This window comes from Neiella marina (assembly GCF_002165625.1).
In the GTDB taxonomy this organism is placed as follows: domain Bacteria; phylum Pseudomonadota; class Gammaproteobacteria; order Enterobacterales; family Neiellaceae; genus Neiella; species Neiella marina.
In genome coordinates, this window is sequence record NZ_NGNS01000005.1 from 1 (window position 1) to 115,343 (window position 115,343).

The following is a 115,343-nucleotide window of genomic DNA, read 5'->3' on the forward strand; positions in this document are numbered from 1 at the left end:
GATACTCCCCAAAAAGTAGTGTGGAGATCAGATCGAAGTTAACGGAAAAAGTTCAAAAAAATCCCCGCCAATTGCTTAGCGGGGATTTGTGTATAAGAGACAGCCTAAAAGGCGGCTTTAACATTGAAAAGTAGCGACTGGCTTAGGCAAAGTTTTCTGCTGCGAAGTCCCAGTTTGCCAATTTCCAGAACGCTTCCATGTAGCTTGGGCGCAAGTTACGGAAATCGATGTAGTAAGCGTGCTCCCACAAATCAACGGTCAGCAGTGGTGTAACACCTTCTTCGGTTAGCGGCGTTGCTGCGTTTGAGGTGTTAACGATGGCCAAAGAACCATCAGCTTTTTTCACCAACCAAGTCCAGCTAGAGCCGAAGTTGTTGATCGCGCTGTCGGTGAACTTGGCTTTGAACTCGTCGAAAGAACCGAAGGCTGCATTGATAGCTTCTGCCAATGCTCCAGTCGGCTCACCGCCGCCATTTGGGCTCAGGCAGTGCCAGTAAAATGTGTGGTTCCAGATCTGTGCAGCGTTGTTGAATACACCACCGCTCGATGTTTTAACAACATCTTCTAGGCTTTTTCCTTCGTACTCGGTGCCCTCAACCAGACCATTTAACTTGACCACGTATGTGTTGTGGTGTTTGCCGTAGTGATACTCTAAAGTTTCTTTAGAAATCAATGGCTCTAATGCGTCTTTCTCATATGGTAGGGGGGGTAATTCGAATGCCATATCTCTCGTCTCCATTGGCAGGGTGTTATGCCCTTTTGATGATTTTTTTATACTGAAGCTATTCTAACGGGTATTTACAAAACGAAAAGCCACATTTAGTTATTTTTGAATGTCTCTACCTATCAAACTAATAGGCAAAAACCACTCCAACAGTCGGTTTGATTCGCTACACTAGCTGCGTACAATGTTGCCTCTGATAAAAATTCATTGGCCTAAAGAGAACATTTATGGAAACGCTGGACCGTATCAAAAAGCAAATCGCAGAAAACCCAATTCTTCTGTACATGAAAGGCTCTCCGAAATTGCCGAGCTGCGGCTTTTCTTCGCAAGCTTCGCAAGTTCTGATGCAGTGTGGTGAGCGCTTTGCTTACGTTGATATTTTGCAAAATCCTGACATCCGAGCAGAACTCCCTGCTTATGCCAATTGGCCGACTTTCCCACAATTGTGGATTGATGGTGAGCTAATTGGTGGCTGCGACATCATCATTGAGATGTTTCAGCAGGGTGAGCTGCAACCGATGATCAAGGAAACAGCGGCAAAATATGCCGATGATGCGAGCGATTCAGCGTCGGAATAACTGAACATCTGGTAGCTGGCCCAAAAGGGGGCCAGAGCCTCATAAAATGGAGATAAACAATGGCTGTTTTAGTTGGTCGTCCCGCCCCAGATTTTACTGCTGCTGCAGTGCTTGGTAACGGTGAAATCGTTGATAGCTTCAACCTGAAAGAGTACATCGCTGGTTCTAAAGCGGTAGTTTTCTTCTACCCACTGGACTTCACTTTCGTTTGTCCATCTGAGTTGATCGCATTCGATCACCGCATTGAAGAATTCGAAAAGCGTGGCGTTAAGGTTATCGGTGTGTCTATCGATTCTCACTTCTCTCACAATGCGTGGCGTAACACTGCTATCGAAGATGGCGGTATCGGTGCTGTTAAGTACCCACTTGTTGCTGATATTAAACACGAAATCTGCCAAGCCTACGACGTAGAGCATCCAGAAGCAGGTGTTGCGTTCCGTGGTTCATTCTTGATCGATTCTGAAGGCAACGTTCGCCACCAAGTCGTTAACGACCTGCCTCTAGGCCGTAACGTTGACGAAATGCTGCGAATGGTTGACGCCCTGAACTTCCACGAGAAGAACGGTGAAGTTTGCCCAGCACAGTGGGAAGAAGGCAAAGAAGGTATGGACGCGTCACCAGAAGGTGTTGCTAAGTACTTGTCTGAAAACGCTGAAGGCCTGTAATTACACAGCCTCGTTTAAAGCGTAAAAAAAACCGGAGCTAAGCTCCGGTTTTTTGTTTTGCTCAGAACGCTCGACAAAGGGGCAAGGACCAATTCGACAAGCATCCGCCGCAGGGAGCGGCGGCTGAGCCATCAGGGATGATTTTACGGCGTCTTGTCGTGTTGATTCTTGCCTCTTTGCTTTTGCTGGAAAACCTGCGTTGTTTGTCAGGCCTGCTGAAACGGGTAAATCGAGCCGAGCTGAAGCAGTTGAGTCAGTTCATCAAGCGCGGTGTTACACTCTTGGACGAATACCGGATCGGCGAGATCGGCGACGTCCACACGATCACGGTAATGTTGCTTCACCCAGGCTTCCAGAGCGCTGATTTTAGTCTCATTCATAACACAGGCTTGATTGACTGCAGCTTGTTCTTGCTCGCTCAGTACCACACGCAAGCGCAAGCAAGCCGGGCCACCGCCGTTTTGCATGCTCTGTTTGACGTCAATATATTCAACATGCTGTATTGCCGTGTTTTGCTGTAACAAGTTGTTCAGATAACGATAGACAGATTCTGTTTGTTGACACTCAGTTGGAGCAATCAATGCCATATTGCCGTTTAGCGAAATCAACTGAGTATTGAACAGGTAGCTGGCAACGGCGTCGGCAACAGGCACTTCAGCAAGCGGTACCTTGATGAATTCCATCTCGCCTAAGTCGTCAAATGCGCGTTGCAAATCGGTCTTCGTTTGAGCCTCATCAGCAAAGGCTAATTCGTGATAAAACAATGCATTACCATTGCCTACCGAAATGACATCGTTATGGAAAACACCGGCATCAATGACGTCAGGGTTTTGCTGCGAATAGACAGTGCGATCAGTGCTTAAACCATGGCGTCTGGCAACCGCTTGGCTTGCTTCTAAGGTTTGTCGTGCTGGAAACTTTTGTGGTTGTGGTTTGCTACCATCAAATGCAGCTTTGCCGTAGACAAAGAATTCTACCCCATCACTGCCGTAACCATTACAAAAGCGAGTGTGGTTCGCTGCGCCTTCATCACCGAAGTGATCGCTCATTGGCAGCGCACCGTGATGGACAAAATGATCCTGGCTGGGAAACACGCGTTCGAGAAGTGCAGTGGTAAATGGATGCTCCAACGAACGGTGAAATTTATTGATTAGGTTGGCCGCACTGAAGTGAACTTTGCCGTCGGCTGTATCTGGACTCGGTGACACCGTTGCTGCGTTGGCTGTCCACATTGAAGATGCGGAGACACAAGCGTTAAAAATTGCCGGCGCTTGGGCTAACGCTTGGCTCATTACATCAGCGTCATTGCCCTGAAAGCCGATGGCTCGCAATGCTTGCACATGTGGGCGTTGTTGCGGCGCAAAGACACCTTGCGGGATACCCAACGACATCAGCTTACGCATTTTGCCTAAGCCTTGCAGTGCGGCTTGTTGAGGGTTTGATGTTGAATTGGCGTTGCCTGTCGAAGCGACGTTACCGAAAGATAAACCAGCGTAATTGTGATTTGGACCAACCAGTCCATCGAAATTGAATTCTTGATAGGTCATTACCTATGTGCCTCTCATTGACCTTTTATGCTCACATTGTCTTTTGTGGAGCCATTTTTTATAGAAAAGGCAAGGTCTTCCTTGCTCGAGTAATTGCTCGTTTTACAGGTTTATTAGGAGCGGATCAACTCAACGAGTAGGTAAAAATATTCGAGTTAATATGTCATTTGTTGGAGAAAAATTTGCAATGAAAAGTTGACATCCTTGCATCTGGGGCGTTATGCCTCTATATATACGCTTCTTTTTCTGCCACTTATCGTTTGAAGGACAGCAGTAATCTTTATGGGAAAATCGCTGGTCATAGTGGAGTCGCCCGCCAAGGCGAAGACTATTAACAAATATTTAGGCAAGGACTTCATCGTTAAGTCCAGTGTCGGCCATATCCGTGACTTGCCGACAGGCTCTCGGTCATCTTCTTCGACTGCTAACCGCAAACGGACCTCTACTGCGGGAATGTCACCTGAGCAAAAAGCCAAGCTCAAGAAGCAAAAAGAGCAGGCGGCTCTGGTCACGCGCATGGGCATTGATCCCAACAAAGGGTGGCAAGCAAGCTATGAAGTGCTGCCCGGCAAAGAAAAAGTGGTCAATGAGCTAAAAACGCTGGCAGCGAAAGCTGACAACATTTACCTCGCAACGGATTTGGACCGCGAAGGGGAGGCCATCGCTTGGCATTTGCAGCAAGTGATCGGCGGTGATCCGGAGCGGTATCAGCGCGTGGTGTTTAATGAAATCACCAAATCAGCGATCAAAGATGCCTTTGCGAACCCTGCTCACTTAAACACAGATCGGGTTAATGCGCAGCAGGCGCGTCGCTTTCTCGATCGAGTGGTGGGCTTTATGGTCTCGCCGCTGCTATGGAAGAAAGTTGCTCGGGGATTGTCTGCCGGTCGTGTGCAGTCGGTCGCTGTGCGCTTAGTGGTTGAGCGCGAACGAGAAATCAAAGCCTTCATCCCCGAAGAGTTTTGGCGAATTCACGCTGATTTAAGCGTTTCTGGAGAGCAGTTCCGAGCAGAGTTGCAACGCTATGCCGGTAAAGCTTTCAAAGCTGTCAATGAAGAGCAAGCCAATGCTGCAGCTGCGGCGATTAACGCTTCTCAGTTTATTGTGGCTGACCGCGAAACGAAACCAAGCCGCTCCCGACCTTCGGCACCATTTATTACCTCGACCTTGCAGCAAGCAGCGAGCACTCGTCTGGGTTTTGGTGTGAAGAAAACCATGATGTTGGCTCAACGCCTTTATGAAGCCGGCCACATTACGTATATGCGTACTGACTCAACCAACTTGAGTCAGCAGGCTGTATCAGCTTGTCGTGATTACATCGGCGCCAACTTTGGTAGCAACTATTTGCCACAGGCGGCCAATGTCTACGGCAGCAAGGACAATGCACAAGAGGCTCACGAAGCGATACGGCCTTCTGACGTTAACCTAGTGGCTTCGCAACTATCTGGTGTTGAAAGGGACGCAGAGCGCCTCTACGAGCTTATTTGGAAGCAATTTGTCGCTTGTCAGATGGTACCGGCAGAATACGATGCCACTAAACTGACGGTACAAGCCGGTGATTACGAATTCCGTGCCAGCGGTCGAACCCTTAAGTTTGATGGCTGGACCCGAGTGTTAGCACCATTGGTTCGCAAGGCAGAAGACGAAGTGATCTTGCCTGCTGTGACCAAAGGGCAAGCAATCAACAAAGAGAAGTTGGAGCAAAAACAACACTTCACTAAACCTCCTGCACGTTTCAGCGAAGCGTCGTTAGTGAAGGAACTTGAGAAACGCGGCATCGGCCGACCATCGACTTATGCCAGCATTATTTCGACTATTCAAGATCGCGGCTACGTGCGCCTCGAAACGCGCCGGTTCTACGCCGAGAAAATGGGCGAAATTGTGACTGATCGGTTATTGCAGAATTTTGATGACCTGATGAGCTACGACTTTACTGCGCAGATGGAAAGTACCCTCGATCAGGTCGCTTCTGGTGAACAAAACTGGCTTGATGTGTTGGACGTCTTTTACGCTGATTTTTCGGGCAAGTTAGAAACTGCAGAGCTACCCGCTGATGAAGGCGGTATGTCTGACAACCAGATGGTCATGACCGACATTCCGTGTGGCAAGTGTGGCCGTCCTATGGGGATCCGTACTGCTCGCACAGGCGTTTTCTTAGGATGTTCTGGTTATGCATTGCCTCCGAAAGAGCGTTGCAACAACACCATGAACCTGACATCTGGTGATGAAGCTGAATCGGCTCTGGAGTCAGAAACCGAATCTCTGATGGCGAAACATCGTTGCCCTAAATGTGGCACTGCGATGGATAGTTACTTAATTGATACCGAACGCAAACTTCATGTTTGTGGTAACAACCCTCGCTGCGATGGCTATATCGTTGAGAAGGGCGAGTTCAAGATTAAAGGTTACGACGGGCCCGTTATTGAATGTGATCGCTGTAGCTCTGATATGCAGTTGCTGAATGGTCGCTTCGGTAAGTACTTTGCCTGTACCAACGAAGAGTGTAAGAACACTCGTAAGCTGTTGAAAAATGGCGAACCAGCACCACCGAAAGAAGATCCAGTGATGCTGCCAGAGCTACCATGTGAGAAATCCGATGCACACTTTGTGTTGCGTGACGGCGCAGCGGGTATCTTCTTGGCTGCCAGCACGTTCCCCAAGTCGCGCGAAACTCGGGCGCCGTTGGTTGAAGAGCTTGCTCGGTTTAGAGAACGTATTTCGCCGAAGTTCTACTATCTCGCTGATGCGCCTGCCAAGGACCCAGATGGCAATCCGTCACTTGTTCGCTTTAGTCGCAAAAACAAAGAGCAATACGTGATGTCTGAAGTTGCTGGTAAAGCAACTGGCTGGGTCGCACATTACCGGGATGGTGAGTGGCACCAAGAGCAAACCAAGGGTAAGAAAACCACTAAGGCGAAGAAAAAGTAACGCTTAGAGATAAAAAAACCACCGCAATGCGGTGGTTTTTTTGTGTCTACTGGCAACAAAAAACGGACCCTGAAGGTCCGTTTGTCGATACAAATGCGGCTACCATTTTTTCTTGTTGAAAATCAGATCATCCTCGTCGGATTTGCGCTTCAGCTTGGCTTGGTTCTCTTCTTCAACCTTGCGGTTTACCGCAGCAAGTTCTGCTCTCAATCGTTCGATATCACTAATTTTGCCGGCAATATACTCATCGGGAACAGTGACGGCAGAGATGACAGTTTCGGCTTTATCAAGCATTTGACGGCAAGAGCCATATTGCTTGGTTAACATTGACGATGTCGCTCGCGACATCAGGTTTTCCAAGTTGATTCTGATCAGCAAGCGGTCGATTCTTTTTTCTTCATCAACGAAAACCGCGGGCGAAACCTGGCCTTTGTTGTGTTCGGCACGAATCAGTAAACGCAGTTTCTTTAAGCCTTGGAGTAGAGCGATGGCTTGTTTCTCGTTGTCGGGAACCTGAAACGCGCGCTCAGAAATTTCACTGTAGCCGCCATCAAGCTCTTTCAGCTGGCCATTAATGTCCTTTAATCGACGATTGACCTCATCGGTGCCTTGAACCTTCTGCCAACTTTGCAACGCATTTACTACACGTGTCAGCAGTACGCGCATAAGTTGCTTGCTCATCGGCATCTTGCTGCTCAGCAGCATGACATCTTCGGTCTCATCGATGATCGCTTTCTGGCGAGCAATTTCTGTACGGCGCTCTGCGTTTTGACGTTCTTTTTGTTGTTGCATCACATTGACGATGATGACAAGAAATATGAGTGCCACAATCAGCGCTACAATTATGATTGCCGTACCAGTCATTAGACCTTTATCCTGTACATTAAGTTTTTGTATTCCAAGGCTCTATACTCTATCGAAAAGCAGTGCATTAGGGTAGCGTTAATGTAAAGACGCTGCCGCCGAAATGGCCACCATTCGAGAGCTCAATATTACCCTGAATCGATTTATTCTTGTGTGAGCGTGCAATCAATCCAGCAAAGTATAACCCCAAGCCGGTGCGGCCGTTCTTAATATCAAATGACTGCAAATCGCTGGTGGTATCAAATTTTAGCATTTGCTCGGGGTAACCGTTGCCATCGTCTTCAATAACGATTTCCAACATTTGCTCGTCATTCACTCGAGCGCTCAGCAATAGTTGTTTGTTGCAATACCTGAGGGCATTGTTCACCACATCGGTGAGTAAGTTATTGATCAAATCGCCATCGAGATACCAAATTAGGTCTGGATCGACATCGGTATCGATGACAATTGCTTTGCTTTCAAGATACAACGAGTTTTTGGCAATTAACTCGTCGAACAGATCGGCAACGAAGTACTCTTCGATGGTTAATGGCAGACGTTGGCGCTCAAGCCGGTACAAACTCAATAGTTGCATCAGGTTGGTATTAACCCGATAGGCCTCATAGTGGAGCTTGGCTAATTCTTGCTGTTGTTCGGCGGGAAGATCGTTGTTGTCGGCCAGCTGCTCGATGGATTGCAACAACATAAACAAGCTGTTTTTCATATCGTGGACGCAGGCGGCGAGCACGGTTGAGAAATCTAATTGATGATCTGGCATTTATTGATCCCTACTACAACTGTTGAACCTTGCTCTTCAACGTTTGATATCGTTTATATCTTGGATTATTCGGTTGTAAAAATCGCTGTTGATCCAATAATGTGGTGCATTCATCACGAACTTTCATACGATCAGTGCCTGGTGGCAAGTGTTTCAGTAGCGCTTGCACCAAGTTAAGAGTAATCGCGGTGCTTGCGGGGTTATTGGCTACCGCCTCTCTAAAACTATCAATTGCCGCCACGTAATCACCCGCTTCATATTGTTTAATTCCGCGCACATTTTCGACACTTTTGGCTGCAATTTGTTCACGTTGCTGGTGTTGTTCTCGCGATTGTTTTAGTTGCTGCTCAACGTGTTGCCGATGTTCAACCATATTGGTCTGCTGTAAGCCTTTTTGTAGCATAGCCAAGGTCAACTCATCTTGTTGTTGCATCATTCCCGGAGCTTGTTCATAGACTTGAGTCAGTAACTGCTCCGCCTGTTTGCTTGATCCTTGTACTCGCGCCATTTGTGCTTGCAGTATCAATCCTTGGCTATGATGGCGTTCATCGATTTTCTGACGACTGAAACGTGTCAGTTGTTCTTGTGCTTCGGCTATTAAGCGGCGCCGGTTAACGCCGGATTCCACTTCTGCGTGAGTGATGAGTTGATTTAAGTAATGGACATTGTCATCAGGCTCGGCCTGCACCGAGTGCACACCCAATTCGTGAATGTGGCGCAGAGCCCTTAGCTCAGCTTGGGGATCTTTATTGAGCTTGGCAATTTGTGCGGCAATGCGCTGACGTTTGATCGAACGCGGTGAAATAGCGATTGCTTGCTTAATAAAGTCGTAAGCCTCTGGATATTGCCCTTGCGCCATGTAGCACTTCGCCAACAATTCCATGGCATCGATCGCTCGGTTGTTCTCCGCTAGAACTTGTTTAGCGACATCAATGCAAGCATCGATTTCAGCCAACATGAAATGACTTTCAGCCAAACCTTGCAGTGCCCATCGTGATGCCCGAACATCAATCATTTGTTGATAGATGGCTTTGGCTTCTGCCGGTTTTTCCTGACGTAAGAGGATCTCTGCTAACAAACGATAGCAGGCGCCGGCATAGCGGCTTTTGGCTTTAATATGAGCGGTGCAGCGCTGCCGAGCGAGGGGGTAATCATGCTGACCCAACGCCTCGTATATGTCGGAGAGTTCAGCTTTCTGCTGTAACAGACGCGTCAACCTGGTTCTCAGGTTGGCTTTGTTGATAGGTTTTGATAAGTAATCATCGGGCCTGAATTCCAGCGCCCCCATGACCATGCTAAGCGACGTCTCGGCGGTGATCAGGACGAACACCGTATCAGCACGCAACCAACCCCTGAGGCTGATTTCTTCGAGTACTTGCTGGCCGTTTTGCTGCTTGCCTAAGTTGTAATCGCACAACACGATGTGGTGGCGGTTTTGTTGATACTGTGCAACTGCCTCTTCACCGTTTTTAGCTAAGTCGACTGCGGCGCAACCAAAGCCATCAACCATAGAACGCAATGACAGCCGAAATTCGGCGAAATCATCAACAATCAGTACCTTTTTTTGACTAAACAAGTCGTACATGCAGTTAAATTGTTATTCCATTGAGTTGGAGAAAAGGATACGGTTTCGTACAGTCAAGTCTAATGCTCTGCTCACAGTTAGCAAATTGAGGGAACAAAATGAAATTGCAGCAACTTCGATACATAGTGGAAGTGTTCAACCATAACCTCAATGTTTCAGCCACGGCAGAGAGTTTATACACCTCTCAACCAGGTATTAGTAAACAAGTTAGAATGCTTGAAGACGAGCTTGGTGTTCAAATTTTTGGTCGTAGCGGCAAACACTTAAGCCATGTAACACCAGCAGGGCAGCAAATCCTAGAGGTTGCCCGGTCGATGCTTGAACAGGCTGACAGTATTCGGGCGATTGCCAGCGAGCACACTCGCCCAGATGAAGGCTTACTAAACATTGCGACGACCCATACTCAAGCCCGCTACGCATTACCTGAAGTTATTAAAGGCTTTATGGAGCGCTTTCCAAAGGTCAGTCTGAATATGCATCAGGGAACACCCGCACAACTCAGTGAAGTGGCAGCTCGTGGTGAGGCAGACTTCGCTATTGCGACTGAAGCCATGCACTTATATCAGGACTTGGTGCGGCTACCTTGTTATCACTGGACTCGCTCGCTGGTGGTGCGGCCTGATCATCCGCTTGCCCGAAGCAGCAATATCACCATCGATGAACTCGCTGAGTATCCCTTGGTCACCTATGTGTTTGGTTTTAGTGGTGGTTCAGCGCTGGATGAGGCTTTTGCAAGGGCCGGTTGCAAACCGCACATTGCTTTCACTGCCACTGATGCTGATGTCATCAAGACTTATGTGCGCCTTGGTTTAGGTGTCGGGGTGATTGCCACCATGGCAATCGATCCCGTTGTCGATAACGATCTAGTAACGATTCACACCGAGCATTTGTTTGAACGTAGTACCACAAACATCTGCTTCCGCAAAGGCACCTTCATGCGTGGCTACATGTATGATTTTATTGAGCGATTCGCTTCCCACTTAAACCGTGACTTGGTTGATCAAGCCATTGCTGCCAACTCTCCTGAGGAAATGGACGCCTTATTTTCCGACATCGAGTTGCCGGTTCGTTAGCACTCGATCACGTTTACCGCTAGGCCGCCGCGGGCCGTTTCTTTGTATTTGGTTTTCATATCGCGACCAGTATCGCGCATGGTGGTGATGACCTTGTCGAGCGGTACTTTGTGATTGCCGGAACCACGCATTGCCAGCCGAGCGGCATTAATTGCTTTGATTGCGCCCATCGCGTTGCGCTCAATACAAGGTACCTGTACTAGACCACCAATAGGGTCGCAAGTGAGGCCCAGATTGTGCTCCATGCCAATCTCGGCGGCGTTCTCTATTTGCCCGTTGGTACCACCAAGTAACGCGGTAAGCGCCGCTGCGGCCATTGAACAAGCAACGCCGACTTCACCCTGGCAACCAACCTCCGCGCCCGATATCGAGGCATTGTGTTTGTACAATGAACCGATTGCGGTTGCCGTCAGGAAGAATATCTCAAGGGTGTCATCATCCAATTCGCCGACAAAGTGTTGATAGTAGGCCAGCACGGCAGGAATAACGCCAGCAGCGCCATTAGTCGGCGCCGTGACAACTCGACCTCCGGCGGCATTCTCTTCGTTCACTGCCAGAGCATACAGGTTCACCCAATCCATCGCATTGAGTGGATCTTGATTGGTTTTTTGTTCAGCCTTTAGCTGGCGCGCGAGCAACGGAGCTCGACGTTGCAGTTTTAATCCGCCAGGCAGTACACCTTGTGTTCGGCAACCTCGGACAATGCATTGCTCCATGACAGCAGCGACCGAGCGAATGTGCTGGATGATTTGGCTGTAGTCACACCAAGCAGTTTCATTGGCTTTCATCACTGCTGCGATGGTCATCCCTTGTTCTTGGCAGTGCGCCATCAGTTCGGCACTGGTTTCAAATGGAAAAGGTAACGCAGTGTGGTTATCTTGCGGTTCCATCTGGCCCAATTGCTCAGCTGTAACGACGAAGCCTCCGCCAATCGAATAGTACTCTTGGCTCAGTATCAATTGTTTATCGCTGAACGCTTGCAGTCGCATGCCATTGCTATGTTGCGGCAGGCTTTGTCGATGGTGAAACACAATGGCGCCCTTCTTGGGAAAGCGGACGACATGCTGTTGATTCAGCGCAATCTGTTGCGTGTTGTCAATTTCTGCCAACAATTGCGGTACTTGATCAACATCGACAGTTTCAGGATCGAGTCCAAGTAGACCGAGAATCACGGCTTTGCCTGAACCATGACCTTTACCGGTTTGACCAAGTGAACCGAACAGTTCACATTTGATGTCAGTGATAACAGTCAACTGTCGCTGTTGCTGAAGTTGATCGACGAAATCGGCTGCGGCTCTCATTGGGCCGACGGTATGGGAGCTGCTGGGGCCAATTCCAACGGTAAACATGTCGCGGACACTAAACATAGAGTTCCTAGTGGGGGCTATGATTGCGGAATAGTTCGAACGCCATATTAACCTGCCACCTTGAGGTTACGCGAGCAGTGGCCACTGAAGCATTGTTGGCTCGATTGGCAAGATATGTTGTCAGCTGCGCTCGGCGTTGCGAGTTTGGCGGAATAGATGACTGTAAAGGTTGTGAATGATCCCTGCCGTTACGCCCCAGATATAGTGGCCATTCCATGGAATCCAGTAAACGTCCAATTGGCGTTGGTTACGCTTGACGGTATAACGATAATGGTTAGTCGGGTCCATTAAGTGAGCTAACGGAACCGAGAAAGTGAAGTCGACCTCTTCGGGGTTTGGCGTTGGCTGTGGTACTTGCTCAAACCAACCGATATAGGGCGTGATTGAGAAACCACTATTGGACACGTAAGTCGGTAATTGGCCCCATACAGCATCTGGCTGGATACCAATTTCTTCGTCACACTCACGCCATGCGGTGGCTTGTAAGTTGCTGTCATCTGCATCGTAACGACCACCCGGAAAACTTATCTGGCCGCCATGATGCCTGAGATGAGCGGCTCGCTGGGTGAAAAGCACATGCAGTTGTTGGTGGTGTTCAAACAGCGGAATGACAACAGCTGCCTCATGCTGATAGCTGGCCTTGTGATCTTCAATTTGCAAGGGTTGCAAACTGAACTGAGTTAGAAATTGCTGTCGACTCGCTGTCATCCTAGGTCATTCAACAAAGGTAAAATCTTGCTCACCTTATCATGGGTTTCCTGATATTCGGCTGAACATTCTGAGTCCGCGACTAAACCGCCGCCGGCCCAGCAATAAATCTGTTGGTTGTTGTCACACAACAAGGTCCGAATGGTAATGCTGGTATCCATTTGTCCGGTCACTGAAATATAACCAATCGAACCGCAATATATGTTGCGGCGGTGCGGCTCTAGTTCGTCAATGATTTCCATTGCCCGAATTTTCGGGGCGCCGGTAATTGAACCGCCGGGGAACGCGCCTTCAATCAGATCATAAACATCATGCTCATCAGAAAGCGTCGCAGTTACTGTGGAAACCATATGGTGGACAGAAGGAAAGCTTTCAATGCCAAACAGTACCGGTACATCAACGCTACCAGGGGCTGCGACCTTACTGACGTCATTGCGTAACAAGTCCACGATCATCAAATTCTCTGCGCGATCTTTGTCGGCTCGTTGCAACTCCTGCGCTTGTCTCTCATCACTAACTCGATCGTTGCCACGTGGTCGCGTGCCCTTAATCGGTTTGGTTTCTATTTGTTGCTGGCGACATTCGATAAAACGTTCTGGCGACAAGCTGAGAACTTGGCCCTTAGTGGCGTTGATGTACGCTGAAAAGGGGCCAGCATTGTGTTGTCTGAGTGCCAGATAGGCGTTAAATGGCTCACCTTCAAACTGGCTTTGGTGGCGCTGCGCTAGATTGACTTGGTAGCAATCGCCGGCTAGCAAATAGCGTTGAACTGAAGCAAACTTTGCTTGGTATTGCTGCTCCGACATGTTTGATGTCCACGGCGAAAGCAAGCGAAAATCGGCGGCCTGTTGCGCCGGGCGAAGGTGGTGCAACTCGGCGCTGAGCTTTGTGACCGCTTGGCTTTCTCCAATCACGTAGGCACGTTGCTCTGTTTGGTCGATAATCAGCGCCGCCTCATACCAACCGACTGCCATATCTGGAAAGTCGATGTCGGCCACGGCATTGTTTGGCAGGCGTTCGAGATAACGACCAAGATCATAGCCCCAAAAACCCAGCCAACCACCATCAAAGGTTTGAATCAATTGCGTGGTCGATTGCCAGGCAAGTTGTTTGGCTATGTACCGCATCGCGGCAAAAGGGGATAGCTTTGGATCGGTAGGCAGTTGCACCGGCTGTTGCCGCTGGCTGTCGATCTTGGTTTCACCCCGTTCGGTGATGAGTTTTAGGCGTGGTGACCAGGCGATGATGTGACAACGGCTATTGGCGTGATTGTTGTTTGCTGAGTCCAGCCATACGAAATCTGGTTGGCGATAAAAATGCCGAGCAATCTCCTCAGGATCACCAAATCGGTGCCAGTCTAACAGCTCAATTGCGCCTTGCCGTTGTTGCAAAAATCTGTTCTCCAATTATTGACTTACCCGCTGGTAGCGATGGGTGGCGGAGGTTATCATAGCGCCAGCGTGAAAAACATCTATACCCTCTAATAACAAACGGGACCTTAGTAATTGGTCCACGGAGATAACAATGACCATCATTCGCCAAGACGATTTGATTGAAAGCGTCGCCGATGCGCTGCAATACATCAGTTATTATCATCCCCTCGATTTTGTCAATGCACTCGCCGAAGCATACGAAAAAGAACAATCTCAGGCAGCTAAAGATGCAATTGCACAAATTCTTATCAACAGCCGAATGTCAGCCGAAGGTCGTCGACCGATTTGCCAGGATACTGGGATCGTCACTTGCTTTGTTAAAGTTGGAATGAAGGTGCAGTGGGATGGTGATCTGACGCTGCAAGAGATGATTGATGAAGGCACCCGCCGAGCATACAACAACCCTGACAATCCATTGCGTGCATCCATTGTCGCCGATCCAAACGGTAAGCGCTTGAACACCAAAGATAACACTCCAGCCGTTGTGCATACCGAATTGGTTGCAGGTGATCAGGTTGAAGTGATGATCGCAGCTAAAGGTGGGGGCTCTGAAAATAAGAGCAAAATGGTCATGCTCAATCCGTCCGATGATGTTGTTGAGTGGGTTTTGAAAACCTTGCCGACGATGGGCGCTGGCTGGTGCCCTCCGGGTATGATTGGCATTGGTATTGGTGGTACGGCCGAAAAAGCTGCGGTGTTGGCGAAGGAATCGTTAATGGATCCGGTCGATATTCACGACCTGATGGCCAAAGGTGCGGATAACGCCGATGAGCAATTACGTCTCGATTTGTATGAGAAGGCCAATAAGTTAGGTATTGGCGCCCAAGGGCTCGGTGGTTTGACTACTGTGGTCGACGTTAAAGTAAAGACTGCGCCAACTCATGCAGCGTCTAAGCCGGTCTGTATGATTCCAAATTGTGCGGCGACTCGTCACGTTCATTTCCACCTTGATGGCTCCGGCCCGGCAGAGCTCAAAGCTCCGAAAGTTTCGGATTGGCCCGAGGTCACTTGGGAAGTGGGTGACAATGTGCGTCGGGTCAATCTGGATGAAGTGAGCAAAACTGATATTCAGGAATGGAAAACAGGCGAAACAGTATTGCTCAGTGGCACTATTTTGACCGGCCGAGATGCGGCTCACAAGCGCATTCAAGAGATGCTTAGCAAAGGCGAAGGCTTACCTGAAGGTGTGGATTTTACCAATAAATTCATCTATTACGTTGGTCCAGTTGATGCTGTGGGTGATGAAGCGGTTGGACCTGCAGGCCCTACGACATCCACTCGGATGGACAAATTTACTGACATGATGCTTGCTGATACTGGCCTGATAGGCATGATTGGTAAAGCCGAGCGGGGGCCAGCGGCTGTCGAGAGTATTAAGAATCATCAAGCTGTGTACCTGATGGCTGTTGGTGGCGCAGCTTACTTGGTTGCCAAAGCGATTAAGAAAGCCAAAGTGGTCGCTTTTGAAGACTTAGGTATGGAAGCCATCTATGAGTTTGAAGTTGAAGATATGCCCGTTACGGTTGCGGTCGACAGCACTGGTGACAATGCCCACGTCCGAGGCCCAGCCTTGTGGAAAGCAAAAATCGAAGATTTGGACGCAGCACTAAGCGATTCGTGAATGGCTATTTAACTAGCAAAAAGGCCCCAACATTTGGGGCCTTTTTTATCCTTGCGCTAGCATCATGCTAGAGCTGATAGCTACCAAGCATCAGCAAGCGACCATTCTCATCTTCCAATCGCAGTGGCACTTGCTGCTGGTTAGCGGCCGTCGAGTCCAGTTGATGCAATAGGGTGTTGACGCCGCCGGGAAGCTTCAGTGGCGCGGTGAATCTTGCGTCGATATCACGAATGTTGGCTTGAAGGTTGTTTTGTAACACTTCAATACTCCGAATGAAAGTGCCCATGCCGTGAAGTACTCGAGTGCCAAATGGCGACATTTTCCCTACCCAACGGCTCCAATGAATCGGGTTAAAGTCGCCGCTTAACAAGGCGAAATCACGGCCGTCATGATCATTGGAGCTCCAGTGGCCAATGACACTATATGATGCCTGTGTTTCTGGAAGCTTGTTGCGTCGCTTACTGGCGATGCTGAGCGGAAACAAGGTTTGCACTTGCAATTCAGCAGCGAGCTCATCGTCATAATAAATACTGATGGTTTGGCTCACCCGCGCTTTGCCTGGAACTTCCCGAACTGATGTCACGCTGACCTTAGCCATCACGGGGGTTTCCCAAGGCACCGGCTTGATGACTGTCATTCGGCAGCCTTGATTGATTACTTTGCTCAGGCGATAGCGCGATTGCGCAAGCTGTTTGATACACAAAGGCATCGCTAATTGAAAGAATATATGTGTGGGAATGCTGGCGCTATATCGTCCTTTATCGCAGCCTGCCCATTCCATGTAGTGGCTAATAAGGCGTTCGCTGGGCGTTGCTAGTTCAGCCGTTATGTCGGCAAACGAATCGGGGTTTTCACTCGCGATAGTAAAAGGAACTAGTTCTCTGCCGATAACACCGGCAAAGGATTTCAACATGGGCCCTTGCTCTAAGAGCAAACTAACAGGTACTCGTTCCATGATGTACTCGATAATCAGTTAACAGAGAGATCGGCAAACTAACGGCCGACCGTTAATTATACAGGAAAATGAACGTTTAATTGCAACCGGCGGATACTGGAATTATAGCCAGCGTCGCGTTTGCTGAGTGTATGAACTGAATTGAGAGCCAAACTGGGCTCGCAAGGCTCGTTCTTCCGGAACAATTTGGAAGCGGGTCATGTACAGCACAAACAGACCACTGATGATAACTCCAAGCGGTTGCAACCACCACGCGGACCAGCCAAGCAAGGCGATCAACATACCTAGGTACATGGGGTTGCGCGAGTATCGGTAGATTCCAGAGGTGACCAGTTGAGAAGCTTGTTCTGGTAGCAAAGGATTTACCGTTGTTTGGTGATGACGAAACTGCCAAACGCCACTGACAGCGATGGTAAAACCTAGAATGGCGCCAGTTATCGCCAGCGTTGACCACAGTGGCCAATGGGGGAAAGAAAGAGTCGATGCCGGACTCAAAACAATGAGGCCGGCAGCAATGGCCACCTGCAACACAGGTGGCAACTTGAGTTCAAGCCAACCAAGCTTAGGCTTTGGCACTGGCTTCCATTTGAGTCGACTGAATTGCTGTCAAAGCGATGGTGTAGACAATGTCTTCAACCAGTGCGCCGCGCGACAGGTCATTTACCGGCTTGTTAAGACCTTGCAGCATTGGACCAATACTGATGAGGTCGGCTGAACGTTGTACTGCTTTGTAGGTGGTGTTGCCGGTATTCAAATCAGGGAAAATGAATACGGTTGCTTTACCTGCTACCGGGCTATTTGGCGCTTTACTTGCGGCGACATTTTCCATGACGGCGGCATCATACTGCAGCGGACCATCGATAATTAGGTCTGGACGACGCTCTTGTGCAATTCGCGTTGCTTCGCGCACTTTATCGACGTCGGAGCCTGAGCCACTAGTACCGGTTGAGTAGCTGATCATTGCTACTTTCGGATCAATACCAAAGGCAATCGCCGATTCCGCTGACTGGATGGCAATTTCCGCCAGTTGTTCAGCATTTGGATCCGGGTTAATCGCACAGTCGCCATAAACCAATACTTGATCCGGCAGCAACATGAAGAAGATTGATGACACCAACGACGAACTTGGCGCCGTTTTAATCAATTGCAAGGCAGGACGAATGGTATTGGCCGTCGTATTCACTGCGCCAGAAACCAGACCATCGACGTCGCCCATTTGCAACATCATGGTGCCTAGAACGACGGTGTCTTCTAAGTGTTCACGAGCAACCACTTCTTCCAAGCCTTTGTGCTTACGCAACTCGACCATAGGGGCCACGTAGCTTTCCAAAACCGCCATTGGATCGAGAATTTCAACACTTGGTGGTAACACCACACCCTGTTGTTCCGCAACGCGATTGATTTCAGCAGGGCTACCCAACAGTACCGGGCGAGCAATGCCTCGCTCTGCACAGATAGCGGCGGCACGGATGGTGCGCGGCTCATCACCTTCAGGCAATACAATGCGTTTGTTGGCGCGACGAGCAAGTTCGGTCAACTCATAACGGAACGCTGGTGGCGATAGTTTACGAGAGCCCTCTACGCCGTCCATTAACTCCATCAGCCAGTTATTGTGAATGTACTGTGCTGCGTGTTCTTGAACTAAGTGCAGACGTTGGGCATCGTCAATTGGCAACTCAAGGTTGAAGTTCTGCAAACTCAACGATGTTTGCCAAGTGTTAGTGTTGATCATCATCACTGGCAAGCCGCTGTCGAATGCTTGCTTACACAAATCCATGACGTATGGATTTGTTTCATATCCGCCGGTTAGGAGCAACGCGCCGATTTCTACGCCGTTCATTGCAGCCAAACATGCTGCAACGACGACATCGTAGCGGTCTGCTGAGCTGACTAACAAAGAGCCGGGTTTAAAGTGCTCAACCATATTGGGAATACTGCGAGCACAGAAAGTCACGCTGCGCAGGCGACGAGTGTCTGCATGGCCTTTGTTCAAGTACTTGGCATCGAGGTGTTCAGCCAAATCAGAGACACGCGGCGCGATCAGATCAAAGTTCCATGGAATACAACCTAATAGCGGTACTTTGGAGCGACTGAACGCTGATTTGATTTTGTCGATGTTTGCCGACAGTGTCGCTTCGTGCTCATCGAACATTTCTGATAGGTCAGGGCGGTTACGGCCCAACTCATCAACTGGCGCGCCAACTTTGTTGACAATAACACCCAGCAAGCGTTTGTTTTTACTGCCGCCGAGGTTGTTGTAAGTGATCTCTACGCGCTCTTTCAAGTCTTTCGCTTTGTCACCACCAGGAATAGTGACAAAGACGATATCAGCGTTCAGCGCTGTTGCTATTTCAAAGTTCAGGCGTGTTGCATAGGTGTGGCGGCGAGTCGGCACTAGGCCTTCGACGATAACCACTTCACCTTCAGAACAATCGCGTTGGTAGCGTTCAACAATGTCTTCGAGCAGGATGTCTTTTTTGTCACCACTGACCAAACCTTCAGCCATTTCCAAAGGAATGGAGTCGATGACCGGAATGCCGGTCGCATTGGATACGATACGGGTCGATAACTCAGGCCCTTCATAACCAGGACGAGGCTGGCCTACAGGCTTGAAAAATGAGCTGGATAAACCCAAACGCTGGAATGCGTGTAGCAAACCAAGGCTGATGGTGGTTAGACCAACGCCTTCGCCGATTGGGATCAGCATAATGGTACGTTGCACGGTTATATACCTCTAAATATTGTTCTTCTTGTTTAAACGCCAGCCAAACGAGCGCTGTCCTGAGCGATAATCCACTCTTCATTGGTTGGAATAACCAAAGCTTTAAAATTACTGTCTGCGGTAGTAATGCAGCCCTCGTTACCGAAACGAGCGTCAAGGTTACCTTGTTCATCCAGTTTCAAACCGAATACACTCAAGCGTTCAATGACTTCCTTGCGGGTATTGGCTGAATTCTCGCCGATGCCGCCGGTAAATACGATCGCATCAATGCGTGGCAGGGCCGCAGCATAAGCGGCAATTTGCTTCGCTAAGCGGTAACACATGACGCTATGAGCTCGGATTGATTCAGGCTTACCTTGTTCCATACCTTCTTCGATGAAGCGGCAGTCACTTGATTGTTCGCTTAAACCTAATAGGCCACTTTGCTTATGAACCATAGTGTTCACTTCATCAAGTGAATAACCCAATTTGTCGACCAAGTGGAAGATGATTGCGGGATCGAAATCGCCAGAACGAGTCCCCATCACCACACCTTCCAGTGGAGTCATCCCCATAGAGGTGTCAACCGACTTGCCATCTTTAACCGCACAGATTGAAGAGCCGTTACCTAGGTGAGCAACGATAACGTTGGTTTCGGCAACGTCTTGGCCCAGCATTTCAGCAGCTTTTCGGCTCACGTATAAGTGACTAGTACCATGCATACCGTAGCGACGAACACCGTGCTGCTTATATAGCTTGTATGGCAAAGCATAAAGGTAGGCATTTTCTGGCATCGTTTGGTGGAACGCTGTGTCGAATACCGCAGTTTGTGGTAACGACGGGAAAGCCGCTTGCGCTGCGCGAATACCAATTAAGTGGGCCGGGTTGTGCAGTGGTGCCAGAGTGGCACAATCTTCAATGCCTTTAACAACCTCTGGCGTAATCAAAGCTGAAGCGGTGAAGTTTTCACCTCCGTGAACAACACGGTGACCGACAGCAACAATCTGATCATTGAAGCCTTCGTCTTGAATCAGTTTTACCAAGCGCTCGAGCGCTTCGCGGTGAGCGGCACCTGCACCTAAATCTTCCTGAATTTTTTCACCATTCAGTTTCCAAATAATGCGGGCTTCAAGAAGACTCAAGCATTCAGCTAAGCCGCTTAAGTGCTCATCACCATTTTGTGAGTCAATCAGGGCGAATTTTAGGGAAGAGCTGCCGCAGTTAAGAACCAGAACGAGCTTGCTTTGCATGGCGAAACGTATCCTTTTGTACAATGTAGGAGGTAATAGAAGATGCCGCTAAAAGTTGTGTAAAGAGTAGCCAAAACTGGCCTCTTTTACCCGAAAGAAGTCATTTAGAGGATCAGGTTGTAATTTTGTAATTTTTTTACCGATTTTTCCATGTTTAAGACTTAATCTATATCAATTTTTGTTGGAAACTTTCATTTTCTTCGAGTGTCGAAGATCTCAACTCATGGAAAACTCGTAAACCAACCTTGAAATCGCTCGAACTGAACGCTATTTATGAAGGGTAGACGGGTAAATGGTGATGGCATGAAATTTACGCAAGTATTTGTTGATGGACAGGACTATATGCGGGCATGGCCAATGCGCGCGGAGTTGGCTGTACTGATGCCGGAGAACCGAATTATTGACCTGACTCGCAAAGCACAGGTTTGGATCCCTTTGTTTGCGGTATTGACCGTGTCGTTGCCCATTGGTCTGGGGTTGCCTGAGATGGTGCCATCCGCCATTGCCTCCGCGTTATTGATGTTGAGCTTACCGCTGCAAGGATTGTTTTGGCTCGGAAAACGCTCGCAAGCACCATTACCACCTGGACTCCGTAGTTGGTATCGAGACCTACACCAATCAATGGCCGAGCAAGGCTGTCAGCAAGTTCCGAAAGTGGCTAGCACACCAAAGTTTTATGACTTAGCAGTGACTCTCAAACACGCATTTGAAAAGCTCGAGCAATTTATCCAGTCTGACCGTTAAGGTTCAGTGTCGTAAATAATCCCAATCGTTGAAGGTATATACATAACTCGGCTTGTATACCACCAGTAGCGTGATGAGCATGCCATTGAGTAACGCCTCAGGGAATAACATCAGCGGCAGCATGGTGATTAGGTAATGATCGATTTGTTGCGGCTCAAATTGCTCCGTCAGTCCCAGCCAACCAGCTTGCAATAAGATACTCAAGGTAATCGCCAATGCCGCAGCAAGGAAACTATTGACGAAAATAAAGACGAATAAATGGCGTGGCAAGTATTTACGGCTTACTAGCAACAGGCCATAGCTCAATGCAATGGCTGGCAGAATTTGCACCAGCCACATTCGCGGTAGTACCGACCATTCAATTAAGCCAACTGTCGCGAGCAACAATAAGGCACCGCTCGTTGCCCAGCATGACAAGCGAAACCCCAATATCAGTGACACTGACGTCACCAGCAGAAAGTGCAGCGATAAGCCTTTAATGAGTTCTATGTCGAGCTGCCATAACACAGCAAGTAATGCCAAGCTGACGGCAAAGGCTTTGGATGAAAAAGGCGACGTCACTAAGCGTCGCCAACATTGCTTTGGCTGGAGCAACCCGAGCAATATGCCCCAACCGATTGCGCCAACCAAGCTCCAAATCATTAGTAGATTACGGGTAGGTCGTAGGATTTGAAGATCGCTTGAATGGTCTCCATGGTTTCCTTGCTCGGTGGATGAACCTCATTCAGCTCATATTTCTCGCCCATGGCTTCCCACTTGTGCTTACCCAGCTCATGATAGGGCAGTAATTCGACTCGCTCGATGTTTTTCATTGGCTGCAGAAATTTAGCTAATTCATGTGCCGATGCTTCATCGTCGGTGTAGCCGCCGACAACGACGTAACGCACCCAAGTTGGTTGATTACGTTCTTGCAGACGTAAGGCAAACTCTTTGCTGTGGCGGTTACTCACTTTGGTCAAATCGATGTGTTTAGCGTCGTCCATCTGCTTGATATCAAGCATCACCAAATCACTGACATCCAGCAGGTGCTCAATTTTTTCGCTGTGGTGGCGAACAAAGCCATTGGTATCAAGGCAAGTATGAATGCCTTCGGCCTGGCAAGCTTTAAACAATTCAGTGACAAATTCAGCCTGAAGCGTTGCTTCGCCACCAGAGGCTGTAATACCACCGCCAGAAGCTTCAATGAAGTGTCGATAGCTGAGCATGTCGCTCATCAGGTCTTCGACGGTTTTTTCATTGCCGCCATCGACATCCCAAGTGTCGCGGTTGTGGCAATATTTGCAGCGCATTAGGCAGCCCTGCATAAAAACGATGTAGCGAATACCCGGGCCATCAACTGTGCCGCAGGTTTCGACGGAATGAACGCGTCCGGTAATGCTCATATAATTTTGATTTCTTGTAAGGAAAAAAAAGGCCTTGCAGATTGCAAGGCCTAGTGTAGCTGAGCTTTAGCTCAGATGCATTAGAACGATGTTGTAAACGTACGAGAGATTACGTCGTTCTGCTGCTCTTTAGTCAGCGAGTTGAAACGCACCGCGTAACCAGAAACACGAATGGTCAACTGCGGATACTTGTCTGGGTTTTCCATCGCATCGAGCAGCATTTCACGGTTCATGACGTTCACGTTGAGGTGCTGACCACCTTCAATCGCTGGCGTGTGGTGGAAGTAACCATCCATCAAACCGGCCAAGTTTTTCTTACGAATTTCTTCTTCTTTACCCAGTGCGTTAGGCACGATAGAGAAGGTGTAAGAAATACCATCTTTAGCATATGCAAATGGCAGTTTCGCAACTGACGTCAACGACGCTACAGCACCTTTTTCGTCACGACCGTGCATTGGGTTTGCACCTGGCGCAAATGGCGCACCTGCTTCACGACCATCTGGTGTGGTACCAGTTTTCTTACCATAAACCACGTTAGAGGTGATGGTTAGAACTGACTGAGTTGGAACCGCATCGCGATAGGTAGAAAGTTTCTGAATCTTCTTCATGAAGCTTTCAACCAGCTCACAAGCAATGCTGTCTACACGATCATCGTTGTTACCATATTTAGGGAAGTCGCCTTCGATTTCGAAGTCAACAGCAATGCCGTCTTCGTCACGAACTGGCTTCACTTTGGCGTATTTAATCGCAGACAGTGAGTCAGCAGTGATCGACAGACCGGCAATACCACAAGCCATGGTGCGGCGTACGTCGCGGTCGTGCAGTGCCATCAACGCAGCTTCGTACGAGTACTTGTCGTGCATGAAGTGGATGCAGTTCAAGGCAGCAACGTATTGCTTTGCCAGCCAATCCATGAAGGTGTCCAAACGAGCAACAACGTCATCGTAGTTCAAGTACTCATCAGTCACTTTGTCAGAAACTGGGCCCACTTGGATTTTCAGTTTCTCATCAACACCGCCGTTGATTGCGTAAAGCAGTGTTTTCGCCAAGTTGGCTCGAGCGCCGAAGAACTGCATGTGCTTACCAATAACCATTGGGCTCACACAACAAGCGATACCATAATCGTCAGACTCGAAGTCATCACGCATTAGGTCGTCGTTCTCGTACTGCACAGAGCTGGTATCGATAGATACTTTGGCACAGAAACGCTTGAAGTTATCTGGCAAGTTCTCTGACCAAAGAATGGTCATGTTTGGCTCTGGGCTTGGGCCCATGGTGTACAGGGTGTTCATGAAACGGAAGCTGGTACGAGATACCAAGGTACGACCGTCTAAGCCCATACCGGCCAAAGACTCGGTTGCCCAGATTGGGTCACCAGAGAACAACTCATCGTATTCTGGAGTACGTAGGAAGCGAACCATACGCAACTTCATGACGAAGTGGTCGATCATTTCCTGCGCTTGAGCTTCAGTGATCTTGCCAGCAGCAATATCACGCTCGATGTACACATCAAGGAATGTAGAAGTACGGCCCAAAGACATAGCGGCGCCGTTTTGGCTTTTAACCGCAGCTAGGTAGCCGAAGTAAGTCCACTGAATCGCTTCTTGCGCTGATGTTGCTGGCGCACTGATATCAAAACCGTAGCTAGCCGCCATTTGCTTCATTTGGCCGAGTGCACGGTGTTGCTCAGAAATTTCTTCACGTAGACGAATTGCACGCTCAAGAGCGGCTGCGTCTGGTGCATTGTACATCGCATCTTCGAGTGACTTGTGCTGACGTACTTTGTCTTTCATCAGGAAGTCGATACCGTAAAGCGCAACGCGACGGTAGTCACCAATGATACGGCCACGGCCGTAAGCATCAGGCAGGCCAGTAATAACGCCAGACTTACGACAGTTACGAATGTCGCCAGTGTAAACGTCAAATACGCCTTGGTTGTGAGTCTTACGGTACTCAGAGAATACTTTGTTGACCATTGGGTCGAGTTCTTTGCCATAAACGGCACAGCTTTGCTCAACCATGCGGATACCACCGTTACAGATGATGCCACGCTTCAAAGGCGCATCAGTCTGCAGACCAACGATAGTTTCTAAATCTTTATTAATGTAGCCAGCATCGTGAGAAGTGATGGTTGAAGGCAGATCGGTATCGAAGTCAACAGGCGCATGAGTCGAGTTCTCTTGCTTGATGCCTTCCATAACCTTGTCCCACAACTGAGTCGTGGCTTCAGTTGCGCCAGCTAGGAAGCTTTCGTCGCCTTCATATGGGCTGTAGTTTTTTTGGATAAAATCGCGAACATTTACTTCATTTTTCCAGTCGCCAGGTTGAAAACCTTCCCAAGCGCTGGCAAATGTTTCGGTTTGATCAGCCATTACTATTTACCTTGTGATTTGAAATATGTCAGTCGCAGATGCGATTGCAGCATACGACACGAATACCTGATAGCGGGCGGATTACGACCGCCTTTCGACACGCCACCTTATTCAGCTTCAATCAGAACTGTTACTGCTGAAAGTGATGATAATTCTAGCAGCCCATCTGAAGGATGGTTTTATGATTTCCAGCTATATTGGTTTTACTTCCAACTTAACCAGCTATAATTATTGGTCTATTTGGTTAAAAACATATTAAATATCAGTTATTTGCTGATATTGGTGGCACTGTGCCTTTTGTGTGGCATCAAGGTATCGAAATGTGCCTTGAGAATGATTGATCTGGATCAGATTTCAATACTTCTTGTAAAAAAATTACATAATTTTCTGTCAACTTAAAAACCATGAAAAGATCGCGGCTATATAAGCATTTCAGCAGCAAATATTTGGCTTGATGTAATTAAATTTCGTCATTCTTTCAGGTGTAACATAAGTTTAACAACTAGTTTACGTCGGATTTACAGCGGCTGATTTTCAGTTTTAAGTCAGCATAGTAACCAGTAAATTGCTTTTATTGTTTTGTAATCTATTGTTTTTATGTAACAATTTGAGTGTTAGTGAAATCTGTAAATGGCTTGGTTGTTGGTTGTAATTGATTTTCATCAATGAAATTAATTTCCATTGTCCATATGGTGTGCGCGTTTGACGCTTTCAGCACCTCAATATTGCTCGCCGGGCCACCAAAACAGGGTGAGGGTATTTCGCTGATGCGAGCAAAAAATCAGATCTTAGTTAGACTGATTACACGTCATTCATTGTAAAGAATTATTTAGCCGTCAAAGTAGTTTGGCACCGCCCGACTGCTTTACTACTCATTCGAGCAACAACAAGCGAAACCTTATGGAACAGCAAGAAAACAAAAGCTACCAGGAGCTGCACAAGCCTGCTAGTGAATTTGAAAGTCGCTCTGACTATCTCGATCATGAATTGCAAATCATGCAGCCAAAGCGTTGGGGGATTAACTTACCCTTCCGCGATTTCCGCTTTGAGTGGGAAGACTTAGTTCCTGCAATTGCCGGTACGATCGGCATTATCGCCATGTATTCAGCGGTGATGATGGCTTGGGCTGATGGCTTGTCGGCCAAGTGGGAACATATTCAGTTAGGCAAAGATTTCGCAATTGAAGTTGCCCGTGTCGAAATGTTGATCCCTGCATTACTGTTCTGTGTGTTGGCATCGGGGGTATTCAACCCCAGAGCGAACTTGGCCGGTAACCACGGGCCAATGATTCCACTGATTGGCGCTATTGCTTTGGCCGGTGCACACCCGTTAGCGCTGGCTATTTTGCTCGGTATCTTTGGTTTGCTGCTGAGTTACTTTAAAGGTGGCTCGAAACTCGTCAATCTCACCAGTGAAGGGGTCGCCGGCGGTTTGTTGGTGTTCCTAGGGTTCACTGGTGCCATGAGCATGATTGGCAACATTCAAGATTGGGCTGTTGGTCTTGAGAGTGCTGAAGCCGGTGTTGCCGCAGGCGAGATGGGATATGTGGGCTTAGTTGTGCTCGGTGTCACTGTGATTTTGTATGCCGTGCTGGCGCGTTTGGGTAAACGCTGGTTAGCCATCCCCGCTTGTGCCATTACTGGTCTACTGATTGCCTTGGCATTTGGTGCCGGTTTCGATTTGCGCTTTGAAACCGAAATGGGTCTGCCAAATTTGAATCCAATGTATTGGTGGGGCAGCACTGAGCAAGGCTGGATGCTGGGCTTGCCGACGGTTTCACACTTCATCGCATCACTGCCATTTGCTTTGTTGGCCGTCGCCATGTGGTCACCTGACTTCCTCGGTCACCGTATTTTCCAAGAGTTAAACTACCCGAAAAACTCTGAGCGCGTATTGATGGATGTTGATGACACCATGACGGCTTGCTCGTTCCGTCAAATGGTTGGTACCGCCGTTGGTGGTGGTAACATCACCTCGTCTTGGGGTACATACATGATCCCTGCAGCTATCGCCAAGCGCCCGATTCCTGCTGGTGCGATTTTGCTTGGTTTACTGACCATGATTGTTGCTGTGCTCGGCTTCCCAATGGACGTTGCTGTGTGGCCGCCAGTAATGCGCGTTGCGCTGTTGGTTGGTGTGTTCTTGCCGCTGTTGGAAGCGGGTATGCAAATGATCCGCAATGAAAAAGATGCACAAGCCGCAGGTATCTGCGTGTTTGCTGCTGCAGTAACCAACCCAGTTCTGGCGTGGGCATTGACTATGCTGTTGGACAATAACGGTTGGATTGGTGATAAAGAGCGTCCGAAGAAACTATCTAAGCTCGACCGTTTAGTGATTCCAGGTTCAGTACTGTTGATTTGTTTGGCAGCAATGCTTGCTGTTGGTATGTTGGAACCTAAGTACGCGATTCCAGCGTTACTATAAAAAAAATCACTTTTCAATGATTCAGAACAGGGCTCTTCGGAGCCCTGTTTGTTATTTTGACTCTCAACTAAAAACGAAACGTACTCCAGACCGGCGCATGATCTGATGGTTTGTCGATGCCTCTGAGTTCGTAATCAACGTCACTTTCAACGCAGCGTGCTTGCATTGAGGCGCTGGTCAGTAGTAAATCGATTCGCAGTCCCCGGTTGTCATCAAAGCCACGGGAGCGATAATCAAACCAGCTGAATCGTTCATTTTCATCGGGATGCAGTGCCCGAAACGAATCTGTGAGGCCAAAGCCTTGTAAAGTGGCTAGCCATTCGCGCTCCTCTGGCAAGAAACTACATTTGCCTGTTTTGAGCCAGCGTTTAGCATTATTCTCTCCAATACCGATGTCGGAATCGGTTGGAGAAATGTTCATGTCGCCAATGAGCACTAAGTCTTGCTCTGGAGTGCAGTGTTGCTCCAAGTACGTTTGCAAATCTTGGTAAAACTGGCGTTTGTAAGGAAATTTAACCGGATGATCGCGATTTTCGCCTTGCGGGTAGTATCCGTTCATCACTTTTATCGTATTACCATTGGGGAGCGGCACCGTCACCGTGATCATTCGCCGTTGTGCGTCGTCTGGATCGGTTGGAAAGCCTTTCTCAACGCTCAATGGCTCAGCTTTGGTTAGCATCGCAACGCCGTAGTGGGCTTTTTGGCCGTGAAAAGCAACGTGATAGCCCATGGCTTCAACTGCTTCGAGCGGAAACGCATCGTCATGCACTTTGATTTCTTGCAGTCCGATAACGTCGGGACTGTGTTTGTCAATCAGCGCTTGCAGTTGGTGAAGGCGAGCGCGGAGGCCATTAATATTAAAAGAAACGATTTTAAAGTCGGTCATAGAATCTTCGGTTACCGGGTGTCATAAGCGCTGATTGTCGCAAACGCCCTGCAACCAAACAAGTACCTACATTTTCATTCGCTTTAGGAATAGGGAGGAGGTTTAACGTGTTATATACGAACTTCTTTAGTTGGAAAACTCAAGTCAAACTGCAATTAAAAGAGCATCATATCGATGTCGATACCGATGACCAGGCAATTGCTAAGGATATGGAGTTCTCCTACTTTCAGCGGCACTTGTCAGTCGAAGAATATGTCAAAGAGATAGCCGATCGTCAGCAAGGAAAATCAGCCTGATGAGCAACTTTTATCAACAAAAAAGCCGCACCTAAGGGAGCGGCTTTTCATTACATTACTTGTGAGGGATTTATTCGGTCTCAGCTTTACTGTCGCGATTAGCAGAGCACACTTGCTTGTCATCAAAACCATCGCGGTAGAATCGAATATTGACACATTGCTTTTCGTATATTTCTTGTAAGTTGGAACGAACAACAACTGATTCGGTTTGGCGAATACGCTTAGATAGCTCGTCGCATTCACGTCGTTGAGCATTAATGTCTTCAATATTTTCACAGCTATCGGTTGTCGAGCAACCAGCGAGCAAAGCCGCGCAGATAATTGAGAGCGGAAGCAAACAGCGCATTGTGTGTCCTTAATTTGTCGTTATTTTAAATTGTCTTTTGAAACGTTCGCTAGTGTAACTGGGTCGCCAGTTCACATTCAATCAAAGATCCCGCAACTTTGTCGTTATTGCCGTTTTAATTGCTGAAATTGCCCCCAAAGCTCATTTTTACGACTTCTGTGCTGGGCAGGGAGGCGGACGCCATCAACCGATTTGAACAGCTCCTCACATCTTCGAAGTTGTCCAGGACTCATTTTTTTAGACTCGGACAAACGTTTGAGTAGGGTTTGAATTAAATTGAGCGCAGCACCGGTATTGGTTGGAGCAATTTGCAATGCTTGCTCGAACTCCTCAATTGCAGTTTTAAAGTCATCTTGATCGTAGGCTGTCATACCCGCTTTACTGTGCTGCTGAAACGTATCGTGGCGACTCTGCAATCCGGTTGTCTCATCTTGTTGATGAGCGATAGTGGCTTTCAAAAAGGGATTACTGGAGTCGAGCTGCTCGGCTTTAGCTAGCACTTTTTGAGCCTCTTCCAGCTCGCCAATCATGCTCACTGTCGCTAGGCTTTCAGTAATGAAATCGGTTGGTAATTGGCTCTCATGAGAGCTTTCGTCGTAGCGTTCGGTGGCCTTGTAATAAAGCTTTTTGGCCTTTAATAAATCACCTTTGCGAGCAAATTTGGCGGCGTTAATCAGATCCTCATAGTTTTGAAAATCAAAGCCATTAAATTGAGAATCTTGGCGTGCCCGCATTAACGTGCTGAATGCTTCACTTTCCAGTCGTCCCGATGCTCGTTCGTCGTCGCTATTGAGCGACGCCTCCACGGTACTGCGAACATAATTACAAAGGTGCTCAGTATTACGCTCTATCGCTCGGCGGCTCTGATCATAGACTTGGCGGAAAGCGTCATTGGCAAGCAAATACTCTTCGTTACTAAGCGCTAACTGAGCAAGTTTCTCTTGCCGCTCTGGCCGAAAAGGCGACAGTTCAGCTGCCTTTTTAAGCATTTCTAAAGCGCGTGCTTCATCTCCCAAGCCAATGTATGCCTCGGCAATACAATCATGAGCCTCAACCGTCAGCGGACTGCTTTTTAGTATTGGAGCGACAGTAGTAATTGCCTCTTCGTGACGGCTGCAGTCATTCAGCGTGTGGCCCAAGCTGACACGCGCCCAAATCAAATCACGTTGCTCAAGCGTTTCTCTGAGAATTTTTTCCGAATGCTGAGGATTGCCTGTCCGACGATGAAATTCAGCGAGCATTTTCTTACATAGGCCGCTGTAACGACTGTTTTCCGCCAACAGCTTTTCACATTCGGCAATTGCTTGCGGCAGATCATCGCCATAGACCGCGTTGTAAACCGGACCTAGTTCCAGGTGCTTGGAATATGCACGCTCTAAGCGATTAGCTAATTGTTTCAGGGAAAACGGTTTGACCAGATAGTCGTCTGGTTCACGCTCCAGCGCTCCGAGAACAATCCCCCGGGTGCTTTCACCAGAAATAATAAAAAATACCGCCGCGGGGGATAGATACTTTTGTTCTCGCAGGATTTCAAGCAGTTGCTGTCCATTGCGCCCCGGCCCTAGATTGTAATCGGCAAGTACAATATCAAACTTGGTTGAACGGCAAGCTCGGATGGCGGCTTCAGAGGATTCAACGAAGTGGATATCTTTAATGCCCAAATTGACCAGCATGCCTTTTAAGGTCACTTGAAAGGCTCTTTGGTCATCAACAATCAGAATTTTGGTGCGCTTGAAATCGATGTTTGACTTCATCCAACGACTTTAAAACGTGGGTTTGCTTCGAGTGTAACACAAGCAGGAGAAAAGAAAGTGTCTTGAACGGACAGAGCAAAAAGTGGTGGAGGGGGAAGGATTCGAACCTTCGAAGGCGGAGCCGTCAGATTTACAGTCTGATCCCTTTGGCCACTCGGGAACCCCTCCACTGTTGCACATTGCGCGCGAGTCTGCTGCTTGACCAAGCTAACAGCATGGCGGCGAATTATACGAAGAATTATGGTGATGTAAATACCCAGATAAGGAAAAAACAGAGATTTTTTTGCCAACCTTAGAAGCTTTTTACTAAAGAAATAAACAATTGCGCCGATACCTTTCTTGAAGTGTTGTTTAAAGTGTATCTGAAGGCGGAAATATAAGTGTTGTCGCAGGTTGAAAGGCCTCCAGTTTCAAATGAGTATGACTTGGGTCAGTCGATCAATGTCGCTGCAGCGTCAGGTAACTCTGAAACCTTTCGCTTGCTGTTGTCGATGCTTTCTGCCGATGTTTGCGATCAACCACAGTTCAGTCGTTTACCTTCAGACGTCAAACAACCCGAAGATCTGCGTCAAGTACTGCAACTTGCAGATCCTCAGCCATTTTATGATCAACATCACCCGAGTTATCAATCAAGCCTCACTAATGCTTTTCATGCTGGTGGCCTAACGGATGTACGATTGCTGGATGCGCTAAAACCAGAACCATTGGTGGCAGGTAGCGAGGAAAGTAACCCCGTGCATCAAATTCAAGCCTTGCTGTCTCCTTGGCAACAGCATAAAGCTTCGGGTAATCAACCTGAATGTCATCCCACCGATTGGCAAGATGCTGATCGTGCGCTACTTGCGGTTGCCGCTAACGGCTAATTAACATAACGATAACTGGATTAGATTAATTAATGAGCTGAGAGTAAAACAATTCATTTTGCATCATTGTTTTTACTGACTATTATTTGCGCCGTTGAGATGTTGATCACAAATGAAGGAGGTAAATCTCGATGAATCGTTCTAAGTTTATCCAGTGCCTGTTTCGTGTTGGGCGAGAGCTTCAAGCGCACGGCGTAAAATAATTAATGAGAGAGGCGGCAGTTGCCGCCTTTTTTATTTCACCAGCTTAGGCAGTCAATGATTCAGTCAGCGGCCAACCACCAAGTTGTTGGTAGCGGTTGACGATTTTGCAAAACAGTTCGGCTGTTTTGCCGGCATCGTAAGCTGCGCTATGTGCGGATTGCTGATCGAAGGCGATGTCAAAACGTTCACAACAGTCTTTTAGTACCGACTGACCTAATGCCAGGGCGCCGAGCGTTGCCGTGTCAAAGGTTACGAATGGGTGGAATGGACTGCGCTTAAAGCGCGTTCGATTAATGGCGGCATTGAGGAAACTGTTGTCAAATGCGGCATTGTGAGCAACCAATACACAGCGCTGGCAACCATGCTGTTTTTGTAGTGGCCGGAGCGCCTTTGACAATTGATTCAGCATGGTCTTTTCATCAACCGCTTGTCGATCCGGACAATGCGGATCGATACCTGTAAAGGCCAGGGACGATGGTTCTAAATTGGCACCATCAAATGGTGCCACATTGTAGGCAAAAGTTGCAGCCGGAGTCAGTAGACCTTCCTCGTCGATAGTGATCGCCGTTGCGGCGACTTCCAAAACGGCGTCAGTCAAAGGATTAAAACCAGCGGTTTCGATATCGACGACTACTGGGTAGTAACCTCTGAATCGTGAAGCTAACGCTAGTTTTGGATCTACTGTTTCTGTCATTTCTGTACTCGAACGTTGAAAAACGAGCGCTATTATTCCAGAAAATCTTGTTTAATGGTGAATCTAACGTAAAAATGACTCAAGTAATCTGGAACGCCGCCGATTATAGATGCAGGCAACCATAAGAAGACGCGAAGCCATCATGAAACATCCAGTGCTGACAACTGCAATGACCATAGGGATACTGTCTGTCGTGAGCCCATTCGGTGAGGCGACAGTGCGGCAGTATGCAGCGCCAATTGGCCATTCTGACTGGGTACTGACCCAAAGTTCTCCTTTGGTGTGTCAACTAGAACATGGTATTCCGAGCTATGGTACGGCAGTGTTTACCGACAAGGCAGGCAGCGGTCATGCATTGCACATGACGCTAGAAATGTTGCGCCGTCCGCAACTCAGCGGCAACGCCAGATTAATGTCGGTACCGCCGAGCTATAAGCCCGGTATGGAAGCCAGTTTAATGGCTAATGTTCAGGTTTATGATGGTTTCAACACCATGGTTGGTGAACAATTATCTTGGCAAATCTTAACCGAATTAGAGCAGGGCAATAACCCTACTTTGTTTTATCAAGACGGCTATAGTCGCTTGGGTGATATTGAAGTTGCACTCAACTCTGCCAATTTCCGCCGTTCGCTCAATGAGTTTGTTGATTGCGTTGGCGGATTATTGCCCTATGGCTACGATGATGTCGCCATTAGTGTGTTGAACTACAAGCTGAATAGCGATGAGTTAGAGCTTGAATCGTTAAAAAGGTTGCGCAAAGTTGTTGACTATCTGCGTCATGATGATGCGATTGTCCGGGTAGAAATCGATGCTTTCTCGGATAGCTATGGCGGCCGTTGGTTGAACTTTGAGTTGTCCAAGAAAAGAGCTGCCGCGGTGAAAGATTTTATGATTGAGCAAGGTGTCAAAGATGACTTGCTGATTACTGCTGGCTATGGTGAACGTCGTCATGTGGCTTCAAACAAAAGCCCTATTGGTCGCCATAAGAACCGACGTGTGGTTGTGCGACTGACTCGAGACAACAGCCAAGAGCCGTCGCCGATGGCACAAAAAGCCTTGACGCCGAAAATTGCTAAAGCGCTAACCAAGGTCGAGCCTGATACTGCTTCCCCACAATAATCTTGTTTTGACTGCTCAACATAGCTTTGAGCAGTTTTTCAAGCTTCCGCCATTGATTGAACCTGGAACTAGAGTTTAAACAGCTCTTTCCTGCTTTAATCAGCTCTTGCTGGTCTCCATGGTGTGAATTTTTGATTCGCCAATGTTCTGTTTTTAAAGCGGAAATGCCATGTGTGTGGCATTTTCATTGTGCTCACCGATAAGCACTAAAATATGCCGTTTTAAACTTAGTTCGAAAAATAAATTACTTGATCTGGGTCAAATTTGGTTGCTGTTGGTGTATAATTTTTGAACGACTTTGATTGGTCGTTTACAGCCTAGCGAGTGACTTGAACGCTCGTTGGCCATTTCATTCGGTGGCTGTTTGTGTTGACACCAAACAAACGGAACAGGAGGCCCCACCATGAGAATCAGCCAAACCCTTCCTATCGTTTTGATTTCTTTTAACTCCGTTGCCAGTGGCATTGACGGTGTCGAAGTTGGCAACACCATCCAGCAAACGTTTGCTGTCAACCATCAACTGCCTGCGACCAAGATGGCAGGGTGTTACGAGCAAAATGTTTATCAGACCGTGGCTTTAGATGAGCTGCTTGCTTCTCGAGTCAGTGAGCAATTAGATGAAACCATCGACATCGTTCCAGCATCGATGGATCAATACCAACAGGCGGTAATTAATGACCAGCAGATTGCCCAATTGGCTCAGAGCGATCAGTTGGTGGTCTGCCATTTTGAGTTTGACGCCAACTCGACGTATGACAACCCTCTACAGCAAGCCATGTCAGGTTATTACAAGCAAGCACCAATGAAGCAAGTTGGCATTGCATATATGAAGGGCAGTGGTCAGATTGTGTCATTATCAGTTTATCGACAAACGCCCATTGCTTCATCGATGGTTCAAGTAAGGCAACATTACATGCAGCAATGGCGAGATGCAGAGTTTATTGATAATGGCCATTATTATGAATTTGCTGAACACCGCTACTGTGAGGTCACAGGATTGCACTCGGCACATTGCACGTACGATAGTGAAGCAAAACAGGAACTAGTACTCAAGCAACAACCGGAGTTATATGCTCAGCTTCAGCAGATGGCCGACTATATGGTCATTTCAACACTTCAACAATTGCCTGCTACTGCAGCTGGTGGGCCACAAGTTGATGCTGAAACTTATGCCGCCAATAGCCTTTCCAGTAATTGCTCTCGCCAATAGTGGTTCGTTCAAGCCGTCAGAATTGTAACGATTCTGACGGCTTGAACATCTTCAAATCCTTCACATTTATCAACTGATCTGAAACAATTTAGCGCTCAAAACCTACCACTGCACCCAAGATGGTCTGTGGCTTTTCATACCAGTACAAGGATTATGTATGAAACTGTTCAGTGTTGCCGCTTTGTCGCTCGTGTTTTGTTCTACCATGGCTTACAGCGAAGATCATAGTGAGTCTTATCAACCCAGCTTTGATGTTTCGTTACTTGCTGGTACCAGCGGTAGCAGTAATTTTAAATCGGTGGATTCTGATTCGTATACGCTTGATACCGATAGTGGTACCAATATCGCAGTTAGTATTAACTACTTGCAAAAGTATAAGCATGGTAGCCGGCTGCAATACGAGCTTTATTTAGCGCAGACAGAAACTGATTTGGTGATCAAAGATGTTGCCACTGCTGAGAAAAGTACGTCAGAAATGGATATTCGTTATTACCACATTGGTGGGGTGAATGAGATCGAGTACAGCGATTCTGATTTCGTGCCCTATCTAGGAGCTAGTATCGGCCTGACCAGCTTTAAACCCGACGATTATGATGACGAAGACGAGTTTTCATTTGGCATCAATGCTGGTGTTAAGTGGTTTGCTACGGATTGGATTGGTGCGAGATTTGATGCCAGAGGCATCGGTACTGTCATTGATAGCGACAGCGCAATTTTTTGTAATGGCGGTTGCATCGCGAAAATCAATGGTGGTGTCTGGTGGCAGTATCAATTGACCGCAGGAATGTTTGTACGATTCTGATCCCGAGTCGCCAAGCCACGTTCAAGTAAGCTATAACTATTCTCATTCCACTGAATTGAATGTGAATACTTACCAATAAATTTGATGTATCTCTGTTGGGCTAATTTAATTAAGCATTTGATTTAAAATGTTTAGATAAATTTTGCTCAGCTTTGGTGCGCGGTATTTATTCACTATTTATGCGTTTCTAGTGGCTACATGTAGCCTATTAATAACGCAATATTGACATTTTAAACCCGTGATCAAAGTGGGGTTATTGATTAAAAACTAAACTATTGCCGTTTTTTCGTGTCTATACTTAGCGACCTGTTGCAAAGCCAAAGCCACCTGAAAGCGCAGTATCTAGTTATAACTTGCAACGAACGAAGGTTGTTTCAAACATGAGGACTGAATCATGAGCGAAAATTATTTTACTTGGCGTAGTGCGGTAGCAGAACAAGCGAAGCACATGACCGGTTTAGAAAACGAGATGGTTGATGCAGCAAACGACCAAGTGCTGCAAGACCAATACTTTTACGAGCAACTGACGCCGCAACAAGCAGCTGAGCGCTTGATGCAAAACCACAAGGCTGCAGCCCGTTAAGTCACTTTAAAAGCTACCTTTCAGTTTCAGCGGCTCCGATATCGGGGCCGCTTTCATTTCTGGGCCTCATGGATTGGCAAGCTAGCGCCGATGCAGATCAATACCCAGTGGATAATTTGACATATACTTGGGCCGGATTTTTCTTTGGAGTTCAGAGTATGATGTTGGGAACCCCGCTATCTCCCTCAGCGACCAAAGCCTTGTTGTTGGGCTCAGGTGAATTGGGTAAAGAAGTTGCGATTGAATTGCAGCGCTTAGGTGTGGAAGTGATTGCCGCCGATCGCTATCTCAATGCCCCGGCAATGCAGGTTGCTCATCGTAGCTACGAGTTAGACATGCTTGATGGCAGTGCGTTGCGAGCGATTGTCGAGAAAGAACAGCCTGACATTATTATCCCTGAGATTGAAGCGATAGCGACCGACGAGCTACTGAAGCTGGAAGCCGAGGGCGTAAGAGTCGTGCCAAATGCTCGTACTACCGCTTTGACCATGGATAGAGAAGGTATTCGCCGCCTTGCGGCCGAAACGTTGGGGCTGCCAACCTCAGGCTACCAGTTTGCCGATACCGAACAACAGTTCCAACAAGCGGTGGCTGAAGTCGGTATGCCATGCGTTGTTAAACCGGTCATGAGCTCATCAGGTAAAGGCCAGAGCGTGGTGCGTAGCGCTGATGACTTGCAGCATGCTTGGGCCTACTCCCAGCAAGGTGGCAGAACAGGTGAGGGGCGTGTCATTGTCGAGGGCTTTGTCGATTTCGACTATGAGATAACACTACTAACGGTACTAGCAAGTGATGGTGTTCATTTCTGTTCCCCGATTGGTCACCGTCAACAAGATGGTGACTATCGTGAATCATGGCAACCACAAGCAATGACCGAGGCAGCTTTGAACAACTCTCAGTCCATCGCTAAAGCAGTTGTTGAAGAACTCGGTGGGTTTGGCCTCTATGGTGTGGAATTGTTTGTCAAAGGCGATGATGTTTACTTTAGTGAAGTATCACCACGTCCTCACGACACTGGAATGGTGACGCTTATCTCACAACAACTGTCTGAATTTGCTCTCCATGTTCGAGCGATTTTAGGACTGCCTATTTGTGGCATCGAGCATTATGGCCCCAGCGCATCTGCTGTGATATTGCCTTCTGGTCACTCACGGCAAACGCAATATGGCGATCTTCATCTTGCCTTGGCTTCGCCAGGCACCCAGTTGCGGTTATTTGGTAAACCAGAAATAGCAGGGACGCGTCGGATGGGAGTGGCGCTGGCGACCGCTGAAAGCGTCGAGCAAGCGATTGAAAAAGCCGTTGAAGTGACGCAGCGAGTGTCGGTGACATTCTAGAACTCGACAGTTTTCAATAAGTATTCGAGAGCCCCGCTATTGCGGGGCTTTTTTTGTCTCGAGGTAGATAAACACAGCGAATGCTGAAAAAACGATCTATGACAAAAATCTTTTGTTTGTTATTACCAATTTGTGAGACCTGTTTCTCTAGAATGGTATGTCCAATTAACCTAGAGTTGCCATTAAACGAATTCAACGTGAGTTTCTTTACCCACGTCTATCTATCAACTTGCTGTTTTGGAGGATATACCATGGCAACAACGACACCACTGACTAAGGATGAAATCGTTCAGACTGCTGAGACACTGGCATCTGCGCGTTTCTCTGGTGGTTTACTAGAAGGCTTTCCGGGCCGTGTTCCAGGTACCTTAGACGAAGCTTATCAAGTTCAAGACTTGGTTATTTCAGCTGCACCTGAGCCAATTGTTGGTTGGAAAATTGGCATGATACCTCCGGAGTTACGTGAGCAATATGGTGCAGAGCGAATTATCGGCCCTGTTTTTGACAACGTGAATCATTTCCTTGGTCGTGCACATGACGACAACGAAAAGATTGTTCTACCAGTGTTCGCTGGCGGCTTCATTGCTGTCGAAGCAGAAATTGTGATTGAAATTGGCCAAGATATTGAACCAGGTAGTGTGGATACTGCCGGTGGCGTCGAACATTTGGTGAAAGCCATGTATGCCGGTGTTGAGATTGCCAGTAGCCCGGTTCCTGACCTCAATAGTTATGGTCCAGCGGCAATCATTTCAGACATCGGTAACCAGCACGGCATGGTGATTGGTCCCGTCATTGAAAATTGGCAGACGGTTCTTGCAGAAACGACCGTTGAAACCATTATCAATGATGAATCCATTAATCAGGCTCCGGCCAACGGTATTCACAACGGCCAACTTGGTGCCTTGGCATTCTTTATTGATTGCTGTGCCAAGCGCGGCATCAAGGTACCTGCCGGTACCATGATTTTAACCGGAGCTACCACTGGCGTTCATGAAACACTGGTAAACTCATTTTCAACGGTGAAGTATGGAGCCTTAGGTAACATCAATATGGAGTTAGTGCCGATCAAATAAGGCATAAAAAAAGCCGCGGTCAAGCCGCGGCAAAAGACAGAATGAGAGAAAATATCAGGGTAAAAATTACGCTTGAGGTTGTTGAGCTGTCTGCGCTTGAGCCAGATCGCGAACCTCTACATGACCTTGCTGGTGACCGCGTATGAAGTTAGCTGTGTTTGCTGCCCCGTGCTCTGCGGCAAAAGTGCCGATGTCTTCACCGTTACAAACAACATTATTGGCGACTTTCTTCATGGTCAAATTGTAGCTTTTGACAACATTCTTGAAGTTGTTCAAGCGGTCTGTAGCACTGCTGTGACAGATGTTCTGCAACGCTTTTTCAACCACCGGATCCATAGCTGCGTTGCTTACTCCAAGATTCAAAACACCAAAAGTCAAAACTGCAGTGATTACTAATTTTTTCATTGTCCGATCCTCCGGTTTAGTAGGACAAAGTGATTTAGGCGTCTGTTGCCGTAAATCGATGGCTCTATTTAACACCAGTAATCAAGAGTTTTTTTAGTGATCAATAACAGTTTCTGTATCTGATTTTTCGATTAGTTTGAATCATTGATCTGCAGCAATATTGACACCTGCAATGGGTTACATTTTTTTATGGTTTGACTAAGTTTAATTGCAGTGGTTTGAGTTTAATTAGCTATTTTTTATGGTTTTATAAGTAATGCTAATGAATGGTGAAGAGCGTCAGGTAAGCGATGCTGCTTGATTTTTTGTATTAAAAAATCTAATTAAATTAGCTAATGGGTTACGGGTTCTATTAGCGTCATTTTCTGTGCTTTTGTCATTTTTTTGACGCTATGTTCGCGTTTTAATGCGAGCGAGCGATTTTCATAACTTTCGATATGGACGATGCGTTTGGGGGCTTGTGTTCTAAAGTACTTTGCTCCTCGCGCTCCAACCTTCCCTAAATGAATGTCGCAATGTTGCTGGAATCGTTTGTCAACATCGGTGGTGATGCCGGTATACAAGTTGCCATTGTCGGTTTCAATGATGTAGAGGTACCAATAATTTTCATTCGCCATAACAACTTACCGATTTGCTGCATTTATCGCCAGTGGCACGAATGTTGTGATTTAAAACAACATTTGGGTTCAAATTGATCTCAGTTCAGCTGGCTGCAAGGTTGGCCCCGTACTATAACTTGTAATCATCAGTGGTAACTATAACTAAAGGAAGTAAGCGTATGAGTGCCGCATTTATTGTTTCTTTTGCAGGTCCCGATCGTGCCAACTTATTGAAGCAGTTGGCGCAGTTTACCCATGAGCATGACGGTAAGTGGCTCAGCAGCAAAGTCAATTATCTTGATGGCCATGTCGCTGGCAATATTAAAGTCACTGCACCACAAAACCAACTGGATACCATCAAGCAAGAGTTTGCTCGGCAACAAGGGCTAGTTGTTCAAATTGACGATGTTGTTGCCAAAGACGGCCCAGCACAAGTGGTCAAATTGAGTTTCCATAGTAATGACCGCTCTGGTCTGGTACACGATATCACGAGCGTGATTGATCAACAGGATGCTGAGTTGGCGCATATGGATAGCGCCCGGATTCAAGTTGAATCGCTAGGTACGAATGTCTTCGTTGCAAAACTTGTTGTCAATATGCCACAAGGACAGGCGGCAGAAGATCTGCTCGCTGCTCTCCGAGCGCTGGATGAGCATGTGGTGGTTGATTTAGAAGACTAGGCCAGCCAACATTTGACTTAAAGCCACCGTTAACGGTGGCTTTTTTGTTTTTGCTTGATTAGCGTATGGTTGGTCATTGGGGCGTCATTTGAGGTGGTTATGCTTGTCCTCATGAAGTGTGTTGCCAAACGTATCGAGTTTAATTGCAAGGTGGTCTGAAATGGCATTGTCGACTCAGTATGATAATTACTGTGAGCGGACTGATTTTAGTTTTTGGGCGGAACCCATCAATGCGATGACTAATGGCTGGTTTGTGGTCGCTGGCGTTGTCGCAATGATGATGCTGTTGCGGCGGCCTGAGCGTTGGTCTGAACACCTTAGCCTTTGGTTGCTAGCGGCAATCATGATCGCTATTGGGGTGGGAAGTTTTCTATTCCATACCTTTGCTACTCATTGGGCAATGCTTGCCGATATCTACCCCATTTATTTGTTTCAAATTGTGTTCCTATGGTGTTATCCACGGCGAGCGCTGCAGTTAAGCATTGGTATGGTGCTAGCGTTCTTTGTTTTGTACGCCGCAGTTACCATTGCCAGTGGCCATTTACCGATTGAGCTCAACGGCTCGGAAATGTACTTACCAACCATAGTCACATTGGCAGCCTTTGGCTTGAGTTATGCCATCAAGCAAGGATTCGTCGACAAGTTGTTGCTAACCGCTGCGCTAGTATTTGCCTTGTCGCTGACGATGAGAACGATTGACAATGCAATTTGCACCAGCTGGCCCATTGGAACACATTTCCTGTGGCATACATTGAATGCCTTGGTACTTTTATTGTGTTGGTTGAGCTTGTATCGGCACGATATCAACACTAAGGTTGAATAGTTTGATTGCCCGAATATGTTGATTGCTAAAGCAATATCTACTCAGGGTTAAGGAATTTGATAAGGAGCTTTTATGGCAAAGGTCGCGGTAATTCTCGCCGGTTGTGGCGTGTTTGATGGCGCTGAAATTCATGAGTCCGTATGTACTATGTTATCGCTAAGCCAACGTGGCGTGGATTACCAGTGTTTTGCTCCGGACGTTGAGCAAGCCCACGTAATCAATCATTTGACTGGTGCTGAAGTCGATGAAAAGCGCAATGTGTTGGTGGAGGCCGCCCGTATCGCTAGAGGAGAGGTAAAACCTCTGACCGAGCTGAAAGTTAAAGATTACGACGCCTTGATTGTGCCTGGTGGCTTTGGTGCCGCCAAGAACTTAAGCGACTTTGCTTTTAAAGGCACTGAGCTATCACTCGAAACCGAATTCCATCGAGTGCTGGAATCATTTGCTGATGCTGACAAACCGGTGGGATTGTTGTGTATCGCTCCTGTGGTAGCGCCACTCATTTATGGCCAAGGCGTACAGCTGACGATAGGCTGTGATGCTGAAGTTGCCGCCGCCGTTGAAGAATTAGGAGGTCAACACGTTGAGGCGTCTGTCGATCAAGTCGTTGTTGATGAAGCTAATCAGTTGGTAACGGTCCCCGCGTATATGCTGGGCCCGGATATTGCCTCTGTCGCCAAGGGGATCGACGCTTTGGTGGCCAAGGTAGTGGAGCTAGCAGCGCAATAATCTGAGCAGTCGGTCGTGGCAACAACTAGCGACCGACATCGCCCGACAAATTACAAAACAACCGCTGCCAGCCAACCCGCAGCAAGCAACGGCAGGTTGTAGTGAACAAAGGTTGGTACCACAGTATCCCAAATATGGTCATGCTGGCCATCAGCGTTTAACCCTGAAGTGGGTCCCAAGGTTGAATCAGAAGCTGGCGAGCCAGCATCGCCTAGCGCCGCTGCAGTTCCCACCAAAGCAATCGTCGCGCTCACTGAGAAACCCAAGCTCATGCACAATGGCACATAGAGTGTGGCAATAATCGGAATGGTGCTAAAACTTGAACCGATCCCCATGGTGATCAATAAACCCACCACCAACATCGCAAACGCCGCGAGTGGCTTATTATCTGCAAAGTGTTGAGTGAGGCTATCAACCAAGGTTGAAACATGGCCGGTGGCTTTGACCACTTCAGCGAAGCCAGAAGCCGCAATCATAATAAAACCAATCATCGCCATTAGTTTGAGGCCATCGTAAAACACATCATGGGTTTCATGCCACTTGACGACGCCGCTAACGGTAAACACCGCTAACCCCGCCAGTGAGCCAAGAATAATCGAGCCCGTTTGGAGCTGGATGATCAGTGTGACAACAATCGCCAGTACCGCTAACCAACGCTGACTGACCGAGGGAAGTGTCAGTTCTTGCTGGTCACTAATGTGAGCGCTGGAGTATATCCTGCGCTTACGATAACTGAACAATACCGCAATCAATAAGCCTCCAAGCATGCCCAAGGCGGGGAGCGCCATCGCTGGCATTACCATGCTGGCCGTGGCTTTGAGGCCGTTGCCGTTTAAATTTGCTAACAAGATCTCATTGAGAAAGATGTTACCAAAGCCAACCGGTAGCAGCATGTAGGGCGTGACTAATCCAAAGGTTAGGACGCAAGCCACCAAACGGCGGTCGAGTTGAAATTCGTTCATTAAACGGAGTAACGGCGGTACCAAAATGGGAATAAAGGCAATATGAACTGGGATCAGGTTTTGCGACATGATTGCCATCACCAGCAATGCCGCCAGCATTAGAAGTTCAACAGTGAAGGTCTGTTTTGCTGTCGGCTGATGACCGACGCGGGCAATAATGCTATGAGCCAGCCACAGGGTGATGCCTGAGCGCGAGAGTGCCACCGCAAATGCGCCAAGCATGGCATAACCAAGAGCAATAGTGGCGCCGCCGCCAAGGCCTTTTTCAAATGCCTTAACCACATCGGGCATTGGTAAACCAGCACTCAGGCCAGCAACCACGGCACTAATCGTTAAGGCAATAACAACATTAATTCGGACAAGGCTGAGCAGCAACATTAGCGCCACAGCGATAACAACAGCGTTCATGAAAATCTCAATCTGTTAGGTTGTGGCGCCGATAACTCGAGGCGACAAGTCAAAAGCAAAAGTTTAGTTGAGCTCAGTGAACAAGCGTTGATTAAAGCTCTTTTCACAATAGTGACATTTTAGAATGACGCCTGAAGCCGATTCGCCGATGTGGAATTTGGTATTGACCGGCTCTTCATTGCTGATGCAATTGCTGTTCGGACAAGCCAATACCGAATCAATCGCATCGGGCAGAGTGACTCGGTACTTTTCTACCACCTCGTAATCGTCGATGACATTGATAGTGGCATCCTTGGCAAACAACGCCAATTGGTTGGCTTGGGTGACATCAAACACCGTATCTTCAACTTTGATGATGTCTTTTTTTCCTTGGTGTTTCGAACGCAGATTGAGGCCCACCGTAATCGGGTGGTCTTGATTACTCAACTGGAAAAACTTCAGAATTCGGATCCCCATGCCCGCTGGGATATGATCGATCACAGTGCCGTGGGCAATGGCTTCAACTTGCAGTTTGTGCTGTGGCATCAGGCGAACTCCTCTGAAAGAACAAGAGCTAGCAGTGCCTGACGGGCATAGACGCCGTTTTCAGCCTGCTCAAAGTAATAGGCGTGTGGTGTTGCATCAACGTCAGTAGTAATTTCATCTACTCGAGGCAGAGGATGAAGTACTTTGAGGTTGTCTTTAGCGTTGCTAAGCATCCTTGCTGTGAGGATGTAGTTAGCCTTCATATGCTGGTATTCAGTTGGATCGAAACGTTCTTTTTGCACCCGGGTCATGTACAGCACATCGAGTTTTGGAATGACCGCTTCCAAATCATCGACGACTTCGAAGTTTACCCCTGCTTGGTTGAGCTCTTCACATAAATAGTCCGGCATCGCCAACGCTGCTGGCGAGACAAAATAGAATTTACAGCCAAACAAAGACAAGGCTTGCGCTAATGAGTGGACGGTGCGGCCGTATTTCAGATCGCCGACAAAGGCGACATTCAAACCTTCAAGGGTGCCTTGAGTTTCATAAATTGAGAACAAATCAAGCAGGGTTTGAGTGGGATGCTGGTTGGCACCATCGCCGCCATTGATCACTGGGACGCTGGAAAACTCCGAAGCCAGTCGCGCCGCGCCTTCTTTGGGGTGGCGCATGAAAAAGGCGTCGGTATAGGAGGAAATCACTTTCACGGAATCGGCGAGTGTTTCACCCTTTTGCGCCAACGAAGTATTGCCGCCAGAGTCAAATCCAATGACCGTGCCACCGAGGCGCTGAACCGCTGTTTCAAAGGACAGTCGAGTTCGTGTCGATGCTTCAAAGAAACAACTGGCTACCACCTTGTTGGTGAGCAAGTCGGGACGAGGTTGTTGTTTTAACTGTTTTGCTGTGGCGACGATGAGTTCGAGTTCGTCGCGAGATAAATCAGCAATAGAAATAATGTGCTTGTTGTGGAGCGGATTGGTCATGCTGCTTCCCTGAGGATACGGCAGTTGCCGACGTGCCTGATGGCCAGGCACAGCCGGAGCGCGATTATAGCAAAGCAATGTCATCAGAGCGACAAGTTCAATTGTGCTTGTGATGGAAAAATTGCGTTACATCATATTCAACTGAGGCCATCGTCAACTGAGCGGAATTACATTTGGAACCAAATAGTTGTCAAGAATATCAATACCGTCATTGATACCAGTGATTGCCACTTCCAGGTTGACAATGACATCGAAATCGGTTGCCAAGTTATCGCTCGATGAGATGCTTTGGCACTGATCAATGCGATCAAGCTGCTACTGGCTAACCCTGTTAGGTTCCACCACAACCACGAGACGCTTGGCAACCAAAGCCAGACAATGATGTTTGCGGCGAGTCCGACAATAAAGCCGATGAGCGTGGCAGTCGCGCCGACCGATGGGGCAAAGATAGCAATGGCGAATATGGCCAGGAATGGCCCATTGGCCAACGAGCCAACTTTGTTAATGGCTTCTAGCACGGTAGGAGCTATGTGCTCCACCTGATAGGACAGTAACACTGCGAATGCCCCCCAGCCAAAGGTGGCAACTTTTGAGGCCAAAAACAGCTGACGCTCTGATAGCTTGGTGTAGCGACTGACGTAGTCTTCTACGGTACTGGCCGACAAGCTATTCAAAGCTGAGTCGATTGATGACATTGCCGCCGCGAATAAACCCACCATAGCTAGCCCTGCTAGGCCGGGAGCAAACTCTAAACTGACAAAAGCCGGAAAGACTAAGTTTAAATTAGGGCTGCCATCGCTCGTTGTTGGCAGGGTGGCGACAAATGCAGGATGCTCAATGGCGTAAGCCGCAAGGCCGAGGCCAACTACGCAGTAACAGAGTACTAGTGGAAAGCGTAGCAAGCCGTTGAGCATCAGCACGGTTTGAGTAGTGGCCGGATTTTGCGCCGACAACAGTCGCTGAGCCTGACTTTGATCGCAGCCGTAGTAAGCAACATACAAGAACAACCCGCCAAAAAACATCGGCCAAAAACCATACTGATTACCGGACATCAATCCCCAGTCGTTTGCCAGTGCTTGGGTTCTATCGCTAAGGCCGTGGTAGTGGCTCATCAAAGGTTCAGACAACCAAAACAGCGACAAGACGACGGCACCAAACAGCAATACCATTTGTACCACGTCGCTGAGCACCACTGCCTTCATACCTCCCATTAGGTCATAGGCAATGGTGATTCCCATCAGCAACACCACTGCTGTGGTGTAAGAAATGCCGGTCAGTAGGGCAATGACTGATGCCACACCGTAGACGGTGACGCCAGTCGCAACGCCACGAAAAAACAGAAAGCAGCCACTGGCAACCAGGCGACAACGGACATCCAGCCGCTGCTCCAGAAATTCGTAAATAGAAATGACATTGGCTTGCCTGATAGGCATAAAAACAAAGCAAAGCACTAGCATGGCTAGGGGGACTGCCAGCTCATATTGCAGCCACAACATGCCCCCGCCAGCAACAAAGCCGACAAAGGCTGGCGCTCCCAACAGACTATTGGTGGAGCATTGGGTGGCAACGATGGATGTCGCTAGCGTCCAACTTGGCAGCGATTTTCCTGCCAAGTAATAGTCGGCGCGAGAACCTTGCTTGCGTCCCAAATACCAAGCGCCTAAAAGCATTAGTGCCAAATAGATGGCAATTACCCACCAATCCAAGACGTCCATGTGTGCTGCCTTTCAGTTTGTAACCTAAGGTCATCATAGAGCTTTTATGATCGGCAAAGCTAGTTTGGTATTGTCAGTGTTGGGTTGATGAAGACTTGACGACCTACGGGCCAATAAAAAAAGCCGCTAAAAGCGGCTCTTTTCATTGGTCGCATGGCAATCATTTATTGCGTCTGCGTTGCCTCTTGTTGCTGAATTACTGAAGGATCTGGCAACAAGGTCACGCGGTAAGTGCTGCCTTGGCTCAGTAGTTTCACCGTGTCGCCAATATTAATCGGTGCTTCTTTTTCCGAATTTGCCTGTACCACGGAGATAACGTTGCCGTTTTCTAGCCGAATAGTGTATTCAGTGCCTTGTTGCTGAGTGAGCTTTTCTTCAGCTGCGGCGCCTGCTGCGGCACCAACAATTGCGCCAACCACAGTGGCAATGTCTTTACCTTTACCGCCACCAACTGCAGAACCGGCAACACCACCTAGCGCACCACCGGCGGCAGAGCCGGCAACGGTTTTAGTTCCTTCAATGTTCACCAGTTGCATGTCTAATACGGTACCAATTTCCACCCGTTGAACTTTGCGCGCTTCGGAGCGAGAGTAGTCGCGACCGGTTTGGCTAGAGGGTACACAGGCAGTTAAAGTGAACGCAGTGGCGAACAACACAATAATTAAACGCTTCATATCGAACCTACTTAGTCATATTTGTAATAGAGCATAAACATCCATGAGATACGCCCTCAATGGCCCTATAACTGCGTACTTTAGATGCTCCCTGACACTAAATAAACCGCAAAATTGTATAAATTTGTAGCCTACAGTGGCTAGATTAACTTGCCCTGAACCGTTGCTTGAAGGTAGCTCCAAGGGGTGTAAACTTCGGATATATCAACTGAAAAAGCAAAGAGATTCGCATGACAAGGAATTCGATTACCCTGTTGCTGTCTGCTTCGCTGTTGCTTGGTGCTTGTACATCAACGCCAACAGGCCGCTCGCAGTTAGCTTTTCAAGATTCTGGCAAAATGGCTGCTATGGGAGCCCAGTCCTTTGAGCAGTTAAAACAAAAAGAGAAGGTAAGTCAGTCCAAGGCACTGAATGAATACGCCCAGTGCGTGTCACAGGCCATCGTCAATGAGGTGCCGCCGTCATTTGGCTATGATCCAAGCTCTTGGGAAGTGGTGGTGTTTGAAAGTGATCAGGTCAATGCGTTTGCTTTGCCTGGCGCCAAGATCGGAGTTTATACCGGCCTAATGCGTGTCGCTGACAATCAAGATCAGCTTGCTGCCGTGATCGGCCACGAAGTCGCACACGTTTTGGCCAAGCACTCGAACGAGCGGATGAGCACCCAAATACTGACTTCGGTGGGACTGCTGGCGGCGGGAGTGGCACTTAGCGATAGTGATAATAAAGGGATCTACATGGCCGTACTGGGCGCGGGCGCAGCTTATGGTGTGATACTTCCTTACAGCCGAGTGCATGAGTCTGAGGCTGATTACATGGGGCAAGAATTGATGGCCGAAGCAGGCTTCGACCCCGAGGCGGCTGTTGAGCTCTGGCACAACATGGCCAAAGCCTCAGGCGGCAAGCAACCGCCTGAATTAATGTCAACACACCCATCGCACCAAACTCGCATCAGTGACTTAACCCATGGGCTAGTTCAATTTGAACCCATCTATCAGCAAGCGCAAGCGAGCGGTAAACGGCCCGACTGTGTCAAACCGAAAATGCCGCCGCCAGCCAGCAAAGAGAGTTAGGCTTTGCGGCCAACAACGATGCTAATGACTGACGTAACTGCCAACAGCATGACGTAATAGCTGTTGGCGACTACCGTCATCGGCGCCAAACCAAAGCTTGAGCCCAGCAACAATGCTTGAGCTCCCCAAGGGATCAAGCCTTGACTGATACAGCTGAAAATATCCAGCAAGCTGGCGCTTCTTTTGGGGGCAATATGCTGCTGCTGAGATAGGTTTCTGGCGACATCTCCACAGACAATGATGGATACCGTGTTGTTGGCGGTACAGCAATTGGTGACTGCCACCATGCCGGCGAGCGCAGATTCGGTTGCCCGCTGGCCCTGCTGTTGTCGGCCAATTTTGTTGATCAGACGCTGACACAGGGCGGTAATGTAGGCTAAGCCGCCTTGATGCTTGATCAGCTGACTTAAACCGCCAATCAACATCGACAAGACAAAAATTTCCTGCATCTTGGTAAAGCCTTGATAGATGTCTTTGGTGAACTGCAGTACTGCGTAATCGGCTTGCATCAAACCGATGACACCTGCCAACACTATCCCTATGGTCAGCACCACGAAAACATTCAAACCGGCGACGGCTAACACCAAGATAGTAAGATAGGGTAGCACCAATAGCCAATCAACAGGGTTTACTGGGGCAGGGGAGGTATCAGGTTGGAGTAGGTAAAACAAAATCAGAGCAAGCAATGCTGCAGGAACGGCAATGTGCAAATTCTCGCGAAATTTATCGCGCATACTGCTGCCTTGAGTGCGAGCAGAAGCGATGGTGGTATCCGAGATTACCGATAAGTTATCACCAAACATGGCACCACTGAGCACTGTACCAGCCATTAGCGCTGGATTTATATCGGCACTTTCTGAAATACCAAGCGCCACTGGAGCAATCGCTGCGATGGTGCCCATTGACGTGCCCATGGCAGTGGCAACAAAGCCAGAGATGATAAAGATGCCGGGCAGAATGAATGGTTCAGGCAGTAACGACAAGCCAAGGTTAACCGTCGCTTCGACACCTCCAGTTGCTTGTGCCACCGACGAAAAAGCACCTGCTAACAGGTAGATCAGGCACATGGTGATAATGGTATTTTGGCCAGCGCCAGCCATAAAGGTATTGAGGCTGTTGTTAAGCGGTTGTTTACTTAACCAAAGCGCTAACATGATTGCTGGCAATATCGCCACAGGGGCAGGTAACTGGTAAAACGCGTAGGCTGTTTGTTGTTGTGTCAGGATGATGCCCGTGCCGACAAAGAGCAGTAAAAACACCGCAAATGGCAGCAGCGCCAAGCCATTGGGCTTCGGCGATTTTAGATCCGTTTCTGTCATTCAATTACCTAGCTTGGTGAAATGATTTTTGTTTCATGATTGATTGCGACATGTTGTCAGGATTGGCTCAAAAAGCATAGTTAAGTCAACAAAATTTATACTTCGAACTAAATCAGCTAGCTGATTTCACAGAAATAATTCAAAGCCTGAAAAAATTTTCTTTACAACTGAAAAAAGCGTCTACACTTGAACACAAGCCGTTGCAAAGACAACGGTTTAACCCAGCGAGTTCCCTAAAATTTATATAAATAAGGGACGCGATTGGCAAAGCGAAAAAGGCTAATCAATAATAATAATCTGAGCGCAACAGATAAAAGGCTATCCCCCTCTGAGCCGGCAAGCGATTGCTGGCTTTTCTTTCTCCAAAGAGAAGCAGAGAGGTTCAAAACCACAACAAAAAACGCCGGTCATCGACCGGCGTTTTTTGTTTGCTGTTGTTTCGTTAACTTACTCGAGCTTGCTACTAATGCTCGTGTGCCGGACATGTCGGCATGTATTCCACCATCCGAGTGATACCCCACGTATTGCCCGATGGAGCAATCGAGTTGCCTTCCAACTCAAAGTAAAGTGGTCCGCGAACCTTCTCGCGGTGCCCGACTTCATTCATGGTACTGGTGTCATAAAGGCGACCGTTAATCACCACCATGCTGACAGAGTCGGTATTGCGGATATCTTCAAGCGGGTTTTTGTCAAGGAGAACTAGGTCGGCTAGTTTGCCTTGCTCAATGGAGCCAAGTTCATGACTCAAGCCGAGGAAGTCGGCACCATTGACTGTGGCCGCGCGCAACATCTCCATTGGTGTAAAGCCACCTTGAGCCAACATCCACATCTCCCAATGGTAAGCCAAGCCTTGCAACTGGCCGTGAGAGCCGACGTTGACCTTCACCCCGCGGTCGCTGAGCGCCTTGGCTGACTTGGCCACTGTTTGATAAAAGTAGTCATGTTCTGGTGTTTTGGTTCGACGCATCGCCCGGGCGCGAAGCTCTGCTGCCGAGGTATATTTGGTGAGCAGCGGATGGAGCCAAACATCATCGTGCTGGTACCAATAGTATTCGCCACTGAGACCGCCATAGTTGACCACCAATGTTGGCGTGTAGCTCACGTCTTTAGCTGCAGTCCAGAGCGTCAATACATCTTCATACAAAGGCGCAATCGGCAAGTTGTGCTCAACGCTGGTAGAGCCATCAATAATTTGAGTGAGGTTGTTATAGAAGGTTGAGCCGCCTTCTGGATACACTGAAATTCCCAACTGACGAGCGGCTTCGAGGATTTGCTGACGCTGATCGCGGCGCGGCTGATTGTAGCTCTTGATCGAGAATGCCCCTTGCGCCTGCAGTCGCTTTAAGTGCAACTTGGCATCTTCAAGGCTATCAATTTCTACCTTGTAATCACCACCTGCGCCATAAATGATGCCGCCGGTAGAGAATATACGCGGCCCAACCATCAAACCTGCGCGAACTAACTCTGCTTGGCTGAATACCGTTTCAGTGTTGGCTGATGGGTCGTGCGTTGTGGTGACGCCAAATGCCAAGTTTGCATAGTAAGCAGGGTTGCTCTGCGGCAGCGGACTACTTGGGAAGTGGTTGACATGAGCATGGGCATCAACAAAGCCCGGCACCATTGTCTTACCGGCAACGTCAAATACCAATGCATCTTCTGGTATCTCAACGGCATCCACTGGACCGACCGCGACAATACGGTTACCGTCGGTGACAACGGTACCCTGAGGGATCACTTCATCTCCCTTCATGGTGATCACGCGAGCGTTGGTGTAGGCAATGACGCCATCAGGCTTATCTTGAGTCACGCTGATCTGAATTGGGTGCTGAGTTTCTGAGCCGTCTTCGAGCTGATAACTGTATACGGTATCGCCCAAACCCCAATGGAGGGCTTGTTTGGAAAAGTGCAGATAATTACCTGCCGCATTGTCCATTGCAGTGACTGCCAGTGAAGTAATTTCGTCATTGAGATCTTGGACGTTACCTGTTGCCACATAAGGCACCAGAAAAACTTTGAAGCCATCTTGAATCGCAATGTATTGACCGTCCAAGCTCAACGCCACATATGTTGTGGAACCTAACTTGAATACGTCTTTTTTATCGCCGCCAGTGACGGCATAACTGACCATCATTTTATCGGCGTTGTAGCCATCAATCGCCCAAATTCGTTCACCGTCTGGTGAAAACATTGGCATCCGGCCTTGGCGAGCGACAAAGTGCGCGGTCTTATCGAATAGCTTTTGCCAGTAGATTCCCGGTTCGGTGCCGTGGGCAAAACCGCGCAGGTTGTTACCGCCGGTTTTTTGATAAACCACTTTGTCACTGTCCGGTGAGAATTTTGGGTTTAAGTAGTGACCAGGCTTAGCTGTAATGCGAGTTGGCGAGGAGACGCCGCGGCGACCCTTCCAGCTTGCGACATACACGTGCCCATATTCACCATCTTCCCAATTGGTAAACACAATGCGACGGCCGTCAGGACTAAACGACGGGCTGTATTGAAAGCCACTCATACTAAATAGTCGTTTGGGCTTGCCGCCAGATATTGGTTGTGAATAAAGCGCGCCGAGGGCATGAAAGATGCGATATTTGCCATCAGGGGAGGTGGCAATATCACGGATCATCTTGACATCAAATTGTTTGCTATCGATTTCTGGTTGGGCTTTCACTGCTCGGGTCAGCGTCATATCGACGTCAGCTTCAAACGGAATCTCAGCGACTCGGCCACTATCAATGTCGATTTGATGAATCTTGCCTTGAGCCCAAAAAACCAAGCTCTCGCTATCTGGGGTCCAAGCAAAATTTGGTGATACGCCAAAAATTGCCCAAGCTTCTTGTTGGTCATGATCGAGTTCGGAATACAGTGCGGTTTGACTACCTGTATCTCGATCGTAGAGATAGAGAACTGACTGGTGATCAACGCGCTTCACGAATGCCAGATACTTGCCATCAGGCGATACCGTAGGTCGCACTGCACCGCCGGGACCGGACAGTAAGGTGATTGTTTCGCCAGTCTTTAAGTCGCGCCGTTTAATACTGTAGATACCCTTGTGAGGGTCTTTATTGTATTGAAAGTAGGGACCTTGAGTGGTGTCCTGACTGTAGAACAGATAACGACCATCGGGAGACACCGAAGGCTCATTGACGTCTTGTTGCTCGTTTGGTTTTTCGGTTAAACGCAACCCTTTACCGCCATCGAGGTGGAACAACCACATTTCGCCTGATCCCATCGATCGAGTGCCGGTGAAATGCTTGCGAGCGATAATCGCTTTACCATCTGGAGTCCAAGTCGGATTCATCAACAAACGAAAGTCTTCGTCAGTAATGGCCTTCTCTTCGCCACTGGCTATGTCCATCAGCCAAATGTTGTTGCCGCCTTGCCGGTCACTGATATATGCCAATGATTTGCCATCAGGGGAAAACTTGGGTTGGATTTCTTGCGCAGTCGAGGTGGTCAGACGCATTGCTTTACCACCATCAATCGGCAACAAATAGAGGTCGCCCAACAAATCAAACGCGATTTGCTCACCATCGGGGCTGACGTCCAAGTTCAACCAAGTCCCTTCATCAGTAGTGAATTGCAGTTGATGGGTTGAACCACTGAACTCACTTTGTTGTGGGGAAGCGTCGGCTGACGCGTCTTGAACATCGCTATCCGTAGTGTTGGCTAGGCCCACTTGAGCCCAGAGTATGCTGCACAAGCTGGTGCATACGGCGGTACGCAATGCGGCTGATCGCAGTGACTTCATATGACGGTGATCCTTGACAGGTAGTATGCTTGAGCCCTCTAAACGGAGCTCTAAATGAGAATCGCTATAAGCGCCAGAGCATATCATGAGGACCGAGCAAAACGTACCATTTCACGGCTTTTCGCCACCTATTGGCTGATATTTACTGTAAGACTGTGACAAGTAGCATTTTTGTTAATTGCAATGACCACACTATCTAATGGGTAATTGGTCATGAAAACAACTAGTTAAACTTCAATCTGGGTTACTGATTATGTGACCTGAAACGCGCTTTTGTGGTTTCGAGAATCAGCTCAAGACGAGGCCAAAACCTTGTGATATGCTGTGCCACTTATTTTAATCCTATCGTAATGCGGTTGGATTATGGGCTACTGCCCAAAATGCGATCAATTGAGCTACTAGTTTAGCTTGCTATTAGTTAATGGAATTTTGCTTCTATGAGTGATCTGGCTAAAGAGATCAGCCCCGTCAATATTGAAGACGAACTGAAAAGTTCTTACCTCGATTACGCCATGAGCGTGATTGTCGGTCGTGCCCTCCCTGATGTGAGAGATGGCCTCAAGCCTGTACACCGTCGAGTGCTGTTCGCGATGAACGAACTAAGCAACGACTGGAACAAACCTTTTAAGAAATCAGCCCGTGTGGTTGGTGATGTGATTGGTAAATATCACCCTCATGGTGACTCTGCGGTATATGACACCATTGTTCGTATGGCGCAACCTTTCTCGCTACGTTACATGTTGGTTGATGGCCAGGGTAACTTCGGCTCGGTCGATGGCGACTCAGCGGCGGCAATGCGTTACACCGAGGTACGGATGGCGCGCATTTCTCACGAGCTGTTGGCCGACCTAGAGAAAGAAACGGTTAATTACGTGCCAAACTATGACGGCACTGAGCAAATCCCAGAAGTGCTGCCAACCAAAGTACCAAATTTGCTGGTTAATGGTTCGAGCGGCATTGCCGTTGGTATGGCGACCAATATTCCGCCACATAACCTGACTGAAGTGATTGACGGCTGTCTGGCGTACATCAAAGATGAAGCCATCACCATTGATGAACTGATGCAGTACATCCCAGGCCCCGATTTCCCCACTGCGGGTATCATCAGTGGCCGCAAAGGCATCATTGATGCCTACCGCACCGGCCGCGGCAAGATTTATGTTCGCGCCAAAGCCGACATCGAAGCCGATAGCTCCGGTAAAGAAACGATTATCGTTACCGAGTTGCCTTATCAGGTCAACAAAGCGCGCCTGATTGAAAAAATGGCCGAGCTGGTCAAAGACAAGAAAATTGAAGGCATCACTGGCCTACGCGATGAGTCTGACAAAGACGGCATGCGGATGGTCATTGAATTGCGTCGTGGTGAAGTGGGTGAGGTTGTACTCAACAACTTATACGCCCAAACCCAAATGCAGACCGTGTTTGGTATCAACATGGTGGCGCTGGACAAGAACCAGCCGCGTTTGTTTAACCTCAAAGATGTCATCGAAGCATTCGTTCAGCACCGCCGTGAAGTGGTGACTCGTCGCACCGTATTCGAATTGCGCAAAGCCCGCGAACGTGCCCATATCCTTGAAGGTCTGGCGATTGCGCTGGCTAACATCGATCCTGTCATTGAACTCATCCGTCACTCGAAGACTCCAGCTGAAGCGAAAGCGCAACTGGTCGCACGTGGTTGGGACCTGGGTAACGTTGCCGCCATGCTGCAAAGTGCCGGTCAGGATGCCGCGCGCCCAGAATGGCTCGAGCCTGAATTTGGTATTCGCGATGACAATCAGTACTACCTGACCGAAGAGCAGGCGCAAGCGATTCTCGACTTGCGCTTGAACAAGCTGACTGGTCTTGAGCATGAGAAGATCCTCGATGAATACAAAGAGCTTCTCGAGCTGATTGCCGAATTACTGCACATCTTGGGCAGCCCTGCGCGTTTGATGGAAGTAATTGAAGAAGAATTGCACGCCATTAAAGAACAGTATGGTGATGAGCGCCGTACTGAAATTACTGCTGCTAGCCATGACATCGCCATTGAAGATCTGATTGCTGAAGAAGATGTGGTCGTAACCCTGTCCCATGAGGGCTACGTCAAGTATCAGCCGTTGGCTGATTACGAAGCGCAGCGCCGCGGCGGCAAAGGTAAAGCCGCAACTAAAATGAAAGATGAAGACTTCATTGAGCGTTTGTTAGTGGCATCGACCCATGATCAAATTTTGTGTTTCTCATCGATTGGCAAGGTGTATTGGCTGAAGGTATTCCAACTGCCGCTGGCCAGTCGGACCGCGCGTGGTAAGCCAATCGTCAACATTCTGCCGTTGGACGAAGATGAGCGGATTACCGCGATCTTGCCGGTGAAAGAATTTGCTGACGATAAATTTGTGTTGTTTGCTACCGCCTCAGGCACCGTTAAGAAAACACCACTGAGTGCTTACTCTCGTCCGTTAAGCTCAGGTATTCGTGCGATCAACTTGGTCGAAGGTGATCACCTCATTGGTGTGGCGCTAACGACAGGCGCTGATGACATCATGTTGTTCTCTGACGCGGGTAAAGTGGTGCGCTTCAATGAACAAGCTCGCGACAGTGAAACTGGCGAAGTGAAAATTGACCCTGAAACCGGTGAGCCGATGATGGCGCTGCGCCCAATGGGCCGCACAGCAACGGGTGTTCGAGGAATTAAACTTCAGCCAGATCAACGCGTTGTTTCATTGATTGTGCCACACAGTGATGGTCCGATCTTGACCGTGACCGAAAATGGCTATGGTAAGCGTACCGAACTTGCCGAATACGGCGCCAAGAGCCGTGCGACCCAAGGTGTGGTTTCAATCAAAGTCAGTGAGCGCAACGGTAAAGTCGTTGGTGCAGTGCAGGTTGATGAAAACGACGAGATCATGATGATCACAAATGCCGGCACGCTCGTCCGTACCCGAGTTCATGAAGTCTCGTTGGTTGGCCGTAATACTCAAGGTGTGACCTTGATTAAGACCACCAAAGATGAACTGGTCGTTGGTCTGCAACGTATCGAGGAAGTCGACGAAGAAGACGATCTCGCAAGCGTCGACGGTGAAGCCACCGAAGCGGTTGCTGCCGAAGGCAGTGCTGCGGCCGAAAACGAGACGCCTGAAGAAGGCGACGCAACGGAATAAATGGATGTCGAAGGTTTATAACTTCTGTGCGGGGCCGGCCATGTTGCCGGCCCCTGTTTTAGCTAAAGCACAACAAGAACTGTTGGACTGGCAGGGGCTTGGTACTTCGGTGATGGAAGTGTCCCATCGGGGCAAGCATTTCATCGAGTTAGCAGATAAGTCAGAGCAAGATTTGCGCAAGCTGCTCAATATTCCCAGTAATTACAAAGTGCTATTCATGCACGGTGGCGGTCGAGGTCAGTTTGCTGCGGTGCCATTGAATATCACCAAAGCTGGCGATAGAGCATCATTTGTTGATACCGGCGTGTGGTCGAAAAAAGCGGTTGAAGAAGCTCAGCGCTTTATCGACACCGAGGTTGTGGCATCAAGTTACCAAGATGATAACGGCCTTTGGCATGTGCCACAACAACAAGTGGTCGAGATTGCTGAAGACAGCAAGTATCTGCATTTTTGCCCGAATGAGACAATTGAAGGCCTAGAATTCAATTTTTGTCCGCAAGCAAGCACTGGCGTCCCTGTCATTGCTGATATGTCATCGACCATTTTGTCTCGCCCGATTAACGTTGCTGACTACGGCATTATTTATGCTGGAGCACAAAAGAACATCGGCCCATCGGGCCTAGCAGTGGCGATTGTTCGCGACGACTTGGTTGGTTATGCCCGCAAGGAAACGCCGGCAATTTTGAACTACCAGCTCACTGACGAATTTGATTCGATGTATAACACGCCACCAACTTATTCATGGTATTTAGCCGGCTTAGTGTTCGAGTGGTTGCTTGAGCAAGGTGGCGTTGAGGCAATGGCGAAACGTAATCAAGCCAAGGCCAACATTCTTTACGATTACATCGATCAGAGCGATTTTTATCGTTCACAAGTTGCTATCGACAGCAGAAGCTGGATGAACGTGCCATTCCAATTGGCTAATGATGACTTGAATGCTGCTTTCTTGACGCAATCGGAGCAAGCCGGTTTACGCGCGTTGAAAGGGCACCGTATTGTCGGCGGAATGCGCGCAAGCATATACAACGCCATGCCAGAGCAAGGCGTGCTTGCTTTGGTTGATTTCATGAAAGAGTTCGAACGCACTCAGGCCTAGGTAAGTCACATTAGGTAGGTCACATTAGTTAGGTGACGTTAGTTCGACCATATTAGTGAAGCCGTATTGCATTTAGGAGTAGTGATGAGCTGTGATTTTCTTGCTTTAGCCAATTCCGGAGTTCAGAGTTTGCAGCCCTATCAGGCTGGTAAACCAACTTCTGAACTTGAACGAGAACTTGGCATTCGCAACATTGTAAAGTTGGCGAGTAATGAAAACCCTTTGGGTATTAGCAATCGCGTCAAGCAGTTGCTGTGTGATGAGCTGGATGAGTTGTCGCGCTATCCGGATTCCAATGGTTTTTATCTCAAGACTGCGCTGGCACAAAAACTGACTGCCAAGGCCGAGCAAATTACTTTGGGTAATGGCTCCAATGACGTATTGGAGCTCATAGCAAGAGCCTTTGTTTCTGAACAGCATGAAGTGATTTTTTCGGAGCATGCGTTTGTTGTTTATCCATTGGTGACCAAAGCCATTGGCGCTACCGCAGTGCAAGTGCCGGCGAAAGACTATGGTCATGATTTGGATGCCATGGCAGCAGCAATTACTGAACGCACCCGCCTTATTTTCATTGCTAATCCCAATAACCCGACAGGAACATTTCTAACGAGCTCGGAGTTAAAACACTTCCTCGACAAAGTGCCAGAGCATGTTTTGGTGGTACTTGATGAAGCATATTATGAGTACGTTGATAAGGCTGAGCGTGCACCATCGATTGCTTGGCTCAATCACTACCCTAATTTGATCGTATCTCGCACTTTCTCAAAAGCTTACGGTTTAGCTGGTCTGCGGGTTGGCTATGCGGTGTCAAACGCGGACATTGCCGATGTGCTTAATCGCGTCCGTCAACCATTTAACTGTAACTCGCTGGCTCTAGCGGCTGCCGAGCTGGTGTTAGATGACGCTGATTACTTAACCGCTTCGGTTGAAATCAACCGTGTTGGTATGATTCAGCTGACTGAGCGATTTGATGAACTGGGCTTGGACTATATTCCATCGAAAGCAAACTTCGTGACAGTTGATGTTGGTCGTAATGGCGCCGAGGTTTATCAAGCCTTGTTACAAGAAGGTGTGATTGTTCGCCCTATTGGCGGCTATGGCCTGCCGAATCATTTGCGGGTGAGTGTCGGGTTGGAAAACGAAAACCAACGCTTCCTCGAAGCCCTTTGCAAAGTGCTTGCATTAAAGTAAGCTCTCTCACCACTTTTATTCATGGGCTGACTCGTTGTCGGCCCATTTTCTGATAGCTAATACTAAAGGAGCGTTTTGACTCCATGGATTCTCTGACCCTCAATCCAATTGCTCGCGTCAATGGCACCGTTAACTTGCCAGGCTCTAAGAGCGTATCTAACCGTGCTTTATTGCTGGCTGCGCTGGCCAGTGGTGAAACTCACCTGACTAATCTGCTCGATAGCGATGACATCCGCCACATGCTCAACGCGTTGAAAGCGCTGGGTGTTGACTATCGACTTTCTGATTGCAAAACCGAATGCTGGGTGCAAGGCAATGGTGGTCCGTTTGCGGTAACTGAGCCGTTGGATTTGTTTCTTGGTAATGCCGGTACCGCAATGCGTCCGCTTTGTGCCGCGTTGACGCTCGGCTCTGGTGAAGTTGTGCTTGGTGGTGAGCCGCGGATGGAAGAGCGACCAATTTTGCATTTGGTTGATGCCTTGCAAGCGCTCGGTACTGACGTTACGTATCTGAAGAATGAAGGTTATCCACCAGTCAAAATCGTTGGCACAGGTTTGAATGGTGGCACTGTTAAGATTGATGGCTCGATTTCTAGTCAGTTCTTAACTGCGCTACTGATGTCTGCGCCGTTAGCGAAAGAAGATTTGGCGATTGAAATTATCGGTGAGTTGGTCTCCAAGCCTTACATCGATATCACCTTGCACTTGATGGCGCAATTTGGTGTTGAAGTCAGCCATGATGATTATCAGGTTTTCCATGTCAAAGCAGGGCAAAGCTACCAATCACCTGGTGATTTGTTGGTCGAAGGTGATGCATCATCTGCATCTTATTTCCTTGCTGCCGCCGCCATCAAAGGTGGCGAAATCAAAGTTACCGGCATTGGCAAGAACAGTATTCAGGGCGACATTCAGTTTGCTGACGCTATTGCGGCTATGGGGGGCGAGGTTGAATGGGGTGACGATTACATCATTGCTCGTCGCGGCGAGTTAAAAGCCGTTGATATGGATTTCAACCATATTCCAGATGCAGCGATGACCATTGCCACAGCGGCGCTATTTGCCGAGGGCACCACGGTGATTCGCAATGTCTACAACTGGCGGGTAAAAGAAACCGACCGTTTGGCTGCCATGGCGACCGAGCTACGTAAGGTTGGCGCCGAAGTAGAAGAAGGCGAAGACTATATTAAGGTTGTACCGCCAGCACAGTTGCAACATGCGGCGATCGATACCTACAACGATCACCGCATGGCCATGTGCTTCTCACTGGTTGCTTTGTCGGATACGCCGGTCACTATCAACGACCCGGGTTGTACTTCAAAGACTTTTCCTGATTATTTTGATCGTTTGGCGCAACTGGCCAGCGAATAAACAAATCACCGAAAAAGTGCATCTTGTGTAAATAAGGCGGTCCAAGGGCCGCCTTTTTGATCCCATAATTTCATCATTCTGACATTGTATAGGGATGATGACCCTCTATAATGTGCCGCCATTAAAGCAGCAGCTTTACTTTTCTTTGTTTTCGTCGGATAGGAGCAACACATGAGCCAAGGGCAACAGGATTCAGCCACAGACACACACAGCAACATTCCAATGATTGCTGTCGATGGTCCCAGTGGCTCCGGCAAAGGCACCTTGTGCAAACGTTTGGCGAAGCACCTTGGCTGGCAACTCCTCGATAGCGGTGCGATATACCGAGTGTTGGCATTAGCTGCTCTGCATCACAACGTTGAATTGGATGATGAAGAAGCGCTCGTGGCTTTGGCAAGTCATCTTGATGTTACTTTTGAAGCCCGCGAAGATTCCGAAGTGGTCAGTGTCATGCTCGAAGGCGAAGACGTCAGTAAGGCCATTCGTACTGAAGAATGCGGTGCTGCTGCATCGAAAGTGGCACCATTTCCGAAAGTGAGAGAGGCGCTGTTGCAGCGGCAACGTGCGTTTCGCAGCGCCCCTGGCTTGATTGCCGACGGCCGTGATATGGGAACCGTAGTATTCCCTGACGCACCAATCAAAGTATTTCTTACTGCCAGTGCTGAAGAGCGCGCCAGACGGCGGGTTTCTCAGTTGCAAAGTGCCGGTCAGAGTGCTAACATCGCGCAAATTTTAGCCGACATCCAAGCACGGGATGATCGTGATATGAATCGAGCCGTGGCGCCGCTTAAACCAGCGGATGATGCTATTAGTCTTGATACCACGACATTGAGCTTAGATGAGGTAGAAGCCGAAGTGTTGGCATATGCCAAAACACGGCTACCAGAATTAAAGGCGTAAGCCATTCCCGTATGATGATCCTTACAGGAGCTCATATAGGGAAAACGGACATTGTGTAGGGCAACGTTCCTACGAATGGGTACTGTTTGTATGGATGCAGACGGTAATTTATAAGCAGCCCCAGCTAGCCGGATTGCTAGGTGGTACTTTTGTATTTTAAAAAGTTAATTAAACATGACTGAATCATTTGCTGATCTCTTTGAAGAAAGCTTAAAAGAACTTGAAACCCGTCCTGGCTCGATCGTTAAGGGCACCATCGTTGCAATCGAAAACGGTGTTGTTCTGGTTGACGCTGGCCTGAAATCTGAATCTGCTATCCCAGCAGAGCAATTCAAAAACGCCGAAGGCGAACTTGAAGTCGCTCTGGGTGACTCTGTAGACGTTGCTCTGGATGCAGTTGAAGATGGTTTCGGTGAAACTCAGCTGTCTCGCGAGAAAGCCAAACGTCACGAAGCTTGGATCGTTCTTGAGAAAGCTTACGAAGACGCAGAAACTGTTACCGGTGTTATCAACGGTAAAGTTAAAGGCGGTTTCACTGTTGATGTAGGTAACATCCGCGCATTCTTGCCAGGTTCTTTGGTTGACGTACGTCCAGTACGTGACACTTTGCACTTGGAAGGCAAAGAGCTGGAATTCAAAGTGATCAAGCTCGACAAGCGTCGCAACAACGTTGTTGTTTCTCGCCGCGCAGTTATCGAGTCTGAAACTAGCCAAGAACGTGAGTCTCTGCTTGAGAACTTGCAGGAAGGTCAAGAAGTTAAAGGTATCGTTAAGAACCTGACCGAATACGGTGCTTTCGTAGACCTGGGCGGTGTAGACGGCCTGCTGCACATCACTGACATGGCTTGGAAGCGCGTTAAGCACCCAAGCGAAATCGTAAATGTTGGTGACGAAATCAATGTTAAAGTTCTGAAGTTCGACCGTGAGCGCACTCGCGTATCATTGGGTCTGAAGCAACTGGGTGAAGATCCATGGGTAGCAATTGCTAGCCGTTACCCAGAAAGCACTCGCTTGACTGGTCGCGTGACTAACCTGACTGACTACGGCTGCTTCGTTGAAATCGAAGAAGGCGTTGAAGGTCTGGTACACGTTTCAGAAATGGATTGGACTAACAAAAACGTACACCCTGCGAAAATCGTTCAATTGGGTGATAGCGTTGAAGTTATGGTTCTGGAAATCGACGAAGAACGTCGCCGTATTTCTCTGGGTCTTAAGCAGTGTAAAGTTAACCCATGGGATGAGTTCGCTACTAAATTCAACAAGGGCGATCAAGTTAGCGGTAAGATCAAGTCTATCACTGACTTCGGTATCTTCATCGGTCTGGACGGTGGCATCGACGGTCTGGTTCACTTGTCTGACATTTCTTGGAACGCAGCTGGCGAAGAAGCCGTTCGCGAATACAAGAAAGGCGACGAAGTTACTGCCGTTGTATTGCAAGTGGACCCAGAGCGCGAGCGCATCAGCTTGGGCGTGAAGCAACTGGCTGAAGATCCATTTAATAAATATCTGAACGACAACAAGAAAGGTGCTATTGTTACTGGTAAGGTTGTCGCAGTTGACGCGAAAGGCGCAACCATTGAGCTGGCAGACAGCGTTGAAGGCTACCTGCGTGTAGCTGACATCTCTCGTGACCGTATCGAAGATGCGTCTTTGGTATTGAACGAAGGTGATGACGTTGAAGCTAAGCTGATGGGCGTTGATCGTAAGAACCGCCAAATCAATCTGTCTATCCGTGCTAAGGATGAAGCAGAAGAGAAAGCGGCTCTTGACAAAGTCAACGAGAGCAGCAGCGATGCTGGCTTCAGCAACGCTATGGCCGAAGCATTCAAAAACGCTAAAGGCTAATGTTCAGGGGGAGGTAACTCCCCCCAGCAGCAACCAATACTTGGCAATAACAGGACGGTGACGTTAGGTATGACTAAATCTGAACTGATTGAACGTCTGGCCAGCAAGCAGTTGCAGCTGTCAGCTAAAGAAGTCGAAAACGCCATTAAAGAGCTCATCGAGCAAATGGCAACCACGCTGGAATCAGGTGATCGCATTGAGATCCGTGGTTTCGGTAGTTTTTCACTGCACTATCGTGCTCCTCGTGTCGGACGCAATCCGAAAACGGGCGACTCGGTTGAACTGGAAGGCAAATACGTCCCACATTTCAAGCCGGGTAAAGAGCTGCGTGAACGAGTGAACAACGTTGGTTAACGATTTCTTGTACTGAAATCAATCGAAGACGGCATGCCGAATAGGCGTGCCGTTTTTTTTTTGCAATAATCTAAGTCATTCGTTTGTTAATAAGTTTTCAATTCTATGAAACTGTTCCTGACAATTGTCATTGTTGTGTTGTTAGTCGTGCTGGGGCTAAGTTTTGGCGCCCAGAATGATACTCAGGTCACCGTCAACTATCTGATTGCTCAGGATACCTTCTCGCTTCCCAGTGTGATTGCGGTCGTGCTTGTGTTCGGCTTTATTCTCGGTTGGGCAACTACCGCAGCAGGCTATTTTTCTCAGCGCTGGAAATATGGCCGATTGTTGCGAAAAAATCGTAAGCTACAACGTCAAATTGATTCGGCAGAAAGCTAAGTATGCTTGAGCTGCTGTTTCTTCTGCTGCCGATTGCCGCTGCCTATGGTTGGTACATGGGGCGTCGGAGCGCGGCACAACAGCAGCAAGATCAGCAACAGCAATTATCAGAAAAGTACGTCGCTGGTTTAAACTTCTTGTTGTCCGATCAGGCTGATAAGGCAGTTGACCTGTTTATCGAGATGATCGAGGTCGACAGCGATACCATTGATACTCACATGGCACTAGCCAGCCTGTTTCGCAAACGCGGTGAAGTTGAAAAAGCGATAAAGATTCACCAAAACATCCTCGAACGCAGCCAACTTAGCCAAGAACAGCATCGCCAAACGATCTACGAATTAGCTCGAGACTTCTCGGCCGTCGGCTTGCTTGATAGGGCCGAAGCTCTGTACAAGAAAATCGCCGGTAAAAAGAACGTCGGTGAGCAAGCAACTCGGGAACTTGTTGCTATTTACCAGAGCATGCGCGATTGGCACAGCGCCATTAGCTACGCTGAAAAGTTACCGGTCGATTGTGGTATGGCCAAACAAGTCGCGCAGTTTTATTGTCAGCTGGCTGATGAGCTCGGTGAGCAAAAAATCGAACAACGTATGAAGTACTTGCGCAAGGCGCTGAAGATAGACTCTCAATGTGTTCGAGCCAGCATTATGTTGGCTCAGTGTTATCAATCGCAAGGTCAGTATCAAAGTGCCATTGAGTTCTACCAACAAGTACTTGAGCAAGACATTGATATGGTGTCAGAAGTGCTAGTGCCATTGACTCAGTGTTATGACGACATGCCGGACAAAACGCCAATGCAGCATTTTTTGATGACTGCGGTCGAGCGGGGCGCAGGGGCGTCGGCAGTGATCACTCTCGCCGAGTTGCTGCAGGAACAACAGTTAGCCCAAGATGCTGAGCTACTAGAGTTAACTCAGTTACGACGTTATCCATCGCTAAAAGGCTTTTTCCACTACATGGATTACCACCTCGCCAGAGCAATGGAGCCAGAGGCAAAAGCCAGCCTTGAAATGTTGCAACAACTGGTTGGTCAGCAGTTAGCGGTTAAACCCAAGTACCGCTGCAGCAACTGCGGATTTTCCGGCAACGTCTTGCAATGGCAATGTCCTTCCTGTAAAAGCTGGGGCGAAACTAAACCGGTCCGCGGATTGGACGGTGAGTAGACCCCGAAAGAATTAGGATTTATATCTTAGATGACAGACTCAAAAGTAATTGTGGCGTTGGACTATCCAACTCAAGAACAGGCGCTGGCTTTCGTGGAGCAAGTCACTCCGGAAAGTTGTCGACTGAAAATTGGCAAAGAAATGTTCACCTTATTTGGGCCTGAGTTTGTTAAACAATTGGTTGCCAAAGGGTTTGATGTGTTTTTGGATCTTAAATTCCATGACATTCCAAATACCGTGGCGAAAGCTGTAGCCGCTGCTGCAGAGCTTGGCGTTTGGATGGTCAATGTCCACGCCAGTGGCGGTAAGGTAATGATGGAGGCTGCCAAAAAGGCGCTCGAACCATACGGTGACAAGGCACCCAAATTGATTGCGGTGACCGTGTTAACCAGTATGAGTGCCGATGACTTACGCGATACTGGCATTAAGGTTGAGCCTTTTGAACATGTTCGTCGACTGGCATCATTGACGCAAGAAGCGGGTTTGGACGGTGTGGTATGTTCAGCGCGTGAGTCGCGGATGTTACGCAGTCGTCTAGGTGACGAATTTCTTCTGGTGACGCCAGGTATTCGCCCAATTGGCGCTGATGCAGGCGACCAACAGCGTATTATGACGCCAGAAAAGGCAATCGAGCAAGGTTCGAGTTATTTAGTGATTGGTCGTCCTATCACCCAAGCAGAGCAGCCATTGCAAGTATTAGAACAAATCAACCATTCGCTGGCCTAAACAGTTGCCAAATAATACTTAAAACTAGCGACTCATAACGCTAATGCTGATACCGAGCAAGGCGCCAGAAATGGCGCCAGCAAGATGGCTTAACACAGCGACGTTGGCATCGATCAATGTTGCGGTATAACTACTACCACCGATGAACTGCTCCCACAGCAGCTTAACCACTAATCCCACAGCCAAAAACAGCATGAATTTCGGCCCAGTGCTAAATTCACGAATGATCAAGTATGCGACGACGCCATGAAGAGCGCCTGATAGTCCGACTAAGCTAGAAAGTTGCTGATTGAACAAAGCAAAACCAAGGGTGCTAAGCCCTCCCAATAGCAGAGTTAACGCAGGCATGCGCCAACTGGCTAAGCAACAAACAGATAAACTTGCGATTAAGCCATAGGCAGCGATGTTCATGATTAGGTGGTAAAAATTAGTATGGAGCAGTGGTGCAGTGATCAGTACCCACAATTGTTGGAAAAGAGGAATCGATGCTTGGTATTCCAACAATGCGTTGCCAGCAGGCCACCACCAAAAAGCTACCGCAGCAGCTGCGGGGATGGTTAACTGCCACAGGATCGCGACTTTGTTCAATCTGTTGTTCCAGCCTAAATGATGGGTTGATCCGAGCAGCATGGTAACAAGCCTTAGTTCGGAGAACAGAGCAAGCGATAAAAATCTGTGCCAGTAAAACGCAAAAAACCTGAACTAAATCAAAATTTGAGACCTTCAACGGCTTTTATACTCGATAACAACCGGAGAAGTCTTGTCAATTTCAACTCGAAGTCGCGCTCAAGTCATCAAGTTTGCGACTTTCACGACAGGCCCAGCTTCAAAGGATTGAATGAAATGATTGAGCCGATACGTCGTTCCACCCAAACATTCTAGATCTTGTTTGTGCTATTTCGAAACGACCCAAGCTGTATTATAGTGTCGAACTGATTACGATTCTTATTTTCATTAATATTGGTGTCCAATGACATTAGATCGTTTAAAGCCCAGCCAGAGAGCCGTGGTAAGAGCCATTGATTGCAATCAGCCATCGCGCGGCAAATTGATGGATATGGGAGTGATTCCCGGCGCAACTATCACCTATGTGCGGCCTGCACCATATGGAAAAGGCTGCCAAATTGAAGTCAAAAGCACCCAGCTTATGCTGCGGGGAGACTTGGCAGAAGCGATCGAGGTACAACAAGCTTGAGTAGTTCTACAAACATCGCTTTAGTCGGCAATCCAAACGCAGGTAAAACCACCTTGTTTAATGGCCTGACGGGCTTAAAGCAGCGGGTGGGTAATTTCCCCGGAATCACGGTGGAGAAAAAACAAGGGCGCCTCAAACACCAGGGCATGGAAGCAAATGTCATCGATCTGCCCGGAGTTTACTCCTTGATCCCACAGCAGCAGAGCTCTCAGGATGAACGGGTAACTCTTGACTTCCTCATTCATGAAACCCCTGACGCCATTATCAACGTGTTGGATGCCACCTGCCTTGAACGTCACCTCTATCTGACAACGCAGTTAGCAGAGCTGGGCATTCCAATGATGTTGGTGCTGACTCGAGCCGACGTCGCCCGCAAGCAAGGGGTGGAGGTCGATATTGATGCCCTGAAGCATCGTATGGGCGTTGAACTTGTGGTGATTGATGGTACTCAACCGCAAAGCTATCTCACCGAAGTCATCCAGCGACTAACAGCAACTAGTGTTTGCCAGCTGGTTCCAACTTATGACGCACACATTGAACAATGGCTCGAGCAAAACTCAGGGAGCTCTCGCCTTGGCAAGTTGGTGGATCTAATTGACCGTCATTATCGCGGCGAACAACCCGTGGCAGGGGATATCGAACTGGATATTGCCAGCCATCGGTACCAATTGTGTAACGATCTAGCCCGTGCCGTGGTGACTGATCCTTCTATTGCTGCTGAGCAACTCAGTCACAAGCTCGATCGGTGGGTGCTGAATCCTTGGTTCGCGTTGCCGATTTTCTTCGGTGTGATGTATTTGATGTTCATGTTCACCATCCATGTTGGTGGTGCTTTTATCGATTTCTTTGATATCGCTGTCGGCGCTATCGCAGTTGATGGCACCGCATCTATGCTGGAGTCAATTGGTGCGCCGGCAATTGTAATTGCTTTATTAGCAGATGGTGTTGGCGCAGGTATTCAAACAGTCAGTACCTTTATTCCAATTATTGGTTGTCTGTATTTATTCCTCACTGTACTGGAACAGTCTGGTTATTTAGCCCGGGCCGCAGTGGTGGTCGACAGGCTGATGAATCGCCTTGGTCTGCCGGGACAAGCCTTTGTTCCTATGATCATGGGGTTTGGTTGTTCAGTTCCTGCGGTGATGGCAACTCGAACGCTGGAGCAGCAGTCGGAGCGGGTCATCACCAGTGCCATGTCGCACTTCATGTCGTGTGGCGCGCGTTTACCGGTCTATGCATTATTTGCCGCCGCGTTTTTCCCTCAAACTGGGCAAAACATGGTGTTCCTGCTGTATTTGATCGGCATCTTGATGGCTGTGTTAACGGGGCTTGCTCTTCGTCATTCATTGTTACCAGGGCAGAGCTCCAGTGTGATCTTGGAGCTGCCTAACTATGAGCGACCGCACCTGAAGCCAGTGTTACTGAAAACTTGGCAAAAACTAAAAGGCTTTGTGGTGGGCGCCGGTAAGATCATCGTCATCATGGTGACCTGCATTGGTTTGCTCAATTCGATGGGGACCGATGGTTCGTTGGGCAATCAAGATACTGACAAATCGTTGTTATCAAAGGTTAGTCAAACCATCACGCCATTGTTTTACCCAATGGGTTTAGATGATGATAATTGGCAGGCAACGGTTGGCATTTTCACCGGTGTATTTGCCAAGGAAGTGGTGGTCGGCACGCTGAATAATCTGTATCAGGCGGAATCAGAAGAAGAGCAGGGCGCAACATTTGGCGAGTCAATGGCTGAAGCGGTCGGTTCAGTGTCTGGCAATCTCGCAGCTATCGCCGGTGCTTTATTGGATCCACTGGGCATATCCATTGGTGATGTCGACGACTTGGACACTGCTGCGGAAGAACAGGAAGTCAGTAAGTCGACTTATGCATCGATGCAGGAGCGCTTTAATGGTGCGATTGGTGCCTTCGCTTATCTGCTGTTTGTCCTGATGTATATTCCATGTGCCAGCGCTACAGGTACGATTGCGCGTGAAATCGGTCTGAAGTGGGCGGTGTTTATTGGTATTTGGAGCACACTGCTCGCTTACTGCTCGGCAACTGCGTTTTATCAAGCCGGTTATTGGTGGCTGGATGGTTCTGGATCTGTGGTGATTGCTATCATCGCCATTGCCATTCCATTACTTACCTATATGGCGATGCGGACCAAACAAGCAAAGACCTTGTTTGAAGGGCAAAAGGTACAGGCCTATGCTGCATGACATTTCGGCCTTGCTGCAAAAGCAGGGGCCGATGAGCAAAGCGATGATTTCACGCGAGTTAAAAGCCAGTGAATCGGCGGTGGAGCAAATGCTTGAGCTGCTAATCGCACGAGGCCGGCTCAAACGCCTGTCGGCAGATGCTTGCTCTGGCGGCTGTTGCGATAGTTCCGGCGTTGACCTTTACCAATGGCAAGGCGAGCAGGCTTTGCCGTTATCGACCTCATTGGATTGATGATCCGACACCCTAAGTAAACAGCCAGCAGCGATGCTGGCTGCTTTGATCTCAGTCTTCCCCCAAAATTCAGCGAATAGCTGCTACTAACTGAGCGGAACAAATTTTTCGTTAACAAGCTTCAGCCGCAGGACGCGGCTGCAGAGCCATCAGGGATTATTTTACGGCGTCTTGTTGATGAAAGGTTTGTGCAGCTGATTACCGCAGTTGTTCGAGAAGAGCATTGAAACGTTGTGTTGAAACCAGCAAGCTTCACCATTCGGTGAAGCTCAAGTCTATTCTTGGAGCGCTCTGCAACCAACTTCCATGCTGGCTGAAGCACCTCATCGCGAACCTTGATGGTTTGACCGGCTTAGAAGCTTAGGCGAGTTAACTCTCGTAAGCGAGCGGATCTGTGGCTTGGTTCTCTGCAAATGCTTCTAAACGCTCAACGCAAGCGCCGCATTTACCGCAGGCTTTTTCTCGACCGTTATAGCAAGTCCAAGTTTCGGAGTAATCCAAGTCCATGCTCAAACCATCGGTCAAAATCTCAATCTTGGATTTGTGCAAATAAGGCGTGACGATATCAACCGGCTCATAGTTGGCAAGCAGTGATACTTCCTTCATCTTCTCGACAAACTCAGGTCGACAATCCGGGTAGATCGCGTGGTCACCACTATGGGCACCATAGTAAACCGCTTCAGCTTTGATTGAGACAGCATATGCAATTGCCAACGACAGCAATACCATGTTGCGATTTGGTACCACGGTTGACTTCATGCTTTCTTCTTCGTAATGACCTTCTGGAATATCAATGTCATCAGTGAGCGAACTACCTGCCAGCAACGCGTTGATCGCCCGAATGTCGATCACCTGGTGTGGCACGTTTAGACGGTCGCAAACGCCTTTGGCGACATCGATTTCTTTGACATGTCGTTGACCGTAATTGAAGGTCAGGGCATGGACTTCTTTGCCATCCTTAATGGCACGGTTCAATACGGTGTATGAGTCCATTCCACCTGAATAAATGACGACGACTTTGTTACTCATATTCTTGCCTGAGCTGCTAGGATCCTGTACAAGACGCGCATTCTACAGAAAAGCGGAGCTGACGGCAGCATGAAGTATCCTATCAATGAAGTATTTCAGACCATTCAGGGCGAAGGGGTCCACACTGGAGTGCCTGCACTGTTTGTTCGGCTGCAAGGATGCCCGGTCGGTTGTGCTTGGTGTGACACTAAACATACTTGGGATGTTGAGGCTGATGACGAGGTTGATAGCAACATCATTGTCAGCAAAAAAGTTGACTCCCCTCAGTACACCAAGCTTGATTCAGAGCAACTGGTAAATTTATTTCAACAACAAGGCTACCAAGCTAGGCACGTGGTGATCACTGGTGGCGAGCCCTGCATGTATGATCTGACGCCATTGACCGGTTATTTGATTGCCAATGGTTATTCTGTGCAGATCGAAACCAGTGGCACTTATCCAATAAAAGCAGCAGAACAAACTTGGGTGACAGTGTCGCCAAAGGTTGGCATGAAAGGTGGTATGAAAGTGTTGACCGAAGCATTGCAGCGGGCTGACGAGATCAAGCACCCGGTAGCTCGTCAACAAGACATCGACAACCTCGATGAACTGATGGTTGGTGCTGAGTTAAATTCGGCGGATGTGTTCGTATGTTTGCAGCCGATTAGTCAAAAAGCTCGAGCGACTAGACTATGCATGGAAACCTGCATTGCGCGAAATTGGCGCTTGTCGGTACAAACCCACAAATACATCGGCATCGCATAAACGATTGATCTAGCAGCACGGACCAGTCTGATTTGGCGTGACTTCGGCGGTTGCGTCCATATAATTGTCCCCGCACAGAAAGGGGTTATTCATGACGGTTATCAAGCAATTATTTAAGAAAAATGAGGAGTGGGCTGCATCGACCAAAGAAGCAGATCCAGAGTTCTTCGATAATTTAACAGAGCAGCAAACACCGGAATACTTGTGGATTGGTTGCTCTGATTCTCGTGTCCCAGCCAATCAAATTGTTGGCTTGCTACCCGGCGAAGTGTTTGTTCATCGCAATATTGCCAATGTCGTGGTGCATACCGATCTGAATTGCCTGTCAGTCATTCAATACGCAGTCGAAGTGTTGAAAGTGAAGCACATCATGGTGGTTGGCCATTATGGCTGTGGTGGTGTAAAGGCTGCCATGGGTAACGAGACGTTTGGCCTCATTGATAACTGGTTGCGCCATATCAAAGATGTCTACCGGGCTCATAAGGCACGCATCGAAGCGGTTGCCGATGACGAGCAGCGTTTTCGCTTAATGTGTGAATTGAACGTTCGTGAGCAAGTTGCCAACGTTTGCCATACCACCATAGTGCAAAATGCCTGGCGTAACGGTCAGGAGCTCTCAGTTCATGGCTGGATCTATGGTCTCGACGACGGCTTGATTAAAGACATGAATGTTTCGGTAAGCCGTCTCGACGATGTTAGCAGCATCTACTCGATGGATGGTGAAAGCTAATCTCGCCGGCTAAGCCAAGCTGGAACGGTCTGCTCTAACCAGTAAACTGGCTTACGCCAACTGCCTTCAATAAAGCCAACATGGCCACCATGTTGGCTCAACACATAATCGATATTGCTCGGTAACTCACTTAATTTCGGAATGACGTCAGAATTCATAAACGGATCGTCGGCGGCGTGAATGATCAGCGTTGGTCGCGTTATGCGATGCAGATAGCGTTTGCCACTGCATTGCTGATAGTAGTCATTGGCATCGCTAAATCCGTGCAATGGCGCGGTCACACGATCATCAAACTGCCAAAAGGTGTTCATCTGCAGTAACTCGGTGTCTGAGGGCAGGGTATAAGACTGCCAATCGACCCGGTGGCGCTTGGCGATGGTTTTGTTGATCAGCGAGCTCAGTAAATGTCGCTGGTAGATTCTGGCGCTCCAGTGTGCCATTTGGGTGGCGCAAGCGGCTAAGTCGAGTGGTGCAGAAATAATCACAGCGTGGTCAATCAAGCTATTGTCGCCATGGGTGCCGAGATAGCGAGCCAACACATTGCCGCCCAAGCTAAAGCCGACTGCATCAATTGTTAGCAGCGGGTATTGTCGTTTCAACCACGTTAAAACCTGCTGCAGATCGGTTATCTCTCCGGAATGATAAGCCCGGGCCTTGGTGTTTGGTGCTTGGCCGCATCCTCTAAACTCAAAGATCGCTACGGCAAATCTCTGTTGCTGTAGCGCACTAGCCATGCCGAGAATGTAATCAGACGCGGCGGAGCCCTCAAGACCATGGACTAGCACCACCAAGCCAGCGTGAGATTGGCAGGGTTGTTGTAGCCATTGGATGGTCAACAGTTCGCCATCATCAGCGACAACGTGACTTTTGCTGAATTGTTGATGGTGCCGGCGAGGCTTTAGTCGAGACCAAATGGTTTGAATATGACGATTGCGGAGGTGAAATGGCGGAGAGAAATAGTTCAATGTCGATACCAAGGTTGATCACAACGAAAGGTTTCATTGTTGCGCTGCTGACAATGCGAGCGATTGCGATTTATGTTAACGAAAAGGCCGCCTTAATCACAAATCTAAGCGCCAAATGTGATCGATTGTTGGAGCAAATCAGTTGTCATTGCTATGTTCGCCTGCAATTGAGTGAACGACACCGCCCCGACAATCGAAACAACAAGAACTTAGCAGACTATGTTTAACGCCTCCCAATCACCATACAGTAAAGTTTGGCTTGTCGTCGGCCTTGGTTTTCTGTGGCTGGGGTTGCTACTCGCTCAGCCTGAGCCCAGTGAAGTCGTGGCTGAGCACTATAAGTTCTCCTTTCTTGGCATTCTGGGGGCTATCTTCGCCAACAGTACGGGGGCAGGGGGTGGCGTTGTCTTTATTCCTGCTTTTCACCAGTTAGGCTTCTCCGAGTTGCAGTCGGTTGCCACTAGTTTTGCTATTCAATGCTGCGGCATGACGGCGGGCGCGTTAACTTGGTTGTATAGCTATCGTCACAATCATCGCGCTGAGTTGCAGTGGCAGGGATTGTTCCCCGCAGTTGTTACTTGTGCTTTGGGATCCGTGATCGCCATTTTGCTTACGCAGTGGTTTGCTCTTGGTGCTCCGGCTGCAACTCATGTCATTTTCAGTATCTTTTCCATCGGGTTAGGCTTGATTACCCTGTATTGCACATTGGCACAAGGCAAGCGCAGTACTGTGTCTGGCCTGCTTGGGCTGGACTATGTCGCGCTAGCGGTTATTGGCTTATTCGGTGGCGTAATTACCGCCTGGCTATCAGTTGGCGTCGGTGAACTGATGGCCGTTTACCTTATTCTCAGAGGCTTTAACGTCAGTATGGCAATTGCAGCAGCGGTGATGGTGTCAGCTATTTCGGTTTGGACCGCTATTCCACATCATATCTACTCGACCCAAGCCATTTCTTGGCAGGTGGTACTGTTTGCTGGCCCCAGCGCCATACTCGGCGGCATCATTGCTCGTTCAATCGTTGAGTATCTATCACCTAAAGTCGTGAAACTTATCTTTTCAGGCTGGGTACTGTTAACCGGCTTGTGCATCATCATTGCAGCTTAATTGACCTGTTGAACTCAGTCTCATTGAGGTGAGCTACCGTTAATTTTATTTGCCAAGTGAATGTATTTGCCCGCAACTGAAGCTATTACTCTAATTTAGATCTTTTTCACAAATTTGACTATTAACTCGAAGTTTATTGATGCAGGTCATTTTTCATTATTTGCTTAAAAAATGGCCTTGCTGTTGATCAAATAACGTTGCCCTGACTGCATTGCTCCCACTTTTTGACATTAACAAACTGATATATGGGACCGGTATCATAATCTTTTTAATCCATCCTTGATGAAAACTGATTTAAAACAAGAAACCGGCCTATTGCTCGCATAGTTGGCGCTCAATCAGCTCTGTTGCATTCATGTATTCTTCTTGTTAGCGTCGGTGTTAACAGTGCTGTTAGCGATAACATTTATCATTCTTGTTACGGTGGATCGCGAGTTACATCAGCGTTGTTTTTATAAAACACACATCCCAGGGGAGAGAGGGGAAACCAATGCAAATTAATTCATTCAAACCCAGACTATTGTCTCTGACAATTGCGTCAGTGCTGGGCTGCACCAGCTACACAGCGCTCGCAGAAGAAGCGCCAGCTGATGACACTGAAGTCATTCAGGTAACCGGTATTCGTGGTTCTTTGAATAAATCCGCTGACATCAAACGTATGTCTAGCGGTGTTGTTGACGCCATTTCTGCCGAGGATATCGGTAAGATGCCTGACAGCAACTTGGCTGAGTCGCTGCAGCGTATTACCGGCGTTTCGATTGACCGCCAAAACAACGAAGGTTCACGTGTAACGGTTCGTGGTTGGGGTCCAGAATTCAACCTGATTACCTTGAATGGTCGTCAGATGCCTGCGGCAAACCTGAGCGCGACTTCGGCTAACAGCCAACGTTCTTTTGACTTCGCTAACTTAGCTGCCGAGTCTGTGTCAGGTGTTGAAGTTTATAAAACCGGTAAAGCTAGCCTAACTACAGGTGGTATTGGTTCTACTATCAATATCCAAACCATGCGCCCATTTGATAGCCAGGACATGGTTGCCAGTGTTGGTGTGAAAGCCATCATGGACCGCTCCAATGAAGAAGGCGATGATATCACTCCAGAGATCTCTGGTATTTACAGCAACACTTTTGCTGACGATACCTTTGGTGTTGCGATCAGCGGTAACTATTCAAAGCGTGATAGTGCCTCAAATCGCTATGAAACAACTTCTGGCTGGAATACCAGTGTTCAGAACGGTGAAATCCGCGATCCTGCGGGTGATTTGATTTATGACACTGCTGGTTCTGATGTCATCTACATGGCGCCGCAAAATGGCATGTATGCATTGGAAGACATTTCTCGTGAGCGTATCAATGGTCAAGTGACTGTGCAGTGGGCTCCGATCGATACGGTAGTGACTACGCTCGATTACACCTATTCAAAACTGACTCAAGAGGTGGCTCGTCAAGAGTTGTCTGCTTGGTTTGGCTCTGGCAACTGGGCTGGCACTGATTTCCGCGAGAAGAATGGTATCGTTTCGCCGCTGTTGTTGAACAACAATGACTGTTGTGACTTTTCTTATGGTGTTGGTGCATGGGAAACCGAGAATGAAAACAAGTCCATTGGTTTCAATCTTGAGTGGCAAGCAACTGATAACTTGAACTTGGCATTCGATGCTCATGATTCAGAGGCAGAAGCTCAGCCAAAAGATTCTCGTGGTAGCAACAACATTGTGACAGCGTCTACCTTCCGCCGAGCAAATACACAAGTTGATTACAGCAAAGACGTACCCACTTTTATTGGTACTTTGACTGATGATCAATCGTTGGACCCAAGTGCAATTATTGCTTCAGGTAACAGTTTCCGTAATGGCTACATGAAGACGGAAATCAAGCAGTTTAAGTTTGATGGTGTCTACACCTTTGATGACGGTATCGTCGAGAGTGTTGAGTTTGGCCTATCTACCTCTGAAGTTGAAAACCGCTCAGCATTTAGTCTTAACCAAGGTGGCGACTGGGGTGGTCTAGGTTATACCGGCCAGACCTCTGGTGGTGGTTGGAACTCACCTGACGGTGATGGTGATGAAAACTTTGATGATGATGCATTCACTGTTAAAGATTTGAACCGCGTTCCGAGTAACGGCCAAGAAATTGGTATCAATGGCCAGTATGTCGACGTTGACTTCAAGCAATTCACTGCCGACATCGCTGACTTGTATCTTGCTAACCCAAGCCTGCCGGGCAACGTGTTCACTAACTGTGACCCTGGCACTTTGTGTGCAAACCCAGAGTATGCCGTTGACCGCCGTTTGAAAGAAGAACAAGACGCATTCTATGTTCAAGCGAACTTAGATTTTGAGCTCGGCGACATGCCAGCAAAAGTGAACCTCGGTGTTCGTTACGAAGAGACAGATGTTACTTCTAATTCTTTGATTCCAAACTATAACAATGAGTTGTGGCTATCTGCCAACGAACTTATTTTGGAACAAGACGGCGGTATTTTCGCTGAAGGTACAGGTAGCTATGACCACACCTTGCCAAACATTGACTTCCAACTGGAACCAGTAGAAGACGTTGTACTGCGCGCATCTTGGAGTAAAACGCTAGCTCGTCCTGGTTATGATGATTTGCAGGCCGGTATTGCGCCGCAGAGTAGTCAGGCTCGTACCTTCGACCCAAGCCCTGCTGCTGGTGGTAACCCAGATTTGGACCCATTTGAGTCGACTAACATCGATTTCTCGGCCGAATACTACTACGGCGAAGGAAGCTACATCTCAGTCGGTTATTACGATAAAGACGTAGACAACTTCATCGGCGACAGTATCCGTCAAGGCGTGGTGATCTATCCAGAGATCTACAACCCTGCGACTGGTCCTCGTCTTGCTGAAGCGCAAGCGGCGGTTGTTAACCCAGGTAATGCTGCACAAGAAATTCGTCAGTACTACCTTGATCAAGGTTGGATTGCCGCAGACGGTAATTTGGTCGGCGACTCGGCGGCCAATGGCTATGATGTACTGACCTACACTGCGACCGTGCCAGTTAACCAGGATTCAGCATCGATTGATGGTTGGGAGATCGCCGTTCAGCACATGTTTGGTGAGTCAGGGTTCGGTGTCATCGTCAACTATACAACGGTTGATGGCGATGTGGACTACGATGACAGTACTGTTGGTGAAGACCAATTTGCACTGCTTGGCTTAAGTGACTCGGCTAACTTGGTTGGCTTCTATGAAAAAGATGGCTTCCAAGCGCGTTTGGCTTACAACTGGCGTGATGAGTTCTTAAGTGCAACGACTGGCGGTAACAACCAGTTCGAGCCTGCTTACACTGAAGAGTATGGTCAGTTGGATATGAGCGTTAGCTACGATATCAATGAGTCGTTCACTGTGACGTTTGACGGTATCAACGTGCTAGAGGAAAACACTCGAGTGAGAGCTCGTGCTGATGACGCTGTTATTTCTGCAGCAGAACAAGAAGCGCGTTACACCATTGGTGTTCGTTGGACTTACTAATATTGGTAAGTTGATCTGAAATAGTTCAAACAGCCACCACAAGGTGGCTGTTTGTTGTCTTTCAAGGAGGCCTTAGTTTTAACTCATAGCGCTGGTTGACTGGTTTTAGTAGCAAAGTAAACCAAAAGAAGTAGCTTGCAGCGGCTGACACACTCTCACTGATTCACTCCAAGCACTTCGTCAAGTTGGTTTTCTATTGACCACAATACAACCGAGATAATGCTACTTCACAGTTACACCAATTGAGCTGCCAAGCTTATGGTACTAGCAGTGTTTTTAGCGCTAACATTGGATCGATTCGACGGACTTTGTTTTGTTGAACCTGGTCCGGAATACGGCAGCATATAAGCGATTCAGCGGGTTTCATTGAACTGCTCTATCTATAGTCAATAATCAAAAAAAGCACTGATAAGAAACTATGTCGAAACAACAAATTCTGAACAATGTTGAGCATGCAAATCTAAAAGTTAATAGCAAACGCAGCGCCGCATTCGGTGATGACAAAATGTGTGTGTCATTGACCTTTAGCGAGATCCGAAACGCTCAAAGCGATCATCCTATTTTCTTTCACAAAGACCACCAAAATGGTGTGATTTATCCAATGGCAATGCTGGGTTTGGAAGAAGGTCAGAATTTATCTCTTACTGAGCAGGGTTGGAACGATAGCTTTCAACCAGCCATGATTGAAAAAGGGCCATTCAAAATCGGTAAACAGCAACGCTCAAATGGCGAAGAAGGGCTGATCGTCAGTGTCGACGTCGATGATCCCCGAGTCGGTCTAGAGCATGGGGAGCGCCTGTTTATGCCCCACGGCGGTAACACCGAATACACCAATCGAATTGTTGATGTTTTGCACCGGTTGCACTCCGAACGCGAATTGACCAATGACTTCTGTCTAGCGCTGGATAAGTTAAAACTGCTCGATCCGTTGGCGCTTGAGTTTAAGGATGCGAGTGGCGAAAACGTCCGTTTAAGTGGCTTTTTCGTGATCAACGAAGAGTTGCTCAACAAATTGCCTGCAGCGGACTTGGAGGCACTGGCGAAGCCGTTGTACTTGCATGGTGCCTACATGTGTATTGCATCTTTATCGAATATCTCCAAGTTGATATCGAAACACAATAAAGCTGGCGCGGCACTAGTGGGGTAGTCGCATGGGGGTAGATGTCAAAACCCAAAATATGCTCAGAGACATCGCTGAGACGGCGCTAGAACCTGTCGTGTTGAGAGGAGCAATTGCCGATTGGCCCATTGTAAAAAAGGCCAATCAGTCGTCTGAACAATTGTCTCAATATCTCAGCCAGTACGCTGGCAATGAGGCTCTTTTGGCTTATTTTATGGAGCCTCAATGGCAAGGAAGAATTGGTTATCAGGCCGATTTCCAAGGCTTCAATTTTGAGTCTTTGAAGATTACTGTCGACCAATTGTTCGAGCAGTTGGCACGCTGTGCTGAAGCGGACCAAAAGCCAACTTTATATATGGGCTCAACCAATGTTGATCGTTGGTTTCCTGGTCTCAGCGATGATAATCCGCTGGATTTCACTTCGTTACCGGTACTGACTAACATTTGGATTGGCAATCAGTCCATTGTCTCCGCACATTTTGATTGGCCGGATAATTTTGCTTGTTTGGTTGCTGGCAAGCGTACCTTTACCCTTTTTCCGCCCGAGCAACTTGAGAATTTGTACATTGGACCGTTGGATTATACTCCGGCAGGTCCTGCCATTAGTTTGGTTGATTTTGATGCACCTGACTTTACTAAGTTTCCCAAATTCAAGACGGCCCTTGAACATGCTCAAGTATTTGAGCTGAACCCGGGAGACGTGCTGTTTGTGCCAAGCATGTGGTGGCATCACGTTAAATCGCATGACGACGTTAACGTGCTGATGAACTATTGGTGGAAAAAATCAAAGGCGTATTTACCAACACCGATGGATAGCTTGAACTTGTCAATTATGTCGCTTCGCTCGCTGTCAAAAGAACAAAAGCGTATGTGGTTAAAGATGATTGAATACTATGTGATGAATGACGACTTTTCTCATATCCCAGAGTCATCGCAGGGCCTACTCAGCGATTTGTCCATCGATGATGCGCGTAAATATCGCTCGATGATTCTGAACGCATTGAATCGCTGATTTTTATATAGATTTTGTAGAATTTTTTTATTTTTGGTGGGGGATTATGATGACTGAGTCGATTGACAAGGTGGTAATTGTCGGCGGTGGTACCGCTGGTTGGATGGCAGCCGCAGCGTTAAGTCGCACCATTCCGAGCTTAACCATTACGCTGATTGAGTCGGATAAAATCGGCACCATAGGGGTGGGTGAAGCAACTATTCCTACTATGCAGTTCTTCAATGGCTTACTTGGTATTGATCCCATTGAGTTTGTTAAGCAGACGTCCGGCTCCTATAAACTCGGTATTAACTTTGAGAATTGGCACCAGCAAGGTGAACAGTATTTTCATGCCTTTGGAGAGACCGGGCGAAGCTTGTGGGCTGCCGGTTTCCACAACTTCTGGACCAAAGCTCAGCAACTGGGGATGACCAGTAAATTCAGCGAATTCAACTTAGAGGCCTCTGCGGCGCTGAGTAATAAGTTCACCAAACAGCCCAAGGGCTTGAACTACGCTTATCACATTGATGCTGGCAAATACGCCAAACTGCTGCGCAATTTGGCGGAGAGCAATGGTGTCCGCCGTATCGAGGGCATGGTCGATCGCGTTAATCATGATCCTGACACAGGGTTCATACGCTCTGTCGATGTTGACGGTGCGGTTGTCGAAGGCGATCTGTTCATTGACTGCTCGGGGTTTAAATCGCTATTACTCGGCGAGTCACTAGATACCGAATTTGTTGACTGGTCGCACTGGTTGTTATGCGATCGGGCGATCGCGGTTCAAACCAAGTCCGATGAACCACCAAGACCTTACACCCGTTCGATTGCAAATCATGCTGGCTGGCAATGGCGAATACCGCTACAGCATCGAATGGGCAATGGCATTGTCTATTGCAGCAAATACATGTCAGATGAAGAAGCTGAACAGTTGCTGCTGTCATCGGTATCAGGCGAGACCATCACCAAGCCGTTAAAAATTCGCTTCAAGACAGGTCATCGAGAGAAACTTTGGAGTAAAAACTGCGTGGCGATAGGATTGTCGGGCGGCTTTATTGAACCATTGGAGTCAACGGCTATTCACCTGATCCAGCAGGGCATTCTCAAACTGATCAAGCTGTTTCCAAGTCGCGGTATCAATGCCATCGAAGTCGATCAATACAACAAGTCAATGATCCACGACTATGACCAAATCAAAGACTTTATTGTCTTGCATTACAAAGCAACACAACGCGACGATTCCGAATTTTGGCGCCGATGCCGCGATATGGCAATCCCTCAAAGTTTAGCTCAGCGTTTAAACATGTTTGAGGAAACAGGCCAGTTTATCCTAGGCCATGACGAGCTATTTGTCGATTCGTGGCTACAAGTGATGATTGGCCAAGGTGTGGTGCCGAAACAGTATCACCGAGTAGTGGATGAAATGTCCGAAGCTGAGTTGCAGCAGTTCTTATCATCTATGCAGCACAAGTTGGTCAATGACGTGGCTCGAATGACCTCGCATCAAGAGTTCATTGACAAGCACTGCAAAGCGACGATGTAGCCATTAGGGCCGCGGTAATCATCGATCATTGTCTTGTTATTGGCACACTATAAGAGGTTCAAAGCAACCCGATGACTAAAGCAGTAACTAGAATTGTCATTGTCGGCGGTGGCTCGGCTGGATGGCTCACTGCGGCGATATTGGCAGCAGAGCATCATGGTCAAGCAGAAAGCGGTATGTCGATTACGCTGGTCGAAAGCCCTGATGTTAAAACCATAGGTGTAGGCGAGGGTACCTGGCCATCAATGCGCGATACCTTGCGTTTGATCGGCATTGATGAACATGAGTTTCTGCGCCGGTGTGATGCTTCGTTCAAACAAGGTTCTTGTTTCGTCAACTGGGTCAGCGGTGAACCAGCAGACCGCTATTATCACCCGTTCGAATTACCCTCGGGCTATCTCGACAGTGATTTGATTCCGTTTTGGCAAACTCACTGTAAAAATCAGTCTTTCGCCGATGCCTTTAGTAGTCAAAGCCATTTGTGTGAGTTGGCAAAGGCTCCCAAACAGCCAGCAACGCCTGGCTATGCGGCGGTCGCCAATTACGGCTATCACCTCGATGCGGGTAAATTCGCTGGGTTGTTGCAACAGCATGCTACTCAGCGATTAGGAGTGCGTCATGTCCTTGACCATGTCACTGCCGTCAACAGTGCTGCTGATGGTGATATTGAGTCGCTATCGACCAAGCAACACGGTGAATTAGAGGGCGATTTATTTATCGACTGCAGTGGCTTGGCGTCTATTTTGTTGGGCCAGCACTATCAAATCCCATTTGTGAGTCAAAAACAGTATTTGTTTAATGACCGAGCGATAGCACTGCAGGTCCCATATTCCTCGCCAAATGATGATATTGCTTCTGCTACTATCGCCACCGCACAGTCTGCGGGCTGGACTTGGGATATCGGCTTACCTACTCGGCGTGGAGTAGGGTACGTATACTCTTCGGCGCATAGTAGTGAGGAACAAGCCCAACGGACTCTTCGACGCTACATCGAGCCGTCAATTGGCAAGCAACAAGCTGAGCAGGCAACAATCAGGACAATCAACATCGATCCTGGTCATCGCCAACAGTTTTGGCATCGCAACTGTGTTGCTATTGGCATGGCTGCAGGGTTTATCGAGCCGCTGGAAGCATCGGCGTTGGCTCTAGTGGAGCTCTCGGCAGCCATGATTCGTGACCAGATGCCTCCGACTCGCTCAGCGATGGACATGGTGGCTAAACGTTTCAATGACCGGTTTTTGTATCGTTGGGGGCGGATCATCGATTTTCTCAAACTTCACTATGTGCTGAGTCAGCGGCAAGATAGTCAATACTGGCTCGATTGCCGTTGCCAAACTACGGTGCCTGAACGGCTTGCTGAATTACTCGAATATTGGCGTCATCAACCGCCATCACGTCATGATTTCAATCAGCTCGAAGAGATATTTCCTTCGGCCAGTTATCAATATGTCTTGTATGGCATGGGGTTCAAAACCCAGATCAAGCCAACGACACAGCAACGCACTGACGTCAATCGAGTAGGCCATTACTACAATGAAAATGCCAAGCTAGTGCAGCGATACATGAATGGTCTGCCTAGCAATCGAGAGCTACTCAACCTGATTCGCCAGCACGGTTGATGGTACAACATGACGGCCGTCCCCTTCGGCCGTTTGACACTTTTTGTTACTGCCGTAACAATCACTGGTGCTTTTCGATTGACCTCATAAATACGAATTACAATCGATTACTAATCTGATTTTTAAAGACTTTAATTGCAGCAGCCGCTGCCTGATGATCGCCATCACATTTCTTCTGATTAATCCAAAACCAGTATGCTCCCACTCTTTATGATACCGGTCACATTTTGCTCTGTGATGGGGTTAATGGATTGTTGAAAAAAAGTTTACTTGCTCACACTTTATTCTCAAGTACATAGCAAGCACTGACAAAAATTGACCTAGAACAATATTTCACTTTGAAAGCGAGTGTTACCGTTACCATGCGTTTACAGCTGATAGCAATTAGAACATCCAAAAGCGCTGTAGGGGGAGAACGTTTTATAAACAGCCTCAGCCATTGTTTTAAGTCCGGGTGTTCCATAAATAAAAGATACCGCTAACAGAATGGTGAATGTGGATTCAGCGAATGCTCATTGAGTGGCTCTCGAAAATGAACGAGTGGCGAACTCAATGTAGCGAAAACTCATAATTAAAATCAAAGGAAGTCAATCATGAACATGCAGCAGTCTAGATTCCGTCCGACTCTGATATGTAAATCCGTTGCGTTGATATTGGGAACCACTGTCTCTGCCTTTGGCCTTGCGGCTGAAGAAGTTCCCGCAGACGACACTGAAGTGATTCAGGTAACGGGGATTCGAGCGTCACAAATCAAATCGCAAGACATCAAACGTTCCTCTTCAGGTGTGGTCGATGCTATTTCTGCCGAAGATATCGGTAAGTTCCCTGATACTAACCTTGCTGAGTCACTACAGCGTATCACTGGTGTATCTATTGATCGCAGAAACAACGAAGGTAGTAAAGTAACTGTCCGTGGCTTTGGTCCTGAGTTCAACTTGGTATTGTTGAACAATCGAATGATGCCAACCGCTCAAGTGAGTGCGCAATCAACTCGCTCCTTTGATTTTGCCAACATCGCTTCAGAAAGTGTTTCTGGCGTTGAGATTTCTAAAACTGGTAAGGCGGATGTGTCTTCTGGCGGTATCGGTTCGACCATCAATATTCGCACTGCCCGTCCATTTGATGATGCCGGCTTCCACGCTACGGTTGGTGTCAAAGGCGTTGCCGATCGCAGCGTTGAAGATGGCGACTCGGTTACGCCAGAAATTTCTGGTTTCATTAGCGATACCTTTGCTGAAGATACGTTTGGCGTGAGCTTGTCGTTTGCCTACCAAGAGCGCGATAGTGCAGTTAAATTCGCAAACGTTGATGGTTGGCGTCCAAATCTCGACCATTCGCTTGCCGGCTCGGTGATTGATAACAACGAAAACCCTTACGGTTACACTTGGTACCCACGTAATATGGGCTTTGGTATTGAGAACAACGAACGGACTCGTACCAATGGCCAGTTGACCTTCCAATGGGCACCAATGGACACCGTCACTGCGACTCTCGACTACACCTATTCCAAACTTGAAATTGAAGCCATGAACGAAGCTTGGGGCCAGTGGATGAACCACGGTGCGCCTGCTGAGATGGAGATCAATGAAAATGGTACTGTGGTGTATGCTCGTGAATATGGTGGTGATTTCATGTCGCGTACCGCGAGTAACGATACCGAGCATGAAAACAAATCACTCGGCCTCAATGTTAAGTGGCAAGCAACTGACAATATGGAATTTGAGTTCGATTACCATGACTCAAATGCGACCGCAGAAGCTTATCGCTATGGTTGGAATGGTTTCCAAATTTTGGGGGCTTTAGGCGCCTCTGATGACTTCACCTTTGATGCTCGTAATACTGACATTCCGTTGCTGGATATGAACTGGAACGGTGACGGCAAGCTCACTGCTGAAGACTATCGCCCATTGTTTGCGATGAATAACTTTGCTGAAAACGACACTGATGTGAAGCAATATCAGCTGAGCGGTAAGTGGATCAACGATAGCAATGATTCTTTGACATCAATTGATTTCGGTATCGCACGCACCGAATTCGAAACTTCTGCAGTTAGTTATCAGCGAATGATTGGTACCGGCTGGTACTGTTGTGTCGATGAAGATTACTGGCCATTGATGCAAGAAGAAACTGTCGGTGGTGGCTTCTTAGACGACTTCTCTGGTGGCGGTAGCGATATCATTGAGCGTACTTACTTTAGCTATGATTTCGAGAGTGTCATTCAGCTGTCAGAAGACAAGCATGGCTTTGATTTGACCGACAAAGGTGATCCAATCTCTCATCATATTATCGAAGAAGAAACTGACTCGGCGTTTATTCAGTTAAATTTTGAAAGTGAATTCAACGAGATGCCGTTAAACGTTGTTGCTGGCTTCCGCTATGAAACAACGGACGTTACCTCTCGCAGTGAAGAGCGTGTAGCTACCGACATGCAGTGGACTACTGCACAAGAATGGCACTTGAATTACCAAGATGAGAAGTCATTCTCTAATGAGCAATCAGATTACAAGGTGTTCTTGCCAAATCTCGATTTCAGCTTGGAAGTTATGGATGATGTTGTTACTCGATTCTCATACAGCAAAACCGTGACGCGTTCAGATTTGACTGCTCTTCGAGGCACAACAGCTTTGACCAATGCGCCTAAGATTGGTCGTCGTAATGGTGATGCGGGTAACCCGGCTCTGGAACCATACAGTGCAGATAACTTCGACTTCTCAGTTGAATACTACTATGGCGATGCCAGCTATGTGTCCGTCGGTTGGTTTAATAAAGAAGTAGAGAACTTCATCGCTAACGTGTTTGTTGAGGGTGTGCAATACGATCAATTGCGCGATATCTACGAAGGGCCTCGCGCCAACGCTGCGCGCGCTGAATTGGCCGATGAAGGCATGCCTTTGACCGATGAAAATATCTTCAACAAGATTCACGAAATGCAAGGGACCGATCCGGCCAACCCAATTATGCAATCGGCAGAAGATCCATTGGCTGATTGGCAAATTCGGATGCCAACGAACGCCGAAGATCTGCGCACTCATGGTTGGGAATTGGCGATTCAGCATTGGTTCTGGGACACTGGTTTCGGTGCCTCGGCAAACGCCACCTTGGTGTCAGGTGATACCGAACTTGATATCGAAGACACTCAAAGCCAATTCGCACTGCCAGGCCTGAGTGACTCATACAACTTCTCGGTGTTCTACGACAAAGATGGCTTACAAGCGCGCGCTGCATATAACTGGCGCGATGATTTCTACTCTGCAGATGGTCAGCCAGAGCAGGGTGGTGAGCCTCAGTTCACCGAGTCGTACGGTCAGCTAGATGTCAGCATTAGCTATGATATCAATGATACCTTTAACGTGTTCTTAGAAGGCTTGAACGTGCTGGAAGAAGAGCAGCGCATTCATGGCCGCTACAAAGAGCAATTGATTCGAGCCAACCAACAAAGTGCTCGCTATGCAGTGGGTGTTCGTGCCAAGTTCTAAGGATTAGAATTGGTGACGTAACCAAACTGCTAAATCAATCGTTTAAAGCCCCGCATCACGGGGCTTTTTTTGTCTGCACATCACTCAAAGTGTTCGCTGGTTTTGAAGCGAGGTTGAATTGTGGCGTCGTTTGTTACCCGACACTGAAATCAATCCGTCGTACTTCCCAAAGCCTCAATGCTAGAGCTTTTGTAAACAAGTACTCGGACGCTGCTCTCTCATCGATATCACTGCGTCATACTCCCGTAAGGAAGCACTGTTTAGTTTACCCGTGTTGAAGTATTGAATTGAGGGCTTCTGACGGTAGTTCTGGTGTTTGTTCGTGAATTCGCTGGGCAGGACAGGAGTGACGTACAGGTTAGTGCGATGAGAGTAGGAGCCTGAGCAACCGGCTGCCTCCATACGTCATTGGCGGCAGCCGGAGAGATAGAAATTAAGACCGGTTACTTGGCTGAAGCAGCAAACTGGTCTTCTAATTGTTCAAGTGAACGACCTTTGGTTTCTGGCAATAACCAAGCCACCAAGATAAATCCAGCCGCACCGAAGCTACCATAGATAAGAAAGGTCATCGCCGTGCCAAGGTTAAGCAGCTCCCAAGGGAATACTAGCTGGACGGTGAAGCTAACTGCGGCATTAATAAATGACACCGCAGAGATGGCAATACCACGGATATGATTAGGGAAGATCTCAGAGAGCAAGATCCACATCACCGGGCCCAGTGAAATAGCAAATGAGGCGACGAAACCTAGAATGCCAAATAGCACTAAAGTGGTATTCATTGTGACTGCAGCTTGTAGCAAAGCACCTTCATGGGCTCGGGCAGACGCAGTGCCCAGGGTTGCTTCTAGAGCTTGCTTGAACGAGACATCATCAGTAAACAGCTGACCAACAATCGGTTGCAGCAGACTAATATTAATGCTGTCTTGCAGCGGCTGAATACTGGCTATAGTCAGTTGGTACGTCGCTTCACTAAAGCCCCAAGCGCAAGCTCCCATGCTCACCATTACGCCAACCAAACCTGCCAGCAACACAGGTTTGCGGCCGAGTTTATCAACCAATGCCATGGCGATAAGGGTAAACACCACATTGATAATGCCAACCCAAATGGCCTGTGCAAATGCGGCATCAGTGCCGACACCGCTTTGTTCAAAAATACTCGGCGCATAAAAGTAAATGGCATTTACTCCGGTTGCTTGTTGAGCAATACCGACGATTACGCCGACAACAAGCGCTAGTCGGACTCGCTTATCAAGTAGGAATTTAAGTCGTGTTGTAAACGATTCTTGCGAGTGATCGGCGCCGTGTTGAATCTCTTTGAGTTGCTGATCGATTTGATCGGCCGAGACCAGTTCGCCCAGCACTTCTTTAGCTTCTGCTAATCGATTTTTCACCACCAACCAACGAGGGCTTTCAGGGATGGTAAACAGCAACAAGAAATAGCATAGCGCGGGAAGTGTTTCGATTCCTAACATCCAACGCCAGGTGTTATCGTCGATCCCCAGCCAATTAACCCATCCGGCATCTGAGCCACTCATGCGCAGGATTAGAAAGTTGGAGAAGTAGGCAGCTGAAAAGCCAACCACAATATTGAGCTGGTTGATTGCCACTAAACGTCCGCGCAAGTGAGCTGGCGAAATTTCAGCAATGTAGACTGGTGCCAGAACCAAGCTGGCAAAAGCGAGGCCGCCAATAAACCGGGCTGATATCAGCATGTAGTAACTGGTGGCAAACGCCGATGCTGCGGCCGATAGCAAATATAAAAAAGCAATCGCCAATAGGACTTTTTTACGCCCAATTTGATCACTGAGCGGCCCCGCTGCGAGGCTCGCGAGTACCGCGCCAAGAGTCGGAGAGCTGACGACAAAACCCTGTTGCCATTCGTTTAAGCCAAATTCAGATATCGTAAAACCAACCACACCAGAAATAACCGAAGCGTCAAAGCCGAAAATAAAGCCACCGAGCGATACGATGATCGCTAAGCGTATGCTGGTAAAAGTTGTTTGCGGCATAAGTTGTTGGCTCAAAAAAGGAGATAATAGTTACTAGGGTATTTTAGTGGTAGCGGTAACACAATCTGGCATTGGTTTAAGGTCGATCTGATTCACAACTTAGTTTGGCTTTGATGTTGGATTGTTGATTACGCCACTTTCGAGATAAAATCTGCGGCCAATATTATTGTCACTAGGCTGTCGACCATGGCGAAACAAAAGTTCAGCGCACAGATTATCAGTGCTGGTATCTACGATGGCTTTGACGCCAACAGTAAAGCATTGCCGAAGATCAAGTCATTTACCCGTCATGTCGTCGCTGAACTCGATCTTGAGTTTGGTTTGATCGTCAATATTAAAAGAGCCAAAGGGCAACAAATTCACTGGTGCATTGAACATCCTAATCTGGTTGATGATGAGGGATTGGTGATGGCACCGTTTGAAGGTGATGAATATGTCGCTGACAATGATTGGAACTTTTATTTAGGCGACTGCATTTGGGCGCCGGTTGACAATAAAGGCGGTGACTGGCGAATGACGATCGAACTAGCTGACCAACTCATTGTTGATGAAACGTTTGATGTGGAAGTCGATGAGTATCAAGTACTCAATGACGATAGCTTTTGGCTGGGGAGACGCAAAAAGTAATACGCGAGCTATGTCTTGTGGCAGCAGTATCAAAACTCTTTTTTGCTACAGGGCATCATGACAATGACATGCGAACATAAAAAAGCGCCAATTGGCGCTTTTTTTATGTCGCGTTAGAGCGAACAATCAACCGAGTCCTTTGGTCATGTTTTTGTTCTGAATAAGCTCGAGTTTGTAACCGTCAGGGTCTTCAACAAAGGCGATCTCAGTGGTGCCGCCTTTTACCGGCCCTGGCTCGCGAGTAATGGTGCCGCCTGCTGCGCGAATGGCATCACATGTTGCGTATACATCATCGACACCAATGGCAATATGGCCAAATGCATTGCCATGATCGTAGCTCTCTGTGCCCCAGTTGTAGGTCAGCTCAATGACGGCGCCTTCGCTCTCGTCACCATAGCCAACAAAGGCTAAGGTGTACTCATACTGTTTGTTTTCATTGGTACGAAGCAGTGTCATACCCATTACCTGAGTGTAAAAATCAATGGCGCGTTGTAAATCGCCGACGCGGATCATGGTGTGTAGTACTCGCACAATGGCTCCTTAAACTAAGTCGATAAGGTGAGAATTATAATTCTGAAGGCGGTTAAACGGAGACCACCAAAGTGGCATCATTATCTATGGATGTGTTTGACCTGACAACCACAGATAATTCGCTTCCTCGATTGGTACCATATCGGCACAAAGTCTGCCTTCGATGCGGCAGATAAGTATAATCTATCAGCTCAAATCTTAGCTAAAGTCACCACCCATGCAGTTAACGCCGTTACAACAAGACGCCATTTGTCGGACAACTCAGTGCCAGCGAATCGAACAATCCGAGATCATCCAATCATTGTGGGCGGGGCAAGGGGCGTTAGCGCGATTGACTCTGCGGTGCGACGATGGCGTTAAGCAAAGCAGCCAAACGCTGGTGGTTAAACAGATCCGTTTCCAGTCGTCAGGCGAACATCCGAGGGGCTGGAATACTCAGCGTTCTCAGCAGCGCAAACGTCAATCCTATGAGGTAGAGCTGCATTGGTATCGGCATTTTGAAACACTGACGCAGCAGGCCGCGCGAATACCAAAAATGCTCTACTCGGAGTTAACAGAAACGGGTGCTTTGTTGGTGATGGAAGATCTCGCGGTCGACTTCCCGATACGCTTCACCGGTGGCAAAAACGATCGTCCTAATCAGTGCCAAATCGAAGCTTGTATTCGCTGGTTAGCAGCATTTCATGCCCTGTTTGTTAATTGCCCGGTGCACGAAGACATCGGCGATAAAGTCAGCCAATTGTGGCAATGCGGCGGCTATTGGCACCTTGATACCCGCCCTGATGAATGGCAAGCCATGGCGGATGGCCAGTTAAAACAAGCGGCAGTGGGGCTGGATTTGCAGTTGCGACAAAACCGTTATCAGACTTTGATCCATGGTGATGCCAAGCTGGCTAACTTTTGTTTTAAGCAGTTGGGAAATGGGGCTGCAGCAGTTGACTTTCAGTATGTTGGTCAAGGGCTAGGGGTGCAAGATTTAATGCTGTTGCTTAGCAGTGTCATGCCAGATCGCCGGTTGCTGACTGAGGCTGACGATTGGGTCGACTATTACTTCCAGCAGTTGAAAGCTGAGTTAACCACCAGGCGACCCGAAGTGGATGGCGATGATGTTATCCGCCAATGGCGATCAATGTACGCTGTCGCTTGGGCTGATTTTCATCGCTTTCTAGCTGGTTGGAGTCCCGGCCATTGGAAAATTGGCGAATACTGCCGCCAGCAAACTCAACTAGCGTTAACGTCGGTCAATTGGAGCACAAATCAGATATGACTCCTAAACAGCTTGAGCGACTGATGGCATTAGCCACAGAGGCGGCTTATCAAGCGGGTCGTTACATTGCTAATACTGATCGTTCAACCATTGAAATCAATATGAAAGCGGACGGTTACAGTGCCGCCTCTCAAGTCGTGACGCAAGTTGACTTGGCCTGTGAGGCCATGATTCGTCGCGTGCTTGAGCCTTCAATGGTGGCGTTTGATATCGCTTTTCTTGGCGAGGAAAGTGCCTCAGAGTGGCCTCTTGCTCAACATCCGCGACTAAGCAAGGCATATTTTTGGTGTGTCGATCCGCTTGATGGCACTTTGCCCTTTACTGAAAACTTACCTGGATATGCGGTGTCGATTGCGCTGGTTAATCGCGATGGTGAACCGCTAGTTGGGGTGGTGTACGATCCAGTCAATGACCTACTGTATCAAGGCTTGTTGCCCTTGCCGGCCAGTGGCAACAAACCGTCCTTGCTAAAACAACAGCAACCGTGGCGACTCATTAACGATGACCGCCAGAAGCCATTGGCTTTGTTTGTCGATCGCAGTTTTGCAGCTCATGCTGAATTTCCTGCCGTTGTTGCAGCCATGACAATGATGGCCAACGACATGGGCTATGCGGGTATTACGTGCCACTACCAAGCCGGTTCAGTGATGAGTGCGGTACAAATGCTAGAGCAAGCGCCTGCATGCTACGTAAAATTCCCTAAACCCGAGCCCGGAGGCGGCAGTTTGTGGGATGTTGCGGCCACCGCAGCGCTAGCCTGTGCTGGTGGCGCTTGGGTTTCCGATATGGATGGCCAGCCACTGCAACTCAATGCCTCCGATACCTTGCTAATGAATCGTCGCGGCGTTTTGTATGCCAGCAATGAAGCGATAGCGCAGCAGGTCATGCTGGTTTATCAGCAACACCGTCAATCAGCGGCCAAATGACTCAAGGTCAATGTTGTAGTCTGCGATTACTTGCTGCATTTGCAGTTTCTTTTGGCCGGCGGCGACTGCCATTACCTTGGCTGTGACATCCTCGATCTCGCCTTTGCTAATGCCTGCTTTTTTGGCTTGTCCTAAATAGTAGTTCGTGCAGGGAGAGCAATTCATCGCCATCGCGGCAGCAAGTCCAACAAGCAGTTCTGTTTTGCTATCTAAATGTTCATTGTTGTGCGTCGAGTGATAGAACTCTTGATAAGGTTTTTGGTGTTTTCCGAGCATAAAATGGATCCATTAATCGCTTCTGTAACTGTCAGTCTTTCCATTTATATATCTTGGCTAGTTCGTCTTGCTCTGGCCATAGTGGCTAAGAAACCTATGAATACTAGGGCTAATGCGACGCTGAACCAGAACATAAATACACGAGGGTTGTCATCCACGACCCAATCACCAAGCCCAAGGATGGCAAACATTGCTGTCGGTGTCGCTAAAACTAGAGCTGCATATATACCCCGTTTTAAAGAGGTTTTCGCTAGCGCGAAGCTAGAACTAAAGGTATAACTGGCGGCACCTGCCGCCGTGCAGCACAGCCAGAATGTGTCGGCGACAAACATGCTGCCGAGCAACATAGCGTAGAACGCTAGGCCGATGATAAATTGGCCAATGTAGACGAACGTCTCTTTGACTGGGTGAATTTGCATGTTAGCCATCCATAGCTTTTTTGTTGGTCTCGCATTTATCGAGATCTTGGCAACACGATAACTGCATCAGCTCGGTGTTTCAAATCATGTAGTTGTGGCTGTCAGTTCGTGTCTACTGTGCTGTGGTATTTGCAGCCGCTGTATTAATCCCTTTGGTCATCAGCCAGATGCCTACGCCAAGTTCAAACAAGGCTCCGGGGAACAGCACAAACATCACCTCTCGAGGCAGATCGGCAATCAATAGCTTTGCCAGTGGATACAACACCAAGCTGCTATAGGTGATCATGCCCCACACCGCCCAAGCTCTCGGGATGTAGCGTGTTTTGAAGAACAGATAAAAGGTAATAATCCCAGCCAAACCCATGGCTATCCAACTGTATTCATAGGCGGGTACTCGCAAGCTGGATATTGCAACAACTATGGCGTGTAACTGTTCTTGGTCGAAAAACTTCAAAAAATACGCCTTTGTCGACAGGGCTAACATGGTCATGCTAACAACAACAGCAAGTCCTCCAGTGATGATTTCAATTAGTCGCAGACATAACGCAGTTTGTGCCATTGGTTTGTTAACTGGTTTCAACACAATGTAGAAACACACGGATGCCATCACGACGCCAAGGAACATGACTATTTCTGCTGCAATTCCTAATCGAAAATGCATTTCGTTTTGAAAAATTGCGCTCGATTGAGTGCTGGTGAAATCAACGAGTTTGGTGTTTAAGGCAAAGTTCAGTATTAAGCCTGCGACGGTAAAAACGACGTAAGAAAGACCCGCTAATCTGGCGAAGAAGTGTTGGCTATTTGCGGCAGTATTGGTGTTCATCATAGTTCTCTAATGCTTTTGCTATTGGTAGGGTTGATGACAAAACTGCCTATTTATGAGTGGGTTGTCGTTCGGATGGGCCTATCAGTCCGCATTTTTATCAGTTTTTTTCTTTTTTGAGCGCTGTGCTGATTGCATCGGTGATGCTAAGTCCGTCAGTCGCTCTAGTGTTTTTCAATGCTGTGGCTGATGTTTACGATTAGCGATACAATTCGGTGTTCTCGCCACTTGGTATCTGTGCTCAGTAAATGGTCAATCTGTTTTCGACAGTTTTATATTCCTGCATGATCGGCATGACGCTCATCGCCTTGCTTGATGTGTTTAAACGGCCCAAAGAACGGCAGAATATTTTCCTTGGTGGTTTACTCGTTTTATTGCTGATTCATTTAGCTGGCGAGCTGTTTATTTACACCGGTGCTTATGTTCATGCGCCATCGTTGGCAGGAGCACAATTGCCCTTCAGGGCATTGCTGGGGCCGGCGCTGTATTTTTACGCCCACGCGGCAATGTCAAGCGACAAAGCGATCGGTAAAAAGCTCTGGTTGACCGCTCTATCTGGGCCACTATTGGTGGTCGCTGCCATGCTGCCTTTCATTGTGATGATTAGTCCCGCAGAGAAATTGGCATTGGCCAATCCGGCCACCAGAGATCCTCAGCTCTGGCAGATCGCGATATCAACGTGCCTCTTCGCTACTTGTATCTTTATCTTTTATACCGCGTTATTCCTCATGATGGCGTTAAAGCTTCATCACTCCCATCGCCAGCAGTTAATGGAACGTTTTTCTGACATTCAGCAGCGCTCGTTAGATTGGCTGCGGCCCATTTTGTATTTGTGGGGCGCAGTATGGTTGATGTTCGCTATTGAGTTCTCGCTCAATGCGTTGGGCTGGCGTTGGTTTGGCTCCGGTACTTTGTTGCCTGTGCTTGAAGCCATTGCGCTCGCTGTATTCATTCAAAGCGCATTAAACCAAAAATTCATCAAGCGCTCTGAAAGGGGGCAACCTCGAGCGAAGAAGGCAAGAGAAGCATTGCTGAGTTCGGAGAAGATGCAACAGGTGGCGGCAAAGCTAGAAAGAGCGATGCTGGAGGATAAGTTATTCTTGCAAGAGAATATTTCATTGAACAAATTGTCCGAAGCGGTGGCTGAAACAGAGAACCATATTTCAGAAACGCTGTCGCAATTTTTGCACACCAATTTCTTTCAATTTATCAATTCATTCCGTGTTGAAGCAGCGAAGGAAGCGCTACAAGACAAGGACAAGTTGATCACTAGCGTTGCCTATGAGGTCGGCTTCAACTCGAAATCGACTTTCAACACCGCGTTTAAGAAGTACACAGGCTACAGCCCATCTGCCTATCGAAATCAACTCCAGCAAAATTAATCTTGGCATGGTTCGTTGACCAATAGCCTTTGGTCAACAGGCCGTCAGTTGCACCTAAATGCTCTGACAACCGGCAATCATAGTTTTAATTCGCTCACGCAGTGATCATCAAAAATGGACCAAAACCATAAATGGCGCTTTGACAGTTGTAATTTAGAGCAACAAAAGTAGTTTTTTAAAGTCGCCAAACACCCTCAAACGGTAGCTTCACGCTATCGAAAAAATAGAGCGCGTAACCAAACCTTCAGGTCACAACAGTATTAGTGAATGAAGTCGTTGTTGCGTGCTTACCTTAACCATTGAGGAATAGCCGAATGACCGCAAATTTATCTCGTCGAGATGCTCTGAAGCTAGCTGTCGCAGGGGTTGTGGCAACCAGCGTTGGTTGCACTTCAAACTCTGCAAGCTTATCAGCTAAGTCGGTAGCAAAACCTAGTCAACCTATGCTCGATAAATGGGCTAATACCTACGATAGAACTTGGATTGGTGGTGAGTACTGGGCCAATCCAATGGAAGATTGGCATGTTGAAAATGGTGGTGTTGAATGCAAAAGCAATGACGGCAACCGCAGTGTTCATTCGTTAACACATCGGTTGACAGATGCCTCGCAAGCGTTCGAGGTTAGTGTTGTGGTGCAGCAACTTGCTGTTAACCGCAATGATGGTGGTGCCGGTCTGCGCCTAGGTATCAATAACGAAATTGACGAGTACAGAAGCAGTTGTTTTGTCCAGCGCGGCCTTGATATAGGCATCATTGAGGGCCAGCTCTTCGTTGCTGGCAAGACCGTTTCCCTCAATCAGAAGGTCAACAAACAACCGATCAAATTACAGGTTCAGGCAACGCCACAGTATGGCGCGGTGCTGCTTGATGTCAGTGCCAGTCTGGCAACGACAAGTAAGCCACTTGGCCAATTAAGTCACTTGGTTCCCGCTAATGAAGTGCTCGGAAATGTCGCAATCGTTAGTAATTTTAATTTGCGCTCTAAAGCCGACCAGCGCGGTGGCCTGTACCGATTTACCGATTGGACGCTGTCAGGTAATGCGTTTGATTTTAATCCTGATCGCAAGTTTGGTCCCGTCCTTTGGACCATGTATACCCTTAGCGACTCCAGAACGAGTGATGGCTTCGTCATGAAGATGAGTGTGTTCACCGGGCCAATGGGCTATCAGGACAACCATGATGTTGAACTGCAGGTGAAACGCGATAATCAGTGGCAAACGCTGGGACAAGCCAAGTTAGATCCTGATGCATGGGTAGCAGCTTTTCGGATCCCACATTGGCCGGAGAAGTTAGCACAGCAGTTTCGGGTCCGGTACGTTGAAAAACATCGTGATGGCAGCACCACGCAAGACAGTTATAGCGGCTTGATTAAAGCAAATCCAACAGGGCGACCGTTAAGAATGGCAGCAATGACTTGTCAGAACGATTACAGCTTCCCTTATGCGCCGGTCGCAGAAAATGTGAAAAAGCTAGAGCCAGATTTGTTGTTGTTTTCGGGCGACCAAATATACGAAAGTCACGGTGGTTTTGGCATTATCAGAGAGCCATTTGAACCGGCAATTCATAACTATTTGCGCAAGTTTTATCAATTTGGCTGGGCATTTCGAGAGGTGATGCGAGATGCGCCAACCTTGTCATTACCTGATGATCACGATGTCATGCAGGGCAACTTGTGGGGTAAAGGCGGCATGGCGAAAGAGCTGCCTGAACTTGACCCCACCGCATCCTATATGGGGGGATACATCGGCTCCGTACGGTTTGTCAATGCGGTCCATAAAACCTGTATCAGTCATCACCCTGATGCGTATGATCCGACGCCGAACTCAACGGGGATCAGTTGTTACTATGGTGACATGGTGTATGGCAATGTTGGCTTTGCGATTTTGGCTGATCGGCAATGGAAGTCTGGCCCTGAACAGGCGGGAGTTGTTGTCGGGAAAACCGGCACTGATGAAGATCCAAACCTCATTAACCCGAAAATTAATCCGCCAAACCCTCAGTTGCTGGGGCAGCGTCAGGAGCAATTCCTTGCCCAGTGGGCTCAGGATTGGCGCGGTCATCAATTAAAAGCAGTGATTAGCCAAACCGTATTTGCCGGAATTTCGACACATCAACCTTCACCGCAGCGTTATCTAAAGTATGACTTTGACAGCAATGGCTGGCCGGGGCCAGCAAGGGACAAAGCGGTTGCTGTCATGCGAGAAACCAAGGCACTCCACATTTGTGGTGATACCCACCTGACATCATTGGCTCAATACGGTGTCAAAGAGCAGCGCGATAGTAATTGGTCGTTTTGTACGCCAGCGATATCTGCCGGTTGGCCCCGCTGGTGGTTACCAGACCAAGTGGGGATCCCACACCAAAACAGGCCGCAACATGGCTTGTCGCAAACTGGCGAGTTTATCGATGCGTTTGGTAATAAAATGTACGTCTATGCGGTGGGCGTGCCAGAAGTTGGCCAGTCGAAGAATCGCTATGTGAAAGCACATGAAAAGGGCAGTGGCTTTGGTTTTATCATCTTTGATACCCAGCAGAAAACCTACGATGTTTACGCTTATCGGTATTTAATCGATGTCGCCGATGGTAATCGCAGCAATCTGTTTGATGGTTGGCCAGTGACCATTCATCAAGATGAAAACATAGGCCTGAATCGGTTGAGTTAACGTGGCCATGCGCTAGTGTTCGTTTCATCGCAGGCTAGGTGAGTGAACCTAGTCGGATTTTGCCTGGGCTTGGTATTGTTTTGGGGTCAAGCCGGTGTGCTTTTTAAACACAGTAGCAAAATAGTTGGGATTGCTGAATCCAACGTCATAGGCCGTTTGGGTAACGGTCGATGTCAACAGCAGACTCTGGGACTTTTTGATTCGCACTTCAGCTAAATATTGATTGATGGTTTGCTGAGTTGATTTCTTAAATGTTGCCATGAGATACGAGCGGCTAACATTGAGCGATTCAGCGATGGAGCTAATGGATAGTTCCTTGTGATAGTGTGCAAGGATATGCTTCTTGGTGCTATCAACAAGTGGGTTGGTCAGTTCAGTCGCTTGATGTTCACGATGGTAAGCGGCTAACTGGCAGGCCTGTTCGTTTAGGATGAAGAATAACTGGTCTGCCGACATGCTGTCGTCGACTTGCTGTCCTTTTTGCTCGAGAGCTGAAAGCAAGGTCGCATCACCGTGGTGTAGAATTGCGCTGTCGTACATGAGAAACAATATTTCTCGAATACGAGCTTTCAATATATCTAGTTGCTCGTTGGCAAAGTCATTCAACTCTCGCTGCAGTTTTTCACACGTCTGTGGGATCAGCCCTAAACTCGCCGTTTTGATTTGTTCGAGCAACTCCGCTTGCAGGCGGAAGGGGTAATTTTCATTAATCTGTTCGGGATATAAGTCGACCATCGATAATGTGTTGCCCGATGATGCAAACTGCGCGCTCGCCAGTCTCGACTCGTGGTTATAGTTTCGCTGCAATTGGTCATTGGTTTTTTGAATATCTGAGAATACTGCCCAAGCCCAGATCAGAGCCGTCAAGCTAGTACCGACGTAATACACAGCCCATGCTTTAAACACGATCCCTAAACAGATGAAAAAACAAAAGTTAAGGGCACCAATGATGTAAATATTCGCCTTACTGGCTTTCTTGTTGTTTGCCAGCAAGTGCAGGCATGGCAACACAAGTATTGCCATGATCAACGCGACGTGGCTGTAGTAAACGTGTTCTGCTGTAAGCCCGAGTTGCTGCCAGTTATAAACAGGGGCGATGTCAAAGTAGGTCTTGGGGTAGGTCAACTCAAAAGTCAGCAGATGAAACGTTGCCCAAGCAACTCCCAAGCAATAAGGCAGCAGATGCTTCCAGCGGCCCAGCGATACGCCAGACTGAATGTAAAGCGCTTGAGTCAATGCTGGCACGCCAACAGCGAACAGCAAAAAATTGCCACTCAGGTGAAAGATGATTTTACCGTTGTCGAACGGCAGCATACTGACAACGGGAACAGACAAGTAAACGATGAGTGTGCCAATAAATGCACTGTAATAGGGGTATGACCTGCCAATGCGCTCTCTGACCAAGGTGAAATAAACCTGCACCATTGTGAAAATCACGGCGGCGGAGAAAGTCACAACACCGACAGAGAACATGTGCCAGCTTAGTTGCATCGAATTACTCAAAACAGTGTCGGCAGACGCAATCATTGACGCCATACCGAAGTGAAACAATCAGAAACTCAGAGCAAGATTCAATCGATCTCAACCTTCTCTTTGTACTCGCACAAGTCTTCGATGATGCAGCTTCCACATCTGGGCTTTCTAGCAATGCAGGTGTAGCGGCCGTGCAGAATAAGCCAGTGATGGACATCGACTTTAAACTCCGCAGGTACCACCTTCAGTAGCTTTTGCTCAACTTGGTCGACGTTTTTGCCCATGGCAAATTTGGTACGGTTAGAGACGCGGTAGATATGGGTATCCACTGCAATGGTCGGCCAGCCGCAAGATAATGAAGGTAGATATCCGTTAACTTCGGAATTGTGTCAATAATTGCCGATCAGTTAACTGCAAGTCAAGGGCAGTAGATGTGCGTAAAGCGGTCCTTCGCCATGATTGCTTTGACGGAGCACTAAACAGGAGGAGCCCCCTTGATGAGTAGTTCGTTACTCTGAACTCAAATGGCGCTTTCGCCACACGACAACCTATCAATACCTCTTGAACGCTTTTTAAAAAATTGAACTTTGCTGTTCACACAATAAAATGTGTCAGTTTTTTTTGCATTATGTGTTTCTGTCTTTGTTTTTATCAATTTAAACAGTGCTTTAGTGATGGTGTGTTTTTTGCTTATCTTCAAGGGAAATTGAAACATATGCTGGCTAAAGGGCACTAAAATTAATATGAGTAAACAAGCGATAACGAAGGCGTTAAGGGTTTTATTGAGCTTTTCGGTCATGTTTTTTGGCTCTGCGCAAGCGAGTTTGATAACTACAACTGAATCGGGAACTGATGGCATTATAGAAATATCAGAGTCAATTGCTTGGGTTCTTTCTTCTGGCTCAAATGGTGTAGAAACCTCTAATTACGGTATTGCCTTTAGAGGTCACGATAGTGTTTCAGAGCTTGATACTCTCTCCTTTCTAAGTGGAAGCGTTACATTGACCATAAATGGTATTAGCTCTTCCTTGAGTGGAAATGGTTATGTTTCAGTTCTGGGGGCGGGCAACTATGCGGGAAATGACATTAACGAGAACGACTCTTTCATATATTTTCAATTTCCCTCTATTTTTGCCGCTAAAGCAGGTGACCTAGTAACTCTAAGTGCTGGAGAAATCAGATTCGCTGGACAAGGTGCTGAGGTAATAACTAGTCAAGCGAACTTCGTAGGTGAAATTTTTCTGATATCAAACTTCCCTTCGGAAGGTACAAAGATAGGTCAATCTGTCAAAGTTGGGACTGAAGTGCCAGAGCCTGGCTCATTACTTATTATGGCGTTGGGGCTAGTTGGTTTAGCGTATAGACGTCGTATGTGATTCAGGGCGGCGATAAAATCAAAATTCATTAATTTTGAACGAGATATCGCCGCTGCTCGAGCCTCTTCAAGTCAACAAAAGGGCATTACAAATGTCATTGAAGGTAACAACAGAGCTCCTTTCGTGGCAAGCAGCTATTCAACTTTATCCTTAAACTCGCACAAGTCTTCGATAATGCAGCTTCCACATCTGGGCTTTCTGGCAACGCAGGTGTAGCGGCCGTGCAGAATAAGCCAGTGATGGACGTCGACTTTAAATTCCGCAGGTACCACCTTCAGCAGCTTCTGCTCGACTTGGTCGACGTTTTTGCCCATGGCAAATTTGGTGCGGTTCGAGACACGGTAGATATGGGTATCCACTGCAATGGTCGGCCAGCCAAAGGCGGTGTTTAACACCACATTGGCTGTTTTTCTGCCTACGCCGGGCAGGGCTTCCAGTGCTTCGCGATTTTCTGGCACTTCGCCGTTATGCTTGTCTAACAGCATGCGGCAAGCTTTGATGACGTTTTCGGCTTTGGTGTTAAACAGGCCGATAGTTTTGATGTATTCCTTCAGCCCCTCGACACCCAAATCCCAAATCGCTTGTGGCGTGTTAGCAACTGGAAAGAGCTTATCGGTGGCTTTATTGACGCCAACGTCTGTGGCTTGTGCTGACAGGGTAACAGCCACTAACAACTCAAATGGCGTGGAAAAGTTTAGTTCAGTGGTCGGCTCGGGGTTGTCGGCCCGCAACCGCTCGAGTATCTCGCGGCGTTTTTCTTTATTCATGATAATTGGTCGTCGCTATTGTCGCGGTTATTCTGCAGAGCCGCTAACGCGCGCTCGCTCTATCTTGGCCGCTGGCTGGCTCTTCTTGGCGCGCTCTTGGGCGGCGCTATCAATGATGTTTTTCAGCGCAATGAGAAAGCCCATCACCAAGAATGCACCGGGTGGCAGCAAGGCAATCAAAAACTCATTGTCATAAGCGAACAATTCAATAGTCCAGCTTGCTGCAACAGGTCCGAATAGGGAGTCAGAGCCACTGAGTAGGGTACCTTGACCGAGCAGCTCGCGAATGGCGCCAATGGTAACGAGGACCAAGGTGAACCCTAATCCCATCATGAAGCCATCAACAGCAGCTGGTACAACAGGGTTTTTCGAGGCAAATGCTTCCGCGCGGCCAATAATGGCGCAGTTGGTGACAATAAGCGGAATGAAAATACCCAACGCCAAATACAGATCATAGGTATATGCATTCATTAGTAGCTGAATGGCAGTAACAAACGCGGCGATGATCATGACAAACACTGGAATGCGGATTTCTTTCGGAATCCATTGACGAACAAGCGATACAGTGACGTTCGAGCCCAGTAGCACCAAGGTGGTGGCGATGCCCAAGCCTAAGCCATTGATTACCGTTGAAGAGACTGCCAGCAAAGGACACAGACCAAGCAGTTGGACCATTGCAGGATTGTTTTTCCATAGCCCTTGCCAACTGATTTCTGCTAATTGTTTCATCGCTTAGCCCTCACAGTTTGGTTGTTGTGACAATAGTCGAGCCGAGTTGGCTTGGTAATACAGCACCGCGTTTTTCACCGCGGCAACAACTGCCCGCGGGGTAATGGTCGCACCAGTGAATTGGTCGAAGTGACCGCCGTCTTTGCGAACTGCCCAATTGGGATCTTTGCGGCCGGCAACGGTTTTACCGATGAAACTATCGATCCAATCACTTTTTCGGCGCTCAATTTTATCGCCAAGACCTGGCGTTTCTTTGTGTTGCAGGACACGCACGCCCAGCACTTCGCCTGCGGTATTGATGCCTACGATGAGTTCAATACGGCCGGTGTAACCATTCGGCGCTGTGGCTTCGATAGCAATGGCCGTCGGGGCACCATTAATGGTTGCCAAGTAAGCATGGTGTGGTGTTGCAGTGCCCAGTAAATGCTCATCTTCAACGGTAAAACAATGTTGCGCCAAGTTGTTATCATGCAGTGTTTCGGGGATGACCTGATTGAGCACTTTGAATTTGTTGTTCAGTTCGGCCTGAGCGATATCATCGGCGGTTAAAACAAAGGTTCCAGCCACTAAACCGGTACAGATGAGAGCAAACAAGGTCAACACGATACCGTTGTGAGAAATCGGATTCATCAGCTTGCCTCCTTGTGACCATAGGTGCGAGGTTTGCTGTAATGGTCAATCAGTACCACGCACATGTTGGCTAACAGAACCGCAAAAGCGACGCCATCGGGGTAGCCACCCCAAGTTCGAATGACATACACCAACGCTCCAATCAAGGCGCCAAAGATCCAACGCCCACGAACTGTCGTGCAAGCAGACACCGGATCGGTGGCAATAAAAAATGCGCCAAGCATGGTTGCGCCGCTAAACAAGTGAAGCATCGGTGACGCGGTGCCATCTGGTTGCAGAGCAAAACCGATGGCAGAACAAACAAACAAGCTGATTAACATTCCGCCAGGAATTGCCCAGGTAATGACTCGACGGTAAACGAGATACAAACCACCTGCCAAAAAGGCTAGATTAAGCCACTCCCAACCGGCACCGGCGAAGCTACCAAATACCGGTTTGACCATGCTCTCGTCCAAGGTTAGGCCTTGATGCAAATCGGTTTTGACGGTATCGAGTGGTGTTGCTGCAGCAATACCATCAATGGTCATACGAACTTGCTGCAAGCTAAATCCGTCGGCACTGAAGCCAGTGAACACGAGCTGCAAACTGTCCCATAGTCCTAGCTGGTGGTGAGCTAAGGCGCCAACTGGCTGCCAGCTTGTCATCGCTACAGGAAATGAAATCAGCAGCAACACATAACCGGCCATTGCTGGGTTAAACAAGTTGTTGCCAATGCCTCCATACAAGTGCTTAACCACCGCGATGGCAAACACTGCGGCAATGACCGTCATCCACCAAGGTAGGAAAGGGGGAACAGCAATGCCAAGCAATACGCCTGTTAGCAGTGCACTGTTATCGGCAGTAACACGCAGTGCAGGGCGATTACGCATAATCATAATGGCTGCTTCAGTAAGCCAACATGTGCCTGCCGCCAACGCGATCTGAATCAAGTTGCCGTAGCCAAAAAAGTAGGCCTGTACCAAGATGCCAGGGATACAGCAGAGGATAACCATGCGCATTAGATCATGGGTTTTCAGCGATTGTCGGGTAAACGGGGAACTCAACAAATTCATTGCTCGGAATCGTCCTGTGCTGCTTGTTGGGCGCGCTTGGCTTTCGCTTTGGCGACCGCTTGAGCGATGCGCGCCGCTTTATCTTGTGCTGGCTCTGCAGCGCCTGTCGGTTGTGGCTTCTGATCGGTATCCGTTGCCTGTTGTGCTTGACGCTTGGCTTTGGCGCGAGCCACAGCTGCCGCGACTCGGGCGGCCTTATCATCCGCTGCGGGCGGCTGCTCGGATGACGCAGTTACGGCTGGCTTAGCATCACTGTGTTGGGCTGCATCTCGTTTGGCTTTCGCTCGGGCTACGGCCGCAGCAACGCGCGCAGCTTTGTCGTCAGCGGCATTGCTATCTGCTTTTGGCTGTTGTGCTTCCGGCTCGTTACTACTCGCTTGAGCCTGTCGTTTGGCCTTTGCTCTGGCGACAGCAGCAGCGACTGCGGCAGACTTGTCGCTAGTGCCATCGCTGCTCGATGAACTACTTTGCTTTTGCGCCTTTTTAGCGCGCGCTTCAGCTTTGCGCGCTTCTCGCATTGCCGCGATATCACTATTATCGGGGACCGTTTGACCTTGTTCATCAACCATGGTTTTTTGTGGTTGCTGGCTGGCCTTTTTGGCCTTGGCTCGAGCGAGCGCAGCAGCAACGGCAGCCGATTGCTTGGCAGAGCTCTCGGCGCTTGACTTGTCACTAGCAGATGACTGCTTGTCAGCCATTGCTTTTAGACGCGCTTCCGCTGCTTTTTTGTGTTTTTCGGCCCGCGCTTGTTTTTCTTGCTCTAAGCGCTCGTTTCTGGCCTCAAAGCGCTGCTTGGCACGTTCGGCTTTTAATTGCTCTTGACGGCTAGTGCGGATCATCGCTTTGGCTTGCCGGTATTCAAGTACCAGCGGAATTTCGCTTGGGCATACATAGGCACAAGCGCCGCATTCGATACAGTCGAACAAATTGTGCTCGTTCAGTTTGTCTTGATCTTCGGCCAACGCATACCAATGCAATTGCTGGGGCAGCAAATTCGCTGGGCAGGCTTCGGCGCAAGCGCCGCAACGGATGCAAGGCATCTGCTGGTCGGGCGATGGCAATTCATCCTGACTGGGAATGATCAAGCAGTTAGTCGTTTTTATCACCGGAGCTTCTGCGTGCGGCAGTTGATAACCCATCATGGGGCCGCCAACAATCACAGGATCGAGCTCATCAAGGCCATGGTGATGCAATAAGTCGTTGATTGGCGTACCCAGCAGTACCCAATGGTTTGCTGGCTTCAGCACTCGGTTACCAGTGATAGTCACCACTCGGCTGATCAATGGCTCGTCTTGATACACGGCTCTCGATACGGCATAGGCCGTACCTACGTTGTGGACGACGATACCGAGGTCGGCGGGGATACCATTGCTTGGCACTTCCTCACCGGTAATGATTTGAATCAGCTGCCGTTCGCCGCCTGACGGATATTTGGCCGGAATGCTCCGCACCCGAATATGTTCGAGATTGGCACTGGCTTGTTCCATTGCCTCAATGGCTTTGGGCTTGTCAGCCTCAATGGCGATCACCACCACGGGGTTGCTCAACAAGCGCACCATTAACTCGATGCCCGCCACAATCTCATCGGCATGGGCTTGCATCAGGGTATCATCAGCGCTGATATAGGGCTCACACTCGGCGCCATTGATCAGCAGCAATTGAATAGGATTGACTGGCGTTAGTTTGATTTCAGTAGGAAACCCTGCGCCGCCCATTCCCGATATGCCGGCATAACGAATTAGCTGCAGCAGGTCGTTATCCGATAGTGAACTGGCATCGCTAACAGGCTTGCGTTCGCACCATGTGTCTTGACCATCGGTTCGAATGGTTAGTGATACTTCATTGAGACCGGATGGGTGATTGGACGGTGACTGGCCAATGGCTTCAACGATACCTGAAGTAGGGGCATGCACCGGGACTGCCATGCCATGGGTTGGCTCGGTCAGTAACTGGCCTTTCAGAACTTGATCGCCAGCCTTGACAATTAGGTTGCCCGATTGGCCGATGTGTTGGCGAATCGGTACATGCACCAACGGCGGGATCCAGGCAGAGTGGATCGGCAACTGGCGACTTTGCTCTTTGCGGTACTCAGGAAATACGCCGCCAGCGTAATCCCATAGTTTGTCAGTGGTAAGTAGCTGTTTTACATCAATCATTGGCATCGACCACTGTTACCGGAATAGCTTGCATTTGCCATTGCCAAGTTTGAACCGTTGGTTGTACGGCAAGCATATCAATGCAATCAACCGGGCATGGCGCGACACACAAGTCACAGCCGGTGCACTCGTCGGCAATGACGGTATGCATTTGCCGAGTCGCACCAACGATGGCATCGACCGGGCAGGCTTGAATACACTTGGTACAGCCAATGCATTCATCCTCACGGATATAGGCAACGCGTTTGATATCCGGACCGTCGTGAGCATCATTGAGAGGCTTCACTTCACGACCCAGCAAGTCAGCAAGTTTTTTAATGGTGGCATCGCCACCTGGCGGACATTTGTTGATGTCATCGCCATCAGCAATTGCTTTAGCATAGGGTTTACAACCCGGGTAGCCACATTGTCCACATTGGGTCTGAGGTAGGATCTGGTCAATCTGCTCAACAATTGGATCTTCATCGACTTTGAAGCGGATCGACGCGTAGCCGAGAGCGAGGCCGAATATAAGCGCCAACGACCCCAGTGCTATGAGGGCAAACATAAGCGTCGTCATTAGATTTTCACCAAGCCGGTAAAGCCCATGAATGCAAGGCTCATGAGGCCAGCAGTGATCATGGCTATCGCCGTTCCCTTAAATGGCACCGGCACATCGGCGGCTGCAATCCGTTCACGCAATGAGGCAAATAAAACCAGCACTAAAGAAAACCCTGCGGCGGCCCCAAAGCCATAGAGTAAGGATTCTACGAAGCTGTGTTGCTCATTAATGTTCAACAAGGCAACACCCAAAACGGCGCAGTTGGTAGTGATCAGTGGCAAGAATATACCGAGCAACCGGTATAGCGATGGACTAGTTTTCTGCACCACCATTTCGGTCACTTGAACAACCACCGCAATGACCAGAATAAATGCCATAGTGCGCAAGTATTCGAGCGACAGTGGAATCAATAAATACTGCTCAACGAGGTAAGAAGAGGCCGAAGCTAGAGTTAACACAAAGGTTGTTGCCAGCGACATACCAATGGCTGTTTCCAGTTTGCTGGACACGCCCATGAATGGGCATAGCCCAAGGAATTTCACTAGCACAAAATTGTTAACCAGTACGGTCGCGATGATCAGTAGCAGGTAATCGCCCATGTTCCCCCAAAGTCAATCCGTTACGGGCTGCAAAACCGGCCCATTATCCTATCTTGTGGAGCTGATAACAACCGAATATCAGCAGGGATTTTGCCTCAAACTAAGATGCTGGTATGGTGGCCGCGTTTTAGCTTTGTTGGCCCCATTGAATGAAAAATATGCACTTACTTCCTCAGCTTGCACTTGTGATTGCTACCATGCTGTGGGGAAGTTCGTTTATCGCCCTTAAAGTGGCTTTTACGGAATACTCCCCAGTTGTGGTTATATTTTTCCGTATGTTGGCAGCCAGTGCCTGTTTTTTACTGATGTGGCGCAAGCTGAGCCACTTTCAATACCAAGCCGGTGATTGGAAATTGTTGGCTCTGATGTCGTTGGCAGAACCTTGTTTGTACTTCGTTTTGGAAGGCATGGCATTGCAATATACGTCAGCATCGCAAGCGGGAATGATCACCTCGTTGTTGCCACCAATGGTAGCGGTTTTGGCGTTTGTCATGTTAGGGGAGCGACTGAATCGAATAGCGGTCAGCGGCTTCGCGGTGGCCTTTGTCGGCGTCGCTTTGCTCAGTACCTTTGCCGAACAAAGCGAGCACGCCAGTAACCCGATGTTGGGCAATGCCCTAGAGTTAGCAGCGATGGCTTGCGCGGCAGTTTATTGTTTGTGTTTGAAAAAGTTATCGCAGCGTTATTCGCCAATTTCACTGACCGCGCTGCAGGCTTTTGCTGGCAGCATATTCTTTCTTCCACTAGCGCTTTATTCCGGCATTCCGCCGCTTGAGTTGGGGACTGCCATGTGGGCCACTTTGTATTTGGGCGTTGGTGTGACTTTAGGAGCCTATTTACTTTACAACACCGCAATTGCCCATATTGAACTCAACCGGGCGGCGGCATTTACCAACTTGATCCCGATTTTTACTTTGGTGTTTGCTTACTTGGTGCTTGGTGAAACATTAACTATTCTGCAGCTGGTGGCCTGCGGTTTGATTTTTGCTGGAGTGTTAATCAGTCAACATCGGCCATCGAAGACCTAAGGCCGGAACAAACATGGCAGCCTGTCCGCCACTAGGGCCCATAGCTATTCAGGTAACATCGCTTCGATGGCCTCGATGGTTCGTAGGCAAGCGCCTTGATGGCGCTGTAGCACTTCGTTGGCGGCCTGTGCCATTTTCCCTGCGTAGTTGCTGTCGCTGATTAACTGCTCAATGGCGGTACTGATTTCTCTGGCACTGGTCGCCCACAGCATCCCATCTGCGTCATCAAGCATTTGGTAAACCTCAGTGAAATTAAACACTTGCTTGCCAGATAAAACAGGGCACGCCAATGCTACCGCCTCAAGGGGGTTGTGGCCTCCTCGGGGAATCAAACTGCCGCCGACAAACGCAAAATCAGCCGTTCGGTACATCAACAATAGTTCGCCCATGGTATCACCGAGCAGCACTTGCGCGTTGGCTGAAACATCCGCCGAGCTACGACGCTCAAAACTCAATCCTTGATTGGCAATCAACTTAGCCACTTGCTCAAATCGCTCTGGGTGGCGGGGTACCAAGATCAACAAAGCGTCGGCGTACTGCTGCAGAATTTGCTGATGAGCCTGCAGTAAAACTTCATCCTCACCTTCGTGGGTGCTGCCAGCGATCCATACTGGTCGATCATTGCCGAGTTGTTGCCGAAGTTGGTCACCTCGCTCCAAAATCTGCGCCGAAATATCCATGTCAAACTTTAGATTTCCGGTTAAGTCGAGTTTTGACTCCGCCGCTCCTAACGCCTGAAAGCGCTCGAGGGTGGCTTGGTTTTGGCAACAGATTTTATCGAGCGGCAAAAGTAATTGTTCAGTGGCCGTTTGCCATTTGTTGTAGCGATAAAATGAACGCTCAGATAACCGCGCATTCATCACTAAGGTACGAGTATTGTGGCGCTTCGCTTGGTTTAACAAATTAGGCCATAACTCAGTTTCCATGATGATGGTCATTGCCGCTGGAATTCGCTGATAGAAGCGGCTCATAGCGCAAGGTAAATCGTAGGGCAGATAGCTATGGCTGACTTTGTCGCCGAGGCGTTTTTGAATCTCTTTTGAACCAGTCAGGGTCATACACGTGACATGGACATGATCGGCTGGATACTTTGCCATCCAACGATTGACCAACGGCAGTGCTGCGAGTGTCTCGCCAACCGAAACCAAATGAAAATGGATGATTCTGGGGCTGTTGTTGCCATCATTGTTGGCACTCACCTTATTAACAAAGCCCAAGCGTTCTGACCAACGTCGCCGATGCCCTGAATCTTGTCGAGAGCGCCAGAGCTGACGGCAAAATATCAGCGGAAGGGCGAGGTAAAGTAACAATGAATATGCGAGTCTGAGAATCATGGTGGCAAATATCTGGCTGCGCTGGCGGATCAAATTGGTGATTATCGGGCGTGGATCGTATCATACCCCACTCTAATTGCTTACCTCCTTGTCAGGCGAACGATTTTCATGCAGCGAATTCTTATCGTTAGGCTTAGCGCAATCGGTGATGTCATTATGGCATCAGGCATTGTTCCTGCCCTACGTAGTCGATATCCAAACGCACACATTGCTTGGTTGGCAGAGCCTGCCGCCCAACAAATCTTAAAAGAAACCGATGGCATTGATCAGATCATAGTGTGGCCGCGGCAGCAGTGGCAGGAACTATGGAAAAACAAGCAATACAAACAACTGTGGCAAGCGATCAAGCAATTTCGCCAACAGCTTCAGTCCCACAACTTTGATACCGCGATTGATATCCAAGGGTTGCTTAAAAGCGCCTTTTTGGCGTGGTTGTCAGGTGCCAAGCAACGCTTTGGCTTCATCTCAAAAGAAAAGTCGCATTGGTTTCTTACTGACGCCATTGCAAAGCTAAACAATGATCCGCGTATCAGCTCTGAATATCGGCAGATGGCACGCTATATAGGCGCCAATGACGAGCGCCATTTTCGGATGACCATCGATGTCAAAGGTGCTACCGCTGGTGAAGCGCGATACAAGCTACTGCAAGCCGGCATTAACGGGCCCTTTGGTTTGATGTTGCCTTTTACTACGCGGCCGCAAAAACACTGGTTTGATGAACATTGGCTCAAGTTGGCCGAACTGTTTGCTAAAACCTATCAAATGCCCTTGGTCATGCTAGGCGGCCCTGCTGATAAGGAACATGCTGAGCGCTTGACCCAGGCCTCAAAAAACATCGTCAATCTAGTTGGACAAACGAGCTTGTTGGAAACTGCTGCTATCATCCAGCAAGGCCGCATGGCAATTGGTGTCGACACCGGCTTGACACATTTGTGCATTGCAAAAAAAACGCCGGTAGTGGCACTGTTTGGCTCAACTCGCCCTTATCTCGATACCGGATGGTCGGGAGCAACGGTTATTTATCACGATCTCGAGTGCTCGCCATGCCGACGACGGCCAACCTGTAATGGTGCATTTTCCTGTCTTAAAGATATCTCTGCTGAGGAAGTCATGGCGGTACTGAAAACAATCAATGAGCAACGCCATGGCCACTAAGCCGATTAAAGTGCTTCACATTGAAGCGGGCCGCCATCTATACGGTGGTGCCCAGCAGGTGTTTTATATCATGCGCGCACTTGATCCAAAGCGAGTGCAGTCGTTTCTGGCGTGTCCTCCGGGCTCTGATATTGAACAAGCAGCACAAGACATTGCTACTGTATTGCCGGTCAAAATGGGCGGCGATCTTGATGTTGCAATGACCGGCCGTCTGACCAAAATCATCCGCCAACATGATATCGATTTGGTCCATGTTCATTCTCGCCGTGGTGCCGATTTGTTTGGCCTCTGGGCAGCTAAACGGGCAGGGGTGCCAGCCGTTGTATCGCGGCGAGTCGACAATGCAGAACTAGGTTGGTTTGCCCGCTGGAAGTACCACAACTACGCTCACGTGGTGACAATATCAGAGGGCATACGGCAGGTATTGTTGTCTCAGGGCGTTAAACCCGAGCATGTGACGACGATTCGAAGCGCCGTTGATACTGACAAATTTAAGCCCAACGACGATGCGTCAGCGCAATTGCGTGCGACCTTCGACATCGCTTCCGATCAATTGGTGATTGGGGTCGTGGCGCAGTTGATCGAACGCAAAGGTCATCGCATTTTGTTGCAGGCCTTGCCCTGTATTTTGCAAAAAGTACCCAATCTCAAAGTTGTGTTTTTTGGCAAAGGGCCCGAACAGCAAAACCTTCACGAGCTGATCAATCAGCTCAATCTCACCGAACACGTCATACTCGCAGGTTTCCGTAACGATATGGATGCCTTGCTTCCTGGGCTAGATCTGGTGGTACATCCTGCATTCATGGAAGGCTTAGGCGTAAGCTTGCTGCAAGCAAGTTGTTGCGCGGTTCCTGTGGTCGCTGGCCGGGCAGGCGGAATTCCAGAAGCGGTGCGCGATGAAATTAACGGTACCTTGGTGGAACCCGGCGATGTTTACGGGTTGCGCGATGCCGTGTTGGCTCTGCTGCAGGACGAGCCATTGCGTCAGCAAGTTGGCCAACAAGGCCGACAATTGATGTTAGATGAATTCAGCATTCAAGCTATGGCAGATGCCAATGCCGACTTGTATGAGCGCTTATTAAAACAGGGCTTGAATTAACAGCCATTTGCTCTACTTTGACACGATTGCAAAGCCCGCTCATTGAGCGCAATGCTGATCAGTTAAGGATCGGTTGACCGATCTTCTGAACATAGGACAATCCGGTTTCCCCTTATGGAGCCGGATTTTTTTGATTAGCGATCAGGGCGATTGCATTTTCTGGCTCGTCACCGCCTCAAGTAGCGAACCGATCGAGCAGTCTTTCTCCAGTGGATGGCGCAATGGCTGGTCGGTGTGAATTTGATAGTGGTTTCTGCGCCCTTCGCGATGATGGCTAAGAAATCCCGCCTCCTCAAGCTCGGCGATGATGCGCTGTACAGCACGCTCAGTAATGCCAACATTCGATGCCATGTCGCGCAGTCGCATTTTTGGGTCTAGAGTCAAGCACACCAACACATGCGCATGATTGCTGAGTAATGTCCAGCCTGGTTGATTTTTGTTCATAACAAATTACGGACCGAAAAATCTTGCAAAGTAGAAACTACGCGACTTATGATACATGAAATGTATTTCGTGTATAGAAAGTCATGTAATTATTGTCGCAATATTGACTAACATCAAGTCGAAGGGGTTGGCCCTAAGGGATTAATCGTATGAAGCTGCCTGTACTAAAGATATTCACGTTACTTTTTGCCTTGCCACTGACCAACGTAATGGCTGTTGAACTGCTGACAGCAAAGGAGTTGAGCTCCCATTGCACTCACTATGAGAAAGACAGCAAAAGCCTCGATGGCGAGTTTTGTGCCCGCTACATTCAAGGATTTATTGACGGTGCAGTAGCGACTGATGCTCGCGTCATGATTAATGTTGAACAGCAACTGCAAGACCGCAGTTCTTTTGAACAACGCGCAATGAGTACTCGAGCGCCGAGTCGCGGCGAATATAGCCGAGCAGCTCGTTATGCCGAATTTTGCTTGGGCAATCCGGTGCCATTGAAAGAAGTGGTCACCCATGTCGCCAACGACCTAAAAGCAACTGGTTCAGAGCTGTCACTGACGCTGGCGGCTCGTGATGTGGTCTACAGTTCGCTGAAAGCCCATTACCCCTGTGAAGCTGCTGACTAGCTGAGAAGGTTCCCAACGTGCAAGCAAAATCGAGCGCTCAAACTGCAAAAGCTTTGGCTATTGTGGCCTGGCTAGTGTTACTTGTGATGGTCTGGTTATTGCTCTCGGGCTTGTTCAAGCCGTTGCTAATTGGATTGGGCTTATTCTCGTGCGTCATTACTGTATATGTTGTCAATCGGACTGGCTTTTTTGATCAGCCTTCGCTGCTCAATGCCATGCCGCGTATGCCAAAGTATATGGCCTATCTGTTTGTCGATATTGTTAAGTCGAGTATTGATGTCACCCGTATTGTGCTCAACCCCAAGTTGCCCATCAGCCCAACCGAGATTGAAATGGACGCGGCGCCACAAGGGCATGTTGGCCAGGCGATTCTCGGCAACTCCATCACGCTATCTCCCGGCACTGTGACCATTGATGTTCACCAAGGCAAACTTCGTGTCCATTGCCTTACCCAAGCCGGTGCTGATGAATTACTCAACAGTAAGATTAACCAACGGACTGCCGAGCTTACCGAAAAATGAGTATGTATCTTATCGTTTCACTGGCCATTCTGGTCACTATGGGGCTAGCAATCGTTAGGGCCTTACGGGGGCCTAGCGTTTATGATCGCGTGTTAGCGGTCAATATGTTCGGCACCAAAACCGTGTTGCTACTCTCTGTTGTTGCGTTTCTCTATGGTCGCCCCGACTTTCTCGATTTGGCATTGACCTATGCCTTGATTAATTTTGTCGGCATTCTCGCCGTGCTTGGTTTCTTCCAGAGTCAATCAAGCCGTCGCTCTGACGATACGGAGAAATGACATGACCGAGCAATTGATTGATGTGTTGAGTTGGGTACTGTTAACTGCTGGTGGCTTTTTTGTCTTGGTTGGTGGCGTGGGAGCGTTGCGACTGCCGAATTTCTACACCCGAATGCATGCTGCCAGTGTCACCGATACCATGGCGACTTTCTTGATCCTTGGCGGCGTCATGCTCCAAGCCGGCTTGTCTTTGGCGACCATCAAGCTGATCGCTATTTTGGTTTTCCTATTGTTGACCGGTCCAACAGCGTCTTATGCATTGGCCAATGCGGCACTGCTATCAGGGATGAAACCTGATGTATGCGCCACTAAGAAAAGCAAGGAGCAGGCCGAGTGATTATTGTTTTCGCACTGTTTCTGCTGACTCTGTTAGTCATTACTGCCATCGCTATTGTGCGGGCAAAAAATCTGTTCGTTGCAGTCATGCTGACTTCTATTTTCAGCTTATTGATGGCAGCCAACTTTTTTATTCTTGATGCTGCTGATGTTGCGCTTACTGAGGCTGCCATTGGCGCCGGGGTGACCACGGTCATATTTCTTGGTGCGCTATCATTGACCGCTGAGCACGAGAAAAAAGCAAATATTGCTCGGTGGCCCGCTATTGTTGTGGTTGTTGCAACTGCTTTGGTGTTGATTTATGCCACCTTTGACAAGCCAAGACTCGGCGATCCTGACGCCCCCGTTCATCAGCATGTTGCGCCTTGGTATCTCAGTGAAACGCCTGAATTGATCGGCATACCCAATGTTGTCACCGCGGTGCTAGGTAGCTTTCGCGCTTTTGATACCTTGGGCGAAGTATTTGTGGTTTTTGCTGCCTGCATTGGGGTGTTGTTTTTACTCAGTGCTCGCAAAGAAGCGGGTAAGCAATCCCGTGCCAAGGCACCACAATCAATTGGTCTTCGTCATCACCTTATTCCTAAAGTCGTCGGTCGCTTTTTGCTGCCGTTCATCATTTTATTCGGCCTTTATGTCCAGTTTCATGGTGAATATGGCCCAGGCGGTGGTTTTCAGGCCGGCGCTATTATCGCAACGGGAATCATTCTGTTCGCATTATTAGAAGGAGAGCAGCGGGCGTTGGCTGCTATTCCCCGCTCAGTGCTGTTGTTGATGGTCGCCGGAGGCGCCATGTTATACGCGTTAGTTGGCATTGTCGGGATATTAATGGGAGGCAACTTCCTGGATTACTCGGTGCTTTCATCTGATCCGGTGTTTGGTCAGCAGCTGGGTATCATTCTCATTGAGGCAGGCGTTGGCATTACTGTGTGTGGTGCATTGTTAGCTATTTTTCATGCCTTTGCAGCTAGAGAGCATTACTAATGGAACTGCTTGGTTATTACAATTATTGGGTATTTGCGGTAGTACTCATGATCGGTTTTTATGCCGTCATTGTCTGCAATAACTTAATCAAAAAATTACTCGGGTTAGCGATTTTTCAGTCGGCAGTGTTCCTGATGTATATCACCATGGACAAGGTTGAAGGAGGCACTGCACCTATTATTCAAAAAGGGGTTGAAGGCCAAATCTTCTCTAACCCACTACCGCAAGTTTTGATTCTTACCGCTATCGTTGTTGGTGTGTCCACTACTGCACTTGGACTTGCCATTGTTGTCCGTATTAAGGAAGCCTATGGCAGTGTCGAGGAAGACGACATTCTGGCTAAGGATCGCCAATCGTGAATCTCACTGAACACCTTGCTGCACTGCAGGTTGTCGTACCGCTGTTGGCGGCTCCTGTGATCGTCCTGTTGCAGGGAAAACGCCTCGCTTGGGCTGCTACCACAGCGACCAGCGTGATGGCATTTATTATCGCCGTGGCATTAACCGTTGGGGTCATGAATGGCCAGGATTTCCAGTACTTTATGGGCTCTTGGGATGCGCCTTATGGTATCGAACTGCGCGTTGATGCATTAAGCGCATTGGTGTTATTGGTGGTCACTGGCGCTTCAACTGTTGCGCTTTTGGCCGCTTACCACAGTGTCGAGTCGCAAGTCGAAACGGAGCGGCAACCCTTGTTTTACGCCGCTTGGGTATTGGCTCTGGCGGGCCTGACAGGCATTACGGTTGCTGCTGATGCGTTTAACATTTTCGTATTCATGGAGATCTCGTCTCTTGCCAGCTATGTGCTGGTAGCTGGCGGTCCCGATCGCCGCGCACTTCCCGCGGTATTTAAGTACCTTATCTTTGGCACTATTGGCGCGACCTTTTACTTAATTGGTGTTGGCCTCATTTACATGATGACCGGCACACTCAACTTGGCCGACATGGAATTGCGCATTCATGAAGTGTCGGATCAAAGCCCAATCTTGGTTGCTGCTGGCTTTATCACCGTTGGTTTAGCGCTCAAAGCCGCAGTGTTTCCGCTTCACATCTGGTTGCCGAGCGCTTATACCTTTGCGCCACATGCGGTGACGGTTTTTTTGGCCGCATGTGCTACCAAAGTGTCTTTGTACGTGCTGCTGCGTTTTGACTTTTTTGTTTTCCAACAAAACCTCTTTGGCCATGAAGCCCAGTTTGCCTATTTCTTAATGCCACTGGCGTTGGCTGCAATTATTGTGGCTTCAGCGATTGCCATGTTCGAAAAGAAC

The 115,343-nt window shown here is 48.4% G+C and carries 103 protein-coding genes, 1 tRNA gene and 1 pseudogene (1 of these 105 running past the window's edge); 57 read left to right on the forward strand and 48 right to left on the reverse strand.

Annotation, left to right across the window (positions count from 1 at the left end):
- Positions 1-142: 142 nt before the first annotated feature.
- On the reverse strand, positions 143-724 hold the full coding sequence (sodB, locus tag CBE68_RS05925; RefSeq protein ID WP_087505156.1) for a superoxide dismutase [Fe]: 582 nt from the start codon (positions 722-724) through the stop codon (positions 143-145).
- A 227-nt stretch (positions 725-951) separates the two neighbouring features.
- Here sodB and CBE68_RS05930 point away from each other — a divergent pair, with 227 nt between their 5' ends.
- The gene (locus CBE68_RS05930) at positions 952-1,302 is read left to right on the forward strand and encodes a Grx4 family monothiol glutaredoxin (RefSeq protein ID WP_087505157.1); all 351 of its coding nucleotides are present in this window, start codon (positions 952-954) and stop codon (positions 1,300-1,302) included.
- Between the two features lie 59 nt (positions 1,303-1,361).
- Positions 1,362-1,967: a peroxiredoxin gene (locus CBE68_RS05935; protein ID WP_087505158.1), complete on the forward strand. Its 606-nt coding sequence runs from the start codon at positions 1,362-1,364 to the stop codon at positions 1,965-1,967.
- Positions 1,968-2,173: 206 nt separating this feature from the next.
- Here the strand turns inward: CBE68_RS05935 and astB are convergent, their stop codons facing one another.
- The gene (astB, locus tag CBE68_RS05940; protein WP_087505159.1) at positions 2,174-3,514 is read right to left on the reverse strand and encodes an N-succinylarginine dihydrolase; all 1,341 of its coding nucleotides are present in this window, start codon (positions 3,512-3,514) and stop codon (positions 2,174-2,176) included.
- 282 nt (positions 3,515-3,796) lie between these two features.
- Between astB and topA the strand changes: the two genes are divergently transcribed.
- Positions 3,797-6,442 carry a type I DNA topoisomerase gene (gene topA, locus CBE68_RS05945; RefSeq protein ID WP_087505160.1) on the forward strand — a complete coding sequence of 882 codons (2,646 nt, stop codon included), beginning with the start codon at positions 3,797-3,799 and terminating at the stop codon, positions 6,440-6,442.
- 99 nt (positions 6,443-6,541) lie between these two features.
- On the opposite strand, the gene CBE68_RS05950 is transcribed toward topA, so the two are convergent.
- From CBE68_RS05950 to CBE68_RS05960, 3 genes are all read right to left on the reverse strand, one after another.
- Entirely contained in the window at positions 6,542-7,306 is a 765-nt protein-coding gene (locus CBE68_RS05950; protein WP_087505161.1) for a hypothetical protein, read from the reverse strand.
- A 67-nt stretch (positions 7,307-7,373) separates the two neighbouring features.
- Positions 7,374-8,063: a sensor histidine kinase gene (locus tag CBE68_RS05955; RefSeq protein ID WP_087505162.1), complete on the reverse strand. Its 690-nt coding sequence runs from the start codon at positions 8,061-8,063 to the stop codon at positions 7,374-7,376.
- 13 nt (positions 8,064-8,076) lie between these two features.
- Positions 8,077-9,648 carry a tetratricopeptide repeat-containing response regulator gene (locus CBE68_RS05960; protein WP_087505163.1) on the reverse strand — a complete coding sequence of 524 codons (1,572 nt, stop codon included), beginning with the start codon at positions 9,646-9,648 and terminating at the stop codon, positions 8,077-8,079.
- 98 nt (positions 9,649-9,746) lie between these two features.
- Between CBE68_RS05960 and cysB the strand changes: the two genes are divergently transcribed.
- Positions 9,747-10,721, forward strand: a complete 975-nt coding sequence (cysB, locus tag CBE68_RS05965) for an HTH-type transcriptional regulator CysB (protein WP_087505164.1) — start codon at positions 9,747-9,749, stop codon at positions 10,719-10,721.
- On the opposite strand, the gene CBE68_RS05970 is transcribed toward cysB, so the two are convergent.
- The 3 genes from CBE68_RS05970 to pabB form a co-directional block, all read right to left on the reverse strand.
- Entirely contained in the window at positions 10,718-12,088 is a 1,371-nt protein-coding gene (locus CBE68_RS05970; protein WP_087505165.1) for an L-serine ammonia-lyase, read from the reverse strand. The two genes, cysB and CBE68_RS05970, sit on opposite strands and share 4 nt — an antisense overlap.
- Positions 12,089-12,208: 120 nt before the next feature.
- A complete protein-coding gene (locus tag CBE68_RS05975; RefSeq protein WP_087505166.1) occupies positions 12,209-12,796 on the reverse strand; it encodes a CoA pyrophosphatase in 588 nt (195 codons plus the stop codon).
- Positions 12,793-14,187 (reverse strand): aminodeoxychorismate synthase component I, encoded by a 1,395-nt coding sequence (pabB, locus tag CBE68_RS05980; RefSeq protein ID WP_229744678.1) that lies wholly within the window; start codon positions 14,185-14,187, stop codon positions 12,793-12,795. The genes CBE68_RS05975 and pabB overlap by 4 nt, the downstream gene beginning before the upstream one ends.
- Positions 14,188-14,320: 133 nt before the next feature.
- Between pabB and CBE68_RS05985 the strand changes: the two genes are divergently transcribed.
- Positions 14,321-15,850: a fumarate hydratase gene (locus CBE68_RS05985; RefSeq protein WP_087505167.1), complete on the forward strand. Its 1,530-nt coding sequence runs from the start codon at positions 14,321-14,323 to the stop codon at positions 15,848-15,850.
- A 67-nt stretch (positions 15,851-15,917) separates the two neighbouring features.
- On the opposite strand, the gene CBE68_RS05990 is transcribed toward CBE68_RS05985, so the two are convergent.
- From CBE68_RS05990 to CBE68_RS06005, 4 genes are all read right to left on the reverse strand, one after another.
- The gene (locus CBE68_RS05990; protein ID WP_087505168.1) at positions 15,918-16,805 is read right to left on the reverse strand and encodes a MaoC/PaaZ C-terminal domain-containing protein; all 888 of its coding nucleotides are present in this window, start codon (positions 16,803-16,805) and stop codon (positions 15,918-15,920) included.
- Between the two features lie 102 nt (positions 16,806-16,907).
- The gene (locus tag CBE68_RS05995) at positions 16,908-17,381 is read right to left on the reverse strand and encodes a methyltransferase family protein (RefSeq protein WP_087505169.1); all 474 of its coding nucleotides are present in this window, start codon (positions 17,379-17,381) and stop codon (positions 16,908-16,910) included.
- A complete protein-coding gene (pta, locus tag CBE68_RS06000) occupies positions 17,368-19,512 on the reverse strand; it encodes a phosphate acetyltransferase (protein ID WP_229744682.1) in 2,145 nt (714 codons plus the stop codon). Before pta ends, CBE68_RS05995 begins: the two co-directional genes overlap by 14 nt.
- A gap of 47 nt (positions 19,513-19,559) precedes the next feature.
- The gene (locus tag CBE68_RS06005; protein WP_087505171.1) at positions 19,560-20,756 is read right to left on the reverse strand and encodes an acetate kinase; all 1,197 of its coding nucleotides are present in this window, start codon (positions 20,754-20,756) and stop codon (positions 19,560-19,562) included.
- Between the two features lie 303 nt (positions 20,757-21,059).
- Here CBE68_RS06005 and yfbV point away from each other — a divergent pair, with 303 nt between their 5' ends.
- Positions 21,060-21,500, forward strand: coding sequence for a terminus macrodomain insulation protein YfbV (gene yfbV / locus CBE68_RS06010; RefSeq protein ID WP_158100507.1), 441 nt, complete (start codon positions 21,060-21,062; stop codon positions 21,498-21,500).
- Positions 21,501-21,503: 3 nt separating this feature from the next.
- Here yfbV and CBE68_RS06015 read toward each other — a convergent pair whose 3' ends face one another.
- From CBE68_RS06015 to pflB, 3 genes are all read right to left on the reverse strand, one after another.
- Complete coding sequence (locus tag CBE68_RS06015; protein ID WP_087505173.1) at positions 21,504-22,142, reverse strand: energy-coupling factor ABC transporter permease; 639 nt, start codon at positions 22,140-22,142, stop codon at positions 21,504-21,506.
- Complete coding sequence (gene pflA / locus CBE68_RS06020; protein WP_087505174.1) at positions 22,142-22,882, reverse strand: pyruvate formate lyase 1-activating protein; 741 nt, start codon at positions 22,880-22,882, stop codon at positions 22,142-22,144. Before pflA ends, CBE68_RS06015 begins: the two co-directional genes overlap by 1 nt.
- Positions 22,883-22,962: 80 nt before the next feature.
- Positions 22,963-25,254 carry a formate C-acetyltransferase gene (gene pflB, locus CBE68_RS06025; RefSeq protein ID WP_087505175.1) on the reverse strand — a complete coding sequence of 764 codons (2,292 nt, stop codon included), beginning with the start codon at positions 25,252-25,254 and terminating at the stop codon, positions 22,963-22,965.
- A 900-nt stretch (positions 25,255-26,154) separates the two neighbouring features.
- On the opposite strand from pflB, the gene CBE68_RS06030 reads away from it, so the two are divergent.
- Positions 26,155-27,678 carry a DUF3360 family protein gene (locus tag CBE68_RS06030; RefSeq protein WP_087505176.1) on the forward strand — a complete coding sequence of 508 codons (1,524 nt, stop codon included), beginning with the start codon at positions 26,155-26,157 and terminating at the stop codon, positions 27,676-27,678.
- Between the two features lie 67 nt (positions 27,679-27,745).
- Here the strand turns inward: CBE68_RS06030 and xthA are convergent, their stop codons facing one another.
- A complete protein-coding gene (xthA, locus tag CBE68_RS06035) occupies positions 27,746-28,564 on the reverse strand; it encodes an exodeoxyribonuclease III (RefSeq protein ID WP_087505177.1) in 819 nt (272 codons plus the stop codon).
- Positions 28,565-28,671: 107 nt separating this feature from the next.
- Between xthA and CBE68_RS06040 the strand changes: the two genes are divergently transcribed.
- Positions 28,672-28,860: a hypothetical protein gene (locus tag CBE68_RS06040; protein WP_087505178.1), complete on the forward strand. Its 189-nt coding sequence runs from the start codon at positions 28,672-28,674 to the stop codon at positions 28,858-28,860.
- Positions 28,861-28,930: 70 nt separating this feature from the next.
- Here CBE68_RS06040 and CBE68_RS06045 read toward each other — a convergent pair whose 3' ends face one another.
- The 3 genes from CBE68_RS06045 to CBE68_RS06055 all read right to left on the reverse strand — a co-directional run bounded on the left by CBE68_RS06045 (position 28,931) and on the right by CBE68_RS06055 (position 31,128).
- A complete protein-coding gene (locus CBE68_RS06045; RefSeq protein WP_087505179.1) occupies positions 28,931-29,206 on the reverse strand; it encodes a hypothetical protein in 276 nt (91 codons plus the stop codon).
- A gap of 104 nt (positions 29,207-29,310) precedes the next feature.
- Positions 29,311-30,960: a tetratricopeptide repeat-containing response regulator gene (locus CBE68_RS06050; protein WP_087505180.1), complete on the reverse strand. Its 1,650-nt coding sequence runs from the start codon at positions 30,958-30,960 to the stop codon at positions 29,311-29,313.
- 83 nt (positions 30,961-31,043) lie between these two features.
- Positions 31,044-31,128: transfer RNA gene (locus CBE68_RS06055), tRNA-Tyr, on the reverse strand.
- A gap of 212 nt (positions 31,129-31,340) precedes the next feature.
- Here CBE68_RS06055 and CBE68_RS06060 point away from each other — a divergent pair.
- Positions 31,341-31,823: a VC2046/SO_2500 family protein gene (locus CBE68_RS06060; RefSeq protein ID WP_087505181.1), complete on the forward strand. Its 483-nt coding sequence runs from the start codon at positions 31,341-31,343 to the stop codon at positions 31,821-31,823.
- A 247-nt stretch (positions 31,824-32,070) separates the two neighbouring features.
- Here the strand turns inward: CBE68_RS06060 and rnt are convergent, their stop codons facing one another.
- Positions 32,071-32,721 carry a ribonuclease T gene (gene rnt / locus CBE68_RS06065; RefSeq protein WP_087505182.1) on the reverse strand — a complete coding sequence of 217 codons (651 nt, stop codon included), beginning with the start codon at positions 32,719-32,721 and terminating at the stop codon, positions 32,071-32,073.
- Positions 32,722-32,863: 142 nt separating this feature from the next.
- Between rnt and CBE68_RS06070 the strand changes: the two genes are divergently transcribed.
- The 6 genes from CBE68_RS06070 to CBE68_RS06095 all read left to right on the forward strand — a co-directional run bounded on the left by CBE68_RS06070 (position 32,864) and on the right by CBE68_RS06095 (position 38,846).
- A complete protein-coding gene (locus CBE68_RS06070) occupies positions 32,864-33,841 on the forward strand; it encodes a flagellar protein MotY (protein ID WP_158100509.1) in 978 nt (325 codons plus the stop codon).
- 403 nt (positions 33,842-34,244) lie between these two features.
- Positions 34,245-35,051, forward strand: a complete 807-nt coding sequence (locus tag CBE68_RS06075) for a hypothetical protein (protein WP_087505184.1) — start codon at positions 34,245-34,247, stop codon at positions 35,049-35,051.
- A gap of 157 nt (positions 35,052-35,208) precedes the next feature.
- Positions 35,209-35,853, forward strand: a complete 645-nt coding sequence (locus tag CBE68_RS06080; protein WP_087505185.1) for an outer membrane beta-barrel protein — start codon at positions 35,209-35,211, stop codon at positions 35,851-35,853.
- 394 nt (positions 35,854-36,247) lie between these two features.
- A complete protein-coding gene (locus tag CBE68_RS06085) occupies positions 36,248-36,436 on the forward strand; it encodes a hypothetical protein (protein WP_087505186.1) in 189 nt (62 codons plus the stop codon).
- A gap of 161 nt (positions 36,437-36,597) precedes the next feature.
- The gene (gene purT / locus CBE68_RS06090) at positions 36,598-37,773 is read left to right on the forward strand and encodes a formate-dependent phosphoribosylglycinamide formyltransferase (RefSeq protein ID WP_087505325.1); all 1,176 of its coding nucleotides are present in this window, start codon (positions 36,598-36,600) and stop codon (positions 37,771-37,773) included.
- A 251-nt stretch (positions 37,774-38,024) separates the two neighbouring features.
- The gene (locus CBE68_RS06095; RefSeq protein WP_087505187.1) at positions 38,025-38,846 is read left to right on the forward strand and encodes a 2-keto-4-pentenoate hydratase; all 822 of its coding nucleotides are present in this window, start codon (positions 38,025-38,027) and stop codon (positions 38,844-38,846) included.
- Between the two features lie 66 nt (positions 38,847-38,912).
- Here CBE68_RS06095 and CBE68_RS06100 read toward each other — a convergent pair whose 3' ends face one another.
- On the reverse strand, positions 38,913-39,251 hold the full coding sequence (locus tag CBE68_RS06100; RefSeq protein WP_087505188.1) for a DUF3718 domain-containing protein: 339 nt from the start codon (positions 39,249-39,251) through the stop codon (positions 38,913-38,915).
- Between the two features lie 332 nt (positions 39,252-39,583).
- Entirely contained in the window at positions 39,584-39,868 is a 285-nt protein-coding gene (locus tag CBE68_RS06105; RefSeq protein ID WP_087505189.1) for a GIY-YIG nuclease family protein, read from the reverse strand.
- A 161-nt stretch (positions 39,869-40,029) separates the two neighbouring features.
- Here CBE68_RS06105 and CBE68_RS06110 point away from each other — a divergent pair, with 161 nt between their 5' ends.
- From CBE68_RS06110 to elbB, 3 genes are all read left to right on the forward strand, one after another.
- Positions 40,030-40,530 carry a glycine cleavage system protein R gene (locus tag CBE68_RS06110; protein ID WP_087505190.1) on the forward strand — a complete coding sequence of 167 codons (501 nt, stop codon included), beginning with the start codon at positions 40,030-40,032 and terminating at the stop codon, positions 40,528-40,530.
- 160 nt (positions 40,531-40,690) lie between these two features.
- Positions 40,691-41,353, forward strand: a complete 663-nt coding sequence (locus tag CBE68_RS06115) for a ceramidase domain-containing protein (RefSeq protein WP_087505191.1) — start codon at positions 40,691-40,693, stop codon at positions 41,351-41,353.
- A gap of 72 nt (positions 41,354-41,425) precedes the next feature.
- Positions 41,426-42,082: an isoprenoid biosynthesis glyoxalase ElbB gene (gene elbB / locus CBE68_RS06120; RefSeq protein ID WP_087505192.1), complete on the forward strand. Its 657-nt coding sequence runs from the start codon at positions 41,426-41,428 to the stop codon at positions 42,080-42,082.
- A 50-nt stretch (positions 42,083-42,132) separates the two neighbouring features.
- On the opposite strand, the gene CBE68_RS06125 is transcribed toward elbB, so the two are convergent.
- From CBE68_RS06125 to CBE68_RS06145, 5 genes are all read right to left on the reverse strand, one after another.
- Positions 42,133-43,452 (reverse strand): Na+/H+ antiporter family protein, encoded by a 1,320-nt coding sequence (locus tag CBE68_RS06125; RefSeq protein WP_087505193.1) that lies wholly within the window; start codon positions 43,450-43,452, stop codon positions 42,133-42,135.
- 63 nt (positions 43,453-43,515) lie between these two features.
- On the reverse strand, positions 43,516-43,977 hold the full coding sequence (pyrI, locus tag CBE68_RS06130) for an aspartate carbamoyltransferase regulatory subunit (protein WP_188708113.1): 462 nt from the start codon (positions 43,975-43,977) through the stop codon (positions 43,516-43,518).
- Positions 43,977-44,903, reverse strand: coding sequence for an aspartate carbamoyltransferase (gene pyrB / locus CBE68_RS06135; RefSeq protein ID WP_087505326.1), 927 nt, complete (start codon positions 44,901-44,903; stop codon positions 43,977-43,979). Before pyrB ends, pyrI begins: the two co-directional genes overlap by 1 nt.
- 167 nt (positions 44,904-45,070) lie before the next feature.
- Positions 45,071-46,618 carry a sodium:solute symporter family transporter gene (locus CBE68_RS06140; RefSeq protein ID WP_087505195.1) on the reverse strand — a complete coding sequence of 516 codons (1,548 nt, stop codon included), beginning with the start codon at positions 46,616-46,618 and terminating at the stop codon, positions 45,071-45,073.
- A gap of 164 nt (positions 46,619-46,782) precedes the next feature.
- On the reverse strand, positions 46,783-47,292 hold the full coding sequence (locus tag CBE68_RS06145) for an outer membrane lipoprotein (RefSeq protein WP_087505196.1): 510 nt from the start codon (positions 47,290-47,292) through the stop codon (positions 46,783-46,785).
- Between the two features lie 230 nt (positions 47,293-47,522).
- Here CBE68_RS06145 and CBE68_RS06150 point away from each other — a divergent pair, with 230 nt between their 5' ends.
- Complete coding sequence (locus CBE68_RS06150) at positions 47,523-48,362, forward strand: M48 family metallopeptidase (RefSeq protein WP_087505197.1); 840 nt, start codon at positions 47,523-47,525, stop codon at positions 48,360-48,362.
- On the opposite strand, the gene CBE68_RS06155 is transcribed toward CBE68_RS06150, so the two are convergent.
- Positions 48,359-49,681, reverse strand: a complete 1,323-nt coding sequence (locus CBE68_RS06155; RefSeq protein ID WP_087505198.1) for a Na+/H+ antiporter NhaC family protein — start codon at positions 49,679-49,681, stop codon at positions 48,359-48,361. The two genes, CBE68_RS06150 and CBE68_RS06155, sit on opposite strands and share 4 nt — an antisense overlap.
- 463 nt (positions 49,682-50,144) lie before the next feature.
- The gene (locus tag CBE68_RS06160) at positions 50,145-53,426 is read right to left on the reverse strand and encodes an amidohydrolase family protein (RefSeq protein ID WP_158100510.1); all 3,282 of its coding nucleotides are present in this window, start codon (positions 53,424-53,426) and stop codon (positions 50,145-50,147) included.
- A gap of 437 nt (positions 53,427-53,863) precedes the next feature.
- On the opposite strand from CBE68_RS06160, the gene gyrA reads away from it, so the two are divergent.
- The 10 genes from gyrA (at position 53,864) to pyrF (ending at position 65,583) form a co-directional block, all read left to right on the forward strand.
- Positions 53,864-56,563, forward strand: coding sequence for a DNA topoisomerase (ATP-hydrolyzing) subunit A (gene gyrA / locus CBE68_RS06165; protein ID WP_087505200.1), 2,700 nt, complete (start codon positions 53,864-53,866; stop codon positions 56,561-56,563).
- A gap of 4 nt (positions 56,564-56,567) precedes the next feature.
- Positions 56,568-57,659 (forward strand): 3-phosphoserine/phosphohydroxythreonine transaminase, encoded by a 1,092-nt coding sequence (gene serC, locus CBE68_RS06170; protein ID WP_087505201.1) that lies wholly within the window; start codon positions 56,568-56,570, stop codon positions 57,657-57,659.
- 84 nt (positions 57,660-57,743) lie between these two features.
- Positions 57,744-58,850, forward strand: a complete 1,107-nt coding sequence (hisC, locus tag CBE68_RS06175) for a histidinol-phosphate transaminase (protein ID WP_087505202.1) — start codon at positions 57,744-57,746, stop codon at positions 58,848-58,850.
- Positions 58,851-58,933: 83 nt separating this feature from the next.
- Positions 58,934-60,217, forward strand: a complete 1,284-nt coding sequence (gene aroA, locus CBE68_RS06180; RefSeq protein ID WP_087505203.1) for a 3-phosphoshikimate 1-carboxyvinyltransferase — start codon at positions 58,934-58,936, stop codon at positions 60,215-60,217.
- Positions 60,218-60,388: 171 nt separating this feature from the next.
- Positions 60,389-61,117: a (d)CMP kinase gene (gene cmk / locus CBE68_RS06185; protein WP_087505204.1), complete on the forward strand. Its 729-nt coding sequence runs from the start codon at positions 60,389-60,391 to the stop codon at positions 61,115-61,117.
- A gap of 174 nt (positions 61,118-61,291) precedes the next feature.
- Positions 61,292-62,962 (forward strand): 30S ribosomal protein S1, encoded by a 1,671-nt coding sequence (rpsA, locus tag CBE68_RS06190; protein WP_087505205.1) that lies wholly within the window; start codon positions 61,292-61,294, stop codon positions 62,960-62,962.
- Between the two features lie 69 nt (positions 62,963-63,031).
- Positions 63,032-63,316, forward strand: coding sequence for an integration host factor subunit beta (ihfB, locus tag CBE68_RS06195; RefSeq protein WP_087505206.1), 285 nt, complete (start codon positions 63,032-63,034; stop codon positions 63,314-63,316).
- Between the two features lie 105 nt (positions 63,317-63,421).
- Entirely contained in the window at positions 63,422-63,694 is a 273-nt protein-coding gene (locus CBE68_RS06200) for a LapA family protein (protein ID WP_087505207.1), read from the forward strand.
- A gap of 2 nt (positions 63,695-63,696) precedes the next feature.
- The gene (gene lapB, locus CBE68_RS06205; RefSeq protein ID WP_087505208.1) at positions 63,697-64,857 is read left to right on the forward strand and encodes a lipopolysaccharide assembly protein LapB; all 1,161 of its coding nucleotides are present in this window, start codon (positions 63,697-63,699) and stop codon (positions 64,855-64,857) included.
- A 30-nt stretch (positions 64,858-64,887) separates the two neighbouring features.
- On the forward strand, positions 64,888-65,583 hold the full coding sequence (gene pyrF / locus CBE68_RS06210) for an orotidine-5'-phosphate decarboxylase (protein WP_087505209.1): 696 nt from the start codon (positions 64,888-64,890) through the stop codon (positions 65,581-65,583).
- Between the two features lie 24 nt (positions 65,584-65,607).
- Here pyrF and rrtA read toward each other — a convergent pair whose 3' ends face one another.
- Complete coding sequence (rrtA, locus tag CBE68_RS06215; RefSeq protein WP_087505210.1) at positions 65,608-66,213, reverse strand: rhombosortase; 606 nt, start codon at positions 66,211-66,213, stop codon at positions 65,608-65,610.
- 340 nt (positions 66,214-66,553) lie between these two features.
- On the opposite strand from rrtA, the gene CBE68_RS06220 reads away from it, so the two are divergent.
- From CBE68_RS06220 to CBE68_RS06230, 3 genes are read left to right on the forward strand one after another with little or no spacing between them, the layout of a single operon-like run.
- Positions 66,554-66,778: a FeoA family protein gene (locus tag CBE68_RS06220; protein ID WP_087505211.1), complete on the forward strand. Its 225-nt coding sequence runs from the start codon at positions 66,554-66,556 to the stop codon at positions 66,776-66,778.
- Positions 66,775-68,994, forward strand: a complete 2,220-nt coding sequence (feoB, locus tag CBE68_RS06225; protein WP_188708108.1) for a ferrous iron transport protein B — start codon at positions 66,775-66,777, stop codon at positions 68,992-68,994. The genes CBE68_RS06220 and feoB overlap by 4 nt, the downstream gene beginning before the upstream one ends.
- Positions 68,984-69,226 carry a FeoC-like transcriptional regulator gene (locus CBE68_RS06230; protein WP_087505212.1) on the forward strand — a complete coding sequence of 81 codons (243 nt, stop codon included), beginning with the start codon at positions 68,984-68,986 and terminating at the stop codon, positions 69,224-69,226. The genes feoB and CBE68_RS06230 overlap by 11 nt, the downstream gene beginning before the upstream one ends.
- 369 nt (positions 69,227-69,595) lie before the next feature.
- Here the strand turns inward: CBE68_RS06230 and queC are convergent, their stop codons facing one another.
- Positions 69,596-70,255: a 7-cyano-7-deazaguanine synthase QueC gene (gene queC / locus CBE68_RS06235; RefSeq protein ID WP_087505213.1), complete on the reverse strand. Its 660-nt coding sequence runs from the start codon at positions 70,253-70,255 to the stop codon at positions 69,596-69,598.
- Between the two features lie 69 nt (positions 70,256-70,324).
- Between queC and queE the strand changes: the two genes are divergently transcribed.
- Both queE and can read left to right on the forward strand, forming a co-directional pair.
- On the forward strand, positions 70,325-70,999 hold the full coding sequence (queE, locus tag CBE68_RS06240; RefSeq protein ID WP_087505214.1) for a 7-carboxy-7-deazaguanine synthase QueE: 675 nt from the start codon (positions 70,325-70,327) through the stop codon (positions 70,997-70,999).
- A gap of 91 nt (positions 71,000-71,090) precedes the next feature.
- The gene (gene can / locus CBE68_RS06245) at positions 71,091-71,729 is read left to right on the forward strand and encodes a carbonate dehydratase (protein ID WP_087505215.1); all 639 of its coding nucleotides are present in this window, start codon (positions 71,091-71,093) and stop codon (positions 71,727-71,729) included.
- Here can and CBE68_RS06250 read toward each other — a convergent pair.
- Positions 71,726-72,694, reverse strand: coding sequence for a hydrolase (locus tag CBE68_RS06250; protein WP_158100511.1), 969 nt, complete (start codon positions 72,692-72,694; stop codon positions 71,726-71,728). The genes can and CBE68_RS06250 overlap by 4 nt on opposite strands.
- Before the next feature lie 219 nt (positions 72,695-72,913).
- Here CBE68_RS06250 and CBE68_RS06260 point away from each other — a divergent pair, with 219 nt between their 5' ends.
- From CBE68_RS06260 to CBE68_RS06290, 7 genes are all read left to right on the forward strand, one after another.
- Positions 72,914-73,798, forward strand: coding sequence for a sulfite exporter TauE/SafE family protein (locus CBE68_RS06260; RefSeq protein WP_087505218.1), 885 nt, complete (start codon positions 72,914-72,916; stop codon positions 73,796-73,798).
- 490 nt (positions 73,799-74,288) lie between these two features.
- Entirely contained in the window at positions 74,289-77,285 is a 2,997-nt protein-coding gene (locus CBE68_RS06265; protein WP_087505219.1) for a TonB-dependent receptor, read from the forward strand.
- A 418-nt stretch (positions 77,286-77,703) separates the two neighbouring features.
- Positions 77,704-78,432, forward strand: coding sequence for a SapC family protein (locus tag CBE68_RS06270; RefSeq protein ID WP_087505220.1), 729 nt, complete (start codon positions 77,704-77,706; stop codon positions 78,430-78,432).
- A gap of 4 nt (positions 78,433-78,436) precedes the next feature.
- Positions 78,437-79,417: a cupin-like domain-containing protein gene (locus CBE68_RS06275; RefSeq protein ID WP_087505221.1), complete on the forward strand. Its 981-nt coding sequence runs from the start codon at positions 78,437-78,439 to the stop codon at positions 79,415-79,417.
- Positions 79,418-79,466: 49 nt separating this feature from the next.
- Positions 79,467-80,939: a tryptophan halogenase family protein gene (locus CBE68_RS06280; RefSeq protein ID WP_087505328.1), complete on the forward strand. Its 1,473-nt coding sequence runs from the start codon at positions 79,467-79,469 to the stop codon at positions 80,937-80,939.
- A gap of 71 nt (positions 80,940-81,010) precedes the next feature.
- On the forward strand, positions 81,011-82,558 hold the full coding sequence (locus CBE68_RS06285; protein WP_087505222.1) for a tryptophan halogenase family protein: 1,548 nt from the start codon (positions 81,011-81,013) through the stop codon (positions 82,556-82,558).
- Positions 82,559-83,151: 593 nt separating this feature from the next.
- Positions 83,152-86,034, forward strand: coding sequence for a TonB-dependent receptor (locus CBE68_RS06290; RefSeq protein WP_087505223.1), 2,883 nt, complete (start codon positions 83,152-83,154; stop codon positions 86,032-86,034).
- A 443-nt stretch (positions 86,035-86,477) separates the two neighbouring features.
- Here the strand turns inward: CBE68_RS06290 and CBE68_RS06295 are convergent, their stop codons facing one another.
- Positions 86,478-88,043, reverse strand: a complete 1,566-nt coding sequence (locus CBE68_RS06295; RefSeq protein ID WP_087505224.1) for a sugar porter family MFS transporter — start codon at positions 88,041-88,043, stop codon at positions 86,478-86,480.
- A gap of 186 nt (positions 88,044-88,229) precedes the next feature.
- Between CBE68_RS06295 and CBE68_RS06300 the strand changes: the two genes are divergently transcribed.
- On the forward strand, positions 88,230-88,670 hold the full coding sequence (locus tag CBE68_RS06300; RefSeq protein WP_087505225.1) for a DUF3859 domain-containing protein: 441 nt from the start codon (positions 88,230-88,232) through the stop codon (positions 88,668-88,670).
- 126 nt (positions 88,671-88,796) lie between these two features.
- On the opposite strand, the gene gloA is transcribed toward CBE68_RS06300, so the two are convergent.
- A complete protein-coding gene (gene gloA, locus CBE68_RS06305) occupies positions 88,797-89,204 on the reverse strand; it encodes a lactoylglutathione lyase (protein WP_229744681.1) in 408 nt (135 codons plus the stop codon).
- Positions 89,205-89,418: 214 nt separating this feature from the next.
- On the opposite strand from gloA, the gene CBE68_RS06310 reads away from it, so the two are divergent.
- Both CBE68_RS06310 and CBE68_RS06315 read left to right on the forward strand, forming a co-directional pair.
- Positions 89,419-90,468 (forward strand): phosphotransferase, encoded by a 1,050-nt coding sequence (locus CBE68_RS06310; protein WP_087505227.1) that lies wholly within the window; start codon positions 89,419-89,421, stop codon positions 90,466-90,468.
- The gene (locus CBE68_RS06315; protein WP_087505228.1) at positions 90,465-91,394 is read left to right on the forward strand and encodes a 3'(2'),5'-bisphosphate nucleotidase CysQ family protein; all 930 of its coding nucleotides are present in this window, start codon (positions 90,465-90,467) and stop codon (positions 91,392-91,394) included. Before CBE68_RS06310 ends, CBE68_RS06315 begins: the two co-directional genes overlap by 4 nt.
- Here the strand turns inward: CBE68_RS06315 and CBE68_RS06320 are convergent.
- The 3 genes from CBE68_RS06320 to CBE68_RS06330 form a co-directional block, all read right to left on the reverse strand.
- Positions 91,380-91,670, reverse strand: coding sequence for a carboxymuconolactone decarboxylase family protein (locus tag CBE68_RS06320; RefSeq protein WP_087505229.1), 291 nt, complete (start codon positions 91,668-91,670; stop codon positions 91,380-91,382). The genes CBE68_RS06315 and CBE68_RS06320 overlap by 15 nt on opposite strands.
- Before the next feature lie 44 nt (positions 91,671-91,714).
- Entirely contained in the window at positions 91,715-92,089 is a 375-nt protein-coding gene (locus tag CBE68_RS06325) for a hypothetical protein (RefSeq protein ID WP_143824500.1), read from the reverse strand.
- 112 nt (positions 92,090-92,201) lie between these two features.
- A complete protein-coding gene (locus CBE68_RS06330) occupies positions 92,202-92,912 on the reverse strand; it encodes a DUF4386 domain-containing protein (protein WP_158100512.1) in 711 nt (236 codons plus the stop codon).
- Positions 92,913-93,205: 293 nt separating this feature from the next.
- Between CBE68_RS06330 and CBE68_RS06335 the strand changes: the two genes are divergently transcribed.
- Positions 93,206-94,294 (forward strand): helix-turn-helix domain-containing protein, encoded by a 1,089-nt coding sequence (locus CBE68_RS06335; protein WP_229744676.1) that lies wholly within the window; start codon positions 93,206-93,208, stop codon positions 94,292-94,294.
- 314 nt (positions 94,295-94,608) lie between these two features.
- Positions 94,609-96,957 (forward strand): alkaline phosphatase D family protein, encoded by a 2,349-nt coding sequence (locus tag CBE68_RS06340; protein ID WP_087505233.1) that lies wholly within the window; start codon positions 94,609-94,611, stop codon positions 96,955-96,957.
- Positions 96,958-97,005: 48 nt separating this feature from the next.
- Here the strand turns inward: CBE68_RS06340 and CBE68_RS06345 are convergent, their stop codons facing one another.
- Both CBE68_RS06345 and CBE68_RS06350 read right to left on the reverse strand, forming a co-directional pair.
- Positions 97,006-98,484: an AraC family transcriptional regulator gene (locus CBE68_RS06345; protein ID WP_158100513.1), complete on the reverse strand. Its 1,479-nt coding sequence runs from the start codon at positions 98,482-98,484 to the stop codon at positions 97,006-97,008.
- Positions 98,485-98,528: 44 nt separating this feature from the next.
- Positions 98,529-98,777, reverse strand: a pseudogene (locus CBE68_RS06350) (endonuclease III); the annotation flags it as partial.
- Between the two features lie 396 nt (positions 98,778-99,173).
- Between CBE68_RS06350 and CBE68_RS06360 the strand changes: the two are divergent.
- A complete protein-coding gene (locus CBE68_RS06360; protein ID WP_087505236.1) occupies positions 99,174-99,806 on the forward strand; it encodes a PEP-CTERM sorting domain-containing protein in 633 nt (210 codons plus the stop codon).
- Between the two features lie 134 nt (positions 99,807-99,940).
- On the opposite strand, the gene nth is transcribed toward CBE68_RS06360, so the two are convergent.
- The 7 genes from nth to rsxA are packed head-to-tail and all read right to left on the reverse strand — an operon-like array spanning position 99,941 to position 106,280.
- Complete coding sequence (nth, locus tag CBE68_RS06365; RefSeq protein WP_087505237.1) at positions 99,941-100,573, reverse strand: endonuclease III; 633 nt, start codon at positions 100,571-100,573, stop codon at positions 99,941-99,943.
- A 27-nt stretch (positions 100,574-100,600) separates the two neighbouring features.
- A complete protein-coding gene (locus CBE68_RS06370) occupies positions 100,601-101,302 on the reverse strand; it encodes an electron transport complex subunit E (RefSeq protein WP_087505238.1) in 702 nt (233 codons plus the stop codon).
- A gap of 3 nt (positions 101,303-101,305) precedes the next feature.
- On the reverse strand, positions 101,306-101,935 hold the full coding sequence (gene rsxG / locus CBE68_RS06375; RefSeq protein ID WP_087505239.1) for an electron transport complex subunit RsxG: 630 nt from the start codon (positions 101,933-101,935) through the stop codon (positions 101,306-101,308).
- Positions 101,932-102,984, reverse strand: coding sequence for an electron transport complex subunit RsxD (gene rsxD / locus CBE68_RS06380; RefSeq protein ID WP_087505240.1), 1,053 nt, complete (start codon positions 102,982-102,984; stop codon positions 101,932-101,934). Before rsxD ends, rsxG begins: the two co-directional genes overlap by 4 nt.
- Entirely contained in the window at positions 102,981-105,140 is a 2,160-nt protein-coding gene (gene rsxC, locus CBE68_RS06385; RefSeq protein ID WP_158100514.1) for an electron transport complex subunit RsxC, read from the reverse strand. Before rsxC ends, rsxD begins: the two co-directional genes overlap by 4 nt.
- Positions 105,133-105,699, reverse strand: a complete 567-nt coding sequence (rsxB, locus tag CBE68_RS06390) for an electron transport complex subunit RsxB (protein ID WP_087505242.1) — start codon at positions 105,697-105,699, stop codon at positions 105,133-105,135. The genes rsxC and rsxB overlap by 8 nt, the downstream gene beginning before the upstream one ends.
- Positions 105,699-106,280, reverse strand: coding sequence for an electron transport complex subunit RsxA (gene rsxA / locus CBE68_RS06395; RefSeq protein ID WP_087505243.1), 582 nt, complete (start codon positions 106,278-106,280; stop codon positions 105,699-105,701). Before rsxA ends, rsxB begins: the two co-directional genes overlap by 1 nt.
- A gap of 149 nt (positions 106,281-106,429) precedes the next feature.
- On the opposite strand from rsxA, the gene CBE68_RS06400 reads away from it, so the two are divergent.
- Entirely contained in the window at positions 106,430-107,308 is an 879-nt protein-coding gene (locus CBE68_RS06400; protein WP_229744675.1) for a DMT family transporter, read from the forward strand.
- A 44-nt stretch (positions 107,309-107,352) separates the two neighbouring features.
- On the opposite strand, the gene waaA is transcribed toward CBE68_RS06400, so the two are convergent.
- Positions 107,353-108,642, reverse strand: coding sequence for a lipid IV(A) 3-deoxy-D-manno-octulosonic acid transferase (gene waaA / locus CBE68_RS06405; RefSeq protein ID WP_087505244.1), 1,290 nt, complete (start codon positions 108,640-108,642; stop codon positions 107,353-107,355).
- Between the two features lie 108 nt (positions 108,643-108,750).
- Here waaA and CBE68_RS06410 point away from each other — a divergent pair, with 108 nt between their 5' ends.
- Positions 108,751-109,797 carry a glycosyltransferase family 9 protein gene (locus CBE68_RS06410; protein ID WP_087505245.1) on the forward strand — a complete coding sequence of 349 codons (1,047 nt, stop codon included), beginning with the start codon at positions 108,751-108,753 and terminating at the stop codon, positions 109,795-109,797.
- Positions 109,775-110,896: a glycosyltransferase family 4 protein gene (locus CBE68_RS06415; protein WP_229744674.1), complete on the forward strand. Its 1,122-nt coding sequence runs from the start codon at positions 109,775-109,777 to the stop codon at positions 110,894-110,896. Before CBE68_RS06410 ends, CBE68_RS06415 begins: the two co-directional genes overlap by 23 nt.
- A gap of 141 nt (positions 110,897-111,037) precedes the next feature.
- On the opposite strand, the gene CBE68_RS06420 is transcribed toward CBE68_RS06415, so the two are convergent.
- Positions 111,038-111,340 carry a helix-turn-helix transcriptional regulator gene (locus CBE68_RS06420; protein ID WP_087505246.1) on the reverse strand — a complete coding sequence of 101 codons (303 nt, stop codon included), beginning with the start codon at positions 111,338-111,340 and terminating at the stop codon, positions 111,038-111,040.
- 149 nt (positions 111,341-111,489) lie between these two features.
- Between CBE68_RS06420 and CBE68_RS06425 the strand changes: the two genes are divergently transcribed.
- The 7 genes in view from CBE68_RS06425 to CBE68_RS06455 are tightly spaced (at most 17 nt apart) and all read left to right on the forward strand, a layout consistent with a single transcriptional unit that may run on beyond the window.
- Positions 111,490-111,960 (forward strand): Rap1a/Tai family immunity protein, encoded by a 471-nt coding sequence (locus CBE68_RS06425; protein WP_087505247.1) that lies wholly within the window; start codon positions 111,490-111,492, stop codon positions 111,958-111,960.
- A gap of 17 nt (positions 111,961-111,977) precedes the next feature.
- Positions 111,978-112,481, forward strand: coding sequence for a Na+/H+ antiporter subunit E (locus CBE68_RS06430; protein WP_087505248.1), 504 nt, complete (start codon positions 111,978-111,980; stop codon positions 112,479-112,481).
- 2 nt (positions 112,482-112,483) lie between these two features.
- Positions 112,484-112,759, forward strand: a complete 276-nt coding sequence (locus CBE68_RS06435; RefSeq protein WP_229744680.1) for a monovalent cation/H+ antiporter complex subunit F — start codon at positions 112,484-112,486, stop codon at positions 112,757-112,759.
- A 1-nt stretch (position 112,760) separates the two neighbouring features.
- Positions 112,761-113,096 carry a monovalent cation/H(+) antiporter subunit G gene (mnhG, locus tag CBE68_RS06440; RefSeq protein ID WP_087505249.1) on the forward strand — a complete coding sequence of 112 codons (336 nt, stop codon included), beginning with the start codon at positions 112,761-112,763 and terminating at the stop codon, positions 113,094-113,096.
- Entirely contained in the window at positions 113,093-114,076 is a 984-nt protein-coding gene (locus tag CBE68_RS06445) for a DUF4040 domain-containing protein (RefSeq protein ID WP_087505250.1), read from the forward strand. The genes mnhG and CBE68_RS06445 overlap by 4 nt, the downstream gene beginning before the upstream one ends.
- Positions 114,076-114,435 carry a cation:proton antiporter subunit C gene (locus tag CBE68_RS06450; protein WP_087505251.1) on the forward strand — a complete coding sequence of 120 codons (360 nt, stop codon included), beginning with the start codon at positions 114,076-114,078 and terminating at the stop codon, positions 114,433-114,435. Before CBE68_RS06445 ends, CBE68_RS06450 begins: the two co-directional genes overlap by 1 nt.
- Positions 114,432-115,343, forward strand: the 5' portion of a protein-coding gene (locus tag CBE68_RS06455) for a monovalent cation/H+ antiporter subunit D family protein (protein ID WP_087505252.1). The gene runs 576 nt beyond the window's last position; only the first 912 of its 1,488 coding nucleotides appear in the window; it begins with the start codon at positions 114,432-114,434; its stop codon lies beyond the right edge, outside the window. Before CBE68_RS06450 ends, CBE68_RS06455 begins: the two co-directional genes overlap by 4 nt.

Bases quoted from the DNA above. Each gene is read 5' to 3' on its own strand.
- sodB (WP_087505156.1), bottom strand. From the start codon at position 724: ATGGCATTCGAATTACCCCCCCTACCATATGAGAAAGACGCATTAGAG.
- CBE68_RS05930 (WP_087505157.1), top strand. From the start codon at position 952: ATGGAAACGCTGGACCGTATCAAAAAGCAAATCGCAGAAAACCCAATT.
- CBE68_RS05935 (WP_087505158.1), top strand. From the start codon at position 1,362: ATGGCTGTTTTAGTTGGTCGTCCCGCCCCAGATTTTACTGCTGCTGCA.
- astB (WP_087505159.1), bottom strand. From the start codon at position 3,514: ATGACCTATCAAGAATTCAATTTCGATGGACTGGTTGGTCCAAATCAC.
- topA (WP_087505160.1), top strand. From the start codon at position 3,797: ATGGGAAAATCGCTGGTCATAGTGGAGTCGCCCGCCAAGGCGAAGACT.
- CBE68_RS05950 (WP_087505161.1), bottom strand. From the start codon at position 7,306: ATGACTGGTACGGCAATCATAATTGTAGCGCTGATTGTGGCACTCATA.
- CBE68_RS05955 (WP_087505162.1), bottom strand. From the start codon at position 8,063: ATGCCAGATCATCAATTAGATTTCTCAACCGTGCTCGCCGCCTGCGTC.
- CBE68_RS05960 (WP_087505163.1), bottom strand. From the start codon at position 9,648: ATGTACGACTTGTTTAGTCAAAAAAAGGTACTGATTGTTGATGATTTC.
- cysB (WP_087505164.1), top strand. From the start codon at position 9,747: ATGAAATTGCAGCAACTTCGATACATAGTGGAAGTGTTCAACCATAAC.
- CBE68_RS05970 (WP_087505165.1), bottom strand. From the start codon at position 12,088: ATGTTTAGTGTCCGCGACATGTTTACCGTTGGAATTGGCCCCAGCAGC.
- CBE68_RS05975 (WP_087505166.1), bottom strand. From the start codon at position 12,796: ATGACAGCGAGTCGACAGCAATTTCTAACTCAGTTCAGTTTGCAACCC.
- CBE68_RS05985 (WP_087505167.1), top strand. From the start codon at position 14,321: ATGACCATCATTCGCCAAGACGATTTGATTGAAAGCGTCGCCGATGCG.
- CBE68_RS05990 (WP_087505168.1), bottom strand. From the start codon at position 16,805: ATGGAACGAGTACCTGTTAGTTTGCTCTTAGAGCAAGGGCCCATGTTG.
- pta (WP_229744682.1), bottom strand. From the start codon at position 19,512: ATGCTGATCCCAATCGGCGAAGGCGTTGGTCTAACCACCATCAGCCTT.
- CBE68_RS06005 (WP_087505171.1), bottom strand. From the start codon at position 20,756: ATGCAAAGCAAGCTCGTTCTGGTTCTTAACTGCGGCAGCTCTTCCCTA.
- yfbV (WP_158100507.1), top strand. From the start codon at position 21,060: ATGAAATTTACGCAAGTATTTGTTGATGGACAGGACTATATGCGGGCA.
- CBE68_RS06015 (WP_087505173.1), bottom strand. From the start codon at position 22,142: ATGATTTGGAGCTTGGTTGGCGCAATCGGTTGGGGCATATTGCTCGGG.
- pflA (WP_087505174.1), bottom strand. From the start codon at position 22,882: ATGAGCATTACCGGACGCGTTCATTCCGTCGAAACCTGCGGCACAGTT.
- pflB (WP_087505175.1), bottom strand. From the start codon at position 25,254: ATGGCTGATCAAACCGAAACATTTGCCAGCGCTTGGGAAGGTTTTCAA.
- CBE68_RS06030 (WP_087505176.1), top strand. From the start codon at position 26,155: ATGGAACAGCAAGAAAACAAAAGCTACCAGGAGCTGCACAAGCCTGCT.
- xthA (WP_087505177.1), bottom strand. From the start codon at position 28,564: ATGACCGACTTTAAAATCGTTTCTTTTAATATTAATGGCCTCCGCGCT.
- CBE68_RS06045 (WP_087505179.1), bottom strand. From the start codon at position 29,206: ATGCGCTGTTTGCTTCCGCTCTCAATTATCTGCGCGGCTTTGCTCGCT.
- CBE68_RS06050 (WP_087505180.1), bottom strand. From the start codon at position 30,960: ATGAAGTCAAACATCGATTTCAAGCGCACCAAAATTCTGATTGTTGAT.
- rnt (WP_087505182.1), bottom strand. From the start codon at position 32,721: ATGACAGAAACAGTAGATCCAAAACTAGCGTTAGCTTCACGATTCAGA.
- CBE68_RS06070 (WP_158100509.1), top strand. From the start codon at position 32,864: ATGAAACATCCAGTGCTGACAACTGCAATGACCATAGGGATACTGTCT.
- CBE68_RS06075 (WP_087505184.1), top strand. From the start codon at position 34,245: ATGAGAATCAGCCAAACCCTTCCTATCGTTTTGATTTCTTTTAACTCC.
- CBE68_RS06080 (WP_087505185.1), top strand. From the start codon at position 35,209: ATGAAACTGTTCAGTGTTGCCGCTTTGTCGCTCGTGTTTTGTTCTACC.
- CBE68_RS06085 (WP_087505186.1), top strand. From the start codon at position 36,248: ATGAGCGAAAATTATTTTACTTGGCGTAGTGCGGTAGCAGAACAAGCG.
- purT (WP_087505325.1), top strand. From the start codon at position 36,598: ATGTTGGGAACCCCGCTATCTCCCTCAGCGACCAAAGCCTTGTTGTTG.
- CBE68_RS06095 (WP_087505187.1), top strand. From the start codon at position 38,025: ATGGCAACAACGACACCACTGACTAAGGATGAAATCGTTCAGACTGCT.
- CBE68_RS06100 (WP_087505188.1), bottom strand. From the start codon at position 39,251: ATGAAAAAATTAGTAATCACTGCAGTTTTGACTTTTGGTGTTTTGAAT.
- CBE68_RS06105 (WP_087505189.1), bottom strand. From the start codon at position 39,868: ATGGCGAATGAAAATTATTGGTACCTCTACATCATTGAAACCGACAAT.
- CBE68_RS06110 (WP_087505190.1), top strand. From the start codon at position 40,030: ATGAGTGCCGCATTTATTGTTTCTTTTGCAGGTCCCGATCGTGCCAAC.
- CBE68_RS06115 (WP_087505191.1), top strand. From the start codon at position 40,691: ATGGCATTGTCGACTCAGTATGATAATTACTGTGAGCGGACTGATTTT.
- elbB (WP_087505192.1), top strand. From the start codon at position 41,426: ATGGCAAAGGTCGCGGTAATTCTCGCCGGTTGTGGCGTGTTTGATGGC.
- CBE68_RS06125 (WP_087505193.1), bottom strand. From the start codon at position 43,452: ATGAACGCTGTTGTTATCGCTGTGGCGCTAATGTTGCTGCTCAGCCTT.
- pyrI (WP_188708113.1), bottom strand. From the start codon at position 43,977: ATGCCACAGCACAAACTGCAAGTTGAAGCCATTGCCCACGGCACTGTG.
- pyrB (WP_087505326.1), bottom strand. From the start codon at position 44,903: ATGACCAATCCGCTCCACAACAAGCACATTATTTCTATTGCTGATTTA.
- CBE68_RS06140 (WP_087505195.1), bottom strand. From the start codon at position 46,618: ATGGACGTCTTGGATTGGTGGGTAATTGCCATCTATTTGGCACTAATG.
- CBE68_RS06145 (WP_087505196.1), bottom strand. From the start codon at position 47,292: ATGAAGCGTTTAATTATTGTGTTGTTCGCCACTGCGTTCACTTTAACT.
- CBE68_RS06150 (WP_087505197.1), top strand. From the start codon at position 47,523: ATGACAAGGAATTCGATTACCCTGTTGCTGTCTGCTTCGCTGTTGCTT.
- CBE68_RS06155 (WP_087505198.1), bottom strand. From the start codon at position 49,681: ATGACAGAAACGGATCTAAAATCGCCGAAGCCCAATGGCTTGGCGCTG.
- CBE68_RS06160 (WP_158100510.1), bottom strand. From the start codon at position 53,426: ATGAAGTCACTGCGATCAGCCGCATTGCGTACCGCCGTATGCACCAGC.
- gyrA (WP_087505200.1), top strand. From the start codon at position 53,864: ATGAGTGATCTGGCTAAAGAGATCAGCCCCGTCAATATTGAAGACGAA.
- serC (WP_087505201.1), top strand. From the start codon at position 56,568: ATGTCGAAGGTTTATAACTTCTGTGCGGGGCCGGCCATGTTGCCGGCC.
- hisC (WP_087505202.1), top strand. From the start codon at position 57,744: ATGAGCTGTGATTTTCTTGCTTTAGCCAATTCCGGAGTTCAGAGTTTG.
- aroA (WP_087505203.1), top strand. From the start codon at position 58,934: ATGGATTCTCTGACCCTCAATCCAATTGCTCGCGTCAATGGCACCGTT.
- cmk (WP_087505204.1), top strand. From the start codon at position 60,389: ATGAGCCAAGGGCAACAGGATTCAGCCACAGACACACACAGCAACATT.
- rpsA (WP_087505205.1), top strand. From the start codon at position 61,292: ATGACTGAATCATTTGCTGATCTCTTTGAAGAAAGCTTAAAAGAACTT.
- ihfB (WP_087505206.1), top strand. From the start codon at position 63,032: ATGACTAAATCTGAACTGATTGAACGTCTGGCCAGCAAGCAGTTGCAG.
- CBE68_RS06200 (WP_087505207.1), top strand. From the start codon at position 63,422: ATGAAACTGTTCCTGACAATTGTCATTGTTGTGTTGTTAGTCGTGCTG.
- lapB (WP_087505208.1), top strand. From the start codon at position 63,697: ATGCTTGAGCTGCTGTTTCTTCTGCTGCCGATTGCCGCTGCCTATGGT.
- pyrF (WP_087505209.1), top strand. From the start codon at position 64,888: ATGACAGACTCAAAAGTAATTGTGGCGTTGGACTATCCAACTCAAGAA.
- rrtA (WP_087505210.1), bottom strand. From the start codon at position 66,213: ATGCTGCTCGGATCAACCCATCATTTAGGCTGGAACAACAGATTGAAC.
- CBE68_RS06220 (WP_087505211.1), top strand. From the start codon at position 66,554: ATGACATTAGATCGTTTAAAGCCCAGCCAGAGAGCCGTGGTAAGAGCC.
- CBE68_RS06230 (WP_087505212.1), top strand. From the start codon at position 68,984: ATGCTGCATGACATTTCGGCCTTGCTGCAAAAGCAGGGGCCGATGAGC.
- queC (WP_087505213.1), bottom strand. From the start codon at position 70,255: ATGAGTAACAAAGTCGTCGTCATTTATTCAGGTGGAATGGACTCATAC.
- queE (WP_087505214.1), top strand. From the start codon at position 70,325: ATGAAGTATCCTATCAATGAAGTATTTCAGACCATTCAGGGCGAAGGG.
- can (WP_087505215.1), top strand. From the start codon at position 71,091: ATGACGGTTATCAAGCAATTATTTAAGAAAAATGAGGAGTGGGCTGCA.
- CBE68_RS06260 (WP_087505218.1), top strand. From the start codon at position 72,914: ATGTTTAACGCCTCCCAATCACCATACAGTAAAGTTTGGCTTGTCGTC.
- CBE68_RS06265 (WP_087505219.1), top strand. From the start codon at position 74,289: ATGCAAATTAATTCATTCAAACCCAGACTATTGTCTCTGACAATTGCG.
- CBE68_RS06270 (WP_087505220.1), top strand. From the start codon at position 77,704: ATGTCGAAACAACAAATTCTGAACAATGTTGAGCATGCAAATCTAAAA.
- CBE68_RS06275 (WP_087505221.1), top strand. From the start codon at position 78,437: ATGGGGGTAGATGTCAAAACCCAAAATATGCTCAGAGACATCGCTGAG.
- CBE68_RS06280 (WP_087505328.1), top strand. From the start codon at position 79,467: ATGACTGAGTCGATTGACAAGGTGGTAATTGTCGGCGGTGGTACCGCT.
- CBE68_RS06285 (WP_087505222.1), top strand. From the start codon at position 81,011: ATGACTAAAGCAGTAACTAGAATTGTCATTGTCGGCGGTGGCTCGGCT.
- CBE68_RS06290 (WP_087505223.1), top strand. From the start codon at position 83,152: ATGAACATGCAGCAGTCTAGATTCCGTCCGACTCTGATATGTAAATCC.
- CBE68_RS06295 (WP_087505224.1), bottom strand. From the start codon at position 88,043: ATGCCGCAAACAACTTTTACCAGCATACGCTTAGCGATCATCGTATCG.
- CBE68_RS06300 (WP_087505225.1), top strand. From the start codon at position 88,230: ATGGCGAAACAAAAGTTCAGCGCACAGATTATCAGTGCTGGTATCTAC.
- CBE68_RS06310 (WP_087505227.1), top strand. From the start codon at position 89,419: ATGCAGTTAACGCCGTTACAACAAGACGCCATTTGTCGGACAACTCAG.
- CBE68_RS06315 (WP_087505228.1), top strand. From the start codon at position 90,465: ATGACTCCTAAACAGCTTGAGCGACTGATGGCATTAGCCACAGAGGCG.
- CBE68_RS06320 (WP_087505229.1), bottom strand. From the start codon at position 91,670: ATGCTCGGAAAACACCAAAAACCTTATCAAGAGTTCTATCACTCGACG.
- CBE68_RS06325 (WP_143824500.1), bottom strand. From the start codon at position 92,089: ATGCAAATTCACCCAGTCAAAGAGACGTTCGTCTACATTGGCCAATTT.
- CBE68_RS06330 (WP_158100512.1), bottom strand. From the start codon at position 92,912: ATGAACACCAATACTGCCGCAAATAGCCAACACTTCTTCGCCAGATTA.
- CBE68_RS06335 (WP_229744676.1), top strand. From the start codon at position 93,206: ATGACGCTCATCGCCTTGCTTGATGTGTTTAAACGGCCCAAAGAACGG.
- CBE68_RS06340 (WP_087505233.1), top strand. From the start codon at position 94,609: ATGACCGCAAATTTATCTCGTCGAGATGCTCTGAAGCTAGCTGTCGCA.
- CBE68_RS06345 (WP_158100513.1), bottom strand. From the start codon at position 98,484: ATGATTGCGTCTGCCGACACTGTTTTGAGTAATTCGATGCAACTAAGC.
- CBE68_RS06360 (WP_087505236.1), top strand. From the start codon at position 99,174: ATGAGTAAACAAGCGATAACGAAGGCGTTAAGGGTTTTATTGAGCTTT.
- nth (WP_087505237.1), bottom strand. From the start codon at position 100,573: ATGAATAAAGAAAAACGCCGCGAGATACTCGAGCGGTTGCGGGCCGAC.
- CBE68_RS06370 (WP_087505238.1), bottom strand. From the start codon at position 101,302: ATGAAACAATTAGCAGAAATCAGTTGGCAAGGGCTATGGAAAAACAAT.
- rsxD (WP_087505240.1), bottom strand. From the start codon at position 102,984: ATGAATTTGTTGAGTTCCCCGTTTACCCGACAATCGCTGAAAACCCAT.
- rsxC (WP_158100514.1), bottom strand. From the start codon at position 105,140: ATGATTGATGTAAAACAGCTACTTACCACTGACAAACTATGGGATTAC.
- rsxB (WP_087505242.1), bottom strand. From the start codon at position 105,699: ATGACGACGCTTATGTTTGCCCTCATAGCACTGGGGTCGTTGGCGCTT.
- rsxA (WP_087505243.1), bottom strand. From the start codon at position 106,280: ATGGGCGATTACCTGCTACTGATCATCGCGACCGTACTGGTTAACAAT.
- CBE68_RS06400 (WP_229744675.1), top strand. From the start codon at position 106,430: ATGAAAAATATGCACTTACTTCCTCAGCTTGCACTTGTGATTGCTACC.
- waaA (WP_087505244.1), bottom strand. From the start codon at position 108,642: ATGATTCTCAGACTCGCATATTCATTGTTACTTTACCTCGCCCTTCCG.
- CBE68_RS06410 (WP_087505245.1), top strand. From the start codon at position 108,751: ATGCAGCGAATTCTTATCGTTAGGCTTAGCGCAATCGGTGATGTCATT.
- CBE68_RS06415 (WP_229744674.1), top strand. From the start codon at position 109,775: ATGAGCAACGCCATGGCCACTAAGCCGATTAAAGTGCTTCACATTGAA.
- CBE68_RS06420 (WP_087505246.1), bottom strand. From the start codon at position 111,340: ATGAACAAAAATCAACCAGGCTGGACATTACTCAGCAATCATGCGCAT.
- CBE68_RS06425 (WP_087505247.1), top strand. From the start codon at position 111,490: ATGAAGCTGCCTGTACTAAAGATATTCACGTTACTTTTTGCCTTGCCA.
- CBE68_RS06435 (WP_229744680.1), top strand. From the start codon at position 112,484: ATGTATCTTATCGTTTCACTGGCCATTCTGGTCACTATGGGGCTAGCA.
- mnhG (WP_087505249.1), top strand. From the start codon at position 112,761: ATGACCGAGCAATTGATTGATGTGTTGAGTTGGGTACTGTTAACTGCT.
- CBE68_RS06450 (WP_087505251.1), top strand. From the start codon at position 114,076: ATGGAACTGCTTGGTTATTACAATTATTGGGTATTTGCGGTAGTACTC.